100 protein-coding genes and 1 pseudogene (1 of these 101 cut by a window edge) are annotated in these 114,328 nt (G+C 69.8%); 69 read left to right on the top strand and 32 right to left on the bottom strand.

Annotated features, from left to right (window positions below; translation table 11 throughout):
- From malQ to DO944_RS05410, 3 genes are all read left to right on the top strand, one after another.
- A protein-coding gene (gene malQ, locus DO944_RS05420; protein ID WP_112615453.1) for a 4-alpha-glucanotransferase crosses the window boundary here: on the top strand, positions 1 to 813 show its end. The gene continues 1,341 nt to the left of window position 1, outside the view; 813 of the gene's 2,154 nt are visible here — the last part of the coding sequence; its start codon lies off the left edge, out of view; the stop codon is at positions 811 to 813.
- An 85-nt stretch (positions 814 to 898) separates the two neighbouring features.
- A complete protein-coding gene (locus tag DO944_RS05415) occupies positions 899 to 1,408 on the top strand; it encodes a DUF2231 domain-containing protein (RefSeq protein WP_112615451.1) in 510 nt (169 codons plus the stop codon).
- Between the two features lie 13 nt (positions 1,409 to 1,421).
- Entirely contained in the window at positions 1,422 to 1,937 is a 516-nt protein-coding gene (locus DO944_RS05410; RefSeq protein WP_112615449.1) for a DUF2231 domain-containing protein, read from the top strand.
- A 68-nt stretch (positions 1,938 to 2,005) separates the two neighbouring features.
- Here the strand turns inward: DO944_RS05410 and DO944_RS05405 are convergent, their stop codons facing one another.
- On the bottom strand, positions 2,006 to 5,695 hold the full coding sequence (locus DO944_RS05405) for a family 43 glycosylhydrolase (protein WP_112615447.1): 3,690 nt from the start codon (positions 5,693 to 5,695) through the stop codon (positions 2,006 to 2,008).
- Positions 5,696 to 5,887: 192 nt separating this feature from the next.
- On the opposite strand from DO944_RS05405, the gene DO944_RS05400 reads away from it, so the two are divergent.
- Together DO944_RS05400 and DO944_RS05395 are read left to right on the top strand one after the other, a co-directional pair.
- Entirely contained in the window at positions 5,888 to 7,435 is a 1,548-nt protein-coding gene (locus tag DO944_RS05400) for an aldehyde dehydrogenase family protein (protein WP_112615445.1), read from the top strand.
- Between the two features lie 19 nt (positions 7,436 to 7,454).
- A pseudogene (locus tag DO944_RS05395) lies at positions 7,455 to 7,835 on the top strand (DUF779 domain-containing protein); the annotation flags it as partial.
- A 43-nt stretch (positions 7,836 to 7,878) separates the two neighbouring features.
- On the opposite strand, the gene DO944_RS05390 reads toward DO944_RS05395, so the two are convergent.
- On the bottom strand, positions 7,879 to 8,403 hold the full coding sequence (locus DO944_RS05390) for a putative immunity protein (RefSeq protein WP_112615443.1): 525 nt from the start codon (positions 8,401 to 8,403) through the stop codon (positions 7,879 to 7,881).
- Positions 8,404 to 8,487: 84 nt separating this feature from the next.
- Here DO944_RS05390 and DO944_RS05385 point away from each other — a divergent pair, with 84 nt between their 5' ends.
- From DO944_RS05385 to DO944_RS05335, 11 genes are all read left to right on the top strand, one after another.
- Positions 8,488 to 9,120, top strand: coding sequence for a TMEM175 family protein (locus DO944_RS05385; protein WP_112615441.1), 633 nt, complete (start codon positions 8,488 to 8,490; stop codon positions 9,118 to 9,120).
- A gap of 128 nt (positions 9,121 to 9,248) precedes the next feature.
- Positions 9,249 to 10,298, top strand: a complete 1,050-nt coding sequence (locus DO944_RS05380) for a LacI family DNA-binding transcriptional regulator (protein WP_112615439.1) — start codon at positions 9,249 to 9,251, stop codon at positions 10,296 to 10,298.
- Positions 10,295 to 11,239: a carbohydrate ABC transporter permease gene (locus tag DO944_RS05375; RefSeq protein ID WP_112615437.1), complete on the top strand. Its 945-nt coding sequence runs from the start codon at positions 10,295 to 10,297 to the stop codon at positions 11,237 to 11,239. Before DO944_RS05380 ends, DO944_RS05375 begins: the two co-directional genes overlap by 4 nt.
- Positions 11,236 to 12,075, top strand: a complete 840-nt coding sequence (locus DO944_RS05370; protein WP_220118278.1) for a carbohydrate ABC transporter permease — start codon at positions 11,236 to 11,238, stop codon at positions 12,073 to 12,075. The genes DO944_RS05375 and DO944_RS05370 overlap by 4 nt, the downstream gene beginning before the upstream one ends.
- A gap of 43 nt (positions 12,076 to 12,118) precedes the next feature.
- Entirely contained in the window at positions 12,119 to 13,408 is a 1,290-nt protein-coding gene (locus DO944_RS05365; RefSeq protein ID WP_112615435.1) for an ABC transporter substrate-binding protein, read from the top strand.
- A gap of 67 nt (positions 13,409 to 13,475) precedes the next feature.
- Complete coding sequence (locus DO944_RS05360) at positions 13,476 to 14,645, top strand: ADP-ribosylglycohydrolase family protein (RefSeq protein WP_112615433.1); 1,170 nt, start codon at positions 13,476 to 13,478, stop codon at positions 14,643 to 14,645.
- Entirely contained in the window at positions 14,642 to 16,009 is a 1,368-nt protein-coding gene (locus tag DO944_RS05355) for an ADP-ribosylglycohydrolase family protein (protein ID WP_112615431.1), read from the top strand. Before DO944_RS05360 ends, DO944_RS05355 begins: the two co-directional genes overlap by 4 nt.
- Positions 16,006 to 16,938: a ribokinase gene (locus DO944_RS05350; protein ID WP_112615429.1), complete on the top strand. Its 933-nt coding sequence runs from the start codon at positions 16,006 to 16,008 to the stop codon at positions 16,936 to 16,938. Before DO944_RS05355 ends, DO944_RS05350 begins: the two co-directional genes overlap by 4 nt.
- Positions 16,935 to 18,890, top strand: coding sequence for an SUMF1/EgtB/PvdO family nonheme iron enzyme (locus DO944_RS05345; RefSeq protein WP_112615427.1), 1,956 nt, complete (start codon positions 16,935 to 16,937; stop codon positions 18,888 to 18,890). Before DO944_RS05350 ends, DO944_RS05345 begins: the two co-directional genes overlap by 4 nt.
- On the top strand, positions 18,887 to 20,074 hold the full coding sequence (locus tag DO944_RS05340; protein ID WP_181574155.1) for a CaiB/BaiF CoA-transferase family protein: 1,188 nt from the start codon (positions 18,887 to 18,889) through the stop codon (positions 20,072 to 20,074). The genes DO944_RS05345 and DO944_RS05340 overlap by 4 nt, the downstream gene beginning before the upstream one ends.
- The gene (locus DO944_RS05335; protein WP_112615425.1) at positions 20,071 to 20,913 is read left to right on the top strand and encodes a CoA ester lyase; all 843 of its coding nucleotides are present in this window, start codon (positions 20,071 to 20,073) and stop codon (positions 20,911 to 20,913) included. The genes DO944_RS05340 and DO944_RS05335 overlap by 4 nt, the downstream gene beginning before the upstream one ends.
- A 104-nt stretch (positions 20,914 to 21,017) precedes the next feature.
- Here DO944_RS05335 and DO944_RS05330 read toward each other — a convergent pair whose 3' ends face one another.
- A complete protein-coding gene (locus DO944_RS05330) occupies positions 21,018 to 22,010 on the bottom strand; it encodes a LacI family DNA-binding transcriptional regulator (protein WP_112615423.1) in 993 nt (330 codons plus the stop codon).
- A 158-nt stretch (positions 22,011 to 22,168) separates the two neighbouring features.
- Between DO944_RS05330 and DO944_RS05325 the strand changes: the two genes are divergently transcribed.
- The 7 genes from DO944_RS05325 to DO944_RS05295 all read left to right on the top strand — a co-directional run bounded on the left by DO944_RS05325 (position 22,169) and on the right by DO944_RS05295 (position 29,524).
- Positions 22,169 to 24,028 (top strand): sugar-binding domain-containing protein, encoded by a 1,860-nt coding sequence (locus tag DO944_RS05325; RefSeq protein WP_309300097.1) that lies wholly within the window; start codon positions 22,169 to 22,171, stop codon positions 24,026 to 24,028.
- Positions 24,029 to 24,123: 95 nt separating this feature from the next.
- Positions 24,124 to 25,434, top strand: coding sequence for an ABC transporter substrate-binding protein (locus tag DO944_RS05320; protein ID WP_112615421.1), 1,311 nt, complete (start codon positions 24,124 to 24,126; stop codon positions 25,432 to 25,434).
- Between the two features lie 61 nt (positions 25,435 to 25,495).
- Positions 25,496 to 26,437 (top strand): carbohydrate ABC transporter permease, encoded by a 942-nt coding sequence (locus DO944_RS05315; RefSeq protein WP_112615419.1) that lies wholly within the window; start codon positions 25,496 to 25,498, stop codon positions 26,435 to 26,437.
- A complete protein-coding gene (locus DO944_RS05310; protein WP_112615417.1) occupies positions 26,434 to 27,357 on the top strand; it encodes a carbohydrate ABC transporter permease in 924 nt (307 codons plus the stop codon). The genes DO944_RS05315 and DO944_RS05310 overlap by 4 nt, the downstream gene beginning before the upstream one ends.
- Positions 27,354 to 27,977, top strand: coding sequence for a hypothetical protein (locus DO944_RS05305; protein ID WP_112615415.1), 624 nt, complete (start codon positions 27,354 to 27,356; stop codon positions 27,975 to 27,977). Before DO944_RS05310 ends, DO944_RS05305 begins: the two co-directional genes overlap by 4 nt.
- A gap of 27 nt (positions 27,978 to 28,004) precedes the next feature.
- Entirely contained in the window at positions 28,005 to 28,799 is a 795-nt protein-coding gene (locus DO944_RS05300; protein ID WP_112615413.1) for an SDR family NAD(P)-dependent oxidoreductase, read from the top strand.
- Complete coding sequence (locus DO944_RS05295) at positions 28,796 to 29,524, top strand: SDR family oxidoreductase (protein ID WP_112615411.1); 729 nt, start codon at positions 28,796 to 28,798, stop codon at positions 29,522 to 29,524. The genes DO944_RS05300 and DO944_RS05295 overlap by 4 nt, the downstream gene beginning before the upstream one ends.
- 69 nt (positions 29,525 to 29,593) lie before the next feature.
- Here the strand turns inward: DO944_RS05295 and DO944_RS05290 are convergent, their stop codons facing one another.
- Positions 29,594 to 30,352, bottom strand: coding sequence for an IclR family transcriptional regulator (locus tag DO944_RS05290; protein ID WP_181574154.1), 759 nt, complete (start codon positions 30,350 to 30,352; stop codon positions 29,594 to 29,596).
- A 242-nt stretch (positions 30,353 to 30,594) separates the two neighbouring features.
- On the opposite strand from DO944_RS05290, the gene DO944_RS05285 reads away from it, so the two are divergent.
- From DO944_RS05285 to DO944_RS05240, 11 genes are read left to right on the top strand one after another with little or no spacing between them, the layout of a single operon-like run.
- Positions 30,595 to 31,845 (top strand): ABC transporter substrate-binding protein, encoded by a 1,251-nt coding sequence (locus tag DO944_RS05285; protein ID WP_220118275.1) that lies wholly within the window; start codon positions 30,595 to 30,597, stop codon positions 31,843 to 31,845.
- Between the two features lie 18 nt (positions 31,846 to 31,863).
- Positions 31,864 to 32,874, top strand: coding sequence for a branched-chain amino acid ABC transporter permease (locus tag DO944_RS05280; protein WP_220118273.1), 1,011 nt, complete (start codon positions 31,864 to 31,866; stop codon positions 32,872 to 32,874).
- A complete protein-coding gene (locus DO944_RS05275; protein ID WP_112615405.1) occupies positions 32,871 to 33,950 on the top strand; it encodes a branched-chain amino acid ABC transporter permease in 1,080 nt (359 codons plus the stop codon). The genes DO944_RS05280 and DO944_RS05275 overlap by 4 nt, the downstream gene beginning before the upstream one ends.
- Positions 33,947 to 34,681 carry an ABC transporter ATP-binding protein gene (locus DO944_RS05270; protein WP_112615403.1) on the top strand — a complete coding sequence of 245 codons (735 nt, stop codon included), beginning with the start codon at positions 33,947 to 33,949 and terminating at the stop codon, positions 34,679 to 34,681. Before DO944_RS05275 ends, DO944_RS05270 begins: the two co-directional genes overlap by 4 nt.
- Positions 34,671 to 35,372, top strand: a complete 702-nt coding sequence (locus DO944_RS05265; RefSeq protein ID WP_205289213.1) for an ABC transporter ATP-binding protein — start codon at positions 34,671 to 34,673, stop codon at positions 35,370 to 35,372. Before DO944_RS05270 ends, DO944_RS05265 begins: the two co-directional genes overlap by 11 nt.
- A gap of 2 nt (positions 35,373 to 35,374) precedes the next feature.
- A complete protein-coding gene (locus tag DO944_RS05260) occupies positions 35,375 to 36,745 on the top strand; it encodes an MmgE/PrpD family protein (protein ID WP_112615401.1) in 1,371 nt (456 codons plus the stop codon).
- Complete coding sequence (locus DO944_RS05255; protein ID WP_112615399.1) at positions 36,742 to 37,431, top strand: cysteine hydrolase family protein; 690 nt, start codon at positions 36,742 to 36,744, stop codon at positions 37,429 to 37,431. Before DO944_RS05260 ends, DO944_RS05255 begins: the two co-directional genes overlap by 4 nt.
- Positions 37,428 to 38,381 (top strand): polysaccharide deacetylase family protein, encoded by a 954-nt coding sequence (locus DO944_RS05250; protein ID WP_112615397.1) that lies wholly within the window; start codon positions 37,428 to 37,430, stop codon positions 38,379 to 38,381. The genes DO944_RS05255 and DO944_RS05250 overlap by 4 nt, the downstream gene beginning before the upstream one ends.
- Complete coding sequence (locus DO944_RS15630) at positions 38,378 to 39,301, top strand: hypothetical protein (protein ID WP_181574153.1); 924 nt, start codon at positions 38,378 to 38,380, stop codon at positions 39,299 to 39,301. The genes DO944_RS05250 and DO944_RS15630 overlap by 4 nt, the downstream gene beginning before the upstream one ends.
- Positions 39,298 to 40,731, top strand: a complete 1,434-nt coding sequence (locus tag DO944_RS05245; RefSeq protein ID WP_181574152.1) for an MFS transporter — start codon at positions 39,298 to 39,300, stop codon at positions 40,729 to 40,731. Before DO944_RS15630 ends, DO944_RS05245 begins: the two co-directional genes overlap by 4 nt.
- Entirely contained in the window at positions 40,728 to 41,852 is a 1,125-nt protein-coding gene (locus DO944_RS05240) for an NADH:flavin oxidoreductase/NADH oxidase (RefSeq protein WP_220118271.1), read from the top strand. Before DO944_RS05245 ends, DO944_RS05240 begins: the two co-directional genes overlap by 4 nt.
- A 131-nt stretch (positions 41,853 to 41,983) precedes the next feature.
- Here the strand turns inward: DO944_RS05240 and DO944_RS05235 are convergent, their stop codons facing one another.
- A complete protein-coding gene (locus DO944_RS05235; RefSeq protein WP_112615393.1) occupies positions 41,984 to 43,207 on the bottom strand; it encodes a hypothetical protein in 1,224 nt (407 codons plus the stop codon).
- On the bottom strand, positions 43,204 to 44,190 hold the full coding sequence (locus tag DO944_RS05230; RefSeq protein ID WP_112615391.1) for a hypothetical protein: 987 nt from the start codon (positions 44,188 to 44,190) through the stop codon (positions 43,204 to 43,206). The genes DO944_RS05235 and DO944_RS05230 overlap by 4 nt, the downstream gene beginning before the upstream one ends.
- 175 nt (positions 44,191 to 44,365) lie before the next feature.
- Between DO944_RS05230 and rpsF the strand changes: the two genes are divergently transcribed.
- From rpsF to rplI, 4 genes are read left to right on the top strand one after another with little or no spacing between them, the layout of a single operon-like run.
- Entirely contained in the window at positions 44,366 to 44,722 is a 357-nt protein-coding gene (gene rpsF, locus DO944_RS05225; RefSeq protein ID WP_036305492.1) for a 30S ribosomal protein S6, read from the top strand.
- A gap of 5 nt (positions 44,723 to 44,727) precedes the next feature.
- A complete protein-coding gene (locus DO944_RS05220; protein WP_023953543.1) occupies positions 44,728 to 45,258 on the top strand; it encodes a single-stranded DNA-binding protein in 531 nt (176 codons plus the stop codon).
- A gap of 59 nt (positions 45,259 to 45,317) precedes the next feature.
- Positions 45,318 to 45,572: a 30S ribosomal protein S18 gene (rpsR, locus tag DO944_RS05215; protein WP_023953545.1), complete on the top strand. Its 255-nt coding sequence runs from the start codon at positions 45,318 to 45,320 to the stop codon at positions 45,570 to 45,572.
- Between the two features lie 11 nt (positions 45,573 to 45,583).
- The gene (gene rplI, locus DO944_RS05210) at positions 45,584 to 46,036 is read left to right on the top strand and encodes a 50S ribosomal protein L9 (RefSeq protein ID WP_023953547.1); all 453 of its coding nucleotides are present in this window, start codon (positions 45,584 to 45,586) and stop codon (positions 46,034 to 46,036) included.
- Between the two features lie 261 nt (positions 46,037 to 46,297).
- Here rplI and DO944_RS16010 read toward each other — a convergent pair whose 3' ends face one another.
- Entirely contained in the window at positions 46,298 to 47,722 is a 1,425-nt protein-coding gene (locus tag DO944_RS16010; RefSeq protein WP_112615389.1) for a chaplin family protein, read from the bottom strand.
- A gap of 80 nt (positions 47,723 to 47,802) precedes the next feature.
- Positions 47,803 to 48,921: a hypothetical protein gene (locus tag DO944_RS05200; RefSeq protein WP_112615387.1), complete on the bottom strand. Its 1,119-nt coding sequence runs from the start codon at positions 48,919 to 48,921 to the stop codon at positions 47,803 to 47,805.
- Between the two features lie 463 nt (positions 48,922 to 49,384).
- Between DO944_RS05200 and dnaB the strand changes: the two genes are divergently transcribed.
- The 3 genes from dnaB (at position 49,385) to DO944_RS05185 (ending at position 52,053) form a co-directional block, all read left to right on the top strand.
- Positions 49,385 to 50,755: a replicative DNA helicase gene (gene dnaB / locus DO944_RS05195; RefSeq protein WP_036304736.1), complete on the top strand. Its 1,371-nt coding sequence runs from the start codon at positions 49,385 to 49,387 to the stop codon at positions 50,753 to 50,755.
- Positions 50,756 to 50,817: 62 nt separating this feature from the next.
- A complete protein-coding gene (locus tag DO944_RS05190) occupies positions 50,818 to 51,666 on the top strand; it encodes an ATP-grasp fold amidoligase family protein (protein WP_112615385.1) in 849 nt (282 codons plus the stop codon).
- Between the two features lie 93 nt (positions 51,667 to 51,759).
- Positions 51,760 to 52,053, top strand: coding sequence for a hypothetical protein (locus DO944_RS05185; RefSeq protein WP_112615383.1), 294 nt, complete (start codon positions 51,760 to 51,762; stop codon positions 52,051 to 52,053).
- Position 52,054: 1 nt separating this feature from the next.
- Here the strand turns inward: DO944_RS05185 and DO944_RS05180 are convergent, their stop codons facing one another.
- Positions 52,055 to 53,158: an epoxide hydrolase family protein gene (locus DO944_RS05180; RefSeq protein ID WP_112615381.1), complete on the bottom strand. Its 1,104-nt coding sequence runs from the start codon at positions 53,156 to 53,158 to the stop codon at positions 52,055 to 52,057.
- A gap of 88 nt (positions 53,159 to 53,246) precedes the next feature.
- Between DO944_RS05180 and DO944_RS05175 the strand changes: the two genes are divergently transcribed.
- Entirely contained in the window at positions 53,247 to 54,569 is a 1,323-nt protein-coding gene (locus tag DO944_RS05175) for an APC family permease (protein ID WP_112615379.1), read from the top strand.
- A gap of 31 nt (positions 54,570 to 54,600) precedes the next feature.
- On the opposite strand, the gene DO944_RS05170 is transcribed toward DO944_RS05175, so the two are convergent.
- From DO944_RS05170 to DO944_RS05155, 4 genes are read right to left on the bottom strand one after another with little or no spacing between them, the layout of a single operon-like run.
- Complete coding sequence (locus tag DO944_RS05170) at positions 54,601 to 56,013, bottom strand: NAD(P)/FAD-dependent oxidoreductase (protein WP_112615377.1); 1,413 nt, start codon at positions 56,011 to 56,013, stop codon at positions 54,601 to 54,603.
- Positions 56,010 to 56,900, bottom strand: a complete 891-nt coding sequence (locus DO944_RS05165; RefSeq protein WP_181574151.1) for a UbiA family prenyltransferase — start codon at positions 56,898 to 56,900, stop codon at positions 56,010 to 56,012. Before DO944_RS05165 ends, DO944_RS05170 begins: the two co-directional genes overlap by 4 nt.
- Positions 56,900 to 57,652, bottom strand: coding sequence for an SDR family NAD(P)-dependent oxidoreductase (locus DO944_RS05160; RefSeq protein ID WP_112615375.1), 753 nt, complete (start codon positions 57,650 to 57,652; stop codon positions 56,900 to 56,902). Before DO944_RS05160 ends, DO944_RS05165 begins: the two co-directional genes overlap by 1 nt.
- Complete coding sequence (locus DO944_RS05155) at positions 57,649 to 59,205, bottom strand: cryptochrome/photolyase family protein (RefSeq protein WP_220118268.1); 1,557 nt, start codon at positions 59,203 to 59,205, stop codon at positions 57,649 to 57,651. Before DO944_RS05155 ends, DO944_RS05160 begins: the two co-directional genes overlap by 4 nt.
- A 171-nt stretch (positions 59,206 to 59,376) precedes the next feature.
- Here DO944_RS05155 and DO944_RS05150 point away from each other — a divergent pair, with 171 nt between their 5' ends.
- Positions 59,377 to 59,916: a hypothetical protein gene (locus DO944_RS05150; protein WP_112615371.1), complete on the top strand. Its 540-nt coding sequence runs from the start codon at positions 59,377 to 59,379 to the stop codon at positions 59,914 to 59,916.
- A 64-nt stretch (positions 59,917 to 59,980) separates the two neighbouring features.
- Here the strand turns inward: DO944_RS05150 and DO944_RS05145 are convergent, their stop codons facing one another.
- Complete coding sequence (locus tag DO944_RS05145; protein ID WP_112615369.1) at positions 59,981 to 60,937, bottom strand: RimK family alpha-L-glutamate ligase; 957 nt, start codon at positions 60,935 to 60,937, stop codon at positions 59,981 to 59,983.
- A 67-nt stretch (positions 60,938 to 61,004) separates the two neighbouring features.
- A complete protein-coding gene (locus DO944_RS05140) occupies positions 61,005 to 64,166 on the bottom strand; it encodes a chitobiase/beta-hexosaminidase C-terminal domain-containing protein (RefSeq protein ID WP_181574150.1) in 3,162 nt (1,053 codons plus the stop codon).
- A 310-nt stretch (positions 64,167 to 64,476) separates the two neighbouring features.
- On the opposite strand from DO944_RS05140, the gene DO944_RS05135 reads away from it, so the two are divergent.
- The 7 genes from DO944_RS05135 to DO944_RS05105 are packed head-to-tail and all read left to right on the top strand — an operon-like array spanning position 64,477 to position 72,134.
- Entirely contained in the window at positions 64,477 to 66,147 is a 1,671-nt protein-coding gene (locus DO944_RS05135; RefSeq protein WP_112615365.1) for an ABC transporter substrate-binding protein, read from the top strand.
- A 10-nt stretch (positions 66,148 to 66,157) separates the two neighbouring features.
- Positions 66,158 to 67,147, top strand: coding sequence for an ABC transporter permease (locus DO944_RS05130; RefSeq protein ID WP_112615363.1), 990 nt, complete (start codon positions 66,158 to 66,160; stop codon positions 67,145 to 67,147).
- Positions 67,148 to 67,150: 3 nt separating this feature from the next.
- Positions 67,151 to 68,056 (top strand): ABC transporter permease, encoded by a 906-nt coding sequence (locus DO944_RS05125; protein WP_112615361.1) that lies wholly within the window; start codon positions 67,151 to 67,153, stop codon positions 68,054 to 68,056.
- A complete protein-coding gene (locus DO944_RS05120) occupies positions 68,053 to 68,904 on the top strand; it encodes an ABC transporter ATP-binding protein (protein ID WP_112615359.1) in 852 nt (283 codons plus the stop codon). The genes DO944_RS05125 and DO944_RS05120 overlap by 4 nt, the downstream gene beginning before the upstream one ends.
- Positions 68,901 to 69,689, top strand: coding sequence for an ABC transporter ATP-binding protein (locus tag DO944_RS05115; RefSeq protein ID WP_112615357.1), 789 nt, complete (start codon positions 68,901 to 68,903; stop codon positions 69,687 to 69,689). Before DO944_RS05120 ends, DO944_RS05115 begins: the two co-directional genes overlap by 4 nt.
- A complete protein-coding gene (locus DO944_RS05110; protein WP_112615355.1) occupies positions 69,686 to 70,963 on the top strand; it encodes a hypothetical protein in 1,278 nt (425 codons plus the stop codon). Before DO944_RS05115 ends, DO944_RS05110 begins: the two co-directional genes overlap by 4 nt.
- Entirely contained in the window at positions 70,947 to 72,134 is a 1,188-nt protein-coding gene (locus DO944_RS05105; RefSeq protein WP_112615353.1) for an ROK family transcriptional regulator, read from the top strand. Before DO944_RS05110 ends, DO944_RS05105 begins: the two co-directional genes overlap by 17 nt.
- Here DO944_RS05105 and eda read toward each other — a convergent pair.
- Genes eda through DO944_RS05075 form a run of 6 tightly spaced genes read right to left on the bottom strand, consistent with a single transcriptional unit; the run spans position 72,125 to position 77,272 of the window.
- A complete protein-coding gene (eda, locus tag DO944_RS05100; protein WP_112615351.1) occupies positions 72,125 to 72,751 on the bottom strand; it encodes a bifunctional 4-hydroxy-2-oxoglutarate aldolase/2-dehydro-3-deoxy-phosphogluconate aldolase in 627 nt (208 codons plus the stop codon). The genes DO944_RS05105 and eda overlap by 10 nt on opposite strands.
- On the bottom strand, positions 72,751 to 73,476 hold the full coding sequence (locus tag DO944_RS05095; protein WP_112615349.1) for an SDR family oxidoreductase: 726 nt from the start codon (positions 73,474 to 73,476) through the stop codon (positions 72,751 to 72,753). Before DO944_RS05095 ends, eda begins: the two co-directional genes overlap by 1 nt.
- Complete coding sequence (locus DO944_RS05090) at positions 73,473 to 74,984, bottom strand: FGGY-family carbohydrate kinase (RefSeq protein WP_112615347.1); 1,512 nt, start codon at positions 74,982 to 74,984, stop codon at positions 73,473 to 73,475. Before DO944_RS05090 ends, DO944_RS05095 begins: the two co-directional genes overlap by 4 nt.
- A gap of 2 nt (positions 74,985 to 74,986) precedes the next feature.
- Complete coding sequence (locus DO944_RS05085; RefSeq protein ID WP_112615345.1) at positions 74,987 to 75,958, bottom strand: shikimate dehydrogenase; 972 nt, start codon at positions 75,956 to 75,958, stop codon at positions 74,987 to 74,989.
- Positions 75,955 to 76,674: a deoxyribose-phosphate aldolase gene (deoC, locus tag DO944_RS05080; RefSeq protein WP_181574149.1), complete on the bottom strand. Its 720-nt coding sequence runs from the start codon at positions 76,672 to 76,674 to the stop codon at positions 75,955 to 75,957. Before deoC ends, DO944_RS05085 begins: the two co-directional genes overlap by 4 nt.
- A complete protein-coding gene (locus DO944_RS05075) occupies positions 76,667 to 77,272 on the bottom strand; it encodes a glucose-6-phosphate isomerase family protein (protein WP_162815372.1) in 606 nt (201 codons plus the stop codon). The genes deoC and DO944_RS05075 overlap by 8 nt, the downstream gene beginning before the upstream one ends.
- 133 nt (positions 77,273 to 77,405) lie before the next feature.
- Between DO944_RS05075 and DO944_RS05070 the strand changes: the two genes are divergently transcribed.
- A complete protein-coding gene (locus tag DO944_RS05070; RefSeq protein ID WP_112615339.1) occupies positions 77,406 to 79,874 on the top strand; it encodes a glycoside hydrolase family 2 protein in 2,469 nt (822 codons plus the stop codon).
- 29 nt (positions 79,875 to 79,903) lie between these two features.
- Here the strand turns inward: DO944_RS05070 and DO944_RS05065 are convergent, their stop codons facing one another.
- Genes DO944_RS05065 through DO944_RS05055 form a run of 3 tightly spaced genes read right to left on the bottom strand, consistent with a single transcriptional unit; the run spans position 79,904 to position 82,751 of the window.
- A complete protein-coding gene (locus tag DO944_RS05065) occupies positions 79,904 to 80,848 on the bottom strand; it encodes a phosphotriesterase (protein ID WP_112615337.1) in 945 nt (314 codons plus the stop codon).
- Positions 80,845 to 81,810 carry an NAD(P)-dependent oxidoreductase gene (locus DO944_RS05060; RefSeq protein WP_112615335.1) on the bottom strand — a complete coding sequence of 322 codons (966 nt, stop codon included), beginning with the start codon at positions 81,808 to 81,810 and terminating at the stop codon, positions 80,845 to 80,847. Before DO944_RS05060 ends, DO944_RS05065 begins: the two co-directional genes overlap by 4 nt.
- Positions 81,807 to 82,751, bottom strand: coding sequence for an SIS domain-containing protein (locus DO944_RS05055; RefSeq protein WP_258524576.1), 945 nt, complete (start codon positions 82,749 to 82,751; stop codon positions 81,807 to 81,809). The genes DO944_RS05060 and DO944_RS05055 overlap by 4 nt, the downstream gene beginning before the upstream one ends.
- A 62-nt stretch (positions 82,752 to 82,813) precedes the next feature.
- On the opposite strand from DO944_RS05055, the gene DO944_RS05050 reads away from it, so the two are divergent.
- Complete coding sequence (locus DO944_RS05050; RefSeq protein WP_112615331.1) at positions 82,814 to 83,566, top strand: SDR family NAD(P)-dependent oxidoreductase; 753 nt, start codon at positions 82,814 to 82,816, stop codon at positions 83,564 to 83,566.
- Positions 83,567 to 83,580: 14 nt separating this feature from the next.
- On the opposite strand, the gene DO944_RS05045 is transcribed toward DO944_RS05050, so the two are convergent.
- Positions 83,581 to 86,115: an alpha-L-rhamnosidase gene (locus DO944_RS05045; protein ID WP_112615329.1), complete on the bottom strand. Its 2,535-nt coding sequence runs from the start codon at positions 86,113 to 86,115 to the stop codon at positions 83,581 to 83,583.
- Positions 86,112 to 87,428 carry a DUF3863 domain-containing protein gene (locus DO944_RS05040; protein WP_112615327.1) on the bottom strand — a complete coding sequence of 439 codons (1,317 nt, stop codon included), beginning with the start codon at positions 87,426 to 87,428 and terminating at the stop codon, positions 86,112 to 86,114. The genes DO944_RS05045 and DO944_RS05040 overlap by 4 nt, the downstream gene beginning before the upstream one ends.
- Positions 87,429 to 87,609: 181 nt before the next feature.
- Between DO944_RS05040 and DO944_RS05035 the strand changes: the two genes are divergently transcribed.
- The 7 genes from DO944_RS05035 to DO944_RS05005 all read left to right on the top strand — a co-directional run bounded on the left by DO944_RS05035 (position 87,610) and on the right by DO944_RS05005 (position 97,668).
- On the top strand, positions 87,610 to 88,872 hold the full coding sequence (locus tag DO944_RS05035; RefSeq protein ID WP_112615325.1) for an ABC transporter substrate-binding protein: 1,263 nt from the start codon (positions 87,610 to 87,612) through the stop codon (positions 88,870 to 88,872).
- Entirely contained in the window at positions 88,869 to 90,131 is a 1,263-nt protein-coding gene (locus DO944_RS05030; RefSeq protein ID WP_112615323.1) for an ABC transporter substrate-binding protein, read from the top strand. Before DO944_RS05035 ends, DO944_RS05030 begins: the two co-directional genes overlap by 4 nt.
- A gap of 118 nt (positions 90,132 to 90,249) precedes the next feature.
- Positions 90,250 to 92,349 (top strand): DUF6259 domain-containing protein, encoded by a 2,100-nt coding sequence (locus DO944_RS05025; RefSeq protein ID WP_112615321.1) that lies wholly within the window; start codon positions 90,250 to 90,252, stop codon positions 92,347 to 92,349.
- The gene (locus DO944_RS05020) at positions 92,346 to 93,338 is read left to right on the top strand and encodes a carbohydrate ABC transporter permease (protein WP_023953595.1); all 993 of its coding nucleotides are present in this window, start codon (positions 92,346 to 92,348) and stop codon (positions 93,336 to 93,338) included. The genes DO944_RS05025 and DO944_RS05020 overlap by 4 nt, the downstream gene beginning before the upstream one ends.
- The gene (locus DO944_RS05015; RefSeq protein WP_112615319.1) at positions 93,335 to 94,171 is read left to right on the top strand and encodes a carbohydrate ABC transporter permease; all 837 of its coding nucleotides are present in this window, start codon (positions 93,335 to 93,337) and stop codon (positions 94,169 to 94,171) included. The genes DO944_RS05020 and DO944_RS05015 overlap by 4 nt, the downstream gene beginning before the upstream one ends.
- A 3-nt stretch (positions 94,172 to 94,174) precedes the next feature.
- The gene (locus DO944_RS05010; protein WP_112615317.1) at positions 94,175 to 96,952 is read left to right on the top strand and encodes a glycosyl hydrolase 2 galactose-binding domain-containing protein; all 2,778 of its coding nucleotides are present in this window, start codon (positions 94,175 to 94,177) and stop codon (positions 96,950 to 96,952) included.
- On the top strand, positions 96,949 to 97,668 hold the full coding sequence (locus DO944_RS05005) for a peptidase E (protein WP_112615315.1): 720 nt from the start codon (positions 96,949 to 96,951) through the stop codon (positions 97,666 to 97,668). Before DO944_RS05010 ends, DO944_RS05005 begins: the two co-directional genes overlap by 4 nt.
- Here DO944_RS05005 and DO944_RS05000 read toward each other — a convergent pair.
- Positions 97,665 to 98,153, bottom strand: coding sequence for an AAA family ATPase (locus DO944_RS05000; RefSeq protein ID WP_112615313.1), 489 nt, complete (start codon positions 98,151 to 98,153; stop codon positions 97,665 to 97,667). The two genes, DO944_RS05005 and DO944_RS05000, sit on opposite strands and share 4 nt — an antisense overlap.
- A gap of 67 nt (positions 98,154 to 98,220) precedes the next feature.
- Between DO944_RS05000 and DO944_RS04995 the strand changes: the two genes are divergently transcribed.
- The 3 genes from DO944_RS04995 to DO944_RS04985 are packed head-to-tail and all read left to right on the top strand — an operon-like array spanning position 98,221 to position 100,007.
- Complete coding sequence (locus tag DO944_RS04995; RefSeq protein ID WP_112615311.1) at positions 98,221 to 98,610, top strand: DUF2256 and DUF3253 domain-containing protein; 390 nt, start codon at positions 98,221 to 98,223, stop codon at positions 98,608 to 98,610.
- Positions 98,611 to 98,670: 60 nt separating this feature from the next.
- On the top strand, positions 98,671 to 99,063 hold the full coding sequence (locus DO944_RS04990) for a helix-turn-helix transcriptional regulator (RefSeq protein WP_112616906.1): 393 nt from the start codon (positions 98,671 to 98,673) through the stop codon (positions 99,061 to 99,063).
- Positions 99,063 to 100,007: a cation diffusion facilitator family transporter gene (locus tag DO944_RS04985; RefSeq protein WP_112615309.1), complete on the top strand. Its 945-nt coding sequence runs from the start codon at positions 99,063 to 99,065 to the stop codon at positions 100,005 to 100,007. The genes DO944_RS04990 and DO944_RS04985 overlap by 1 nt, the downstream gene beginning before the upstream one ends.
- A 17-nt stretch (positions 100,008 to 100,024) precedes the next feature.
- Here DO944_RS04985 and DO944_RS04980 read toward each other — a convergent pair whose 3' ends face one another.
- The gene (locus tag DO944_RS04980) at positions 100,025 to 100,771 is read right to left on the bottom strand and encodes an EI24 domain-containing protein (protein WP_112615307.1); all 747 of its coding nucleotides are present in this window, start codon (positions 100,769 to 100,771) and stop codon (positions 100,025 to 100,027) included.
- 111 nt (positions 100,772 to 100,882) lie between these two features.
- Between DO944_RS04980 and DO944_RS04975 the strand changes: the two genes are divergently transcribed.
- Positions 100,883 to 102,229 carry an APC family permease gene (locus DO944_RS04975; protein ID WP_112615305.1) on the top strand — a complete coding sequence of 449 codons (1,347 nt, stop codon included), beginning with the start codon at positions 100,883 to 100,885 and terminating at the stop codon, positions 102,227 to 102,229.
- Here the strand turns inward: DO944_RS04975 and DO944_RS04970 are convergent.
- Positions 102,214 to 102,984: an IclR family transcriptional regulator gene (locus DO944_RS04970; protein WP_112615303.1), complete on the bottom strand. Its 771-nt coding sequence runs from the start codon at positions 102,982 to 102,984 to the stop codon at positions 102,214 to 102,216. The genes DO944_RS04975 and DO944_RS04970 overlap by 16 nt on opposite strands.
- Positions 102,985 to 103,145: 161 nt before the next feature.
- Here DO944_RS04970 and DO944_RS04965 point away from each other — a divergent pair, with 161 nt between their 5' ends.
- The 5 genes from DO944_RS04965 (at position 103,146) to DO944_RS04945 (ending at position 110,732) form a co-directional block, all read left to right on the top strand.
- Complete coding sequence (locus DO944_RS04965; RefSeq protein ID WP_112615301.1) at positions 103,146 to 104,081, top strand: carbohydrate ABC transporter permease; 936 nt, start codon at positions 103,146 to 103,148, stop codon at positions 104,079 to 104,081.
- Entirely contained in the window at positions 104,078 to 104,986 is a 909-nt protein-coding gene (locus tag DO944_RS04960; RefSeq protein ID WP_112615299.1) for a carbohydrate ABC transporter permease, read from the top strand. The genes DO944_RS04965 and DO944_RS04960 overlap by 4 nt, the downstream gene beginning before the upstream one ends.
- Before the next feature lie 28 nt (positions 104,987 to 105,014).
- Positions 105,015 to 106,301 (top strand): extracellular solute-binding protein, encoded by a 1,287-nt coding sequence (locus DO944_RS04955; RefSeq protein ID WP_112615297.1) that lies wholly within the window; start codon positions 105,015 to 105,017, stop codon positions 106,299 to 106,301.
- 91 nt (positions 106,302 to 106,392) lie between these two features.
- Positions 106,393 to 108,648 carry an FAD-dependent oxidoreductase gene (locus tag DO944_RS04950; RefSeq protein ID WP_112615295.1) on the top strand — a complete coding sequence of 752 codons (2,256 nt, stop codon included), beginning with the start codon at positions 106,393 to 106,395 and terminating at the stop codon, positions 108,646 to 108,648.
- Positions 108,649 to 108,677: 29 nt separating this feature from the next.
- The gene (locus DO944_RS04945) at positions 108,678 to 110,732 is read left to right on the top strand and encodes an alginate lyase family protein (RefSeq protein ID WP_112615293.1); all 2,055 of its coding nucleotides are present in this window, start codon (positions 108,678 to 108,680) and stop codon (positions 110,730 to 110,732) included.
- A gap of 65 nt (positions 110,733 to 110,797) precedes the next feature.
- On the opposite strand, the gene DO944_RS04940 is transcribed toward DO944_RS04945, so the two are convergent.
- Positions 110,798 to 111,820: a zinc-dependent alcohol dehydrogenase family protein gene (locus DO944_RS04940; protein ID WP_112615291.1), complete on the bottom strand. Its 1,023-nt coding sequence runs from the start codon at positions 111,818 to 111,820 to the stop codon at positions 110,798 to 110,800.
- Positions 111,821 to 111,907: 87 nt separating this feature from the next.
- Here DO944_RS04940 and DO944_RS04935 point away from each other — a divergent pair, with 87 nt between their 5' ends.
- Entirely contained in the window at positions 111,908 to 112,909 is a 1,002-nt protein-coding gene (locus DO944_RS04935; RefSeq protein WP_112615289.1) for an arsenic resistance protein, read from the top strand.
- On the opposite strand, the gene DO944_RS04930 is transcribed toward DO944_RS04935, so the two are convergent.
- Together DO944_RS04930 and DO944_RS15850 are read right to left on the bottom strand one after the other, a co-directional pair.
- Positions 112,892 to 113,866 carry an intradiol ring-cleavage dioxygenase gene (locus DO944_RS04930; RefSeq protein WP_112616905.1) on the bottom strand — a complete coding sequence of 325 codons (975 nt, stop codon included), beginning with the start codon at positions 113,864 to 113,866 and terminating at the stop codon, positions 112,892 to 112,894. The two genes, DO944_RS04935 and DO944_RS04930, sit on opposite strands and share 18 nt — an antisense overlap.
- A gap of 107 nt (positions 113,867 to 113,973) precedes the next feature.
- Positions 113,974 to 114,328: HNH endonuclease signature motif containing protein (locus DO944_RS15850; protein ID WP_258524575.1), on the bottom strand; the 355-nt coding region annotated here is incomplete at its 5' end.

Genomic DNA, 114,328 nt, shown 5'->3' with positions numbered 1-114,328 from the left:
TGGCTGCCGCGTGCCCTCGCCGAGCATGCCTACGCGCCGCTGCGTGACATGCTCCGGTCGCTGCTGCGGCACGCGGGCGCCCTGCGGATCGATCACATCCTCGGATTCTTCCGCTTGTGGTGGATTCCAGAGGGGCTCGGGCCGGGCGAAGGCACGTACGTTCGCTATGACCACGAGGCCATGATCGGCGTGCTGGCTCTCGAAGCCCAGCGAGCCGGTGCGGTGATCATCGGCGAAGACCTCGGCCTCGTGGAGCCGTGGGTGCGCGATTATCTCGCCGAGCGCGGCATCCTCGGCACCTCGGTCCTGTGGTTCGAGAGCGACGACGACGGGGGACCGCTGCCTCCCGAGCGTTACCGTACCGACCTGCTCGCGACGGTCAACACGCACGACCTGCCGCCGACGGCCGGCTACCTCGACGGCGAGCACGTCGCCCTGCGCGCCCGGCTCGGCCTGCTGACTAGGTCGGTCGACGACGAGCTCGCCGATTTCGAGCGCGAGCGCGACCGGATGCTGGCGGAGCTGCGCTCTCGCGGGCTGATCTCCGACGGCGCGAGCCAGCAGGAGGTCGTCGAGGCTCTGCACGTCTTCCTCGCCGCATCGCCATCGCGCTTGCTGGGCGTCTCGCTCGTCGATGCCGTCGGCGAGAAGCGCGTGCAGAATCAGCCCGGCACCGACGACGAGTACCCGAACTGGCAGGTTCCGCTGGCGGATGCCGACGGCAGAGCCGTGCTGCTCGATGATCTCGCCTCGTCACCGAGGTACCGCTCGCTGCTGGATGCTGTCGAGCGGGCCCTGCGCGGCCGCCCGTAGAGGTCGCGCGCCGGGCTTGTCAACCCGGTACGTGTCGTACCCCGGGGAACCCGTACGGTCGGGGCGTCGGACGAGAGGAGACGCCATGGTCGACACCGCACCCCTGACGCGTGCGAAGTATCCGCGGTCGCTGATCGCGGGGCCCTACGGGCACCCATTCCACGCGATCGCGATCATCCTGCCGATCGGCGCCTGGGTGTCGGCATCCGTCTTCGACGTCATCGCCGTCATGAGTCCGGATGCCGCCGTCTTCGCCCTCGGCGCCCGCATCCTCATCGCGATCGGTCTTCTGGGCGCCGTCGTCGCGTCGGTGCTGGGGCTGATCGACTGGAGCAGCATCCCGAAGGGCACCCCTGCGCGGGCGACGGGGCTGACCCACATGATCCTCAACCTCATCGCGATGGCGGTGTTCGCAGGAAGCCTCGCGCTTCGCGTCGACGAGGAGACCGTGCCGACCCTGGCGATGATCGCGAGTTTCGGCGGACTCGCCCTTCTTTCGGTGTCGGGCTGGCTGGGCGGGAAGCTCGCCCACACCTACGGCGTCCGCGTCGCGACCGAGACGACCCAGGCCGAGGGCCTGGAACCGCTGCCCTGACCGAGGAGAGATCATGACCGACCTGGACACCCGTCCCGACAAGCGGCCCGCGAACCCCCTCGCCGGCCCCTACGGACACCCGTTCCACCCGATCGCCGTCACGATCCCGATCGGGGCGTGGATCGCGAGTTTCGTCTTCGACATCATCGGCCTGATCGTCGCCGACCCGACGCCGTATGCCGTGGGTTCGCGCGTCCTGATCGGGATCGGGCTGGTCGGCAGCGTCGTGGCTATCGTGCTGGGCATCTTCGACTACCTCCGCATCCCCGATCGGACGCGCTCGTCGAGCACCGCCACGATCCACATGGGGCTGAACTTCGTGGTGTGCGGCGCGTACCTGTTCCAGCTCTTCCTGCGGACGTCGACCGACGACGTCCCCATCGCGGGCGTCATCTTCAGCGCCGTGAGCCTGCTGACCCTCAGTGCGTCGGGATGGCTCGGGGGCAAGCTCGCCTATCGCTACGGCGTCCGGGTGGCCCACGAATCGAAGCAGGCCGAGGGATTCGTCACGCGACGCAACCGGCACTGAGCGCGATAGAAACGGGCGGCGACCTTCTGGAGAAGGCCGCCGCCCGTTGGCGTCGGTGGGCGCCGGTGTCAGGCGGCGCTTGCCCGGCGTGCGGGCCGAACCGACCACAGCACGCCTCCCGCGACGAGCAGGAGCGCAGCCAGCAGCGCGCCACCGAGCGGCGCCTGAGCGCCGGTGACGGCGAGCTGCCCGGAGGCGACCACGGTGATCGCCGCACTGCCGATCACCTGACCGTCGGCACCGAAGACCACGATCGTGTGCCCGCCCGTGGCCAGATCGGCAGGGATGCGGACGTCGAACGCGACGCGCCCGTTCGCATCGGCGGCCGGGATGCCCGACACCCGGATCGGGTCGCTCCGCAGCTCGGCGATGACCTGCTCGCGGGCCTCGAGACCGGTGACCGTCACCCGCACGGCCTGTCCGCGCTCGACCGCCGTGGCCGAGACCGACACGACCGGGGCCGCGGTGCCGGGCTCGGTCGGGTTCGGCTCGGTCGGGTTAGGCTCCGTCGGGTTGGGCTCGGTCGTGCCGGGCACCTCGCGCGGGTCGACGCTCGCGAGCGTCGGCGTGACGGTCTGGAACAGCCCGTCCTCTCCGATCTCGAGCCGATCGATCGTCGTCTCGCGGTTGGTGCCGTTGCCGCCGGGGATGGCGAACCGGTGGTACGCGATGTACCACTCGTCCGTGCCGGGGACGTTGATGATCGAGCTGTGACCAGTGCCGAGGATCCCCTGCGACGGGTCCTTCTGCAACAGGAGGCCCCGGTAGGTCCACGGTCCGTCGATGCTGGTCGACGTCGCGTAACCGACGCGGTAGTTCTCCGAACCGGTGTCGTCGATCGAGTACGTCAGGTGGTACGTCCCGTCGCGGTAGTTCAGGAAGAGTCCCTCACGGAAGTCGACCAGTCCGTCGATCGGTGTGATCGTCCCGTTCTCGACGCTCAGCATGTCGTCGGACAGCTCGCCGTAGACGGGTCGTCCGTTGCCCCAGAAGAGGTACGACTTCCCGGTCTCGGGGTCGGTGAACGCCGCCGGGTCGATCGCCTGACCGCTGTTGACGGCCTCGTCGTTGGTGATCATCGGCTCCGCCTGTGCGGTGAACGGTCCTTCGGGACTGTCGGCGACGGCGACGCCGATCATCTTGCGGTTCGCGTTCGGCTCATGCCCGCTGAAGTAGAAGTAGTACTTCCCGCCCTTCTCGATGATCGTCGGAGCCCACGCGTTGCCGGTGGCCCACGGAACATTTCCGTTCGCGCCGTCCAGCGTCAGGATGGGCTCGTCCGACCGCGTCCAGTCGATCAGGTTCTTCGACGTCCAGACGTAGAACGTGTTGCCGCCCCAGCCGGGGGTGCCGTCGGTGGTCGCGTAGATGTAATAGGTGTCACCGAACACGGCGATGTTCGGATCGGCGTACAGCCCCGGCAGCACCGGGCTCTTCATCTCCACAGCCTCGAGCGTCCAGACGGCGTCGGGCTGTCCGGGGGTCGTGAGGGTGACGGTGGCGGGCTTGCTCAGGTCGCGGACCGTGCCCGACGCGGGCGTGGCGGTGGTGTCGGATGCCGTCGTGAAGACCGGGCGCAACTGCGTCAGATCCGTGCCGCGCATCACCGGGAACAGGACCGTGCGGGCGTCGGTGTCGACGATCGGCGCGACTTTGAGTGCATCGGCATCCTGCAGGCTGACGGCCCCGAGTGCGCCGGCGTTGCCGGAGTTCTGCACGATCTCTCCGGGACTCAACGCGCGGTTGTACAGCGCGAACTCGCGCATCTGACCGCGGAACAGGTTGTCGGCGTTGTAGACCGACTTGCCCAGGTAGTTCGCCAGCGTGCTGCCGCCGCCGATGTCACCGGGGCGCACCGCCACGTTCGTGTTCTCGGCGACCTGCTGACCGTCGAGGTACAGGCGTGCGGTGTTTCCGCTCAGCGTGTAGGTGAGGTGCACCCAGCGGTCGCGGGGAAGCGCCGCACCCGAGGTGACGTTCTGCTCGCCGCTCCAGTTGCCGGTGGTCAGTGCCGCGCGGTATTGGTCGCCCGTCGAGAACAGGTAGCCGTTGCCGGCACCGTCAGCGCCGGTGTTGCCGAAACCGTAGAGGAAGTACGGGGTGCGCTGGGCCGGGTCGATCCGCAGCTCGGCCTCGACCGTGATGTCGTCGACGCCGACGAGGACGTTGTCGGGCAGGTCGACGTAGTCGTCGGTGCCGTCGAAGGTGAGCGCGCCGTCGGTGAACGTCGCACCGCCGCGTACCTGGGCGTCACGCCCGGCGCCGGAACGGTCGTGAAGCACCGCGCCCGCGGCATCCGTGAAGTCGTAGCGCAGCAGCTCGCCCTTCTCGTTCGCCGCGAGAGGCTGCGGCAGGTTGGCGCGCAGCGCTTCGAGTTCGGCCGCGGTCACCGGCATCACTGTGCCATGGCGCGGGCTCGCGGGCAGGCGGTAGCTCGCGGGCACCTGCCAGTCCGGCGCGTCGAGGTCGTCGGTTCCCAGGGGGATGTAGCCGCGTCCGCCGTATTCGTCGACGAAGAGGTAGTAGTTCGACCCGGAGGTGTCGCCGGGGTTCGCCGCGAAGATGGTGGGTCCTTCGACGGCGCCGAGTCCGGCATCGCGACCGATGCAGCTGTCGATCAGCTTCCAGGCGGGGTCGGCTGCGTTCCAGCTGGGAACGCTTCGGTCGTCGACGGCGGTCAGGCTGGTCGAGGACTCCTGGATGATGTCGCGGCATCCGGTCGTGCTGGCTTCATCCTTCGTGAATCGGTAGTAGGTGCCGTTGTCCTTGAGGACCGTGGAATCGATGCGCGATGCTCCGAAGTCCTGCCAGACCTTCGGCTCGCTGAACGTCGTGAAGTCGCGCGTCGTCGCGTACATCATGGTCTGGTAGAAGCTGCCCGTGTGGTTCGGGTCGTCCTCGCCGAAGAGCGACGACGCCCAGAACACCACGTACTCGCCGAGCGCCTCGTCGTAGTACGCCTCGGGCGCCCACGTGTTGCCCGCGTTGTCGGGGGCGACGCGGACGTGGCGCTGCTCGCTCCAGGTGACGAGGTCGTGCGACTCCCACACCTCGAGGTACTTCGAGCCCTGCGTCTGCGCCCGACCCCAGTCGCCGTTGCGGCCGATGGAGAGGTCGGTGGCGATGAGGTAGAACGTGTCGCCCTCGGGGGAGCGGATGAGGAACGGGTCGCGCAGACCCCTCTCGCCCTGCGTCGAGGTGAGCGTCGGCTGGCCGCCGTTGAGCTCGGTCCACGACAGCGCGTCGTTGCCGTTGCTGGCGGCGAAGTAGATGTTCTCGCCCGCGACGGAGTTTCCCGTGAAGTAGGCGAACGTGTAGCCCTCGAAGGCTCCGATGTTCGCGGCCTTGCGCACAACGGCCGGGAAGGAGCGGGTGAGCGTCGTCGCGCCCTTCGTGACGGATGCCGTCAGCGCGACGGTGGTGTCTTCAGCCGGCCGGGTGACCAGGCCGTCAGCGGTGATGACGCTGGTGTCGGCGGACGACCACGACACGTCGAGTCCCTGCGAGGTCGTCGGCAGCGTGAGGTTGCCGCGCACGTCATCGATGTTCGTGACGGTGAGCGCGTCGAGAGCCACCTGTGCGGCCTGATCGTCGGGGGTGTCGACGAGCGCGACCTGCCCGGAATGCTGGAGTGGGCCAGCTGCCTGAGCTGCGGCGGGGACGATGAGCGGCGCGGCGACGAGTGCGGCGACGATCGAGACGGCGAGCGTCCAGGGATGGTGCCGGCGCCAGGGCGCCGGGCGAGCGGATGCGGGCACGGGGGAACCTCTCGTATGCGACGTTGCATGGCCGTCAGCACTGACGACGCTCAAATGTTAGCGCTCACAATTCGCGTAGCGCTAGTGCGCGGCATCCTCCCCGCCGAGCCGTGCAACGCGTTGCAACGTAGCGCGGCGTAGCGTGCCCGGCACCACCGCAGCATCGGCGCTGCGGGGAGTCGAGGAGATGACATGACCATCGTCGAAGAGGGCGTCTCGAGCGTCTACGCCGCTCCCGGTCAGCGCGGAGCCGTTGCAGAGTACCGCGCCCGCTACGGGCACTACATCGGCGGCGAGTTCGTCGAACCCGTCAAGGGGCAGTACTTCGAGAACATCACGCCCGTCACCGGAAAGCCGTTCTGCGAGGTGGGTCGAGGCACCGTCGAAGACATCGACCGCGCCGTCGACGTCGCCTGGCAGGCGTTCGCGTCGTGGAAGAAGACCACGCCGGCCGAGCGCGCTGTGATCCTCAACAGAATCGCCGACCGCATGGAACAGCACCTCGAGAAGATCGCGGTGGCCGAGACGTGGGAGAACGGCAAGCCCGTGCGCGAGACGCTCGCCGCGGACATCCCGCTCGCGATCGACCACTTCCGCTACTTCGCCGGCGTCCTGCGCGCCCAAGAGGGCTCGCTCAGCCAGATCGACGAAGACACCGTCGCGTACCACTTCCACGAGCCGCTCGGTGTCGTCGGGCAGATCATCCCGTGGAACTTCCCGATCCTCATGGCGACGTGGAAGCTCGCGCCCGCGCTCGCGGCCGGCAACTGCGTCGTGCTGAAGCCCGCCGAGCAGACACCCGCGTCGATCCTGTTCCTGTTCGAGCTGATCGGCGACCTGCTGCCCGCCGGCGTCGTGAACATCGTCAACGGATTCGGTATCGAGGCGGGCGCGCCGCTCGCGCAGCACCGCCGCATCCGCAAGGTCGCGTTCACGGGCGAGACGACGACGGGGCGCCTAATCATGCAGTACGCCTCGCAGAACCTCATCCCCGTCACGCTCGAGCTGGGTGGCAAGAGCGCCAACGTGTTCTTCGAGGATGTCGCGCGCGAGCGCGACGACTACTACGACAAGGCCCTCGAGGGCTTCACGTTCTTCGCCCTCAACCAGGGCGAGGTGTGCACGTGCCCGTCGCGGGCGCTCATCCAGCGGTCGGTGTACGACTCGTTCCTCGGCGACGGCCTCGACCGCGTCGGCAAGATCGTCCAGGGCAACCCGCTCGATCCGGCGACGATGATCGGTGCGCAGGCATCGAACGACCAGCTCGAGAAGATCCTGTCGTACATCGACATCGGCAAGGCCGGGGGAGCGAAGCTGCTCGCCGGCGGCGAGCGGGTCGACCTCGGCGGCGAGCTGAGCGGCGGATACTACGTCGCCCCGACGGTCTTCGAGGGCACGAACGACATGCGCATCTTCCAGGAGGAGATCTTCGGGCCGGTCGTCTCGGTGACGAGCTTCGACGACTTCGACGACGCCATCGGCATCGCGAACGACACCCTGTACGGACTCGGTGCCGGCGTCTGGAGCCGCTCGGGTGACACCGCCTACCGTGCCGGCCGTGCGATCGAGGCCGGGCGCGTGTGGACGAACACGTATCACCAGTACCCCGCGCACGCCGCTTTCGGCGGATACAAGCAGTCGGGCATCGGTCGCGAGAACCACCTCAAGATGCTCGACCACTACCAGCAGACGAAGAACCTCCTCGTGTCGTACGCGGAAGGCGCGATGGGCTTCTTCTGAGCCGCATCTACTCATCACCATGTCGAACGACACGTACAGCAGGGTCGCGGTGACCGACGCCGCCGCGGCCCTGCTGCGCGACCTCACCGCCCAGCACGGGCCGTTGATGTTCCACCAGTCGGGCGGATGCTGCGACGGCTCCGCCCCCATGTGCTACCCCGTCGGGATGTTCCTGACCGGCCCCGCCGATGTGAAGCTCGGGGATCTCCACGTCAGCCTCGACGACCCGATCGAGGTATTCATCTCGCTCGCGCAGTTCGAGTACTGGAAGTACACCCACATCACGATCGACGCCGTGCCCGGTCGCGGCGCCGGCTTCAGCGTGGAAGGACCGACCGGGATGCGGTTCATCATCCGGTCGCGCATGCTCGACGACGCCGAGCTGGCCGCGTTCGCGCTGGTGCCGGTCACCGCAGTTGATGACATCGTTGCGGCACCCCGGACTAGTCCCGCGCTCGGATCGCCGAGTCCAGATCAATCATGAGCTGCGAGATCCGGGAGGTGCCCGGAGACGCGACCGGATACCGACGAAGTATCTCGGGCAGGGGCGGATTCGCCCGATGGGCGAGACCGCGAACCGTGGCGCCGTCCGCAGTTCCTGTTCTCAACTCGGTGACCAGCGCGACGCATGCGGCCGCGCGGAGGATGTGACCGACTTGCGAGGCCTTGGCGATCGGGTGAAGGTAGGCGGCCGCGGCAGCGTCGCCGCATGCGAGCGCCGCAAGTCGGGCGGTCTCCTCGGAGGCGTCCTTGGCTGCGCGATGCGAGGCGAACGCGGCCGTTCGTTGCAGGTTCGACCGTGGCGCGCCATCCGTGAACATGCGCGCCGCACGGATCGCTTCGCGCGGCCGTGAATCCTGGGGGTTGACCGCTTCGAACTCGGGAAGCAGATCCTGTGCGCAATCGGAGGCGAATCGGACGACCGCCCGTAGCTCACCCATCGTCAGTTCGAAGTCTCCCGCTCCCATGCGCCCATTGTTTCGCGTGGCCGTAGGTGCTCTCGACGACCAGGGATCGCTGAACCACGGAACCCGGGCGCTAGCATCCTCGGCATGAGCGATGACGTCGCGCCGGAGCCCGGCATCCGGGGACTCAGCGCCGAGCGCACGAAGGCGTTCGTCGATGCGGTCGTCGCGATCGCGATGACGTTGCTGATCCTGCCCCTCATGGAGAGCGTCGGCGAGAGCGCGGGGCACGACCACACGACGTGGGAGTGGCTCGTCGATCAGCGAGATCAGCTGCAGAGCTTCCTCATCAGCTTCGTGCTCATCGCGATGTTCTGGATGCTGCACCACCGGCTCTTCGTGTCGGTACAGCGCATCACCCCGGGGCTCATGTGGATCACGGTCGCGTGGATGCTCACGATCGTCTGGATGCCGGTGGTCACCGCGCTCACCGGCCAGGTCGCCGACGATGCGCTGCAGAAGGTGCTCTACATCGGCACGCTCGTCGTCACGAGCGCGATCCTGCTCGTCACGCGGGTCTATCTGGCGCGGCATCCCGATCTGCACCGCGCATCGCGGGATGATCTGCGCCTGGGGATGTCGATCGACCTCTCGATGATCGTGCTGTTCCTGCTTGCGCTCACGATCGCGCTCGTCTTCCCGGCCGTCGGCTACCTCGGTCTGTTCGTGATGTTCCTCACCGGCACGGTTCAGAAGCTGACGGCCCGCATTCTGCGCTGACCCGGCCTTCCGGTCGCGGCGCGAGGTGAACGGGCGAAGCGGAACTGGGGTTGACAGGGGAGGGTTCGGGGTGAGAACGTTTACAACGTCCAGCGTTGGAAACGTTTACAACCGCTCGAGGGAGAGCCATGGTCCGCGTCACGATCACGCAGGTCGCCGCCCGCGCCGGCGTCTCCGTCGCGAGTGCGTCGCGAGCTCTGAACGGACTCGTCGCGAGTCCGGAGACGGCGGCGAAGGTACGGGATGCTGCACGTGAACTCGGCTACGTGGCCGATGCCACGGCGCAATCGCTCAAGCGGGGCCGCACGTTGCAGCTGGGCTTCGCCGTCGCCGACATCGGCAACCCGGTCTACGTCGAGATGATGGCCGCGGTCGAACAGGTGGTCTCGGCTTCCGGATACCGCCTGCTGCTGTCGTCGACCGGTACGTCGTCGTCTTCGGTGGATGTCGTCCGCGACCTCGGTCGGGGCTACGTCGACGGGCTGATCCTGTCGCCGCTGCGCGTCACCGACGAGCTGCTCACCGCGCTCGCCGCGGCTCCGATCCCGTTCGTCGTCCTCGGTCGGCTGCCCGCTTCGGCCGACTTCGACACCGTGCGCGCCGACTCTCCGACGGCGATGCGGCTCGTCGTCGACCACCTCGTCGACGAGGGGCGCCGCGACATCGCGTTCATCAACGGCCCGACCGACACCACCCCCGGTGTCATGCGACGCGACGGTTTCATCGCGGCGGTGGGCCAGTACGACGACCTGCGGACGCGGCACGTCGACGCCGCCGACTTCACGATCGCCGCGGGCTACGACGCGGCGCTCCCGCTTCTCGAGCGGTCCGACCGGCCGGCGGCGGTGGTCGCGGCGAACGACCTGATCGGCGTCGGTGTCTTGCGTGCCGCCGAAGACCTCGGTCTGCGGGTCCCGGCCGATCTCGCCGTCACCGGCCTCGACAACACCGAGCTCGCCGAGGTCGTCCGCCCCGGGCTCACGAGCGTCGACCTCGGAGCGAAGGAGCGCGGTCGCGCCGCCGCCGAGATGCTCCTCGCACGGATCGCCGACGACACGCGGCCGGCCCGTACGGTCACGGTTCCGCCCGCGCTGGTCGTGCGCGGCTCGACGTCGGCATCCGTCCCCGCGGCCCTCCGCCGCCCCGAGCCCATCGACGAAGAGAAGGCACACGGATGACCACGCTCGCAGAGACGAAGACGTCCTCGCGCCCACCCCGCGTCCGGCAGATCGGGCCGCGCGCCCGCGCTCAGCGCAAAGAGGCGATCGCCCTCGTCGCCCCCGCGCTCCTGCCGATCATCATCTTCTCGGTCATCCCGCTCGTCAGCGGAGTGCTCCTCGGATTCACGGATGCCACCCTCGCGCGCAACGCCGAGATCTCGTTCATCGGGCTCGACAACTTCATCGAGCTCGCCGGTGATCGCCGGTTCTGGCAGTCGTTCGGGATCGGCATCGTCTGGGCGGGGTCGGTCGCCCTCCTCACCCTGGTGAGCGCGATGGGCCTTGCTCTGCTGCTCAACAGCAACCTGCGGCTGAAGGGCCTGACCCGCGTTCTCGCACTCATCCCCTGGGCGATGCCGCCGGTGGTCATCGCGATCGTCTGGCGCATGATCTACAACCCCAACTCGGGCCCGCTCAACGGCGTGCTCGGCTGGCTCGGCATCCCGGGTGTGAACTGGCTCGGCGACTTCTCGACCGCCCTCCCGGCCGTGATCGTCGTCGGCGTCTGGGCCGGCATCCCGCAGACGACCGTTCTGCTTCTCGCGGGCATGCAGTCGATCGCCCCCGAGCAGCACGAGGCCGCGGCCGTCGATGGCGCGGGAGCCGCCCGCCGGTTCTGGCACGTCACGCTGCCCGCCCTGCGGCCCGTGATCATCGCGGTCACCGCGCTCGACTTCATCTGGCAGTTCAACTCGTTCGGCCTCATCTACGTGCTGACCGAGGGCGGCCCGGGCGGCCGCACGATGATCCCGCCGCTGTTCACCTACCTCGAGGCGTTCCGCAACCGCGAGATCGGGTACGCGTCGGCGATGGGCAACGTCCTCGTCGTGGCGATCCTGGTGATCCTTTCGCTGTACCTGATCAACCAGTTCCGGCAGAACAAGGGGGCCCGCAAGTGACCACCAAGCGCCCCCTGTACGCGACCGTCCTGATGTACCTGGCGCTCGCGGGATACCTGATCTTCCTGGGCTTTCCGCTGCTCTGGCTGCTGTCGGCGTCGTTCAAGTCGACCCGAGAGCTCAACTCGCTCGCTGTGAACCTCATCCCGCAGCAGTGGGACTTCGGCAACTACATCGCCGCACTCGAGCGGCAGAATCTGATCACCGCGGCCGGCAACTCGGTGCTCGTCTCGATCGTCACGATGATCGTCGCGGTGCTGCTGTCGATGCCGATGGCCTACGCCCTCGCCCGGTTGAAGGGCCGGCTGCGCGCGGCCGGCACGGTGTGGATTCTCGTCAGCCAGGTGTTCCCGACGATCCTCATCATCATCCCGCTGTTCCTCGTGCTGCGGAGCCTGCAGCTGAACGACACCCTGTTCGGCCTCATCCTCGTCTACGTCACCTTCACGATGCCGTTCACGCTCTGGATGCTGCAGGGCTACGTCGCGGCGATCCCGCCGGAGCTCGAGGAAGCCGCCGAGATGGACGGTGCCGGCCGGTTCACCATCCTCCGCACCGTGATCCTGCCGCTGCTGGTGCCGGGCCTGGTCGCCACGGCGATGTTCACCTTCGTCTCGGCCTGGAACGAGTTCTTCCTCGCGCTCGTGCTCATCCAGAGCCCGGAGCTGTACACGCTGCCCATCGCGTTGCGCTCGTTCCTCGGCGCCGAGGGGCAGACCCAGCTGGGGCCGCTGGCCGCCGGCGCCATCCTCGCCACGATCCCGTCGCTCATCATCTTCGGGATCCTGCAGAAGAAGCTCACCGGCGGCATGCTCGCCGGTGCCGTCAAGGGCTGACCTCCCCGTGACGACGAAACCCGAAAACCAGAAAGGCCACACCATGAGAAGAATCCGCGGCATCGGCGCCGTCGCATTCGTGGGCATCGCAGCCATCACGCTTGCAGGATGTCAGCAGGGCAGCGCGAACAGCAGCGGGGGAGACGGCGACGTCGTCACCCTCCAGTTCCAGTCGCTGTCGGACCAGCCCGCGACCCAGGCAGCCATCAGCGAGATCGTCGACGCTTGGAACGCCGAGCACGACGACGTCCAGGTCAAGATCATCCAGGCCGGGTGGGATGGCACCTACGACAAGCTGATCACCCAGTTCTCGGGCGGCACCGCGCCCGACATCATCCACTTCGAGGCGAGCTCGATCGTGTCGTTCGCGGCCGACGGCTACCTCGCCGACCTGACCGACCTCATCGACCCCGAGCTGAAGTCGGACATCTCCGACGGCATCTGGGAGTCGGTGACCCACGACGGGCAGATCGTCGCGTACCCCTCGACCCTGCAGTCGTACATGGCGTTCGCGAACGCCGATCTGCTGGCCGAGGCCGGCGTCGAGGTGCCCACGGGCGACACGATGACGTGGGATCAGCTCCAGGAGATCGCGAGAGCGACGACCACGGCAGACCACTACGGCCTCGGCTGGGGTCTCGGTTCGCCCACCGCGACGATGATGAGCCTGTCGATGGGCTTCGACGGCGGCTACTTCGACGGCGAGGGCGACGACGTGACGATCGAGGTGGGCGACGACGAGCTCGCCGTGCCCGAGCGCATCCACGAGATGGCCTACACCGACCGGTCGATCGACCCGACCTCGCTCACGCAGTCGGGCTCGGACGTGCTCCCGTCGTTCTATGGCGGCAAGGTCGCGCTGACGGTGCAGGGCTCGTTCCAGGCGACGAACATCGCCGCGGATGCTCCCGAGGGCCTCAACTGGGTCGCGCTTCCGCCGCTCGAAGGATCGGCTGGCGCCATTCAGGCCGCGAACCCGCAGACGTACTCGGTGAACATCGACTCGGAGCACGTGGAGGAGTCGGCGGAGTTCCTGAACTTCTTCATGGACGGCGAGAACCTCGCGAAGATCGCCTACGCCGACGCGCTCATCCCCTCGTCGGGTGCCGCCCGCACGCAGGTTGCCGAGCTCGCCGGCGACGACGCCGCGTGGAAGCAGGTGCTCGCGTCGGGCGAGGGCCTGGAAGGTCCGCCGTTCCTGAAGGTGTCGAAGTACACCGAGTGGAAGGACACGATCGCGACGCCGGCGTTCCAGCAGTACCTGGCGAACCAGATCGACCGCGACCAGCTCGCCGCGCAGCTCAGCGACGGCTGGGCCGACGTCGCCGGATGACGATCCGCGGGGGCGGGTCGATCCGATCCGCCCCCGCCTCACACGCTCGAACGAAGAGAGGGACGTAATGGACGTGTTGCACGATCGGGTGGCAGCAGTACTGGCGGGAGCCGCCGTGGGCGATGCGCTCGGCGGTGCGACGGAGGGCTGGACCCCCGAGCAGATCGAGGAGCGCCACGGCGGACGTGTCGAGGGGATCGTCGGTCCTTTCCTGCCCGACTGGCGCACGGCTCGCCCCATCGCGCCGTACCACAAGGGCGACGGTCACGTCACGGACGACACCCTCATGACCCACGCGCTCATCGAGGTGTACGCCAAGCAGCGCCGGCACCTCGACGCCTACGACGTCGCGAGCGATCTCGTGCCCCTCATGATGGGCGAGCGCCGCTGGATCCCCGAGCTCGAAGACGAAGCGCTCATCCTGCAGCGCGTCTTCCTCGCCGAGAAGTGGCTCGTCATGAAGCTGCACTACGGCCACGCCGACCCTCGTGAGGCGGGCGTCGGAAACGTCGTCAACTGCGGCGCGACGATGTACATGGCGCCCGTCGGCCTCGTGCACATCGGCGACCCGCGCGGCGCCTATGCCGAAGCCATCGACATCGCCGGTGCCCACCAGTGGTCGTACGGTCGCGAGGCCGCCGGCGTGTTCGCCGCCGCGGTCGCGGCATCCGCCACTCCCGGAGCGACGGTCGACGACGTTCGACGTGCGGTGCTGGATGTCGCGCACGACGGCACCGCCGCCGCCATCCGCGCCGTGTTCGAGGCCGTCGATGCCTTCCGTGCCGCTGGCGGGTCGGACGATCCGCGCGAGCTCGGTCGCGTCGTCCGCGAAGCGGTGCGGCCCTTCGACACCGTGGGCGAGGCATACCGGTCGCCGGCCATGGACGCGCGTCTTCCCTCGCGGACGAAGGCCATCGAAGAGCTTCCCGTCGCGCTCGGCTTCGTCGTCGCTCACGACGGCGACCTGCGTGCTGCCGTCCTGGATGCGGTGAACTACGGCCGCGACGCCGACTCGATCGCCACGATGGCCGGCGCGATCTGCGGTGGCCTCCGCGGCAGCGCCGCCGTTCCCGAGGAGTGGCTCCACGAGGTCGTGACCGCGAGCCGCCTCGACCTCGATGGCGTCGTCACGACGATGGTCGAGGTCGTGCGCGACGTCGCCCGCGCCGATGCCGAGCGCGCCGCCGCCCGCGCGGAATCGCTGTCGTCGCTGCTGTCGGTGGGGGCCGGGGCGTGAGACTGACCTGGGCTCAGCCCGAAGACCTCGTCCCCGCCGAGCTCGTCGCCCTGCGCGAGCAGGGGGTGCCCGACGACGAACTGTCGGCGATCGAACGGGCGTGGGGCGAGGCAGGCGGAGCGACCATCCTCGCGCCTTCCGGGGCCAGCGCGACGCCGGCTTCGCCCGAACTGCGCGCGGAGGCGCGTCGCGTGCTCGATCGGCTGCAGGGGCTGCAGCGCCCGAGCGCGGACGAGCCCGACGAGTGGGATGCGATCGCGGCGCTGCTTCCCGCACAGCCCGAGCCGAGCGTCGGCGACGCAGCGTTCGACCGCGTGCACGGCGCGTGGCTGGGGCGGTCGGCCGGGTGCCTGCTCGGCAAGCCGGTCGAGAAGATCCCGCGCGAAGGCATCGAGCAGATCGCCCGCGCCACCGGAAACTGGCCGATCCGCGGCTACTTCACCGCGCGCGGTCTGCCCACGGACGTGGCCGAGCGCTGGCCGTGGAACCGCCGGTCCGCGCCGACCTCGCTCGTGGAGAACATCGCGGGGATGCCGGAGGACGACGACCTGAACTTCCCGATCCTCGCCCTCGATCTGCTCGAACAGCACGGCTTCGATCTGACGACCGACCACGTCGCCGAGGCCTGGCTCGCGGCCCTGCCGGCGGGTCGGGTGTTCACCGCGGAACGCGCCGCGTACCGCAACATCCTCGACGCGCGGCCGGTGCCCGAGACCGCGACCCACCGCAACCCGTTCCGCGAGTGGATCGGTGCCCTCATCCGCGCCGACGTGCACGGGTGGGCGCACCCCGGCGATGTCCGGGCCGCGGCGCACTCGGCGTGGATCGACGCGCGGCTCAGCCACACCCGCAACGGCCTGTACGGCGCCATGTGGGCGGCCGCCCTCTGCGCGGCATCCCTCGTCGCCGACTCGATGGATGCCGTGCTGGATGCCGCCGACACCGTCGTGCCGCCCGCATCCCGCCTGGCCGCGGCCGTGCGGTTCGGCCGTGAGACCGGTCGGGCGCTTGCCGCGGGCGAGCTCACGACGGCGGGTGCGCTCGACGCCCTGCACGCTGAGTTCGCCGGGATGCACTGGGTGCACACGCTGAACAACGCCGCGCTCACCGCGTGCGCGCTGCAGGCCCACGGTCGCGACTACGGCGCCGCCGTCGCGCTCGCCGTCGCCGGTGGCTGGGACACCGACTCGGTCGGTGCCACGGTCGGCTCGGTGGTCGGCGGCCTCGTCGGTGCCGACGGCATCGGGCCCGCGTGGACCGCGCCCCTGAACGACAGCATCGCGACCTCGATGCCCGGCGGTCCGCAGCGGTCGATCCGCGAGCTCGCCGAGCGGACGGTCGCCCTCGCGGAGGGAAGCTCGTGAGCGTCGTCGTCGTCGGCAGCATCAACCAGGACGTCGTCGCCCGGGTCGCCCGCATCCCCGCTCCCGGCGAGACGCTGCTCGCGTCGTCGCTCGTCCGCACCGGCGGGGGGAAGGGGGCCAATCAGGCCGTTGCCGCCCGGCGTGCCGGGGGAGCGGAGGTCGCCTTCGTGGGCGCGGTGGGAACGGATGCCGCGGGCGCGGCGTTGCGCGCGGCGCTCGAGGCCGACGGCATCGACGTCTCGGGTGTGGTGCAGGTCGACGAGGTGACCGGAACAGCGCTCATCTCGGTCGACGCGTCGGGTGAGAACGCGATCGTCGTCGCCGCCGGGGCCAATGCCGCGCGCGACTCCCTCACCGACGCGCAGCGGGCGGTGGTCGCATCGGCGTCGGTTCTGCTCACTCAGCTCGAGATCCCCGTGGCCCTGGTGCGCGACGCCGCCGCGGCCCGGGGTGAGGGCGCGTGGCACGTGCTGAACGCGGCGCCGTCCGCACCCTTCGCCTCCGCCCGCGACGCGCTGCTCGCGGCGACCGACGTGCTGATCGTGAACGAGCACGAGGCACTCGAAGCGGCGGGCGTCGAAGACCTCGACGAGGCCGTCGCCGAGCTCGCCCGTACGGTGCGCGGACTCGTCGTCACACTCGGGTCTCGCGGATGCCTGGTCGTCTGCGGTGACGAGCGCACCGCGGTGCCCGCCCATGTCGTGACGCCGGTCGACACGACGGGCGCTGGCGATACCTTCTGCGGTGTGCTGGCCGCGGCGCTCGCCGCCTCCGGACGCCGCCCCGACGCCGTCGGTCTCGATCTGCTCGCGGATGCCGCGCGCGCCGGTGCTGCGGCATCCGCTCTTGCCGTCACGCGCCCCGGTGCGCAGGACGCGGTGCCCACGAGCGATGAGGTCGCCGCCTTCCGGAAGGAGAACCGACCGTGAGCGGTGGATTCGATCCCCTGGTCCCGCGCGAGATCGATCGCCCGACGCCGGTGCCGCTCGACGCCGACGTGCGCTCGGGCGAGGCAGCGACGGTGCTCGATGACGCGAAGATCTTCGTCGCGCCGACGGATCCGGCCGACCTCGGTGCGTGGCGTGCCCAGCTGACGGTGTGGCGCGAAGGCGCTCGCGAACGGCACGGCGTGCCGACCCGCTACGAACAGGCCGAGTCCGCGTGGGCGAGCCGGTGCTTCACCGTCGCCCAGGTATGGCTCTGGGACGAGCTGTTCTTCGACTTCGACGAGCAGCGCTTCACGCCGGAACGCTTCCTCGCCGACGCGCAGCGCCGGTTCGGCGGTCTCGACGGGATCGTGCTGTGGCACGCCTACCCCGTCATCGGCATCGACGGCCGCAACCAGTGGGACTTCTACGCGGTTCCGGGGCTCGTCGAAGCCGCCGAGGCTCTGCGCGCCGCCGGTGTCGCCGTGTTCGTCGACTACAACCCGTGGGATGTCGGCACGCGACGCTCGGCAGACGACGCCACCGAGCTGGCCGCCACGGTGCGGCGCCTCGGGGCAGACGGCGTCTTCCTCGACACGCTGCGGAAGGCCGATCCCGATCTCGTCGCGGCCCTGGATGCCGCACGCCCGGGCATCGGACTCGAGGGCGAGTCGAAGCTCGCGACCGAGCGCATCGCCGACCACACCCTGTCGTGGGCCCAGTGGTTCGCCGACTCGGAGGTGCCCGGCGTGCTGCGCGCCCGGTGGTTCGAGCGCCGACACATGCAGCACCACATCCGCCGGTGGCACCGCGACCACGCAGAAGAGCTGCGCTCGGCATGGCTCAACGGCGTCGGGGTGATGGTGTGGGAGGTCGTCTTCGGCGTCTGGGTCGGCTGGAACGACCGCGACGCCGCGACCCTGCGGCGGATGCTGCCCGTGCAGCGCGGCATGCACCGCTGGCTCATCGAGGGGGAGTGGACGCCGCTCGCGGTGCACGATGCACCGGTCTTCGGGTCGGCGTTCGAACTCGACGGCGTGACCCTGCTGTGCCTCGTCAACACGTCGGGGTCCGATGTCCAGTTCGAGCTCGAGCCCGGCGGTCGATACGTTCCGCTGCATGAGCCCGGCGATGAGGTGTCGTCGGTGACGGTGCCGGCCGGTGGGGTCGCCGCCGTCGTGCGGCTGACCGGGGATGCCGCGGGTAGCCCTGTACCGCCAGTCGTCGCCGAGGTGAAAGCCGCGCTGCGCGATGAGCCGCCGGTGACGGACGTGTCGTTCCCGCACCGCCGAGCGCGGCGCCTCACCGCTCCGGCATGGACCGGGCCCGTGCGAGACGCTGCGGCGGATGAGGAGGAACCGACCGTCACGGTGGCACCGGGAACGCACACGCTGACGGTGCGTTTCCGCGCCCGCGAGACCGGGATGTACGAGGGCGCACCCTACGTCGACGAGTGGAAGCCGCTGCCGCCTCGCCTGCACGACCAGCGCACACTCGAACGCGTCGTCGAGGTGCGGCATCCGGTGCGCGTCGGCGCGGCCGAGGTGACCGAGGCCGAATACGCGCGGTTCCTCGACGCGATCGGTGAAGACGCGGATACCCGTGACCCCGAGCGCCCGGCGACCGATGTGACCTTCGCGCGGGCTCGGGAGTACGCCGCATGGGTGGGCGGGCGGCTCCCCACCGAAGACGAGTGGCAGCTCGCGGCATCCCTTCCGTCGTTCCGCCGACGCGCGCCGGAGGTGTGGAACTGGACGGAGTCGGAGCACTCCGACGGCCGCACCCGGTTCGTGATGCTGAAGGGCGGCAGCGCCCACCGCAGCGAGGGGTCGGACTGGTACTTCGACGGCGGTGTACGGTCGCCGGAATTCGCGGCCAAACTGCTGCTGCCGGGGCTCGGACAGGACGCGTTGCCCTCGACCGGATTCCGCGTCTGCTGGGAGGAGCGCTCGTGACCCCGCTCGACGGACTGCGCGTCATCGACGCCTCGACGCTGTTCGCCGGTCCCATGGCCGCGATGCACCTCGGCGACATGGGAGCCGAGGTCGTCAAGGTCGAGCACCCGACCCGCCCCGACCCCGCGCGCGGCCACGGTCCGAGCAAGGACGGGCAGAACCTGTGGTGGAAGACGCTCGGCCGGAACAAGCGGACCGTGGCGATCGACCTGCACACCGCCGACGGGCGCGAGGCGTTCCTGCGCCTCGCCCGTACCGCGGATGTCGTCGTCGAGAACTTCCGCCCCGGAACCCTCGAGCGCTGGGGACTCGGGTACGACGAGCTGTCTGCGGAGAACCCCGGTCTCGTTCTCGCCCGCGTGACCGGATTCGGTCAGATCGGTCCGTACCGCAGTCGCCCCGGCTTCGGCACGCTCGCCGAGGCGATGAGCGGGTTCGCCGCCGCGACGGGCGAGCCCGACGGCCCACCGACCCTTCCCCCGTTCGGCCTCGCCGATGGCATCGCCTCGCTCGCCACCGCCTACGCGGTCATGACTGCGCTGCACGCCCGCGGGCGGGACGGGCGCGGGCAGGTGGTGGATGTCGCGATCATCGAGCCGATCCTCGCGATGCTCGGCCCGCAGATCACGCGCTGGGATCAGCTCGCGACCGTGCAGCCCCGCACCGGAAATCGATCGGCGAACAACGCGCCGCGCAACACCTATCGCACGGCCGAGGGTTCGTGGGTCGCCGTGTCGACGAGCGCTCAGTCGATCGCCGAGCGGGTGATGGCCCTCGTCGGCCGCCCCGACCTCGCGGCCGAGCCGTGGTTCGCGAGCGGATCGAGCCGGGCGCAGCACGCCGACGAGCTCGACGAGGCCGTCGGCAGCTGGATCGCGCAGCGCACGCGCGATGAGGTGATCGAGGCGTTCGAAGCCGCGCAGGCCGCGGTCGCCCCGGTGTACGACCCCTCGGACATCGTCGCGGACCCGCAGTTCCAGGCGCTGGGCACGGTCCACCGCATCCACGACCCCGATCTCGGCGAGATGGCGATGCAGGGACCGCTGTTCCGGATGTCGCGCGACGAGTCGACGATCGCCTTCACCGGGCGGGCTCACGGCGCCGACACCGCAGAGGTGCTGGCCTCTCTCGGCTACGCCGACGACGACATCGCTCGCATGCGTGCGGAGGGATCGGTCGCATGACCCGCCCGATCCTGGTCGCGCTGTACGCGCCCGCCGACCGCCCCGAGCGCTTCGAGAAGGCGCTGGATGCGGGAGCGGATGCCGTCATCGTCGACCTCGAGGACGCCGTGGCACTCTCGCGCAAGGCGCAGGCGCGGGCGGCGCTCGCCGAGTTCGCCGCGGTTCGGGCGTCGCGAGGGGCTGCCGCACCGGCGGTGCAGGTCCGGGTGAACGCGCGCGGGGCGGACGCGCACGACGCGGATGTCGCCGCTGTCGCGGATCTGCCCGCCGCCTTCGGCATCCGGCTTCCCAAGACGCAGTCGGCGGATGACGTCGCGGCGGTCAGCGCCGCCGCGCCCGGGCGCGAGGTGCATGCCCTGCTCGAGTCTGCGCTGGCGATCGAGCGCGCGTTCGAGATCGCGCAGGCCGGGGTCGCGTCGATCGCGGTGGGCGAGGCCGACCTGCGCGCGGAGATCGGCGTGCCCGCGGGGCGTGCCGGAGAGCCCGGGCTCGCATGGTCGCGCGCGCGGGTCGTGAACGCGGCGGCTGCAGCCGGGCTGCCCCTTCCGCTCATGGCGGTCTGGGCCGATGTCGCCGACCTCGAGGGCCTGGAGCAGAGCTGCCGGGCCGGGCGCGCGCTCGGCTACGCAGGCCGCACCGCCATTCATCCGCGGCAGATCGAGGTGATCCGGCGGGCCTTCACCCCCGGCCCGGAAGAGGTCGAGCGAGCGCAGCGCATCGTCGAGCGGGTGCGCACCGCGGCGGCGGACGGGACGGCCGCGTTCGTGCTCGATGACGGCACCTTCATCGACATCGCGATGGTCAAGGCCGCCGAGCGCATCCTCGCCGCCGCGCCCTGACCCCGCTGCATCCGCCGGGCCCGCTGCATCCGTCGCATGCGAGGTCCCGGTTGGGCCGGTTATCGAGCCGGGATTCCCGGCCGAAGTGGGACCTCGGTGGGGGATCAGCGGGTGATGAGGCGGTACGGCACCTGGTGGTGCACGCCGGTCTGCCTCGTCGCGTCGCTCAGGATGTCGAGGATCGACGCCGCCGCCTTCTCGACACCGTGGTCGACGGTCGAGAACGCGGGGATGTGGAAGCGTCCCTCTTCGATGTCGTCGAAGCCCATGACCTGCACGTGGTCCGGCACGGAGATGCCGTGCGTGCCGAGGGTGTACAGCGCGCCGAGGGCGAGGCTGTCGCTGAAGCAGAACAGGGCATCGAAGTCGGTTCCGCTCGCGATCAGACGCGCGACGGCGGTCGATCCTTCGGCGCGGTTGAACTGGTCGACCGAGGCGTAGAGCGCGGGGTCGTCGGCGATCCCGGCCGCGGCTAGCGCTCGCCGGTATCCGTCGAACCGCAGTCGCGAGGTGGCGGTAGGCCCGGATTCCTGAACCCCCACCGCAGCGATGCGCCGACGACCCTGCTGGATGAGATGCGTGGTGGCGGCCGCAGCCGCTGAGATGTTGTCGATCCCGACGTGGTGCACGGACGGAGTGAGGAGCTCTTCGGCCTGCTCGCCGATCAGCACGAGCGGCGGGCCGTTCGGCCGGTCCCGTACGTCGTCGAGAGTAAGGGCGAGCGGGCTCATCACGATCCCGTCGAGCGCGGGGAAGCCCTCGCCGGCCATCATCGCCAGTTCCGCGGGACGGGCGCCGCCCGTCTGCGCAATGAGAACGGTCAGCGCGCGGGTCTGCGCGCTGGTGACGAACTGCGAGGCGAATTCGGCGAAGTAGGGCTCGCGCAGGTCGGGGAGCACGAGCGCGATCAGTCCGCTGCGACCGTTGCGCAGCTGTCGCGCAGCGAGATTGGGCCGGTACCCCAGCTCATCGATCGCCTCGAGGATGCGTCGCCGCATCTCGTCTCCGACCCATCCCGTCCCGTTCACGACGTTGGAGACGGATTTCGCGCTCACGCCGACGCGGGCGGCGACGTCGGCGAGTGTGACGCGGGTCATGGGGCTCCTGTCGAGCGGGTCTCGGGTTCGATGTTGACTCTAGTTCAGCGTGGAACTATCGTGTAGTTCAACGTGGAACGGAAAGCGGTTTCCATGTTCGCCCGCGGGCGGGACAGACGACGAGGTCGGCATCGAAGCCGACAGAGGGAGCCATTGCAGTGGAGCAGGATGCCGGTCGAGAGCCCGACGCGATGCGTGCGAGCGCGCTGGAACCGGCGCGGCCGCGCCCGCAGCTCGTGCGGGACTCGTTCCTTCTCCTCGACGGCGAATGGGGGTTCGCCTACGACGACGACGATCGCGGTGTCGCCGCGCGGTGGTTCGACGGTCGCGAGCTGGGCGGCAGCATCCTCGTGCCGTTCCCGCCGGAGTCGCCGGCCTCGGGCATCGGCGAGACGGGGTTCCACCCGATCGTCTGGTACCGCCGGACGCTGACCGACGCAGATCTCGCCGCCGCCGGACATGGGTCGGAGAAGCGCGCGATCGTGCGCTTCGGTGCCGTCGACTACCGGGCCACCGTCTGGGTGGACGGGCAGATGGTCGGCAGTCACGAGGGCGGCCACACCCCCTTCGCCGTCGACATCACCGACGCGCTCGACGGTGAAGCTCGCGAGCATGTCATCGTCGTGCGCGCCGAGGACGACCCGCACGACCTCGCGCAGCCTCGGGGGAAGCAGGACTGGGAGGAACAGCCTCACTCGATCTGGTACCACCGCACGACGGGGATCTGGCAGTCGGTGTGGCTCGAGTCCATCGCGCCGCAGCACATCACCGCGCTCAACTGGACCAGCGACCTCACCGACGGCACGGTGACCCTCGAGCTCCGACTGAGCCGGCCCGGCCGCGCACGCGCGAGCATCCGGATCGCGCACGAGGGGCGGGAGCTCGCCGCTGCGACGATGCGGACGAGCGGCACGCGAGCGACGTTGACGATCGCCCTGGACGGTCAGCGAAACGGTCAGAACTACGAACGTCTGCTCTGGAGCCCCGACCGGCCCACGCTGCTCGACGCCTGGATCGAACTGACGGATGACGATGGCCGAACGGATGCCGTTGCGAGCTACCTCGGTCTGCGCAGCGTCTCATGGAGCGACGGCGCGCTGCTGCTCAACGACCGGCCGGTGACGCTGCGGTCGGTTCTCAGCCAGGGGTACTGGCCCGAGTCCCACCTCGCGGCCCCCTCGCCCGACGCGCTGCGACGCGAGGCCGAATTGATCGCCGAACTCGGCTTCAACTCGGTGCGCGTGCACCAGAAGGTCGAGGACGACCGGTTCCTGTATTGGGCGGATCGGCTCGGGCTCCTGGTGTGGGGCGAGATGGCCGCGACGTACACCTTCGACGAGCGAGCCGTGCAGCGCACGACCGCGGAGTGGACGGAAGCCGTGCTTCGCGACCGGGCGCATCCCAGCATCATCACGTGGGTGCCGCTCAACGAGAGCTGGGGGGTGCAGCACATCGCCTCGCGCTCGGATCAGCGAGCCTTCGCGGAAGCGTTGTTCCACCTGACCAAAGCCCTCGACCCCACCAGGCCGGTCATCTCCAATGACGGATGGGAGCTCGGGACCTCCGACCTGTGGACCCTGCATGACTACGAGGCCGACGGCGACGTACTTGCCCGGCGCTACGACGTCGACGCGGTCGAGCTGGGCACGCTCGTCTCCGGCATCGGCCCGGCCGGTCGCCGCGTGCGTCTGCCCGGAACGGCGGACGGCGGACAGCCGGTCATGCTCACCGAGTTCGGCGGAGTGAAGTGGGCAGTCGACGCGAGCCCGGACGACTCGTGGGGCTACTCCGAAGCGGGCGGCGCAGAGGAGTACGCCCGGATGGTCGAGGCGATCCTCCGGGCCGTGCAGTCGGGCACGAGAGGCTTCCGCGGGCGACCCGACGGGCTCGCCGGCTGGTGCTGGACGCAGCTCACCGACACCATGCAGGAGCGGAACGGCCTGCTCACCGAAGGCCGGGAACCCAAGCTGCCCATCGAGACCATCCGGTCTTTCGTCCGAGGAACCGGCACCGACTGAACCTCCGCCGGTTCTCGGCCGGCCACCGCCACCGCCACCGCCATCGACACCGACACCGACACCCCGGGCTCATGCCCGCTCAATGAGGAGAAACCATGATGAAGAGACTGCCCGCATCGCTCGCCCTCGTCGGAGCCGCAGCACTTCTGCTCGCGGGTTGCGGCGCTGGCGGAGGATCCGATGCCGCTCCCGAGGAGATCACGTTCGACGAGGACACATCGGCCAAGATCAGCTTCTCGTGGTGGGGAAACGAAGACCGCGCCGCTCGCTTCGAAGAGGTCGTGGCGCTCTTCAACGAGCAGTACCCGAACGTCGAGGTGGTGCGGAACTTCAACGCCTGGGGCGACTACTGGACCGCCCGCAACACCGAGGCAGCGGGCAAGTCGCTTCCCGACGTGGTGATGATGGATGCCGGCTACCTCGGCGAGTACGCCAGCAAGGGTCTGCTCGCCGATCTCTCGCCCTACCGCGACTCACTGCTGCCGCTCGACGGCGTCAACGACCAGGTGCTCGGATCCGGAACCGTCGACGACGAACTCGTCGGCGTCCCGCTGGGCACGAACGCCTGGTCGATGATGTACAACAAGGACATCCTCGACTCGTTCGGTATCGACTATCCGACCGACGACATGACCTGGGACGAGTTCAACGACTTCGTCCTCGAGGTCAACGCGGCCGGGGCGTCATCCGAACCCCGGATCTACGGGGCGGAGGACTACACAGGCGGCCTTCCGAACTTCATCTACCACCTCATGCAGGACGGCAGTCCGGTCTTCGAGGAGAACGGTGCACCCGCGTTCGATGAAGACGATGTGATCGAGTACCTCGACGGTGCCGCCGATCTCCGCGAGGACGGCGACTTCTACCCTGTCGAGCGCAGCGTCGCCCTTTCGCCCAGCGGGGGCTTCCTCGCCGGTGAGACGGCGATCTGGTTCAACTTCTCGACGACGGTTCTGCAGGGCATGACGGATGCCGGCACCGAGAACATCGGCATGGTGCAGCCGCCGCTCGAGAAGGGCCAGGACGAGCACGTGCTCGCACCCAAGCCGAGCATGCTCCTGAGCGTGGCGAAGAACTCCGACCAGCAGCAGGCCGCTGCCGCCTTCGTGAACTTCCTCACCACCTCGCCCGAGGTCGCGAAGATCTTCGGCACCTCGCTCGGCACCCCGCCCACGGAGGCCGGACGCGACGCGATCGATCAGACCGCAGCCGACACCGTCAACCTCGACTATCTCGCGTCGATCGACGACGAGCTGACGGCGAGCTACCCGATCCTGCCCGCGGGCTACGGCACCATCGAGGCCAAATGGGGCGAGCTGCACGAGCAGCTGCGGTACGGCGATCTGACCACGAAGCAGTTCGCACAGGAGTTGTTCTCCGAGATCTCCCTGGTGCTGGGCTACTGACCGCTCTGCACGACCCTGCCGCACGGCCGAGGCGCCGGAGTGCAGGAGAAAGGAACATCCCATGACTGCTCCTGCAGCCGTCGTCCCGGTTCGTGCGCGCTCGACCGTGCGAACCCGGCGGGAGACGCGTGCCGGCTACCTCTTCCTGAGCCCGTGGCTCATCGGGTTCTTCGCCCTGACCGCAGGTCCGATGGTCGCCTCGCTGGTGCTGTCGTTCACCGACTACAACCTGTTCAACGATCCCGAGTTCATCGGGGTGGACAACTACACGCGCATGTTCGCCGACCCCAACTTCCTGCAGGCGGTGAAAGTGACCGGCATCTACGTGCTGGTCGGCACGCCGCTCAAGCTCGCTGCGGCGCTCGGGGTGGCGTTGCTGCTGAACGCCCCACGCCGGGGCCAGGGGTTCTACCGGTCGGCGTTCTACCTGCCGTCGCTGATCGGTGGCAGCGTCTCGATCGCGATCGTGTGGAAGGCGATGTTCATCGACAACGGCATCGTCGCGCAGATCGGCTCGTTCTTCGGCGGGCCGCCGGCCTCGGAGGGCGGATGGGTGGGAGACCCGGCGCGAACGCTGCCGCTGCTCATCCTGTTGACCGTGTGGCAGTTCGGAGCACCGATGGTGATCTTCCTCGCGGGACTGAAGCAGGTGCCGCCGGAGCTGTACGAGGCGGCATCCGTCGACGGCGCGGGTCCGGTGCGACGGTTCCTCTCGATCACGATCCCGATGCTGTCGCCGGTGCTGTTCTTCAACCTGCTGCTCGAGACGATCCACGCCTTTCAGGTGTTCAACTCGGCCTACATCATCTCCAACGGCAGCGGCGGACCCGCCGGTTCGACGCTTTTCTACACGCTCTACCTCTATCTGCGCGGGTTCCGAGACTTCCAGATGGGTTACGCCTCGGCGATGGCCTGGGTGCTGGTGGTCGCCGTCGGCCTGGTCACGCTCATGCTGTTCCGCACATCGCGGGCGTGGGTTCACTATGCGGGGGACGAACGATGACCAACACGATCACCCAGACGGAGCTCATCACGACCGACCCGTCGTCGCGGCGACGCGGTCGAGACGACGCGGGAGGGCGGGGTTGGCGCACGCGGGGGAGCGCAATCGTCTTCCACGTGCTCGCGATCGCCGTGCTCGTCGTCATCCTCTACCCGGCGGCATGGATGGTGATGTCGTCGTTCAAGCCGGGCAACGAGATCATCGGCTCGGTGAGTCTCGTGCCGGAGACCTTCTCGCTCGACAACTACGCCACGGCATTCGCCGGGATCGGGGGAGTCTCGTTCTGGACGTTCGTCGTGAACTCCCTCATCCTCGCGGTCGCCTCGGTCGTCGGGGTCGTGCTCTCGTGCTCGGTCACGGCGTACGCGTTCGCCCGCATCCGTTTCCGCGGCAGCAAGGTCTTCTTCCTGTGCATGATCGCGACGATGCTCCTGCCGTTCCACGTCGTGATCATTCCGCAGTACATCGTGTTCAACCAGCTCGACATGATCAACACCTACTGGCCGCTGCTGCTGGGGAAGTTCCTCGCGGCCGACGCCTTCTTCGTGTTCCTCATGATCCAGTTCATCCGCGGTCTTCCCCGCGATCTCGACGAGGCCGCCCGCATCGACGGCGCCGGCCATGCGCGCACCTTCACCGCCGTCATCCTGCCCCTCATGCGACCCGCGCTCGTCACGAGCTCGATCTTCGCGTTCATCTGGTCGTGGAACGACTTCTTCGGGCCGCTGCTGTACCTGAAGGATCCGGGCATGTACACGATGCCGCTGGCTCTGCGCCTTTACGTCGATCAGACGTCGACCAGCGACTACGGCGCGCAGATGGCCATGGCGATCCTCGCCCTGGTGCCCGTGGTCCTCTTCTTCCTCGCCTTCCAGCGATACCTGGTGGCGGGCGTCGCGACGGAGGGGCTCAAGGGATGACCTCGGCGCGCAAGGCAGACGGATCGCCCGAGAGCCGCGCGGTCTTCGGCGGCTCGGGCGTCGCCGGGTTCGGCGAGATGTTCGTGGTCGGCATCGGGGTGACGCTCCTCTCGCTGCCGCTCGTGACGCTCGCTCCGGCCTTCGGTGCGGGGGTGCGGCACTTCCGCGCTCACCTCGACGACGAGCCCGACTCGATCGGTCTTCTCGCCACCCGGGGGCTCCAGGCGGTGCGTTCGGGCTGGTGGTTCGGCACGGCCAGCGTCGTGGTCATCGCGCTCCTCGTCCTGAACGCGATCGGGGCGGCCCAGGGGGTGCTTCCCGGCGGGGCGGTCTTCGCGATCATCAGCGGCGGCCTGGCGGTGGTCGTGGCCGTCGCGATGCTGCGGACCGCGGCGCTCTGGACGCCGGGCGCACGGTGGATCGACCTCTGGCGAGAGGGACGCGCGGTCGTGATCGACGATCCGATCGGAACGTCGCTGGTGCTGGTGGGCCTCGGGGTGGGCGCGACCGTCGTATGGATGCTGCCGCCGCTCATCGTGATCGCGCCGGGGCTCGTCGTCGTGTCGCTCGTCGCTGCCGAACGCCGCCGCGCTGCGACATCATCGAGGAGGGCCGCGTAGGCGCGGCCCCGATCGGAGGAGAACACGATGCAGTGGGATCTCGACGGCAAGGTCGTCGTCGTCACCGGCGCGGGCCGCGGCATCGGCCGCGCCATCGCCGAGACGTTCATGCGCGAGCGCGCCATCGTCGTCGCGACGGACATCGCCGAAGATGCGGTGGCTTGGGCCGACGACGCACGCCGCGACGCGGAACTCGACGGCGCCTCGCTGGCGTGCGACGTGCGTTCGTCCGCTTCGGTGCAGCAGGCCGTGGATGCCGCGCTGAGCCGGTTCGGACGCATCGACGTTCTTGTCAACAACGCCGGCATCCTGGGCGACAGGCTCATCGAGGACGCCGATGCCGAGACCTGGAATCGCGTCTTCGACGTCAACGTCACCGGCACCTTCCGCACCTGCCAGGCGGTCATCCCCGCGATGAAGCGGCAGGGTGGAGGCCGCATCGTCAACGCGGCCTCGTTCGCGGCCATCATCCCCAGCGTCGGCGGGGCGGCCTATGCGGCATCCAAGGCCGCTGTCGTCCAGTTCACCAGAACACTCGCGGGAGAACTGGGTCCCTGGGGGATCACCGCGAACGCGTACGCTCCGGGGATGATCCCCACCGACATGAACGGCTTCGCCGACAAGCCGCACGATGAGCAGCGTCGCCTGCTCGACACGCTCACGCTTCGGCGGTGGGGTGACCCGCGCGAAGTGGCGGACGCTGTGTGCTTCCTCGCGAGCGATGCCTCGCGCTACGTCACGGGCACGTTGCTCGATGTGAGCGGCGGCAAGTTCGCGACCCAGTTCCCGCAGCGGGCGTACGAGATGGCCGGCCGAGAATGACCGCGGCCGAGGCACGCGTCACGTGGGTCACCGGCGCCGGCAGCGGAATGGGCCGGGCGGCCGCGCTGGCCCTGGCCCCCGACCGGCGTCTCGCGCTCAGCGGACGGCGTCAGGACGTGCTCGCGCAGACGGCGCGCGATGTGTCCGACGCCGGCGGCGAGGCCATCGTCCTGCCGTTCGACGCCCGTGACGCAGGTGCGGTGAGCGCGGCGCGCGACGAACTCCTCGGCCGCTGGGGGCGTATCGACGAGCTCGTCCTTGCCGCGGGCCTGAACTCGCCCCGGCGGACGTGGGCGACGCAGTCGGTCGACGAGGTCGACCAGGTCATCGGTACGAACCTCCACGGGGTCATCCACGTGCTCGACGCAGCTTTGCCGGCGCTCCGTGCCTCCGGCTCGGCCTGTGTGGTCGTGGTGTCGTCGATCGCGGCCTGGCGCTTCTCGCCCGCCGCCGGTGTCGCGTACAGCGCTAGCAAGCGCGCGCTCGCGGCTGTCTGCGAGACCCTGAACGCGCAGGAGTCCGCCGCCGGCATCCGGGTGTGCCACCTGTGCCCGGGCGACGTCGACACGGAGTTCCTGAGCCTGCGCCCCGAGGTGCCGGACGCCGAAGCGCGCGAGCGGATGCTGACTCCCGCCGACATCGGCCGTGCGGTGCGCTTCGTCCTCGATGCGCCGCCGCACGTGCGCATCGACGAGCTGGTGATCAGCCCGGTCGTGCGGCCCTGAGCCGGCGAGGGTGCGCATCTGCACGGTGTGGGGGCTCCGGACCGTGCGGATGCGCAACCTCGAGGGGTGTCAGACCCCCTGCAACCGCGCCGTCGCGTCGCGGGCGGCGGCGAGGACGAGCTGCGCGAGGTCGTGGTGCTGGGTGTCACCGAGCCGGTCGACCAGGTAGGCCACCGACAGCGAGCCCGCGGGGCTGCCGTCGCGATCGAAGATGGGCGCCGCGACGCTGCTCGACATCCGCACGCGCTCGCCCGCGGTATGCGCCCACCCGCGCTCGCGCGTCTCGGCGAGGCGGTCGCGGAGCATCGCCTCGTCGACCACGGTGGCGTCGGTGTACGCGCGCCGCTCCTGGCTCAGGACGTAGTCGATGTCGACGGGGTCCATGAACGCCAGGATGCTGATCCCGCTCGCTCCCGACCACAGCGGGACGTCATCCTTCATGCGCACGGTGATGCGGATCGGGTTGATGCTCTCGACGAGCCCGATGTAATGACGCCCGTGACCGCGGCGGGCTGTCAGGGTCGTGGTCTCGCCGGTCTGGTTGGCCAGGTGCGAGATCGCCGGCATCCCCGCCGCGTAGAGCCGGTTGCCGGCGGCCGCCGTCTGGCCGAGAGCGACCGCGGCCGGGCCGAGGCAGTAGCGGCGGGTGTCGGGCAGGTAGTCGACGAGTCCCGCCGCGACGAGCGACTGCAGGATGCGGTGCACCACAGCCTTGCTCAGGTCGCATGACCTCGCGATCTGCGAGACCCCGAGTGGCGCAGTCGCGTCGGTGAACGACAGCAGCACCTCGGCGACCCGGGATGTCGTCGACGGGGCGTTATCGACCATGGCGCACTCTCCTCGCGTGTGAGCGTCCGGCACGCTCTGCGCAGAAGCGTACGGCCACGTTTCACTGAACGGAACGCTAGATGCCCGATTCGGGCGAGACGAAACATTCCGGATACACGCGGGCAACTGGCGCCGTATATCCGGGGCATACGGTCGCATACATCCCAGTCAGGGACTCACCCGAACGTTCCGGTCACCGAAACAGCTCCATCAGACGGAACACCACCCTCCAAGGAGTCGAGTTGAAAACCACGAGTCGCTTCACGCTCGCCGTGACCGCTCTCGCCGTCGGCAGCGTCACGCTCGCGGCCTGCGCCGGATCCGCCGTCGGAGCAAGCCAGGCAGCATCCTCGGGCGAGGCACCCGAGGAGATCGTCATCGGAGCCCTCCACCCGCTCAGCGGATCGAACGCGGTCGACGGTCAGCAGATGAGCAACGCCGCACAGATGGCCGTCGACGCGATCAACGACGCCGGCGGCATCGAATCCCTCGGCGGCGCGAAGCTCGTCCTCAAGGCAGCCGACACCCGCGGCGAGCCGGAGACCGGACAGAGCGAGGCGACGCGCCTCATCCAGGAGGGCGCCGCAGCGCTCGTCGGGTCGTACCAGAGCGCGACGAGCGCGAACATCGCCTCGGTGGCCGAGCGCAACGGCGTGCCGTTCGTCATGGACGTCTCGGCGCTCGACTCGATCCTGGAGCAGGGATACACCAACTCGTTCCGCATCCAGCCCTCCGCGAGCATGATGGGCGAGCAGAGCGCCACCTATCTCTCCGAGATCGCCGAGGCCGCGGGCACCCCGGTGACCAAGGTCGGCTACTTGTACGAGCAGGGCAACTTCGGCGCTTCGGCCTACGAGGCGTTCGCGGCCAAGGCCGAGGAGTACGGCATCACCGTCGACCCCGCGATCAGCTACGATCCCTCCTCGAGCGACCTGTCGACCCAGGTGCAGCAGGTGGCCGCCGCCGACGCCGACGTGCTCGCCGTCTCGGGCTACTACAACGACAGCCTCGCGATCGCTCGCGCCGTCAGCTCCATCGCCCCCGATCTCGACGCCGTGTTCGGTGTCGCCAACGGCGGGTACGACCAGGTGCAGTTCACCGCCGATGCTCCGAACGGGGGCGAGAACTACTTCGACGCGAACTACCGCTGGGACGCCACCAACGACGAGGCGGTCGCCGTCGCCGAGGCGTTCGAGGCAGAGTTCGGCGAGCCGATGCGCACGAGCGCGATGCTCACCTACGACGCCGTGACGCTCATCGCCGAGGCGATCGACGCGGCCGCGAGCGCCGACCCGGCCGACATCCGCGACGCGATCGCCGCGACGACCTACGAACCGCACGTCGTCAACGACGGGCCGGTCTCGTTCGACGAGACGGGACAGAACGTCAACGCCTCGGTCGTCACGATGCAGGTGCTCGGAGGCGCAGTCACGCAGGTCTACCCGGCGGCCCTGGCTCAGCAGCCGCTCGTCTACCCGGCCCCCGTCCGCTGACAGCGAGGAGTGAGTCTCATGACGATCCAGGCATCTCCGCCCACCGCCCCGGCCGCTGAGAAGTCCGTCCGCACCCGCGGGTACAACGGTCCCTCGCCGCGTGCCCTGCTCGTGACGCTCGGGGTGCTCACCCTCGCAGCCGTCGCCGCGGGGGTCATCTCGGGCAGCCCGACCGTGCTGGCCCAGGCGCTCGTGACGGGGCTGCTGACGGGAGGCATCTACAGCCTGATCGCCATGGGGCTCACCCTCGTCTACGGGGTGCTCCACATCATCAACTTCGCCAACGGGGCCATGGTCGCCCTGGCGATGTACCTGACGTACGTGCTGGTGAACCTCACCGGGATGCACCCCTACGCGACGCTGCTGATCACCGTCCCGACGATGTTCCTGCTCGGCGCGGTGACGCAGGCGGGTCTGCTGAACCCGATCATGCGCGCTCCCATCCACACGCAGCTTCTCATCACGATCGGCCTGGCGCTGGCGATCGAGAACATCCTGCTGCTCGTGTTCGGCCCCAACCCGCTCTCGGTCCAGCTGCCCGGCAACACCGGTGTTCCGATCCTCGGCGCGACGGTCGACCTGAGCCGCATCTACGCCTTCGCCGGTGCGCTGGTCCTCGTCGCGGCCCTGTGGCTCATCCTGCAGCGCACCCCGGTCGGCACGGCGGTCCGATCGGTCGCCGCGAACCCCGAGGGCGCCCGCCTGGTGGGCATCGACATCAAGGGGATCTACATCCTCACCTTCGCGCTCGGCGCCGCCGCAGCCGGAGCCGCCGGCACGCTGGTGGCTCCCTTCACCACGATCGAACCGACAGCCGGGTCGGTGTTCAACCTGACGGCGTTCGTCGTCGTGGTCCTCGGCGGCATGGGCAACGTCCCCGGTGCGCTCGTCGGGGGGCTGATCGTCGGCCTCACCGAGCAGCTGGGCGGGCTGATCCTGCCCGGCCAGTCACCGCTGCTGGCCGTGTTCGTCGTCTTCCTCATCGTGCTCTTCGCCAAGCCCCGCGGAATCTTCGGGAGGACCGCATGACCGTCGCCACCCCCGCGCGCCCGACGGCGCCCGACTTCACCACGGGTGCTCACCTGCTCGCACCGCGTATCCCTCTGCACCGTCGTACGACCTTCCGTCACTACGTCGCCCTCGGGGTGCTGGCGGTCGTCGGGGTCGCCCTGCCCTTCGTCCTTCCCGCCGCGGAGCTCGCCGTCGCCATGCGCGTGCTGATCTTCGCCCTCATGGGGATCGGCTGGAACCTGATGAGCGGCTTCGGCGGAATGTTCAGCTTCGGTCACGCCGCCTACTTCGGCATCGGCTCGTACGTCACGGCCGTGCTGCTGGTCGACTTCGGCGTGAGCCCGTGGATCGGGCTGATCGCCGGGATGGCCCTGGCAGCAGCAGCAGCCGTGGGCATCAGCTTCCTCGCCCTGCGCTACAAGCTGACCGGTGCCTACTACGCGCTGTCGACGTTCGCCTTCGCCGAGATGCTCCGGCTGTTCGTCGTCGGCAACGACGCGCTCAACCGCACGGTCGGCTTCACCGTCCCCGTGCTGCGCGGCGATGACTGGGCGATGTTCCAGTTCCCCGTCGGCTCGCCGAACTACTGGTGGATCGGCGTGGGCATGGTCGTGCTGGCACTCGTCGTCGTCATCGAGTTCCTGCGTCGCCGCGCGGGTCGTTTCACCCTGGCATCGCGTGACGACGACCTGGCGGCGGCAGCCATCGGCGTCAACGTGCTGCGGTACAAGCTGACCACGGTGGCCCTCTCCGCCGCGATCACGGCCGCGGCCGGCACGCTCTACCTGCAGTACTACATGTTCATCGATCCCGAGCTGGCGTTCGGCGCCCACGTCTCGAACAACGCCATTATCACGGCCGTCGTCGGCGGGGTCGCGACCATCTGGGGCCCCGTCATCGGAGCGGTCGTCATGGCGCCGCTCTCGGATGCCGTCGCCGCGTTCCTCCGTCATCCTCCGGAGGCGCTGTCGTTCCTTCAGGGGCACGGCGGTCTCGACATCCTCATCTACGCCGTCATCCTCATCGCCTGCGTCCTGCTCCTCCCCAAGGGCGTGTACGGCACCGTCAAGAACTGGGTGGTGAAGAAGAAGTGACTCTTCTCGAGATTCAGGGCGTCAACAAGTCGTTCCGCGGGCTCCACGCGCTGCGCGACGTCGACATCTCCGTCGACGAAGGCGAGATCGTCGGGATCATCGGCGCGAACGGTGCCGGCAAGACGACGCTCTTCAACTGCGTGACGGGCGCCTTCCCACCCGACTCGGGTCGAGTCACCCTCGACGGACGCGACATCACCGGCGCGAGGATGCACACGCTCGCGCGTTCCGGTCTCGTCCGGACGTTCCAGCTGATGCGGCCCTTCCACACGATGACCACTCTCGAGAACGTCACGATCGCCGTGCAGAGCCGCGGTGTCCGTCCCGAGCGCGCGGCGCGCGACGAGGCGGCCACGCTCCTCGATCGCACCGGCCTGTGGGCCTGGGCGGACGCCGAGTCCGGCTCGCTGCCGACGGCCGTGCAGAAGCGGCTCGAACTCACCCGCGCCCTCGCGATGCGCCCGCGGGTGCTGCTGCTCGACGAGGTCCTCGCCGGTCTCGTGCCGTCGGAGCGGACCCCGGTGCTCGACCTGCTCGACGAGCTGCGGCGCGAGGAGGGCGTGACGATGCTCTTCATCGAGCACATCATGACGGCCGTCCGCCGCCTCAGCGACCGCGTCGTGATGATGGACCAGGGAGCCGTCATCGCGCGGGGCTCGGTCGACGACGTCCTGCAAGATCCTCGAGTCATCGAGGCCTACCTCGGTAAGGAGTACGGCGATGCTGCTTGAGATCGACGACCTGCGTGCGGGTTACCACGGACTGGAGATCCTTCACGGGATCTCGCTCTCGGTCGACGCCGGAGAGGTCGTCGCGATCGTCGGGGCGAACGGCGCCGGCAAGTCGACGACGCTGAAGACCATCGCGGGCGAGGTGAAGCAGCACGGCGGGTCGGTCCGGTTCGACGGCGGTGCCGTCGGCTACGGACGCAGCCACCTGGTCGCACAGCGCGGCCTGATGCTCGTGCCCGAGCACCGCGCGCTCTTCGGCTCGCTCACCGTCGAGGACAACCTGCGCATGGGGGCTTGGGGCAAGAAGGGGCGCACCGGGTTCTCGGAGGATGAGATCCTCGATCTGTTCCCGATCCTGCGCGAGCGCCGTCAGCAGCTGGCCGAGACGATGTCGGGCGGTCAGCAGCAGATGCTCGCCATCGCCCGCGCTCTCATGGGAGCGCCGCGCCTGCTCATGCTCGACGAACCCTCGACCGGGCTCTCACCGAAGCTCACCTGGGACGTCTTCCACGCCGTCAACGCCATCCGCGACCGCGGCGTGGGCGTGCTGATCGTCGAGCAGAACGCCCACCAGGTGCTGCAGCTCGCCGACCGCGCCTACGTGCTCGAGTCGGGCAGCGTCGCGCTCGACGGCACCGCCTCGGTGCTCGCCTCGGACGCACGCGTCCAGGCCGCCTATCTGGGCCACTGACCATGACGACTCACCGCGAGGCGTGTCGGGCTCTCGGCGAGTGGGCGGTGTCGGCGCCGTTTGCGCGGGCTTCCGACGAGGCGAGACGTTCGCTCATCCGCGCCGTCGAGAACCTGCTCGCGGTCACCGTCGGCGCCGCCGCGATGCCCGAGATGCGGCGGCTGCGGCGCGCCTGGACTCCGAGCCCCGGACCTGCGACCCTCCTCGGCACCCCGCATCGCGTCGCCGTCGAAGCAGCCGTCTGGCTCAACGGAGTGGCCGGTGTGTCGACGGAGCGCGACGAAGGCAACCGGTACAGCAAGGGGCACCCCGCGGCGCAGACCGTGCCGGCCGTGCTCGCGCTCGCCGAGGCGCAGGACATCGCGGGCGAGCGGCTGTGGGACGCCCTCTACGTCGCGTACGAGGTCGCTGCGCGCATCGGGCGGGCGACGACCTTCCGGCCCGACGTGCACACGCACGGACCCCTCGGGGCCGTCGGTGCGGCGGCGGCCTGCGCGGTGCTCCTGGGTGCGGATGCCGACGGCGTCGCGCGCGCCGTCGGCACCGGCGCCGCGATGGCTCCCGCGACGTCGTGGCAGCCCGTGCTGCGCGGTTCGGCGGTGCGCGATCAGTGGGTCGGCCAGGGGGCCCTGGCTGGACTCGCCGCGGCGCGCTTCTCAGCCGCCGGGCTCGCCGTCGACCCCGACGGGCTCGCCGCCGATCTCGGCGGTCTCGGGACGATCGACCCGGATGCCGTGATCCGCGGCCTCGGCGACGAGAGCCTCGTCACCACCAGCTACCTCAAGCAGCACTCCGCGTGCGCCTACACGCACGGTCCCGCCGACGCGGCGCTTCTCGTTCGCGCTCGCATGGTCGCGGCCGATGTCGACCTCGCCGACATCGTCTCCGTGCGCGTCGAGGGGGTCGCCTCGGCAGCATCCCTGCCTGCGGTGTCGTGGAGTTCCCGGCACGGCGCGTACTTCTCGGTTCCCTTCGCCGTCGCCAGCGCACTGTGGTTCGGAGACGTGTCGGCTGAGCGGGCCGATGTGCCTCCGCACCCGCAACTGGCGCGCATCGCCGCGGTGGTGTCGGTGACGGATGCCACGGCCGACCTACGGCCCGACACCGCGACCTCGCGTCCCGCGCGGGTCACCGTGCACCTCGCCGACGGCACCGCCCACACGGCATCCGTTCGCCACCCGCAGGGCGACGCCGTCGACACTCCCTTCTCTGAGGCGCGCGTCGACGAGCTGCTCACCGAGGCCCTGCGCCCGACGGGCCTGCGCGCCTCCGACATCCATCTCGCCGTCCATGACTTCACCGACCCCGACCCCGGAGCGCTCACCCGCGCTCTCGGCCGACTCGCCCCACCCTCCGAAGGAGACCTCGCATGAACGACACGATCGACTGGAACGTGGAGATCGACACGATCCGAGACCTGCGCGCCCGGCGCACGAAGGTCGGACCGGGCACGTCTCCCGCCGTGATCGTCATCGACTTCCAGCGCGCGTTCACCGAGCACGAGAAGATCGGCCCCGGGACGGCGGTGGCGCTCGCGCACACGAACGAGCTGCTCGAGGCGGCGCGGGCCGCGGGCGTTCCCGTCATCTACGCGGTGATGATCCTCGACTCGCTCGATGACCGGATGCTGGCGCAGCGGGTGCGTTCGAGCCTGACCGAGCGCTGCGAACGCGGCAACCCGTGGACCGAGATCAGCACTGCCGTTCCGCCGGCTCCGACCGACCACATCGTCGAGAAGACGGTGGCGTCGGCGTTCTACCGCACGCGCCTCGACGACCTGCTCGCCGAGCTCGGCGTCGACGAGCTGATCTTCACGGGCACCTCCACCAGCGGATGCGTCCGGGCGAGCGTCGTCGATGCCGCCTACCGCAGCTTCCACATCAGCATCGTCGAGGAGTGCTGCGACGACTTCCGCACGGTGTCGGGCGAGGTGTCGCTGTGGGACATGCAGGACCGCTTCGGCGACGTCGTGACCAAGCAGTGGGTCCTCGACCGATTCGCGGCGATGCGCGGTGCCGATGCCGAGGTGCCGACCGAAGCCGCCGCAGAGCTCGCATGACGATCCGCAACAACGAGCGCCTCTGGTACGCCCCGATGGCGACCCGGCCACGCGTGGAGTGGCCGGGCGGCAAGCTGCTCGCGTTCTGGCACGCGCCGAACGTCGAGCACTACGACTGGATCGCGCCGGGCGGCGGTTCGCCGCAGGGCAGGATCGCCTTCCCCGACGCACAGCACTACATGCACCGTGACAGCGGCAACCGTGTCGGCCTGTGGCGGATGCTGCGCATCGTCGACGAGTTCGAGATGCCGTCGACCGTGTCGCTCAGCCTGTCGCTGCTCGAGGAGCAGCCCGAGGTGCGCGACGCCATGTTCGAGCGAGGGTGGGAGATCATGAGCCACGGCATCTCGAACCTGCGGCCGCTCTACGACATGCCCTACGACCAGGAGGACGCGTTCTACGCGCTCTCGCAACGGCTGAGCGAGACCTATTACGGCGGCCGCCGCATCAAGGGGATGCTGGGCCCGAAGGTCTCGGGAACCGACAACACCGTCGACCTCATGGCCGCACACGGCATGCAGTACTTCGCCGACTTCATCCACGACGAGCAGCCCCGCCCGCTGCGAACGGTCGGTGACGCCCCGATCGTCTCGATGCCGTACAGCTTCATGCTCAACGACGTTCCCATGGTGCACGTGCGGAGCCTCTCGGCATCCGACTTCATCGCCCTGGCGAAAGCGCAGATCGACCGCTCGCTGGCCGACAGCGAACGCGACGGGCAGGGGCGGGTGGTCTGCCTCGCGACGCACCCCTTCCTCGCCGGGCAGCCGTGGTTCGCCGGGGCTCTCCGAGATCTGTTCGCGCACGTTCGCGCCGACGAGCGCATCTGGGCCACGACGGCCGGCGCGATCAGCGACCACTACCTCGCCCACCACTACGACGCGCAGGTCGACTACGCACGTGCGCTCGCCGACGAACACGCGGCTCTTCTGACGGAGGTCGGCGCATGAGCCTCATCTCTCACCCCGCAGACGCGACCGTGTTCGCCCCCGACCTGCCGCGCGCCTATGACGCGCACCGCCCGGCGTGGGCGCTGCCAGGCGCGAAGAAGCTCGTGGTCTCGGTGCTGCTGCACGCTCCCTCGTACCAGGACGACCTCCCCGCGGGAGCGTTCTCGCCGAAGTCGATGCAGGGCGGTGTGGGCCGCGACACCTCCGAGCCCCGGCACGGACAGGTCGCCCGACTGTCGCAGTGGGACTTCGGCCTGACGACCGGCATCTGGCGTCTGCTCGACATCGCCGACCGTGCGGGCGTTCCCGTCGCCGTCGCGCTCGACGAGTTCGGTTCCCGTACTGTTCCGGGGCTCGCCCGCGGCGTCGCGGCACGAGCTGATGAGATCGTCGTGCGAGGTGCCGGCGCGAACGTCATCCTGTCGCCCGAGATGGATGCTGCCATCGAGCGCTCGTACATCGAGAGCGCACGCGACACCGTCCAGCGCCTGACCGGGCGCGAGGCCACCGGATGGTTCGGCCCCGAACGCGCCGGCACCTCGCGGACCACCGCCTTGCTGCGCGAGGCGGGGTTCGGCTGGTTTGGGGACTGGCCGATCGACGAGCGCCCCGTGACGCTGGTCGGCGCCTCAGACGGCCTCGTCGCCGTGCCGCATCCGCTCGAGACGGAGGACATGTTCGAGCTCTACGCCCGGGGGATCGTCGCCGCCGACTACGAGGAGCTGCTCACCGCGACGGTCGACCAGCTGATCGCCGACGCGGACATCGTCGGCGCCCGCCACCTCGGACTCAGCCTCTTCGGCTGGGTCTCGGGTCAGGCGTGCTTCGCCGACGTCGTCGAGCGCACCTTCCGGATGCTCGCCGCCCACCCCGATGTGCTCCTCGCGACACCGGGCGGGGTGGCGGAGCTCGCCGAGTGACGCCGGAACCCGCGGCGGCGGGCGGCCCGGACGGCCGCCGCTCGCTGCCGCTGCGGCTGCCGTGGTCGCTCGGCAGCGGCACGATCCTCCTCGGGCTGAACTCGTCGATCATCGCGGTCGCGCTCGTTCCGATGGTGGCGTCGTTCGGGGGAGACGCGGCCGTCGCCACGAGCGCAACCGCATGGATTATCAGCGCGCTCTACATCGCTGCTGCGGTCGGGTCGCCCACGGCAGGACGCCTCGCCGACCTGTACGGACCGCGACGCGTCTACCTCGTGGGCCTGGTGCTCATCCTGGTGGCCTCGGTGGCCGGCCCCTTCATCACCGACAGCGCCTGGATGATCGTCGACCGGGTCGTGCTCGGACTGGGTGCGGCCGCCCAGTTCCCCGCGGCGATGGCGATCATCCGCCGCCAGGCCGACCTCGCGCGCGCGGCACCCACCGGCGCGATCGGCATCATCGCGCTGTGCGGGCAGACGACGGCAGCTCTCGGCCCCACCGTCGGCGGTCTCGTCGTGGTGGTGTGGGGGTGGCCGGGCATCTTCTGGATCAACATCCCGATGGTGATCCTCTGCGCGACACTCGTGCTGGTCTTCGTCCCCGCCGACGCCCGCGGCCCTCGGGCGAGCGCAGCGCAGACCTGGCGGGCGCTCGACCCCGCCGGCATGGTCCTCATGATCGGCGCGCTCGTCGCGCTCATGGTGGCGCTGCTCAGCATCGACTCGGCGCCGACGGTCGCGGTGGTCTCCGCTGCGGCGACCGCGCCTCTGGCTGCCGGGTTCGTCTGGCGAGAGCTGCGCGCGGAACGGCCTTTCGTCGACGTGCGCCTGCTCGGCAGGTACCCGCAGTTCGGGCTCACCTGCCTGCGGGCGATCGCGACGTTCATCTCGTTCTACGTCATCTTCTACGGACTCCCGCAGTGGATGCAGGCGACCCGCGACCTCGGACCGGCCGTGACGGGACTGCTCATGCTGCCGGTGTTCGGGGTCGGGGCCCTCTCGACCGTCGTCGCCACGCGCCTCGGGCGCGCCTGGCACCCGCGCGCTCTGCTCGCCGTCGGCACCTCGGCGATGGTCCTGGCCGGCACGCTCCTCGCACTCACGGGCGCGGCGGACATGCCGCTCTGGGTGCTTGCGATCGTCTGCGCTCTGCTCGGCGTGCCCAACGGGTTCAACAACCTGGGCAACCAGCTGCTGCTCCACCACGCGGTGCCCGCCGGCGCCGCCGGTGCCTCCACCGGGATCTACCGCACCGCGCAGTATGTCGGCGCCGCGCTGGCCGCCGTCGTCGTGGCACATCTGCTCGACGCGGGCGCGGCCGCCGGCGGCATCCGCGACGTCGGCCTGACGATCGCCGGGCTGGGGCTCGCCCTGCTGCTCGCGACCATCGCCGCCGTCATCCGTCTCCGCCGAAAGGAAGCAGGATCGTGACCCTGACCTCCCCGCCCCCCGCTGCGAAGGTTGCCGCCGACGAGGCGGATGGCCCGGCTCTGCTGCGACCGATGCGGTTGCGCGACCTGACGTTGCGCAACCGCATCGGGGTCTCGCCGATGTGCATGTACGCCGCTCCGCTGCCCGACGGCGTCGTCGACGATTGGCATGTCGTCCACTACGGCCAGTTCGCTCTCGGGGGCGCGGGTCTCATCATCACCGAGGCGACGGCGGTGTCACCCTCGGGCCGGGTGACCCCCGACGACGCCGGCATGTGGGACGACCGGCACGTCGCCGGCTGGCGACGCGTGACCGACGCGGTGCACCGCGCCGGCGGGCGCATCGCGGTGCAGCTGGCCCACGCCGGGCGCAAGGGCAGCAAGTACGCCGGGTTGCCGGGCGATCCGCCGGAGCACCGCGGATCGGTTCCCGCGAGCGCCGGCGGATGGCAGACCCTCGGCGCTTCTGGTGAGCCCTTCGGGCGCTTCGACGATCCCGCGCGTATGGGCGCCGACCAGGTGGACGCGGTCGTCGCGGAGTTCGCCGCAGCGGCGCGCCGGTCGGTCGCCGCCGGGTTTGACGCGATCGAGCTCCATGGCGCGCACGGGTACCTGCTGCACGAGTTCCTCTCGCCGGTGACGAACCGTCGTGCGGACCGGTGGGGCGCCGACCGGGCGGCCTTCCTCCTCGCGACGGTGGCCGCGGTGCGGGCGGAGATGCCCGAGGGGATGCCGCTCATCGTGCGCCTGTCGGTCGACGACGTCGCGCCAGGCGGGTCGCAGGCCGCCGACAGCGCTGAGCTCGCGCGGCGCCTGCACGCCGCCGGGGTAGATCTCGTCGACTGCTCGTCGGGTGGACTGGTTGCCGGCGCCGAGTACTCCCCTGCGCCCGGCTATCAGGTACCGGGATCAGCCGTGGTTCGGGCCGCCGGGGTTCCGACCGCCGCCGTCGGTCTCATCACCGAGCCGCTGCACGCCGACCGGATCGTCGCCGAGGGCGACGCCGACCTCGTCTTCCTGGGACGCGAGATGCTCCGCGACCCGCACTGGGCCCGCCGCGCCGAGCTCGCTCTCACAGGCGCGGCGTCGCTCGAGCCTCGCTACCACCGCGCCTACCTCTGACCTCGGTTTCGCCCGGCGGCGCCCGGCGGGGCTCGCCGAAGTCCCAGTTCGGCCGGGTATCGGGAGGCGATTCCCGGCCCAGATGGAACCTCGACCGACCGAACGCGCGACACTGGTGCCGCGACGGCCGGTCAGCGCATGGCGGCGAAGAGTCCGCCGATGAAGGCGATGACCGGACCGATGGCGCCGACCGTGACGATCAGCAGGACTACGACCACCGCCATCCACGGGACGCTCTTCTTCAGGCGCTGGCCCGGTGCGGCGACGCCGGGCGGCGGCCGCAGCAGTCCCGGCGGCGGCGTGACGGGCAGCGCGGATGCTGCGCCGGCGGCCGCACCCTGTCCCGCCGTAGCCGGCCCCGCGCGACCGGGTTGCGCCGGTACGGCCGGCACCGCCCCCACACCGGACGCCGCGGGCGGCGCGAGCCGGTCGTCGCGCCAGCGCTCCCATTGCGCGAACTTGTCGATCATGGCGCCGACCGCACCGAACAGCCACGACCAGGTCGCGGGATCGAGCGTCGAGAAGTCGCGCTTTCCGTAGAAGAAGAGCCAGTCGTCGACGATCTCGACATCCAGTGCCGCGGCGTTGTCGACGAAGCGCGCCATGATGTCGGGCGTGAACAGGTACAGCGCGTCGCGCTCGTAGCCCCGCGGGCAGTAGAGGCGGAAGTACCGGTCGAAGTCGCCCTCGAGGCTCAAGTGCTGGTCGCGGTCGAACGCGACGGGGAGGTTCGAGCCGAACAGCCCGTTGTTGCCGAGGGCGTCGAGCACGATGTGCGGCAGGGGAGTCGACAGGTGCACCGCGACGTAGCCCCACGTGTGCGTCTGCTGGTTCTTGCCCGACCCGGTCGTATAGCGGTAGTTCGCGAACTCGACGAAGCGCGGCTGATCACCGCGGACGAGATTGGATGCCATCCGGCTCGACCCCTGCGAGAAGATCATGCCCGGCAGCGGGGGCTGGGGCCGCTGCGGCTCGAAGCTCATGCCGTTGGCCCGCGCGAACCGGTCGAGCCGGTACCAGACCGCGGCTTGCGCAGCGCGCTGCCGGCGGACGAAGAAAGGGATGAGCGCCGCGAGGGCGATGATGATGACGAGGGGGATGACGGGCGCCAGCGAGACCACCGCACCGGAACCCGACTGCGTCCCGACGGCGAACACCAGGCCGCCGATGATGGCCGACAGGACGCCGCCGAACACGAGCACCACGAAGACGATGACGACGATGGCGATGATCACGCCGGCGGTGCCCGACCCGCCGGGGAGCCGGCCGCTGGCGGCCAGGTGTTTCCGGAATGCACGCGCGGTGGCGGGCGACACCGGATCGAGGAGGGGTCGGGGATCGAACGGAACGCTCATCGATTGACCTCGTCTGCTCCCCAGGACAGGGATGCGTCGGCCGGCAGGGGCAGGGCTTCAAGCTCGGGCGAGCGGCAGATCGCGTCGACGAGCTCTCGCGAGCCGCCGACGATGGTGGAGTCGAAGTCGACCTCCGACACCATCACCCACGCGCGGTCTGCGGGCCAGAGCAGGCTCGGGCTCTGCGCCGTCGGCACGGCTCCCGTCGCCTCGGCGGCGAGGTCGCGCCACGGCATCCGCAGCTCCCAGTGGTCGTCGGCGAACTCGTCGACAGCGCCGCGGAACAGGACGAAGGCCCGCTCCGGCAGCCTCAGTCGTGGTCCTTCCGAGATCTCGCGCGAGAGGATGCCCTCCTGCCAGGTGGGTTTGCGGAAGACGCTGTTGAAGCGGTCGCCGATCGACGACCCGAGCATGCGGTTGTGGCGGGCGAGGGTCGCGTCGTCGGGGTCGCCGGGCTGGAAGACCGTGCGCGACGGCGCGCGTCCGAGGTGCCCGAGCAGGCCGCCCCGGCCCTCCCAGAGGCCCGCGGTCACGTCATCCCCTGTCGACGTGTGCCCGATCAACTCGCGCGCGAGAATCGCCATACGGTCCGGGTCGAGCTCGCCCTGCGCGGGCGCGACGAACCAACGGCCGTCGGGGGACGCCGTCTGGTTCGACCCGAACTCGGGCGAGCGCACGAGCGAGTCCCACTGCGCCAGCGGATGCAGCGTCGTCCCGAAGGCGGCGGCGGTCTCGGCCCACGTGGCGGGATCGGTGACGAGGTCTGCCGTCACCTGCTGCGACTGCTGCCACGGCATCTCGACCCACGCGTCGAACGGGGGGAGGCGTTCGCCGCTCTCGCGTGACTGGACGGATGCCGGATGCAGGATGCGCGCGTACGCCTCGAAGCCCCGCGGCACGACGTCGTGGAACGTGCCCCGCCACGGATCGTCGACGCGTTTGCGCAGCCATTCGCCGGTCGAGACGTCCGCGGTCCACTCCATGCGCCCACGCTACCGGTGACCGGTCGGCGGGATCACGCGCGATCAGGTAAGCTGTTGTGGTTGTCCGACCTCGGTCGGGCACGTGCTACACACCCTCCTGCTTCCGGGAAACGCCCGGGAGCCGTTCTAGTCCGAAGGAGGTGGGTCAGTGACGCACACGTACCAGTACGAGCTCATGGTGATTCTCCAGCCCGAGATCGATGAGCGTCAGGTTGCTCCCAACCTTGACAAGTTCCTCAAGGTCATCACGAATGACGGCGGAACCATCGAGAACATCGACATCTGGGGCCGTCGCCGCCTGGCGTACGAGATCCAGAAGAAGAACGAGGGCATCTACGCCGTCGTCAACTTCACCGCGACGAGCGAGACCACGCAGGAGCTCGACCGCCAGCTGAAGCTGAGCGAGTCGATCATGCGCACCAAGGTCCTGCGCGCCGAGGAGGCCATCGCACAGGTCGCCGCCGAGAAGGCGCGCTCCGAGGCGAAGGCCGCTCGCAAGGCTGCCGCCCCCGCTAAGGCTGCGAAGGCGTAAGGCTCATGGCCGGCGAGACCGTCATCACCGTCGTGGGCAACCTCACGGCAGACCCCGAGCTGCGTTACACGCAGAACGGCCTGCCGGTGGCGAACTTCACGATCGCCTCGACTCCTCGCACCTTCGACCGTCAGGCGAACGAGTGGAAGGACGGCGAAGCGCTGTTCCTCCGCGCGTCCGTGTGGCGTGACTTCGCCGAGCACGTGGCGGGTTCGCTGACCAAGGGCATGCGGGTCGTCGCGACCGGCCGCCTGCGTCAGCGCTCCTACCAGGACCGTGAGGGCCAGAACCGCACCGCGATCGAGCTGGAGGTCGACGAGATCGGCCCCTCGCTGCGCTACGCGACCGCACAGGTCACGCGCGCCGCATCCGGCTCCGGTGGTGGTGGTGGCGGAAGCTTCGGCGGCGGTCAGCAGTCGCGCCCGCAGCAGCAGGTGCAGGAGGAGCCGTGGGCGACCCCGGGTTCTTCGGCTCCCGACGCGTGGAGCGCACCGGGTACCAGCGGCGCCTCCTACGGCGACGACACCCCGTTCTGAATCGGATTCCGGGTGCTGCGTGCAGCGGCATCCGATCATCACTCTCGTAAGGAAAAACAATGGCTGGAAAGGCAACCGGCGACCGCCGCAAGCCGCGGAAGGGCGCGAAGAACGCGGCCCCCGCGAAGGCGATCCGCGTCGGCGTCATCGACTACAAGGACGTTTCGACGCTCCGCAAGTTCATCTCGGAGCGTGGGAAGATCCGCGCCCGTCGTATCACCGGTGTCTCGGTGCAGGAGCAGCGTCTGATCGCCAAGGCGATCAAGAACGCGCGCGAAATGGCGCTCCTGCCTTACGCCGGCGCTGGCCGGTAAGGAGCACCGACATGGCAAAGCTGATTCTCACGAACGAGGTCGCCGGGCTCGGAAGCGCCGGTGACGTCATCGAGGTCAAGAACGGGTACGCCCGCAACTACCTCATCCCCCAGGGCTTCGCTGTGGCCTGGACCCGCGGTGGCGAGAAGCAGGTGGCGTCCATCCGCGCCGCTCGCGACGCCCGCGCGATTCACGACCACGAAGAGGCCGTGGCCCTCAAGAACAACCTCGAGTCGAACAAGGTCAAGCTGTCGGTCAAGGCCGGCGCCGAAGGCCGTCTGTTCGGTGCGGTCAAGCCCGCCGACGTGGCTGACGCCGTCAAGACCGCTGGTCTGGGCGACCTCGACAAGCGCAAGATCCACATCACCTCGCCGATCAAGGCCGTGGGCGAGCACGAGGCGACCATTCGCCTGCGCGACGACCTCACCGCTGTGATCACCCTGCAGGTGGTCGCCGCCAAGTAATCCCTGGCGCACCGTACGGATGCCGCGGACCTTCGGGTTCGCGGCATCCGTCGTTTTCGGGTGCGTGCCGCGGGCCGGGATGCAAGGTTTCCGGGCCGACACCCCGAGAGCGGATGCCGAGCCCCGGGGTGTCGGTGCAGATCCCTTGCATCCCGGTGCGGTGGCGTGCCCGTCGGTGGTGTGCCCCGTGGGCGGGCCGGAGCGGATGCCGCAGGCCGAGTCCCGCGGCATCCGCTGTTTCCGGATGGGATCCTGTCGGGATCAGACCGTCGCGCGGCGGCGCAGAGCGAGGAGGACGAGCCCCATCAGCGTCAGCGCGAGGGCGCCGATGCCCAGAGCCACCGAAGCCTCCCCGCCTGTCTTGGCGAGCATCAGCGGGCGAGCCGACGCTGCCGAGGCCGGCGTGCCGACCACAGTCGTGTCCGTCGTGCTCGACGCGGTCGGAACCGCGGGGGCTCCGCCGTTGCCGCCCGTGCCGGGCGTGGTGCCGGGGTCGGTTCCGGGATCGCTGCCCGAGTCAGTGCCGGGGTCAGTGCCCGGGTCGGTGCCCGGGTCGGTGCCGGGGTCGGTGCCGGGGTCCGTTCCGGGGTTGGTGCCGGGGTCGGTGCCGGGACCTGCCGGGGTGACGACCTCGGTGGTCGAGTCGCCGATCACAGAGATCGCCGTGCCGGTCAGCGAGATCGGGGCAGTGATCGGGAGCACCAGCTGCGTGCCGCCGAGGATGCTGTCCGAGCCGCTGGTCGACGCGCCGGGCGTCGTGCCCGTCGTGCCGCCGTTGCCGCCGGTGGTGGTGTCGGTGGTGGCGTCTCCGATGACGGAGACGGCGGTGCCGGTGAGGTCGATCGGTGCGGTGACCGGTGCGACGACCTGGGTGCCGCCGAGGATGCCGTCGGTGCCGTCGGTGGTTGCCTCGGGCGTGGTGCCCGTCGTGCCGCCGTTGCCGGCCGTGTTGCCGCCGGTGGTGGTGTCGGTGGTGGCGTCTCCGATGACGGAGATGGCGGTGCCGGTGAGGTCGATCGGTGCGGTGACCGGTGCGACGACCTGGGTGCCGCCGAGGATGCCGTCGGTGCCGTCGGTGGTTGCCTCGGGCGTGGTGCCCGTGGTGCCGCCGCCGTTGCCAGCGATGTTGCCGCCGGTGGTGGTGTCGCTGGTGGCGTCTCCGATGACCGAGACGGCGGTGCCGCTGACCTCGATCGGCGCCGTCACCGGAGCGACGACCTGGGTGCCCGAGGCGACGCCATCCGACCCATCCGTCTCGGCAGCGGGTGCGGGAGCGGGCTGCGCCGGAGCAGGGGCCGGCTCGGCGGGTGCGCTGCCGCTGTCCGTCGACGAGGTGCTGTCGCCGACGACGGCGACGGAGGTGCCCTCGACGGTCACGGGCACGGAGACGCTGATGAGCGCCTGCGACCCAGAGCCGACGCCGTCCGAGCCGCTCGTCGAGCCGCTGGGCGCCGGTGCCGACTCCGGTGCGCTCGAGCCTGACGTCGAGCTGTCCGCGTCGCCGAGGACGGCGACGGACGTCCCGCTGACCGTGATCGGAGCGTCGACGGAGACGATGCCTTGGGTGCCCGAAAGCAACCCGTCCTCTCCCGTGGTGTCGGCCGCGTGGGCGACCGATGCGCCGAGGATTGTGATCCCCCCGGCGACGAGCGTGCCCCAGATGGCACGCGAGACGATGGTGTTCATGATTGTTCTCTCCTTGAGAATGACGAATGGATGGCGCTGCGCGCCGATGGTCGTGCCGCTCGAGCGCGGCCGGCCGTTCGTCAGTCAGGAGAGACGTCGGTGGGGTAGACGGGCGAGATCGGGCCCGTCGAGTTCGTGAGGCGTCCGCGGCGTCCGGGGAGCAGGAACGCTGCTCCGGCGAATGCGAACAGGGCTGCGGCGATACCGCCTCCGGCAGCGGCGGCGCCGGCCGAGGCCGCGCCCGGAGCGCTGACGGCGAGGCCACCCGACGCCGGTGAGCCCAGAGCGAGCGCATGACCCGCGACGGCGGGTGCCGCGCTGGCCGCCGCGGCGAACAGTTCAGATGAGGGCGCGAGAACCTCGGCCGACGTCGCCAGGACGCCGAGAATGCCGAATGGGCCGTCGGTCGACGTGGACGTAGCCAGGTCGCGTGCCAGACCGAGGGCGACGGCGGAAAGCGCGTCCAGCGGCGAGCTGGTGGCGATTCCGGGCTCCGGCGTCTCGCCGGGAAGCAGGGGGACGAGCGGCTGCGAGCCGCCGGGCACAACGGCATCCGTGATCGGGACGATGACGGGAGTGAGCACGTCCGTGACGGGCGCGAGGGCATCGGTCACCGGAGCGAGCACCGCCACGACGGGTGCCAGGGCGCCGTCGAGGATGCCGAGCACGGGAGTCACGGGGGCGCCGACGGCATCGGTCACCGGCGACAGTGAGCCGACGAGCGGTGTGACGACAGGCGCGAGGTTCTCCGTGACGGGCTCCGCGACATCCGAAACGGGCTCGATGACGGGAGCCACGGTGTCGGCGACCGGCTCGACCACGTCTGCGACCGGCTGCACAGCCGGTGCGACGACGTTCTGCGCGACGGGCTCGACCACCTCGCGGACGACCGGTTCGACGACCGGCGCGACGGCGGGAGGGGCCGACTGCACGACGGGGGCGACAGCCTGCACGACGGGGTCTGCGACGCGGGCCACAGGCTGGACGACAGTGTCGAGCACCGGAGCGACGACGTCTTCGACGGCACGGTCGACCGGATCGGTGACGGCGGAGACGATGCCCTGCAGGGGCCCAGTCTCTTCGTCGGCCGCGTAGCTCGCGGGCGCGAGTGCGAGGGAGAGCGCCGTCCAGGCGAAGGCGAGACCGACGCCGGTGCCGAGGATCGGCACCCAGCGAGGCGCACGGCGGTGCTGGGCCATGACGAGCGATCACCTCCCCCGAGAGCGTCGACATCGTTCGCACGGGAGACCCCGTGCCGTCGGGTACTGCTTGGCGAAGAAAGATACTCCTGTCTCGGGCGACTGTCTAGGGTTCCGCTGAGTTCGTCATGAGCCCGTCCTGAGGATGCCGCGCCGGGGGCGCCGAGTCGACTTGACAAGGCGGGCGTTTTACACAAGTGAGTCCCCAGATGAACAACCTTCAAGTGAGACTTCAACCACGATCTTCATCCACAGGTTGGGGAAACTTAAACCCCTGATCAACGCCTACTAAGTCGTAGACTTTCCACGTATCCCCGGGCGTTTTCCACAGGACTTCTTCACAACCGTCGCGGCGTTTCCCGCATCCTCTCCACAGAGTTATCCACAGGCCGGTTTGCGGGTGTCGGATGCCCTCCATACCGTGTACTCCGGCTCGGTCACAGGCCAGGATGCGGGGGTGCGGATGTCGATCGCGGACATCTCTGACGACAGGCTCGGCGGACGGCGCGAACCCGATCGCACCCCGCCGCACGACATGCTCGCCGAGCAGAGCACGCTCGGCGGAATGCTGCTGTCGAAGGATGCCGTCGCCGACGTCATCGAGACGCTCCGGGGCACCGACTTCTATGTGCCCAAGCACGAGCTCATCTACGAGGCGCTGCTCTCGCTGTACTCCCATGGTGAGCCGACCGATGTCGTGGCCGTCACCGACGAGCTCATCAAGAACGGCGAGCTGCAGCGCGCTGGCGGGGCCGACTATCTGCACACGCTGACCTCCATCGTCCCGACCGCGGCGAACGCCGGCTACTACGCGACGATCGTCAACGAGCGCGCCCTGCTGCGCCGCCTCGTCGAGGCCGGAACCCGCATCGTCCAGATGGGCTACAACGGCCAGGGCGACGCGGTCGACCTCGTCAACAACGCACAGGCCGAGATCTACTCGGTCACCGGTGCCGAGAAGGCCGAGGACTACGTCCCCCTCGAGGTCGCCGTCACCGCTGCCATCGACGACATCGAAGCCGCACGTGGTCGCGATGGCCAGATGACCGGCATCCCGACCGGCTTCTCCGGGCTCGACCAGCTGACCAACGGCCTGCATCCCGGTCAGATGATCGTCGTCGCGGCGCGTCCCGCCATGGGTAAGTCGACGCTCGCGCTCGACTTCGCCCGCGCCGCCGCGATCAAGAACAACTCGCCCACGATCTTCTTCTCGCTCGAGATGGGGCGCAGCGAGATCGCGATGCGCCTCATGAGCGCCGAGGGCGCCGTGCCGCTGCAGTCGATGCGCAAGGGAACCCTCGACTCACGCGACTGGACCACCGTCGCCGCGACGCGTGGCCGCATCAACGACGCTCCGCTCTACATCGACGACAGCCCCAATATGACGCTCGTCGAGATCCGCGCGAAGTGCCGCCGCCTCAAGCAGCGCGTGGGCCTCAAGATGGTCGTGATCGACTACCTGCAGCTGATGACCAGCGGTAAGCGCGTCGAGTCGCGTCAGCAGGAGGTCTCGGAGTTCTCGCGTGCGCTCAAGCTGCTCGCGAAGGAGCTCCAGGTTCCCGTCATCGCGCTGTCGCAGCTGAACCGTGGTGCCGAGCAGCGTGCCGACAAGAAGCCGGCGATCAGCGACCTGCGTGAGTCGGGCTCGATCGAGCAGGACGCCGACATCGTCATCCTGCTGCACCGCGAGGCGGCCTACGAGAAGGACAGCCCTCGCGCCGGCGAGGCCGACCTGATCGTCGCGAAGCACCGCAACGGTCCGACCGACACAGTGACCGTGGCGTTCCAGGGCCACTTCTCGCGCTTCACCGACATGGCCGTGGGGATGGACTGAACGGTCGAACGCGGGCCGCGCACGATGGCGTCCGTTGGCGCGAGCGCAGCCGGCTGGTTCGGATGCTGCGACTGTGGCGCACCCGCAATCCGACGACGTTCCGCGAGAAGGTGCGGTACAAGATGCTGCGCGACCGCCGCAGCCTCATCGTCACCTTCGCGGACAAGGCCGCTGTGCGCGACTACGTCGCCGCGGTCATCGGCGAGCAGTACCTGCCCCGCGCCTACGCGATCGTCGAAGATCCGCAGAGCCTGCTGGACCTCGACTGGCCCGATGCCTACGTCGTGAAGCCGACGCACGGGAGCGGCGCTGCGATCGTCGTGTCCGCCGCCGCCTCCGCGGATGCCCGGCTTCCGGAAGCGCGCTGGGGCTGGGTCTATCGGCACGTGCGTCCGGAGTTCGCGAACCCGCACGACCTCGCGGCGATCGCCGCGGGCTGGCTCGCCAAGCTCTACGGTCAGGGCCCGAATCGCGAGTGGGTCTACGGACAGGTGCCGCGCCGAGTCATCGTCGAGGAGTTCCTGGTCGGTGCCGACGGCGGCATCCCGGACGACTACAAGTTCTTCGTCTTCCATGGGCGATGCCACTTCATCCAGGTCGACGGCGGTCGCTTCGGCGGTCGCACGCAGGACTTCTTCCGACCCGACTGGAGCCGCATCACGATGAGTGGCGGCCCGCCCTGGGCTGATCCCGAGCGCCCGCGGCCGGCGCATCTCGACGAGATGATCAGCATCGCCGAGCGGCTCGGCGAGGGCACCGACTTCGTGCGCGTCGATCTGTACGACGTCGACGGTCGCGTGGTCTTCGGCGAGCTCACGAGCTTCCCCGCCGGCGGCGACAGCCCGTTCGATCCGGAGTCGTACAACACCGAGTTCGGCCGCCCCTGGACAGTGCCGCGGCGCTACCGCTGACGCTGTGCCTCACCCGTGCGCCGGATGCTCGCGCGCGTGGGTTCCGTCGTACGGCGGAGGTGCGGCCCGCTCAGCCCGCATAGCGTCGTATCCATGAGCACTGCCCTCGCCAACCAGCCCGCCGACCGTGCGACGCGAGAGGCGTCCCGCCTGAAAACGGCGAGGACCTGGCTGCCGGTCGGATCGGCCATCGCGCTGCTGGCTCTCATCGCCTGGGCCATCGTGGCCGGCATGAGCGGGTCGCCTGCGGGCGTCATCGCGGCGACCTCGGGAGCGGCGGCGGTCGCCGTGGCCGGGAGTACGGGCCTCGTCGGCATCACCGCGCGGTTGCGTCAGCTCGGCGTGGTGCGGGCCCGCCACCCCCGCACTCGTCGGCTCCGTAGCTGACTCAGTCGAGCGCGGCCGCGATGGCGCGGTCGAGGTCGCGGACGTATGCCTCGGGTTGCTCCCACGAGGGAAAATGACCGCCCACCGGGTGCTCCTCGAAGGCCTCGAGGTCGAAGAGGCGCTCGGCGAAGTCGCGCGGGGCGTTGACGAGGTCGTCCGGGAAGATCGAGAGCACGACCGGGATGCCGCCGGGTATCTTCGTGTTCGGCGGCACGGTCCGCAGTGCATAGGGGCCGAACGACGAGCCGATCGCGCTGGTGAACCAGTATGCCGATACCCAGGTGAGAACCTCGTCGTGCGAGAAGACGCTGGTGATGTCATCGCCGTGGTCGGTCCAGGTCCAGAGCTTCTCTCCGATCCAGGCGAGCAGTCCGGTGGGGGAGTCGGTGAGCGCGGCGGCGATGGTGGCGGGTTTCGTCGCGTGTTCGAGGCTGTATGCGGCCTCGGTGGTCTGCCACCGGTTCCAGCGGTCGACGTAGTCGCGCTCCGTTGGACTGAGGTCATCGGGGATGCCGCCGGCGAGGTGTCTCTGCGACACGTCGGTCAGGTGTGCCGCCGCGACCATCGAGGGGTGATTGCGCATCAGCGCCTCGGCGACGTTGCATCCGATGTCGCCGCCGCTGACCACGAAACGTGTGTACCCGAGTCGGTGCATGCCGGCGGCGACGACGTCGGCCATCTCGTTCGCCGACATCCCCTCGGCCGGGGCGTCGACGCTGAACGGATAGCCGGGCAGCGCGGGCGCGACCACCGTGACATGCCGGAGCAGTGGCAGCACCTTCTCGAACCGCAGCACCGAATCGGGCCATCCATGGAGGAGGAGAACCACGGGGGCGTCCGGTTCCGCCTTCTGGTGGATCACGCGAAGCGGGTGTGGCGCGTCGACGAGCTCCCACGGCAGGGCGAGGATCCGGTCCTCCTGCGTGCGCCAGTCGAACCCGTCCGTCCATCGCGCGACGAGCGTGTCGAGCCAATCCAGATCGACACCGGCCGGGGGTTGCCCGCCGAGGAGCGCGGCGAACCGACGCCGACGGCTGAGACGCGCATGCAGGTCGGCGATCGCCTCGTCGCTGACACGATCGGGGGCGTGGTGCTCGTTGGTCATGCCCCGAGTATCCCGCTCGCGTCGCCGCACCGCAGAAGCTTGTCAAGCCGCTACGGGTTTCGGGATGCCGCGACCTAGCGTTCGCGGAATGAGCAAGACCGATACCCCTGCACCTACCCGCCTCCGGCGAGGAATGGGCGGACCGCTGCTGTTCGCCTTCATCCTCGGTGACGTTCTGGGCGCAGGTGTCTATGCGCTGATGGGGGTGCTGGCCGAGCGTGTCGGCGGAATGCTGTGGGCGCCCCTCCTCGCCGCCCTCGTGCTCGCGCTGCTCACCGCCGGGTCGTACGCCGAGCTGGTGACGAAGTACCCGCGGGCCGGCGGCGCGGCCGTCTTCGCCGAGCGCGCGTTCAAGAACAGGCTCGTGTCGTTCCTCGTCGGCTTCTGCATGCTGGCCGCGGGTGTCGTGAGTGCGGCGGGGCTGTCGATCGCCTTCGCCGGTCAGTACCTGCAGACGTTCGTCGAGGTTCCCGTGGTGCCGGTCGCGATCGTGTTCCTCGCCGTACTCGCGGCACTCAATGCCCGCGGCATCCGGGAGTCGATGGGCGCGAACTTCGTCATGACGGTCATCGAGGTGTCGGGGCTGGTGATCGTCGTGGTCGTGGTCGGCGTCCTCCTCGCCGGGGGCGGCGGGGATGTCTCGCGTGTGACCCAGGTGCCCGAGGGCACCGGTGTCGCGACGGCCGTTCTCGCCGGAGCGATCATCGCGTACTACTCCTTCGTGGGCTTCGAGACGTCGGCGAACATGATCGAGGAGGTCAAGGAACCGTCGAGGATGTACCCCCGCGCGCTGTTCGCCGCCCTCGGAGCAGCCGGGCTGGTCTACGTGCTGGTCGGCCTCGCGAGCAGCATCGCTCTGCCGCCCGAAGAATTGTCGAGCTCGAGCGGCCCCCTCCTCGCTGTCGTCGAAGCGAGCGGCGTCGCCATCCCCTCGTGGCTGTTCAGCCTCATCGCGCTCATCGCCGTCGCCAACGGTGCGCTGCTGACGATGATCATGGCGAGCCGTCTCACGTACGGCATGGCAGAGCAGGGGCTGCTGCCGCGCGCTCTGTCGCGGGTGCTGCCCGGGCGGCAGACGCCGTGGGTGGCGATCCTCGCCACGACGCTCGTCGCGATGCTGCTGACGCTCGTGAGCGACCTGGCGCTGCTCGCCGAGACGGTCGTCCTGCTGCTGCTCTTCGTCTTCCTGAGCGCGAACATCTCGGTGCTCGTCCTGCGCCGCGACCGCGTCGATCACGATCACTTCCGCGTCTGGACGTTCGTTCCCGTGCTTGGCGTCGCGTCGTGCCTGTTGCTGCTGAGCCAGCAGACCCTCCGGGTATGGATCTTCGGCGCCATCCTCATCGTGGTCGGCGTCGGGCTGTACTTCGTGGCCCGCTGGGCGCGTGGTCGCGGGCAGCTTCCGTCGTGACCGCAGCAGATCTCCTCGGCTGTAAGCCGGCTCAGGCCGGATGCCGCTTGAGCAGCTTCGCCGCGACGATCATCGCCCCGCCGAGCACGGCGGGGATGCCGCCGCCCGGGTGAACCGAGGCGCCGACCCGCCAGAGCCAGGGTGCGCGGAGGTCGTGCTGCGCGGGCTGGTGCAGCGGGCCGCTCATCCACAGCGGTCGCGACGCCCCGTAGAGGGCGCCGTGGGGCTCGCCGAACGAGCCGAAGTAGCGGGGGTCGAGCACGGTCGTCTCCGTCATCGCGTCGGTGAGGAGTCCGTCGAGGCCCATGGCGCCCGAGATGCGCTCGATCTCGCGCCTCACGAACGGGTGGTCGAGCGAGTAGCCTTGGCCATCGGCGGGGCTGGTCAGCAGGACGGCGAGGGTGCTGCGCTCGTTCGGGTAGATCTCGCCGGCACGATAGTGGTTGACGAACGCCATCGTGTCGGCGGGCTCGTCGCCCGCGGCGAGACTGCGGTGCAGGGCAGCGGGCTTCGTGGGCAGGATGACGCTGTGCGCGGCGATCCGCTCGGGGAGAGGCTTCTCGAGCACACCGTAGATCGCGACGGCCGAGCACGACAGCGACGGCGAAGCGGGAATGAGGCGCCGCCGCCCCAGCAGCCCGTCGAGTCGTGACGCGTCGAGACCGCTGACGACGACATCCGCCTCGTGCACATCGCGCTCGGTCGTGACCCGCCCGCGTTCGATGCGCGTGACGCGCTCGCCGGTCCGGATCTCGACGCCCGCGGCATCCGCCAGCCGCTGCAGGGCGACGACGATCTCGAACACCCCGCCGCGCGGCACCCAGACCCCGTCGGCGGCCATGACGGCGGGCATGCTCGCGTACAACGCCGGGGTGCGGGAAGGGGAGACGCCCGCGTTGAGGGTGTGGATCGCGATGATCTCGCGCAGTCCCTCGGGCATCCAGGTGAGGCTGTCGAGGTAGGCGCGGGTGCTGAGGCGTCGACCGTACACGGCGAGCAATCGCTGCAGCGCGGGCAGCGACGCGCGGTCGAGCGGGTCGGCGACGAGCAGCGCGGCGACGTCGCCCGCGAGGGGTGCGTGCTCGTCGCTGAATCGCTTCCACGCCGGGTACCAGGGGTGCCCTTCCGGCACGGGCAGCGACACCTCTTCACCCCGGTAGTAGTAGCGGCCGACCTCATCGAGACGGACGAGGTCGAGCCCACCGGCATCCGTGCTCGTTCCCGACCCCGCGCCCAACCGGCGCAGCAGCTCATCCCAGACGGACGGGAAGGTGACGAGGGATGGTCCCGTGTCGATGCGCTCGCCGTCGAGCTCGATGCGCCGGCTCTTACCGCCGACGGTCTCGGCCGCTTCGAGCAGCGTCACGCGGTGGCCGGCGTGGGCGAGCAGGGCGGATGCCGCGAGCCCGCCGAGGCCCGCGCCGACGACGACGATGCGGCTCATGGATAGATCCCCAGGAACATGGCGGCGAGCAGCAGCCCGCTCGCGACCGATCCCGCGATGTACGGGAAGGCGACGGACAGCGGATACAGCCTGCGGCCGGTCGCGGGTGTCGGGCGCAGCAGCATCCAGGCGACGAGGGTCCCGGCGAGGGCGAGGTTGACGAGCGCGACCGGCACGCTGACGAGCGCGAAGAGCACGGTCGAGATGAGCCACCAGGCGCCACTCCACAGGGCGGTGCCGCGCGGGCCGAGCAGTACCGCGGTGGTGGTGATGCCCGCCTCGCGGTCTTCCTCGATGTCCTGCACGGCGTCGTAGGCGTGCTTCGCGACGCTCCAGGCGAGCAGCCCGACGACCGCGGGCCAGACCGGCGGTGCCTCGAGGGCGACCGGCAGGATCAGCAGCGGCAGGCCGTACGCGGCGTTGCTCAGCGAATCGAGGAACGGTCGCGCCTTGAACCGCAGCGGTGGGGCGGAGTAGAAGACGAACACGCCCGCGTAGAGCAGGATCAGCCCGACGGCGGCGAGCGGAAGCGCGATGACGAAATAGATCAGGAACGGGATGTTGGTGATCGCCACCGCCCAGGCGATGAGCTTCACCTCGCGCGGCTCGATGCGCGCGCCCTCGATCGAACCCTTGCGCGGGTTGAGCGAATCCGTGTCCTGGTCGAAGATGTCGTTCACGCCGTAGATCAGCAGGTTGAACGGCAGCGTCAGCCAGATCAGCAGCGGGATCGCGGCGACGTCGATGAGCTGACCGGTCAGCCACATGCCGAGTGCGCCGGTGCCGATCGTGTTGATCCACAGAACGGGCCGTGAGATGTGGACGAGGCGCGCGAGCGTCGATGTCTGACCGGTGATGGCGTCGCTCCTGGGTTCGGGTGTCGTCACTATCTCACCATCGGCCGGATGGTCGTGAATCCGCCGTCGACCGGGATCACCTGGCCGGTGATACGGGAGGCGTCGGGAGAGAGCAGCCAGTCCATGACCACGGCGACCTCGTCGGCGGACTGCACACCGCCGAGCGGATACTGCTTCTCGGCACTCTCGCGCAGCATGGGTGCGGCGAGCATGCCCGCGGTCAGAGGTGTGTCGGTCATGCCGGGAGCGACCGCGTTCACCCGGATGCCGCGCGCGGCGTAGGTCGCGGCGGCGCTGCGCACGAGAGCCTCGACACCGCCCTTCGCCGCGGCGATCACCTCGTGGTTCGCGACGCCGATACGGGCGACGACCGAGCTCGCGAAGACCGCGGCGCCCGGCGCCTTGCCCGTCGCGTCGAGCCAGGCGTGCAGGATCCAGAGGCTGCTCTCGAGGTTGACGCGCAGTACGTCGCGAGCCTCGTCGGTCTTCGTGCGGTGCAGTGGCGTGATGAGCGTGCTGCCCACTGCGTGAGCGAGCAGCGCGGGCGGGCCGCCGAGCGCGGTGCGGCACTCCGCGAACGCGGTCGCTGCGCCGTCGGGCGTCGTGACGTCGGTTTCGATGTGCGCGTCGGCGTCGACGTCCGCGAGCGATGCGGCGTCCCGGCCGACGGCGGCGACACGCACGCCGCGAGCGCGCAGGCGTGCGACGAGCGCTCGGCCCACCCCGCCCCGGGCACCGGTGACGAGCGCGATGTCGTTCTGTGCGGCGTTGCCGTCGGTCATCGGGTTCCTTCCGGTGCGGTCACGTCGCCGCGCCGGATGGCGTCGGCGCGGGCGCGGATCGCGGTGATCTCGTCGTCGTCGAGGCGGCCCAGGTTCTTCACCTGCAGCGCCATGCGGTGGTTCTCGGCGAGGGGCGCCTCGTGCCGGATGAGGTAGTCCCAGTAGAGAGTGGTGAAGGGGCAGGCATCCTCGCCGATCCGCTTCGCGGGGTCGAACGGGCACGTCTTGCAGTACGGGCTCATGCGATCGATGTACTTGCCGGTCGCGGCGTACGGCTTGCTGCCCATGAGCCCGCCGTCGGCGTACTGGCTCATGCCGAGCGTGTTCGGAAGCTCGGCCCACTCGACCGCGTCGACGTACACCGCGAGGTACCAGGCGTGCACCTCGCGCGGGTCGACGCCGAGCAGCATCGCGTAGAGACCGGTGACCATGAGGCGCTGGATATGGTGCGCGTACCCGTTCTCGAGCGTCGTGCCGATGGCATCCCTCAGGCAGGCCATGGGGGTGTCGCCCGTCCAGTACCAGTCGGGCAGCGGTTCGAACGCCTCGAAAGCGTTCCGCTGGATGTAGCCGGGCATCTGCGTCCAGTAGATCCCGCGCACATACTCGCGCCACCCGAGGATCTGCCGGATGAATCCCTCGACCGCCGCAAGAGGCGCACGCTGCGACCGGTACGCCTCCTCGGCGGCCGCGACCACCTCGCGCGGATGCAGCAGCTTCAGGTTCATCGACGATGACAGGTGCGCGTGCCAGAGCCAGGGCTCGCCCGGCCACATCGCGTCCTGCGCATCGCCGAAGCCCGGCAGCCGCTCGTCGATGAAGAAGTCGAGCGCTTCGAGCGCCTGCGCGCGAGTGACCGGCCATGCGAACGTGTCGAGCGAACCGGGGTGCTCGGCGAACTCCGTGTCGACGAGCGCGATCACCTCGCGCGTGATCTCATCGGGCGCGAAGGTCGCGCGGGGCGGCACGAGACCGGGACCCTGCTTCGGGAACGCCTTGCGGTTGTCGGCGTCGTAGTTCCATTCGCCGCCGACGGGCTGCCCGCGCTCGGTCATGAGGATGCCGTGCCGCTTGCGCATCTCGCGGTAGAAGTACTCCATCCGCAGGGTCGCCCGGCCCTCGGCGTGCTCGGCGAACTCGGCGATGGTCGAGAAGAAGTGCCGGTCGATGCGGATGTCGAGCGGGATGCCGGCGGCATCCGCCGTCTGCTGCAGCGCTTCGCGCACGCGCCACTCGCCGGGCTCGGTCATCACGAGCGCCTCGGGCTTCAGCTTCTCCAGGTCGGCGGCGAGCTGGCCGGCGAAAGTCCCCGAGTTCCCCCGTGCGTCGAGCTCCGCGTAGTGCAGGGTGTGTCCGGCGTCGCGCTGGTCCTCGGCGAAGTGGCGCATCGCCGCGAGGAACACCGCGGTGCGCGGCTTCGAGCTCCAGACGTGGGTGGACTCTTCGGCGACCTCCGCCATCCAGACGGCATCCTGCGCCGGGTCGAAGTCGTCGAAGGCGCTCGCGTCGGGGTCGAGCTGGTCGCCCAGGACGATCACGAGGTTTCGGAGCACGGTGTCAGCGTAGGAAGGGCCTCGGATGCGGCCTATCGGTTGTGCGTGAGGCGGGCCTGCGCTAGTTGCGTGCGTCGACGCGATGCCGGAGCCGTGAGGATCCATCCGTCCGTCGTATGGATGGCGTGAGCGGACATCGCCGGGAGGGTGCGTCGAGCGTAGACCTGAGCCATGACTCTCACCTCCATCCTCCCGACCCTGCGTCGCAGCATCCCGTCGCCCCACTCACGGGATGTGTGGCCAGCGCGCACCGTCGTCACGTGTGACGACATCGTCGTCGGCGGTGTCTCCGTGAACCGCTTCGTCGAGCTCTGCGGGCTGCCGGCGGTCATGACGGCGCCGGCGGTCATTCCGGTGTCGGGTGGGATGTCGTCACCGACAGCCACGACGACTGTGCTGCTTCTGCGCGTGATGGCGGCTGGAGGCGGCGACGGCGGGACAGGGCTCGTCGTCGACGCCGACCTCGCTGCGGCGGCGCACGCGGTGTGGAGCGAGGCCCGGCTGCTTGCCCGCGTCTCGAGCGCCCACGATCACCGGTTCGCCATCTGCGGGGCTGACGGCGAGCGGCTGCCCGGAGTCGCGGTCGTGCTGCCCGCCGATGCGGGCTGCGGTGATGTCATCGCCCTGCCCTGCCCTGGTGCCCTGTCGGTCGGCGACGTGCGCCCTCATCCGGTTCTCGACGAGCGTCTGAACGCCGGGGGCGCGGAGTGATGGTCTACGCGACCGTGTCGTGGGCGCGTCGATGCGCGCGCTACGACGCGATGATCGCGGCGGCTCAGGCCGCGGAGGAGGACGACGAGAGCAGTCCGCCGAGGAACCGGGCGATCTCGCCCGGCCCGGATGCGTGAGCCGAGGCCTCGACGTCGGGGTTGTAGTTCGTGTTCGTGTTGAGGTCGTAGGTGACGAGTCGCCCGTCGATCGTCTCGACGAACTCGATCCCGGCGATGCGGATGTCGACGGCGCGGAGGAAGTCGCGGTGCTGCACGACCAGGGGGTGGTCGGCGGTGATCTCGTCGCGCAGCGCGAAGGGCGGATAGGCCGGGGTGGCGCCCGTGCCCGCGGCGGGGTCGACGACGCACGCATCGGCGGGGCAGAGCTCGAAGCTGCCGGCGCTCGTGTCGACGCGCACGGCGTAGACGAACTCACCGCCGACGTACTCGGCGCGGGTGATGAACGGCTCACGGGCGAACAGGAACTCCTGGATGAGTGTGATGCCGTCGGGGGATGCCTCGAACTCGGGGCCGTCGACCCAGGCGTCGAACTCGTCGTGGGAGTCCCAGCGGCGGACGCCGAGACCCTTGCCGCCCTGGTTGTGCTTGCTGATGAACGGCACCGGGAACTCGCGTGCGCGCTCCTTCAGGTCACCGGTGCCGAAGACGGCGACGGTGTGCGGGACGTCGATGCCGCTCGTCCGCAGGACGGCATGCTGGGCGACCTTGCTGACCTCGAACTCGAGGACGTGGCTGCCGCCGATCACCGTACGGCCCCACGACTCGAGCCAGCGCAGCACTGCGCGGCCGTACTCCTTCGACTGCGCGTGATCGCGCGTGTGCGCCGATGCCGACAGCCGCGACCAGAAGACCCCCTGCGGCGGCTCGGCGGACAGATCGATGGATCCGTCGGTGAGCAGCCACTGCTCGGCGGGGACGTCCTCGGCGGCGAACGCGGCCGCGAAGGGCGCCCACCACTCGGGGTTCTCGTGGATCACGTACACCTTCGGCGACAACGACATCCCGCCAGGCTAAGCCGGAGAGGCGGGCCCGGGCGCACCCGGACCCGCCTCTGTGCGGTCGCTCAGCTCACCGCAGGGTGAACTCGACCGTCGTCGTGTTGCCGGCGACGTCGTGCACGACGAGCGTGTTCGTCCCCGACACGGCACCGAAGACCCCGGGCTTCACGAAGTTGACGTCAGACCACGCGTTGTTCGTCAGGTCCTTCGTCACGCCGTTCAGCACGGCCTTGTCGATCTTGCCCGCGTCGTGCAGCTTGAAGCTCACCAGCGAGTAGTCGTCGCCGTCGCGGGCTGTGAACGACGCCCCGTCCTTCACCGTGACGCTCGGCGCGGTGGCGTCGATCGTCACGTCGAACGTCTTCGTCTGCGCGACATTGCCGGCCAGATCGTGCGCGTTGTAACGGACCGTGTAGGTGCCGTCGGGCAGCGTCACCGCAGCCGCGTGCGTCGCGGCTGCGGCGCCGTCGACGGCGGTCTGCGTGCTCTTGACGAGCGTGCCGTCACGGTAGACGTTGGCCACGATGCGCGCGAGCCCGCGGTCGTCGGTTGCGTCGACCTTCAGATCGAGCGACCGATGCGGACCGGCCGTCGTCGGAGCGGTGAGTGTCACCACCGGCTTGACCGTGTCAGGCTCGGGCTCCGGCGTCGAGGCCACGACCACCTGCACGTCGTCGACGAAACCGGTGTTGTCGCCCTCGGTCGTCGTCGCGACGAACGAGATCGTGTGCTCGCCCTCCTCGACGGTGAACGGCTCGGACTCGAAGGCGGTGTACTTCCCATCCCGCGTCGGCACGAAGTGTCCGAGGTTCTGGTCGTCCACGAGAACGTCGAACTCCTGCTGACCGCCAAACCCCACGCGATTCGCCGCCGCGAAGGTGATCGCGAAGGTGCCGGCCGGGAACCGCACGGTCTGGTCGATGCGGCTCGCGAGCCCCGAGTCGCTCTTCAGGTACGCCGTGCGCTCGCCCTGCGGGGCGGGGAAAGCGGGCTGGAAGACGCTGTTGTTGTGCTGGATGCCGGCACGCGCGCTGAACGTCCATCCGTTGACCATCGGTCCGTTCGACGTCCCGCCGGTGGCGGGCCGCTCGAAGCCGGCGTTGTAGATGGTGACGATCGGCTGTTCCTCGGGAACGTCGGGGTTCACGAAGCACCGGTTGTCGCCGCCCGGGTTCGGGTCGCCGCCGAAGCTCGCGGCGGTGCAGTCGACGCCGCCGGTGAAGGTGCCGTAGCGGAACAGGCCATCCGAGCCGAACGCGACGCTCGCCTCGCCCTCGAAGATGCAGTCGCCGCGGTCCTGGTACTGGCAGAAGGCGTACCCGTCGGGGGCGTTCTGCACGTCACGCACCTTGTACAGCCGCGAGGTCACCCCGGAGTCCTCGAGCCCATCGCCGACCGCGATCGCCCGGAGGTAGGTGGTCTTGAGCGGCTCGAGCACGATCTGCCCCGTGTAGAGCGTCGAGTCCGCCGTCGGGACGCTGCCGTCCGTCGTGTACCGGATCTCGGCGTCGGGCGTCCCGGTCGTGATACTCACGGCCTCGACCGACTCGTAGAGCCCGGGCTCGAGGCTGAACACCGGGGCGTCCGCGACCCCCGGCTCGGACGCGGGAGTCACGAGCACCTGAGCGACGCCGTACACGCCGTCGGCCAGGGTCGCGCGGATCGCGACGGTGCGCTCGGTGTCGACATCCGGCGCCGTGAAGACGCCGTTCGCGTCGATCGAGCCGTTATCCTCCCCGACGACCGACCAGGTCAGGTCACCGGCTCCATCGATGATGCGGGCGTCGAGGTCGAGCTGCGACCCGCCGGCGATGGTCGACTCGACCGGGTCGACGGCCACCTGGGTCGCCGCCGGCGAGGTCGTGTAGATGGCGAAGGTGTTCTCGTCGCCGATCGCGTCGTCGGTGAACGCGTTGCTCGACGGCGTCAGCGTTCCCGATGACGCGGGCAGCAGCGCATTCTTCTCCCGCTCGACGATCGAGTCGGAGTACGCCAGGCGCGTGAACGGCTCGCTGACGTCACCGCCGGTGAACTCCACGCGAACGTCCTTCGGCGAGCCCGACTGGGTCTCGACGAGCACGGTGAGCTCGCCGTCGCGGTCCCGGAACGCAGTGGCGCGGACGTCGTCGTGCGAGGTCTCGGTTCCCAGCACCGTGCTGTGCTCGGGGATGTACCGCATGAGCAGGCCCGCCTCGTAGAAGGCCGCCGTCGGCTCGAGGCCGAGGACGAGCGAGTCCCACAGGTTGTAGGAGCCGTTCGTGTCACCCGCCGGGTCGTGAGTCATCACGCCGTTCAGCTGCCACACGAGGTTCGAGTGGACGCCATTGTTGGCGCTGCCGATGATGTAGTTGGCGTAGCCGGTCTCCCAGACGCTCGTGCCGGGGTTGGTCCACCCCATCTCGGAGAGGTTCAACGGCGCGTCGCCGATCGTCGACCGGCGCTGGTCGATCGCGTCGCCGAGGAACTCGTACGACTCGCCGTAGAGGTGGAACGAGTACTGGTCGAAGACATCGCCCGCGTTCTCAGCCATGTACTGGGTCCAGTCGGGGGCGTTGACCTCCTCCGGACCCCAGATCTGCACCTCGTCGCGCAGGCCGTCCGCGATCAGCTGGTCGTGGACCTTGCGTGCCATCTCGGCGTAGTACGCCTTCTGGTCGGCCGGTCCCTCGAAGTCCCAGCTCCCGTTGGGTTCGTTGTAGAAGGTCAGGAAGTCGATGTTGTCGTAGCCACGTGCATTGATCAGCTCGTCGAGGAGAGCCGAAGCCGAGCGGCCGTAGGCGTCGAGGTCGCCGGGGGCGCTCTCGTAGGGCTTGGTCACGCCGGGGTAGAGGAACCAGTCGTGGACGCGCTCGCCGACCTTCCAACCGAAGTTCAGCAGGACCTCGGTTCCCGCCTGCTCGAACGCGTCGAGGTAACGGTAGAAGGCCCGCATCTCGGGGCTGTCGAAGTCGTACTGTCCCTTCTCCAGCTCCATCCAGTCGATCTGGAACCAGACGCGAGCGACCTTCGGCTGCAACGTGAGGATGCGCTCGACGTCGACCTCCCAGTCGGCGTCGTCGTAGCCGAGGCGGGTGGTGCCCTCGAGCAGGCTCCACGGGATGACGTTCACGCCGATGCCGAGGTAGTCCTCCTGCACGGTCTGATCGAGCGCGACGGTGACCGTCCGCTGCTCTGCGGGCGTGGTGTCGTCGGCGGTGGCGGGTGAGACCGGTCCGAGCGCGGCAGCGGCCACGGACCCGGCTATCACTGTGGCGGTCGCTGCGACTGCAGCGCCGATTCGTCGTTTCACGGGGGGATCTCCTATCTGCGTCGATGGAGCGCAGTCGCGCACGGGTTCGGGACCGTCGATGGCGACACCAGGTAGTGCGACTACGAACATCTGTTGTGGAGCACGGTATATCAGCGCTTCGACAGCCCACAAGAGCGAGTACCCGGCTCAGATCTGTAGTGGGGCTACCCATTTCGGCTAATTTCAGATACTTTACTTTCGCCGGACCACCCGGCCCCGAGCCCGCACATCGACGTGTCGGAAAGGAACGACGATGATCCTCCGTACCCCCTGGTCCCGTGCCGCGATGCCACTCGCCGCGGGAGCCGTGGCGCTGCTGCTCGTCAGCGGCTGCGCTCCGCAGAGCGGCGACGACCGCGGAATCTCGATCTCGACGGGCGCGATCGGCGACATCACGAAGAACTTCAATCCGTTCTCGCCGAACGTGCTCCAGCCGACGCTCGGGGCGATCTACGAGCCGCTGTTCTTCTACAACAACCTCGCCGTCGGTGAGCCGAAGCCGATGCTCGGCACCGAGTACTCGTGGAACGACGAAGCGACGGAGCTGACGATCCAGGTCCGCAACGGGGTCACCTGGTCGGATGGCGAGGCCCTGACCGCGGATGACGTCGCCTTCACCTTCGACCTCATCGCCGACACCCCCGAGATCAACACCATCGGCTACACCGGCTCGGCCGAGGCGGTCGACGACGACACCGTCGTCGTCACCTTCGACGAGCCGTCGCTGCCGATCGGCCCCGAGCTCATCGGTCGCACCGCGATCGTGCCCGAACACCTCTGGTCCACGTACGACGACGTCGCCAACTTCGTCAACGAGGAGCCCGTCGGCACCGGACCGTTCACGCTCTCGACCTTCACGCCCCAGAGCTACGTCCTGCAGAAGAACACCTCGTACTGGCAGGAGGGCAAGCCCGCGCTCGAGACGCTGCGCTACGTCTCCTTCGCGAGCGGTGACGCGGCCACCACCGCGATGGTCAACGGCCAGCTCGACTGGAACACCGGACTGGTCCCCGACTTCTCCGACGAGGTCGAGTCGCACCCGACTCTCAATCAGATCAACACGCCCATCAACCAGACCGCGTGGATCTCGTGCGCCGACGCCTCGCTGGGCTGTTCCGGACCCCAGACAGACCCCGCCGTGCGGCTCGCCATCAGCCTCGGTCTCGACCGGCAGGAGATCATCGACATCGCCTTCGAGGGCCTCGGCGGCGCGGTCTCACCGGCCATGCTGCTGCCCGAGCGCGACGCGGAGTACATCGCGTCGGATCTCGGCGACACGACGTCACCGTCCGCCGACCCGGCGGCTGCCGCGGCCGTGCTCCAGGAGGCCGGGTGGGCTCCGGGCGCCGACGGCATCTACGAGAAGGACGGCGAGCGACTGAGCGTCACGGTGCAGGTTCCGCAGGAGTGGACCTCCTACGTCACCGCCGTCGAGGTCGCCTCGCAGCAGCTCGCCGACATCGGCATCGACCTGAAGCCCGAGGCGCTCCCCGGCGCGCAGTGGAACGAGAATCGGTTCTCGGGCAAGTTCTCGTTCACGATGGACGGCGTCTATCAGGGTCCGTCGGCCGACCCGTACTACATCTACGCGAACTACTACACGACCGCCGCCACGGCACCGGTCGGGGAGCAGGCTCCCACGAGCTACTCGCGGTACACCGACCCCGAGGTCGACGCACTCGTGGACCAAGCCCGCGTCGAGGTCGACCCGGAGCGACGCCGCGAGCTGTACTTCGAGATCCAGCGGATCATCGCGGCATCCATGCCCTACATCCCCGTGCTCGTCGTCCCGACGGTCACGTACTACAACACCGACGACGCCACGGGCTGGCCGACGGAGGACGACCTGTACGCGTTCCCCGCCGCCTGGTCGATCTGGAACCTGGGCGTCGTGGCGGCGAACCTGCAGCCGGTCGGGGAGTGAGCCGGCGGGGATGAAGTACTACGCAAAAAAGCTCGCGTTCTACGCCATCGCGCTGTGGGCCGCCGTGACCCTGAACTTCTTCATCCCGCGCCTGCTGCCGGGCAACCCGGTCGACATCATGCTCGCGAAGCTCGCGCAGAAGGGCCCGGTCAGCCCGGCGGCGCGGCAGAGCCTCGAGCTGCTGCTGGGCACTGGCACCGACGTCCCCGTGTGGGAGGCGTACCTCGGGTACCTCCGCAACGTGGTGACGTTCGACTTCGGGCCTTCGATCACGTACTACCCGACGCCGGTCGTCGACGTCATCTCGCAGGCGCTGCCCTGGACGATCGTGCTCGTGGGGGTGTCGACCGTGCTCTCGTTCGTGCTCGGCATCACCCTCGGCACGATCGCCGGGTGGCGTCGCGGCGGCTGGCTCGACAACCTCATCCCCATCACGACGATGCTCCAGGCGGTGCCGTACTTCTGGATGGCCATCATCCTGGTGTACCTGCTGGCGGTCATCTGGCCGATCTTCCCGGCCTTCGGCGGGTACGACATCTACAGCACGATGCCGGGTTGGTCGGCCGACTTCGTGGGCAGCGCCGTGTACTACGCGTTCCTGCCCGCGCTCACGATCGTCATCAGCTCGGTCGGCGGCTGGATGCTGGGCATGCGCAACATGATGGTCGCGACGCTGTCCGAGGACTACATCACCACCGCCGAGGCGAAGGGCCTCTCGCCGGTGCGCGTGCGGCAGCGGTATGCCGCGCGAAACGCCATCCTCCCGTCCGTCGCCGGCTTCGCCCTCTCGCTCGGCTTCGTCGTCTCGGGCTCGCTCGTCACCGAGCAGGTCTTCTCGTATCCGGGCATCGGATACGCCCTGCTGCAGTCGGTGAACAACAACGACTACGCGCTCATGCAGGGACTCTTCCTCGTGATCACGCTGGCCGTGCTCGCCGCCAACCTCATCGTCGACCTCTTCTACGGAGTCATCGACCCCCGTACCCGGATCCGGAGGTAACGGATGTCGTCGCAATCGGTCACCGCCACCCTCGCGCAGCTGTCGCCGCGCCGCCGTCGTCGCCCCGTCAGCACGAAGCTGGTGGTCGGACTGTCGATCACGTTCGCCATCGTGCTGTTCGGCCTCGTCGCCCCGTTCTTCGTCGGCGACCCGTTCCGCATCCGCCCGATCGGGATCACCCCGCCGAGCGCCGAGTTCTGGCTCGGCACGACGCAGAAGGGGCAGGACATCTTCGCGCAGCTCGCCGTGTCGACGACGAACTCGCTGCTCATCGGTGTAGTCGTCGGCGTGCTCAGCCTCGTGCTCTCGGCGTTCTTCGGCATCGTCGGCGCCTACCTGGGGCGCTGGTTCGACGAGGGTTTCTCGCTCATCACGAACATCGCCCTGGTCATCCCGGGGCTGCCGCTCATCATCGTCGTGTCGAGCTACGTCGAGAGCCGTGGTCTCGGGGTCGTCGCCCTGATCCTGGCGCTCACGAGCTGGGCCGGCGGCGCGCGCGTGCTGCGCGCGGTCACCCTGAGCCTGCGCAACCGCGACTACGTGGCGGCCGCGCGCGTCGCGGGCGAACGGACGTTCCGCATCATCACGGTCGAGATCCTGCCGAATCTGCTGCCCATCCTCGCGTCGTCTTTCATCTTCGGCGTCGTGTCGGCGATCCTCGCCGAGGCGGGGCTGTCGTACCTCGGCCTCGGCGTGACGGGCGACTACACGTGGGGGCGCATGCTCTACGACGCACAGATGAACTCGGCGCTGCGGGCCGGGGCGTGGTGGTGGTTCGTGCCGCCGGGCCTGCTGATCGCGACGCTCGGCGCGGCGTTGTCACTCGTCAACTTCGCCCTCGACGAGATAGTGAACCCCAAGCTGCGTCTGCCCGTCGCAGCGCGTCCCCGTCGGAAGGCTCTCTCATGAACGACATCGTGCTGAGCGTCGAGGACCTGCGCATCGACTACGCCTCGGACCCGGTCGTGCACGCCGTCGCGGGAGTGAGCTTCGACCTCCGGCGAGGCGAGATCCTCGGCATCGCGGGCGAATCGGGATGCGGCAAGACCACCCTCGCCTACGGCATCACACAGCTGCTGAAGCCGCCGGCCGAGGTCGTCGGCGGGGGTGTCCGCTTCCTGGGCGGTGACCAGCCGGTGCGCGTCGACGAGCTCGAGGGTGCCGCGCTGCGGGCGTTCCGCTGGGATCGCATCTCGATGGTCTTCCAGGGTGCGATGAACGCGCTCAACCCGGTGCTGCGCGTCCGTGCCCAGCTCGAGGACGTGCTGACCACCCACCGCCCGACGATGACGAAGCAGGAGCGCCGTGACCGCTGCGAGCACCTCATGCGTGTCGTAGGTGTGCCTGCCGAGCGGCTCGACGCCTATGCGCACGAGCTGTCGGGCGGGATGCGCCAGCGCGTCATGATCGCGATGGCGCTGCTGCTCGATCCGCCCGTGATGATCATGGACGAGCCGACGACCGCCCTCGACGTCGTCGTGCAGCGCGAGATCATCGCCGAGATCACCCGACTGCGCGACGAACTGGGCTTCGCCGTCATCTTCATCACGCACGACCTGCCGCTGCTGCTCGAGATCAGCGACCGCATCGCGATCATGCGGCGCGGCGAGATCGTCGAACTCGCTTCGACGCGAGACATCTATCACCGGCCGCGAGACCCGTACACGCGCGAGCTGCTCGCCGCGTTCCCCAGCCTCACGGGGGAGCGACTGGGGTATGCCGGCGCGGCGGCGGCGGCGACGGAGGAGGGCGCATGAGCGCGATCGAGGCCATCGGCCTGCGCAAGACCTACGGCACGGGGCGCGGCGCCGTCGAGGCGGTGAAAGGCGTCGACCTCTCGATCGACTACGGGCAGACGGTCGCGCTCGTGGGTGAGAGCGGCAGCGGCAAGTCGACGATCGCCAAGATGCTTCTGCTGCTCGAGCAGCCCAGCGGCGGTGAGATCTCGCTCGACGGCGAGAAGCCCCCGACCCGGGGGCGCGGGGCACGGCAGTACCGCACCGCGGTGCAGATGGTCTTCCAGGATCCGTTCGCCTCGCTGAACCCGTTCCACTCGATCTACCACCACATCGCCCGTCCCCTCGTGATGTCGGGGCGTGCGCGGGGGCGGATGCAGGTGCAGCGGGCCGCCGCCGAGCTGCTCGAACGCGTGCAGCTCGACCCCGACGAGTACCTGCACCGCCGTCCGCACGAGCTGTCGGGTGGCCAGCGTCAGCGGGTCGCGATCGCTCGCGCCCTTGCGCCGGCGCCGCGCGTGCTGATCGCCGACGAGCCGGTGTCGATGCTCGACGTGTCGATCCGGCTCGGCGTGCTGCGGCTGCTCGCCGACATCCAGCGGCAGGACGACCTCGCGGTGCTGTACATCACCCACGACCTCGCGACCGCGCGGCACTTCTCCGACGAGATCCTCGTCATGTACCACGGCGAGATCGTCGAGCGCGGGCCGGCGGACGACGTCATCCTGCATCCGCAGCACCCCTATACGCAGCGGCTCGCGGATGCGGCGCCCGACCCGCACCGCCGCTTCGCGGAGACCTCGTGAGCGGCGATGCGCGCCGTGCGCAGCGGGCGCACACGTGGGTGACTCCGAAGATCTTCGCCGACCTCGCCGACCCGCGGCCCGGGGTCGCGTCGTTCTTCGACCACTACGCCGACTGGTTCGCCCGCGTCGATGAGGTGGTCGTGACCTTCTGCGCCGGCAACGGCGATCACGTGCTCGCGTACCCGGGTGCGGAACACGAGGCGACGCGCTTCGACTGGGGGCGCTACAACTCCTACGTCGGCACCGCCGTCTCGACGCGGGACCACAACGGCCACTGGCTGCGCGTCGCGCGGGAGGACCGGGTCATCGCGGGCAACCCGTACCACGCGGGGCCGGCGTTCGTACTCAGCGAGCAGCCGATGGACTACGCCACTCTCGCGGCGATCTACCGGGCATTTCGCGACGAGGCGCGGCGGCGCGGCATCCCCCTCCTGCTGCTCGAGTACCTCGAGCCGGGGTCGGAGTTCTGCGCGTGCGTGTGGAAGACGGAGCGGCATCCCGAGGCGGCATCCGGCTGGGTGGATGCCGGCGGCAACATCGCCCCAGGTCTCCTCGACGTCGCCGGGGTGCTCGATGCCGACACCGAGACGTACGCGGCGTATCCGGACGGCATCCCGGCTGGTGAGCCGGTGGAGCGGTTCGCCGCACGTCAGATCGCGGCGTTCGTCGCCGATTTCGGGCTCGACGGCATCACGCTCGGCAATCAGTTCGGCCTCATCGGCATCTGGCATCCCGAGCACGCTGTGGAATCGACTCCCGCACGGCGCGCGTCGGTGACGCGGTTCTTCACGCGGCTCCGCGAACTGCTCGACGCGGGCGCGCGCGGGACAGCCGCGGGAGCACGCATCTACTGGCAGGACTCGTTCTGGCCCGTCGAGGTGGAGCAGGACGTGTGGGGCATGACCGATGATGCCTACGCGGCGCTGAGCGGCATCGTCGTCTCGAACTTCGCGGTGCTCGCGCGCGAGGAGAACATCGCCGAATCGGCCCGCAGCAAGATCGCGCTGCGCGCACGCCTCGGGGGTGAGCTCGAGATCATCTACTCGCTCGACTTCGTCGACCCCTGGTACTGGTATCGGGTCTACCTCGACTCGCCGCACTTCTGGCACCGCCAGCGCGCGGTGTACAGCGAGCTGAGTGCGATGCTGGACGGCGTCATGTTCTTCGCCAACGACACCTTCGGGCACTTCGTGATGCCCGACCCGCTCGGTACGACCCTCGCACTGCTGCCGCGACGGGCCCCCGGCAGGCACGCCGATGCGTCCCGCCCCTGAGCCCGACGGCGTACCCGTGCGGCGCCCGACGCGAGCCGTCGTGCTCGAGCTGATCCGGGTGGCCGGCCCGATCAGCCGCACCGAGCTCGCCGAGGCGACCGCGCTGACACCCGCGACCATGACCACCGTGGTGCGCGACCTCATCGCCGACGGCCTCGTCGTCGAGACGGGGGTGGGTGAGCCGACCGGCGGCAAACGGCGGACGCTGCTCGAGGCCCGACCCGACTCGCGCTACGCGATCGGCATCGTTCTCGGGTTCGCGGCGACCTCGTACGTGGTGGTGAACGTCTGGGGTGAGCTCGTCGCCGAGCGCTCGGCGGCGGGGGCCGACCGGCTGGAGCCCGCCGAGGTCGTCCGCCGCATCGCCGAGGAGGTCGAGTCGATCATCGGCGAGGCCGGGATCGAGCGCGAGATCGTGGCCGGCGTGGGGATGGTCGTGCCGGGGCCCATCGACGTCAGGAGCGGAGCGGCTGTGCAGCTGCCGTCGTCGCTGCCCTGGTCGGACTTCAGCGTGCGCGACGCGCTCGCCGAGGCTCTCGCCCTGCCGGTCGTCATGGAGAACGATGCGACCGCCGCTGCCGCGGGGGAGTACTGGTCGCGCGCGACGAACGGGCAGGGGACGTTCGCCACGATCCACATGGGCATCGGCATCGGGGCCGGCATCATGATCGCGGGCGAGCTGCTCCGCGGCATCAGCGGCAATGCGGGAGAGATCGGCCATGTGTCGATCGACCTCGACGGGCCGCGCTGCCACTGCGGCAACCACGGCTGCCTGGAGCTGTTCGCCGCGCCGCCCGCGGCGGAGGAACGCTACTTCGCCGTGTCGGGCGAGCGCCGTGATTGGATCGACATCGCCGCGCGCGCGGGTGCGGGCGACGACCCCCACGCCGTCGACACGGTTGCCCGGTCGGCGGATGCGCTCGCCGTCGCGGTGACGAGCCTCGTGAACCTCCTGGACCTCGACCTCGTCGTGCTCACGGGGGCCGGGTTCGCGGGCGCCGGGCCGGTGTTCGCCGAACGAATCGGCTCGGTGCTGGCCGACACCTTCTTCGCGCGCCGGTCTCACCCCGTGCGCGTCGTGGCCTCGGCCGACCCGAGCCGCTCGGCCGCGCTCGGCGGTGCCGCGATCGTGCTTCGCGAGGCGCTGGCGGGTCCGCGGGCTCAGGTCTGAGCGGCGCGCGAGAGGCGCTCGACGGCATCCCAATCGCCGGCGCGGAGCGCGTCGACCGGCACCATCCACGAGCCGCTGACGGCGAACACGGCGGGGTCGGCGAGGTACTCCGCGGCATTGGCGGCCGAGACCCCGCCCGACGGCAGGAACCGAACGTCGGGGAACGGGCCCGCGAACGCGCGGACCGCCGCGAGGCCGCCGACGAGTCCCGCGGGGAAGAGCTTCAGATAGCGGAGGCCGCGGCGCAGCGCCGCCTGGATGTCGCTCGCCGTTGCGACGCCGGGAACGATCGGAAGGCCGCGCTCGGCGCAGCGGTCGACGACGTCCGCGTCGAAGCCCGGCGAGACGGCGAACGCGGCTCCCGCCTCGACGACCGCGTCGACCTGGTCGGGGTCGACGACGGTGCCCGCGCCGACGAGGATGTCGTCGCGATCGCGCAGCGCGCGGATGGCCTCGATGCCCGCGGGAGTGCGCAGCGTGATCTCAGCGCACCGGATGCCGCCGGCCACGAGCGCGTCGGCGAGAGGGTGCGCGTCGGCCGCATCGTGCAACACCACGACCGGCACGATCGGTTCGCCGCGCAGCGGTCCGGCGCCGGGGATGCCGCGACGCTTCATCAGGCGTCTTGCGACGTCGGGGCGACCACGATCTCGCGGAAGCTGATGTGCTGGGGCAGCTGGTAGGCGGTCAGGATCGCCTGCGCGATGTCGTCCGGACGCAGGCCGCCGCCGATGCTGCTCTTGTAGTCGAGGTAGCCGTCGAGCACGGCGCCCTCGCCGGTGTTGCCGAGCAGACCGGTGTCGACCATGCCCGGGGCGACGAGCAGCACCCGCACGCCGTGGGCGGCGTTCTCGCGGCGCAGCCCCTCGGTCATCGCGTGGACGGCGTACTTCGTGCCGTTGTACACGGTGTGGTCGGTGTACAGCTGCTTGCCCGCGATCGAGCCGATGTTGACGATGGTGCCGCGGCGACGCGTCTGCATCCCGGGCAGGACGAGCTGGCTGTTCTTCATGAGGGCGACGCAGTTGACGTCGAACTGCTCCTGGACGAGCGCGGGATCCTGCTCGGCGACCGCCGACAGGGCCATGAGCCCCGCGTTGTTCACGAGCAGGTCGGCGGCGCCGAATCGCTCCTCGGCGCGCGCGAGCGCCTCGGCCACCGCGGCGGTGTCGGTGACGTCGACGGCCGCGAGCTCGGCGTTCTCGAGGCCCAGCTCGACCATGGGCTCGAGGCGGCGGGCGATGAGCAGCAGGGGGTGGCCTGCGGCGGCGAATGCCCGCGCGGTGGCGGCGCCGATACCGGAGCTCGCGCCGGTGATGACGACGAGGGGGAGGTCGGTCATGAGGGGTTCTCCTGTGTCGGGGTGAGGGAGCCGAGCGCCGAGACGGCTGCGTCGAATCGATCTCGCGCGCCGGCGTACGACTCGGGTGAGGTCGGTGCGATCTCGTCGAGACCGGCGTGCGCGGCATCCGCTCGGGCGTAGTCGTCCCAGAGGCCGAGACCGACGAGCGCGATCGTGGCGGCACCGAGCGTCGCCGCCTGCTGATCCACGGTCGAGCGCTGCAGGGGCGAGCGCAGGATGTCGGCATAGATGCCGTTCCACAGGGGTGAACGGCTGCCGCCGCCGGTGATGAGCAGCGGCTCGCGCGAGCCGCTGAGCTCGCGCATCAGGGCGAGGCTGCGGTCGAGCGAGAAGGCGATGCCCTCCAGACAGGCGCGCACGAGGTCCGCCGGGCCGGCGCCGAGGTGCAGGCCCGTGAAACCGCCCCGCGCGCCGCTGCCGCCCTCGAGCGGGGTGCCGCCGGCGAGGGTCGGGACGAAACTCACACCGCGGGCTCCGGCTGCGCTGTCCGCTGCGAGGCCGATGAAGTCCGCGGTGCCGGCGCCCGGCGCGAGCGTCGCGCGCAGCCACTCGAGGCTCGTGCCGCTGCTGAAGGTCGACAGGGCGCTGACGAACATCCCGGGGATCGCGTGGGCGAAGACGTACGGGCGCGCGTGCTCGTCGATGACGGGCTGCGCCGAGGTCACGGTGATCCAGCTCGACGAGCCCAGCGCCGCGTAGATGCGCCCCTCGGCGGTGCCGCGCGAGCCGAGTGCCATCGCCGCGTTGTCGACTGCGCCCGCGAAGACGGGGATGCCGCTCGGCAGGCCGAGCGCTTCGGCGGCTCCTCGGGTGAGCGAGCCCACCCGCGCCGATGACGGCACGATGCGCGGGAACACGTCTCGCGGCAGCTCTGCGGCGGCGAGCAGCTCGTCGTCGTAGTCGCCCGTCGCGAGGTCGTAGGCGCCGCTTCCCGAGGCCATCGAGTGGTCGGTCGCCAGCTCGCCGGTCAGACGCAGGTTGATCCAGTCCTTCGATCCGACGAGGTGCCGCGTGCGCGCCCAGGCGACGGCGTCTTCGGCGCGGAACGCGGCTGCCTTCGTCAACGGATAGAGGGCGGCGCCGAATCCGTTGCCGGTACGCCGGTACCACTCTGCCTCGGGGATGTCGCCGAAGACGGCATCCGGGCGTCCGCGGGTGTCCGACCAGATCGGGGTCGTGGGGGCGACGAGCTCGCCGCGCTCGTCGACCTGCACCGCGCCGAGGCTCTGGCCGGACAGGGCGACGCCGGCGATGCGCGCACGTGCTCCGGGGGAGCGCTCGAGCAGGTGCCGGGTCGACGCGGCCACCGCATCCCACCAGTCGTCCGGTCTCTGCTCGTTGCGTCCGGGCGCGGGATGGCTCGTGGGGTACGGCACGACCGTCTCGGCGAGCATCGTCGCCGCCGGCGTCCACAGCGAGGCCTTGCAGCCGCCGGTGCCGAGGTCGTAGGCCAGGACGAGGTCGGGCGCCGTGCCGAGGTCTGTCATCGTCAGCGCGTCGAGCCCGCGAGCTCGCCGAGCCGGTCGAACGACGGTCCCGAGGTGGGGATGTCGACGTCGAAGACCTCGGCGATCACCTGCGTCCAGCCGTGAACGAAGTAGATCCATCCGTCCTCGACCTGCAGCGCGCGCGACTGCGCCTGCGCGCGAGCCTGATCGAGGAAGACGAGGTCGCCGCGGTAGTTGAGGTCCCACGCGACGCCGTGCTCGGGGAAGACCCCGGCGCCGGTGAGGGGCGAGCCCGGCGCGTCCTTGCCGAGCCCGGTCGCGTTGACCACGAGAGAGCGCGGCGCGAGCCCCGCGAGAACGCGGTCGTTGTCCTCGGGGGTCGGGGTCAGGACGTACTCGAAGGCGGTGTCGGTGTCGAGCTCGGCATGGATCGCGCGGATGTGGTCGAGGCGCTGGGCCGACCGGTTGGTGACGATGATGCGCTCGGGGCGGTCGGTGCCCGAGTCTCGGCGCGAGAGGTACCAGCTGATGGCGATCGTCGAGCCGCCGGCGCCCATGCAGAGGGCGTCGGCGCCCGAGCCCTCCCAGTACCCGCGGGGCAGGAACGCGTCGAGGGCGAGGCCGCTCGAGATCGGGTCCTTCGCATGGCAGATGAGGCGCCCGTCGCGCTTGGAGATGCAGCTCGTCTCGCCCATGAGGCGCGCGAACGGGTCGATCTCGTCGAACATGTCGGCGCAGGCGGCGAAGAGGTCGATCTTGTGGGTCGTGACGAGGGCGCCGAGGCTCAGCGGATCGTTCGCGATGAAGTCGACGACCCGTCGATAGTCTTCGCGCGGCGCGTGGAGCGGCAGGTCGATGCCCTGCAGCACGGCACCGTCGAGCCCGAGCTCGTCGGCCCAGCGCGGGAACACCTGCTGGATCGACGACCGACCGGTCGTCACCCCGATGAAGTAGAGCGTCGGGGTCTGGGCCGGCCGCAGCTCGGTCGCGTTCATGGTCTGGATGATGCTCATGCGTCGTCTCCCCGTGCGCCTGTCGCCGCCGCGACCGCCGCGACGGCCGAGTCGGCGTTCATGCCGAACCGCGTGACCCCGAGGGCCGCCATGGCGCGGACCGTCTCGATGTCGCGGATGCCGCCGGCCGCCTTGATCGCGGCGCGACCGTCGACCTGGTCGGCGATGATCCGGATGTGGTCGATCGTCGTGGGGCGGCCCGACCACCCGGTGCCCGTCTTGATCCACGGGATGCCGGCAGCGACGGCGGCATCCACGCCGAGGCGGATCGCGGCCTCGTCGAGGTGACCGACCTCGAGGATCGCGCGCAGCGGCACCCGTCCGCCGACGATGTCCGCGACCGCGGCGAGCTCGTCGGTCACGTAGCCGGTCTCGCCCGAGCGCAGGCGGCCGATCGCCACGACGACGTCGAGCTCCTGCGCGCCGAGGTCGAGCAGCTCGCGCGCCTCGGCGACCTTCGTCGCGGTGGTCGCGCCGCCGCTGGGGAACCCGACGGGCGATCCGGCGAGGACGGTGGTCCCGGTCAGCACCTCGCGGATGACGGGGAGCCACCCCGGAAGGACGTGTGCGCTGACGAAGGATCCGGCAACGGCGCGCCGCGCGAGCTCCTCGATGTCGGCGCGCGCGTGCTGCGCCTGGACGCAGCTGATGTCGATATGGGCGGCGAGGTCGCTCAGGACGGCCTCGGCGCCGGCCGTGGTCGTGGTGTCAGGCACGGTAGCCTCCGTGATCCGGATTGGGGCGAGCGGTCCAGCCGCCGGCGTCGTCGGCGACCACGAGCTGGCTCATGCCACCCGCGCGTTCGATGATGCCGTAGTCCTGCCCCGCCTCGGTGGCGTACGCGAACAGTGTCACGAGCAGCTCGTCGCCGACGTTGACGCTGCGGTGCACCCATCCGCCCGGCACGTGGACGGCTACGCCGGGTGCGATCGGCACGGCCCGAGACTCTCCGTCGACGCTGTCGAGGAGCATGACGCCCGATCCAGCGATGCCGTAGTACAGCTCCGCGAACTCGGCCTGGGCGTGCAGGTGACCTCGAGTCATTGCGAACTCGTCGCCGACCCGGCCGGGACGCAGAACACTGAGGCCGATCGTCAGCGCACCGCGGCCCGTGTCGGGGGTGCTGCTGTCGACCCAGTACACGGGAGCCCCGTCATCGGTAGCGAGAGCGGCCTCGAAGGCATCGGCGTCTCGGTAGAGGCCTCGCAGGTCGACGAGGTGCTTCTCGTACCGTTCGGTCGGGCCCGCAAGAGCACCGGCGAGGGCCTCGACGGTGAGGGCGGCGGGTTCAGCCGGTCGTGCAGCGGCGCACATGCTCACATCCATTCATCACGACCCGGGTCTCGGATCGGTAGTGATACTACGTGAATAGGCGTGCGAGGTGCAACGAACGCGGCTAGCCGCGCCGGGAGGCGCGGTATTCCGGTAGTTGTGCTACTTCTAGAGGGTGACTTTCCATGCCCTGCACTCCGGCTGGCACCTCACGCACGTCGCTGGAGATGTGCCGGAGACCTTCGCCGAGACCGCCCGTTCGAGCATCCCCGCGACAGTCCCCGGGGTCGTGCACACCGACCTGCTGGCCGCCGGCCTGATCCCCGACCCGTATGTCGACGACAACGAGTCGGCGCTCGCCTGGATCGGCCACTCCGACTGGGCGTACGAGACGACCTTCGCCTGGTCGGACGACGACGAGGCGGTCCACGACCTCGTCGCGCACGGGCTCGACACCGTGGCCCGCGTGATTCTGAACGGGCGAGAGCTGGGCCGCACCGTCAATCAGCACCGCACCTACCGGTGGCGGCTCGGCGAGCTGCTCCGCGAGGGCGACAACATCCTGCGCGTCGAGTTCTCGTCGCCGATCGCCTACGCCCGCGAGCGCGAGGCTGTCCTCGGCGAACGCCCGCACTCGTACGTCCACCCCTTCAACGCGATCCGCAAGTCGGCGTGCAACTTCGGGTGGGACTGGGGTCCCGCCGTCGTGACGGCCGGCATCTGGCGCGACATCGGCATCGAGAGCTGGAGCGAGGTCCGCATCGTCGCCGTCCGTCCCGTCATCGGCGTCGATGATGATCCGCGGCGTGTCGACGTGCACGTCGAGCTCGAGTGGCAGGCGCTCGACGCGGATGCCGCCGGAACGGGGAGCCGCGAGATCGTGGCCGAGGTCGCGGGCGAGCGTGCCGCCGTATCCGTCGCGCACGGTGAGGCCCGCGCGACACTGTCGCTGCGCGCCGCGGACGCCGAGCTCTGGTGGCCTCGAGGGTACGGCGACCAGCCGCTCTACGACCTGCGGGTCGCGGTCGGCGAGGTCGAGACCGGTCGTCGCATCGGCTTCCGCTCGGTGACGCTCGACGTCGAGGCCGACGAGGACGGCAGCCCCTTCGCGCTCGCCGTCAACGGAAAGCCCGTCTACGTCAAGGGAGCGAACTGGATCCCCGAAGACACCTTCTTCCCCCGGGTGACGCGCGAACGTCTCGCCGAGCGCTTCGACGACGCCGTCGACGCGAACATGAACCTGCTGCGCGTCTGGGGTGGCGGGATCTACGAGTCGGAGGACTTCTACGACCTCGCCGACGAGCGCGGCATCCTCGTCTGGCAGGACTTCCTGCTCGCTTGCGCCGCCTACAGCGAGGACGCCGAGCTGTGGGACGAGTTCGCCGCGGAGGCCCGTGACAACGTCGCGCGGTTGACCGGCCGCGCGAGCCTCGTCATCTGGAACGGCGGCAACGAGAACATCTGGGGCTGGGTCGACTGGAACTGGCGGTCGCGGCTGCGCGGCGCGACGTGGGGCGACGGCTACTACCAGCGGCTCTTCCCCGAGATCGTGGCCGAGCTCGCGCCGACGACGCCGTACTCGCCCGGCAGCCCCTACGGGTTCAGCTCGTACGTGCACCCCAACGACCCCGCCCACGGCACGACCCACATCTGGGACGTCTGGAACCAGGTCGACTACGACGTGTACCGCACCTACCGCCCGCGGTTCGTATCGGAGTTCGGCTTCCAGGGTCCGCCCGCATGGTCGACGCTGTTCTCGGTCGTCCACGACGAGCCGGCCGACCCGTACGGACCGCTCATGCTGGTGCACCAGAAGGCACAGGACGGAAACGGCAAGCTTGAGCGCGGCCTCGGCGACCACATCGCCGCGCCCCGCACGATCGAGGACTGGCACTGGGCGACCCAGCTCAACCAGGCACGCGCGGTGCGTTTCGGCATCGAGCACTTCCGGTCGCTGCATCCCCTCAACCAGGGTGCGATCGTCTGGCAGCTCAACGACTGCTGGCCGGTCATCTCGTGGGCCGCGGTCGACGGGCACGGCCACCGCAAGCCGCTGTGGCACGCGCTGCGCGCCGTGTACGCCGACCGGTTCGTGACGATCCAGCCGCGCGAGGACGGTCTGGCCGTCGTGCTGCACAACGACACGGATGCGGCGTGGGATGCCGCGCTGTCGCTGCGGCGCATCGGGTTCGACGGGGCCGTGCGCGCCGACGAGTCGGCGACGGTCAGCATCGAGCCCCGAAAAGCGGTGACGCTGCCGCTGCCCCAGGCGGTCGCGACGGCAGCGGATGCCTCCGCCGAGGTCGTCTTGGCCGAGCTGTCGACGGGGGAGCGCGCGCTCTGGTACTTCGCCGAGGACCCCGGGCTCGCCCTCGAGCCGGACGGCTTCGAGGCGATGGCGGTGTCGACAGACGCCGGCTACGAGGTGCGCATCACGGCGCGTTCGCTGCTGAAGGACCTCGTGCTGCAGGTCGACCGCGTCGATCGTGCGGCCCGTGTCGATCGCGGGCTCGTGACGCTGCTTCCCGGAGAGAGCGAGGCCTTCACCATCACGGCCCCTGCCGGGATCGATCCGCAGGCCTTCACGGCGCCCGGCATCATCCGTTCGGCCGGAGACCTGAACCCCGCTCGCGTCGACGCCTGACGAGCGGGCTCGTCGCCGGCTCGCCCGCGTCACACGCGCCAGGCGAGCCAGGCGGCGGGGTTGCGGCGCAGGACGCGATCGACGACGTCGTCGCCGGCGGCGTCGCGCAGGCGCGGCACGAAGCGGTCGCCGAGATAGCGCAGGCCCGGGATGCCGCCGTAGGCGCGATAACGCGTCGCGCGGGCGACGTCGCCGCCGAGCAGCACGCGGTCGGCTCCGCCGCGCCGAGCGGTCTCGGTGAGGCAGTCGATCAGCACGGAGTCGGGCCAGTCGCGAGCCCGCGCAGCGCCGTCGTAACCGAGGAACGCGCCTCGCGCGGCGAGCTCGGCGTGCAGCCCCGGGTCGGGATTGCGGTCGATGTGGGCCAGCGCGACACGATCGGGGGCGACGCCGACGGCGGCGAGGGCGTCGAGAGCCTCGTGGGCAGCCGTGCCGTGCTCGAGGTGCACCATCACCGGCGCGCCCGTCTCGCGGTGTGCGGCGCCGACCGCCGCGATGGCCCGGCGGGCCGCCTCGTCGATGCGCCAGTAGCCGAGACCGACCTTGAGCACGCCGGCTCGCGGCGCGGCATCCTGACCGGCAGCGAGCCCCTCGGCGGCACCGACGGTCAGGTCGCGGAGGAACGCGGCCGCGAGCTCGTCCTCGGATGCCGAGAGCAACGGATGATCCTCGGCATAGTGCTCGCGGCGGTGAGCGCCCGTGGTCATGACGACGGTGAGGCCGGTCGCGCGCGAGATGCGACGGATCGCGTGGGGTCGCCGTCCGAGGCCGAGCGGGGTCGCGTCGACGAGCGTGGCGAAGCCCGACTCCCGCAGCTCCACGGCCTCGCGCCCCGATGCGTCTTCGTCGTCGAGGTCGTCGCCGGGCAGCAGCGGGGAGCGCTGGAACAGGTGCTCGTGATAGTTCACGGTGCCGAGGGCGTCGGGCCCCACGTCGCCCGTCACCGTGCGGACCCGCCCGCGCGCGTCGGTCACGGCGCGACCGGGTGCCGCGGCTGACGGCCCTCGAGCACGGCGCGCAGGTCGGCGGTGGCCATGCTGCCCATGCCGTCGACGCCCTCGCGGGTCTGGGCGGCGAGGTGCGGCGTGACGATGACGCGATCGGCGAGATCGGGGGCGAGCAGGGGCGAGGCGCCGTCGCCGTGATTCTCGGTCGCGAGGGTGTCGGCGGCGTAGGCCCAGACCCGGCCCGACCGCAGCGCGGCGGCGACGGCATCCTCGTCGACGAGGTCGGCGCGCGCGGTGTTCACCAGCAGCACCGGCCGATCGGATGCCGCGAGCCAGGCGTCATCGACGACGGTCTGGCCTCCGGGGGCGTGCAGGGTGACGACGTCGCACGATCGGGCGAGGTCATCGGCGGACGCTCGCTCGATTCCGTCGAAGATCGAGTCGTCGGCCGGTACCCAGGGATCGGCGCCGAGCACCCGCGGCCGGAAGCCGCCGAGCCGTTCGACGACAAGGCGTCCGATGCGCCCGAGGCCGAGCACGCCCACGGTCAGTGCCGACAGTTCGCGCGCCTGCCAGCCCGACCAGTCGCCGGAGCGGACCCGGCGGTCGGCCGCCGGCACGCCGCGCAGGGCCGCGAGGAGAAGAGTGACGGTGTGCTCGGCTACTGCGCTCGAGTTCGCGCCGGGGGTGTTCGTGACCACGACGCCGCGCGCCGCGGCCGCCGCGACGTCGACCTTGTCGACCCCGACGCCGTAGCGGGCGATGACGCGCAGTGCGGGTGCGAGCTCGAGGTGCGCCGCCGTGACCGGGCCCGTGCCGGCGATCCACCCGTCGGCGTCAGGCAGCAGCGACGCGAGCTCCTCCAGATCGTGCGCGGGACTCGCGCGCACGACCTCGTAGCCGGCGGCATCCAGCTCGGCGGCGAAGTCGGTGCCTCCGCCTCCGAACGACCGCGACGTGACCAGCACGCGTCGCTGACGAGTCGTCATGACGAGGGCTGCTGGTCGGCGACGGCTTCGTCGGCGGCGCCGCCGTGGCGCATCGAGGCCAGCTCGCTCTTCATCCGGCGGATGGCGGCCGTGTGCTCGGGGCTGCGGCGGAGCGCGACGCCCGTGGCGAGGATGTCGATGACGACGAGGCCGGCCAGACGACTGGTCGACGGCGTGTAGACGTCGGTGTCCTCGAAGGTGCGTGCGATGAGCGGAACGGTGGCGATCTCGGACAGCGGGCTCGGGCGCCCGGTGATGGAGATGACGGACGCGCCGGCCTTGCGTGCCGCCTCGGCGACGATCATCGTCTGCTCGGTGTGGCCGGTGTTCGAGATCGCGACGGTGACCGATCGCCGCCCGCTCATCGTCGCGGCGATGAACTGCTGGTGGAAGTCTTCCGGCGCCTGGCACGGCACCCCGAACAGGGGGAACTTCTGCTGCGCGTCCTGCGCGATGATGCCGCTCGCGCCGAAGCCGACGAACAGGATGTCGGATGCGTCGAGGATCAGCGCGATGGCGTCCTCGACCGCCGCGGCGTCGAGCGTGCGGCGAGCCCGGTCGAGGCTCGAGATAGTGTGGTCGAAGATCTTCTCCGACAGGTCGGCGCTCGAGTCGTCGGGTGTGATCGACGAATGGGTAACCGGCAAGCCGAGGGCGAGCGTCTGGGCGAGTTGGATGCGGAAGTCCTGGAACCCCTCGCACCCGACCGAGGCGCAGAACCGCATGACCGTCGGCTCGCTCACCTCGGCGGCTTCGGCCAGCCCCGCCATCGTGAACTGAACCGCCCCGACGGGATTGTCGAGCACGATGGCGGCGACGCGCTGCTCGGATCGTCGCAGGCTCGGAAGCTGCCGTGTGATGCGCTCCAGGAGCGTGTCGCTCGAGTCCTCCGTGGGCGCTGCGGTGGTGCCGGATGCGCCGGGTGCGGTGTCCGTGGTCACGGATCCCCCCTCCATGTAGTATCGCTACAAACCTTACCCCACCACCTCGGAAGGGCACAGAGATGTACCGCGAACGGCTCGAACTGGACGGCAGAGTGGCCGTCATCACCGGCGGATCCCGGGGCATCGGACTCGCCTGCGTCACCGCGCTGCGCGAGTTCGGAGCGACCGTCGTCATCGCAGACCTCCTCGACGACGTCGGCCGCGCCGCGGCGGAGTCTTTCGGTGGGGGAGTCGAGTACGTCCACCTCGACGTGACCGACGCGGCGGCGGTCGCCGAGGTGTTCGCGGGCGTCGCCGCGCGCCACGGCCGGCTCGACATCCTGGTGACCTCGGCGGGCATCGCCAACCACCAGCCGTCGTCCGAGATCTCGCGCGAGGCGTGGGACGCCGTGCTCGCCGTCAACGCGACCGGAACATTCTGGTGCGCCCGCGAGGCCGCTCGTCACATGACCCGCGGCGCATCGATCGTCGCGATCGGGTCGATGTCGGGAGAGCTCGCGAACGCGCCGCAGCGGCAGGCCGCCTACAACGCGTCGAAGGGCGCGGTGCACCTGGCGGTGAAGTCGCTCGCCGTCGAGTACGTCGACGCGGGCATCAGGGTCAACGCCGTGGCGCCGGGCTACATCGGCACCGATCTGACGAAGGACGGCGTTCCCGGAGAGTGGTGGGACGACTGGGTCCGCCGCACCCCGATGCAGCGCCTCGGTTCGCCGGAGGAGGTCGCGTCGCTCGTGGCCTTCCTGGCCTCGGACGCCGCGTCGTATCTGACCGGATCGATCGTCCTCGCCGACGGGGGCTACTCGGCCTGGTGAACCGGACGGCCGGCTCAGACGTGCGCGCGGAGCGTGTGCACGCCTGAGCCGACCTCCCGTCGGACGCCCGGCAGCACGACCTCGGCGGTGATCCCGACGGGAACCTCGCAGGTGAGCTCCACCTCGTCCGGAGCGAGATCTTCGCCCCCACGCCGCCAGCGCACCGAGAGGTCGCCGTAGGGCGTTCGTACCGACCCTTCGGCCGACGTCAGCGACGTGGCGGTCACCCGCGGTTCGATACCGGCTCGACGCCAGCCCGCGGCTAGCGGACGCAGCCCGGCGACATCGCCGTAGAGCCAGTCGTCGATGGTGCCGAGGAAGTAGTGTCCGCGCGAGCGCGACTCCGGCTTCCAGTGCTCCCAGAGCGACGTGGCCCCGAGCTCGACCCAGTGGCCCCAGCTCGGGAAAGTCGTCTGCGTCGCGACCGCGACAGCGGCATCCGCGTGCCCGAACTGTGTCAGCACCGGCAGGATGTGCTTCGTCGCGAGCGCGCCGGTCCACAGATGGTCGCCGCGGTCACGCACGTCGGCGGCGAGACGATCGGCGGCCGGCTGTCGGGCGTCTTCGGGGAGGATGTCGAATGCGAGGGCGAGGACGGCATGGGCCTGCCGGTACCCGTCGTCGCCGACGCCCCGGACCTCGGCGCGATCGGCATCCCAGAAGGTCGCGACGAACGCCTCGCGACTGCGCTGCGCCGCCGCGAGCCATTCATCCGCGGGTTCTCCGAGCTCGACGGCGATCCGGGCGGCGGTGTCGCACATGGCGATGAGGAAGGCGGTCGCGGCGACACGGGCGTCCTCGGGCGGGTTGCCGCCGCCGGCATCCGTGTCGGGGGCGACCCAGTCGCCGAGCGTCGTCTCGGCGATGCCGCCGGGCGATCGGTCGATCTCGAAGCGGAGGTAGTCGCGGGCATCGGGCCACACCGCCGCGAGCACGTCTCGGTCGCCTCGCTGCAGGTGCACCTCCCACGGCACGAGGAGCAGCGCGGAGTGCCACGTCGGTGCGGGGGACCAGTCCATGCGCCATCCGCCGTGGGGCGCGATCACCTCGGGGGCACCCGCACCGTGGCGGGAATGGGCGATGTCGGCCGTCCACTTGGCGAGCAACTCGTGCGTGTCGAGGTTCTGGAGCATCATCCGCGCGCCGACCATCCCGTCGCCCGTCCACCCGTTCTTCTCGTACTTCGGGGTGTCGGTCGGGATGCCGTGCAGGTTGCTCACGATCGTGCGCACCGTGAGCTCGTGGATCGTGTTCAGCAGGGGATCGGAGCACGAGAAGCGGCCGATTCGCGGGGCCCGGGTGTGCACGATCGCCGCCCGCAATCGGGGAAGACGGGGCGCGCGCACCTCGACGTAGCGGAACCCGTGCCAGGTGAACCGCGGATGCCACCGCAGCGGCCCGTCTACGCCCGTGTCGTCGAGGATGATGCGGTCCGTCTGGAACCGCCCGTCGAAGTAGCCCTTCTCGTCCTCGTAGTTCGGCGTCCCGTCGGGCTCGAGGGTCTCTCCGAAACGGAGCTCGATCACGTCACCGGCGGCGCCCTCGGCTTCGATCTCGACCCAGCCCGCGATGACCCGTTCGAAGCCCACGACCCACTGGCCCTCGCCGAGCTCGACCACGGACTCCGGCTCGAGATGCCCCGCGACGACGATGGGCGGCTGTCGCTGCGGCTCGGGTGCTCCGGCAGGGCCGGTCGCCATCCGCACGCGCGGCCAGCCGGAGACGTCGGTGTCGGCGGAACCCACTCCGACGACACGACGCCGTGCGTCGAAATCCTCGCCGGCGTACAGGTCGTCGCTCATGGTCGCTCCGTCGACCGCTCGCCAGGTGTCGTCCGTCACGACGGTCTGTTCACCGTCGGCCCCCCGGATGACGAGCAACAGGCGGACGCAGGGGTCGTCGTGCCAGGGGGCCGTCTCCCAGTTCCAGGTGTTGCGGCCTCGCATGCCGTAGAAGCCGCGGCCGAGCTCCGCCGTCAGCACATGGGCGCCGCGAGTCAGCCGATCGGTGAGGTCGACCACGGTGTACTGGGCGACGACGTCGTAGTCGGTGAACCCGGGCCCGAGCACGGAGTCGTCCACGGGTCGTCCGTCGAGCTCGACGTGCGCCAGACCTCCGGCGGCGACGACCAGGTAGGCCTCGATCGGTTCGGCGTCGAGAGTGAAGGCGCCGCGCACGATCGGAGCCGCCGCGGACGGCTCGGCGGCGCCGATCCACCGGGCGCCTCGCCAGTCCGCATCGACGACTCCCGTGACGAACGTTCCGTCGCCCGTGACCGGTCCGGCGGTGGTCTCGACCTCGACGCGCCACCGGTGACGTGCGAGAGCCGCGAGCGGCAGACCCGCATACGCGATGTCGACCGAGCGGTCGTCCGCGACGACGCCGGAGTCCCAGACCACGACGCCTCGGGCGTCTCGGACCTCGAGGCGCCAGGAGGTCTGCCGGCTGCCCGGCTCGTCTGTGACGATCTCCCACCCGAACAGCGGCCGGGGGCCGGTGCCGACGCGGTCGACGTCGTGGTCGACGGTCAGGCGGTGAAGCCGAGTCATGCCTCTTCCCGCAATGCCGCGAGCTCGACGCTCTGGCCGTAGCCGGCATCCAATGCCGCATCGACCTCGGGATGCGCTGCCAGGAATCGGCGCAGCGGCACCGGCTCGTCCTGCGGGCGGGTGCGCTTCTGGTTGATCTCGCCGAGCAGGCTCCAGCGTCGGTCGCCGAGACCTGACGGTTCGACCGCGTCGCCGTCGTAGGCGGTGTAGTCGAACACTCGGATGCCGTCGGCATCCGAGACCACGCCCAGGCGGAAGCCGACCGTCATGAACCAGGTCACCGTCTCGCCCAGCCGTGACGCCTGCACACCGCTGCCGCTCTGCTGCAGCAGGTACGCGAGCCGTTCGTTGTCGGGATGCCGCGTGCGCCACTCGTCGCCGAACTCGGCGATCGTCGGCATCCTCAGATCCGGCCAGCGATCGCGCAGGCCTCCCAGCCAGCCGCCCCAGGCATCGAGCATCGAGGGATCGGTCTCGAGCCCGCGGGCGACCTCGCTGATCTCGTAGTTGACCGTCAGCCAGCCCAGACCGTTGCGCTCGACGTTGCTGTCGTTCAAGTGCGCCTCGCTCGTCGCGTTCAGCTCGCGGAGCGCGTCGGCGCGGGGCAGGCGATGCAGCGTCTCGATGGGGCCGAGGCCCAGACGCGAGTTGTAGTCCGACGACATCCCGGCGGTTCGCGCGGCGACGAGGTCGACCGTCCAGCCGTCGAGCTGGACGGCGTCGATGCGCTGATCGCCCCGCCCGGGTACGAGGAAGTGCGATGACGACGGGTAGTAGGGGTAGGCGATCGAGCCGTCACCGTCCTGCAGATCGATGTCGAACTGGCTCCAGATGTTGCCCTGCACCGTCCGCATCCCCCGGCCGCGCGCATCGGCGATGTTGTGCGCCGAGAGGAAGCCGGCGACCAGCGACCGGGGGTCGCGACCGAACTCCTGCGCGATGAGATCGGCTGCGTCGGCGATGTCGCGCGAGACGTCCTCGCGTGAGCCGTACAGGTTGGCGAAGAACCCGCCGGGCACGAAGGCGATGTCGTCGCCGTGCGCCTCGGCCGCACGGCGAACGGCGGTGCGCACGTCGCGGTAGCGCGACGAGTCGTCGGTGAGGGCGCCCCATGACATCGCCCAGGTCAGCCGGGCATCCGGGATCGCCGCGCGCACGGTGTCGGAGAACCGCTCGACGAGCTCCGCCGAGTGGAGCTCGGATTCGTCCTCCCACAGCGAGCGCGTGCGGGTGGCCTCGATCTGGTGGCGTCGCACCACGGTGTTGACGGTGATGCGTCGGCCGATGGCGTGCGGCTGCTGCGAGGATTCCATGAGGCATCACCCTAGCCACGATCACGGCCGAGAAAGTAGTGGCACTAGCGAAATTGGCAGGTAGAACTTCTCAATTCGGTAAACACGCGACGAATGAGGCGCCAACGTGTAGTCTCGCTACCAATACCCGGACGTCGCGCCTCCAGCGGGCGTCGACCATCGATGAAGACAGGGAGAAGCCATGAAGAAGTGGCTCAAGGGGACAGCATTCGTCGGAGTCGCGCTCGCGACCGTCGGCACTCTGGCCGGGTGCGCGGGTGACGCCGGCGGCGGGAAGACGGAGCTCAGCTTCCTGATGTGGGGCGACGGCGGTGACACGCAGAAGGCGTACGAGGACGTCATCGCGTCGTTCGAGGAAGCCAACCCCGACATCACCGTCAACGCGGAGTTCTTCAACACCAACGACTACGACAACATCCTCAAGACCCGCCTCTCGGGCGGGGCCGGTCCGGACGTCTACGGCTTCGACCTCGGCAACATCGACACGTTCGTCGCCGACGGCTTCGCGGCCGATCTCTCCGACGGCGGCGAGAGCTACCTGTCGAAGCTGACCCCCGAAGCTGCGGAGGATTCGCAGCGCGCGGGTGGCACCTACAACCTGCCGATCTCGCTCTCGGGCAATGGTCTCATCTACAACAAGGCGCTGTTCGACCAGGCCGGCATCACCGAGGAGCCCACGACCTACACCGAGCTCCTGGCGGCCTCGGAGAAGCTCAAGGCCGCGGGCATCACGCCCTTCGCGATGAGCGCGCAGGACAACTGGTGGCCGCAGTTCATCGTCTACTACCCGCTGGCCGAGCACGGTGCCAACGAGGAGCTGGGGGCCGAGATGGCTGCCGGCGAGACGACGTTCTCGGACAGCAAGGCGTGGGCGGACTCGCTCGACATCGTCCGCGAGCTCACGCCTTACTACATGCCCAACCCGGTCGGCACGAGCCAGACCGCCGCGCAGTCGGCGTTCCTCAGCGGCCAGGCGGCGATGTTCCCCGCTACGTGGATCCTCTCCGACGCCCGTGACGCCGACCTCGATGTCGAGTACATGAACTTCCCGACGACGGATGACGGGGCCGACACCATCTGGGGCACCTACCAGGTGCGCTTCGGTCTCAACCCGAACAACGGCGACGCCAAGCTCGATGCCGGGCAGAAGTTCCTGGACTACTTCATGCAGGACGACGTCTACACCGAGTTCCTCGGCAAGGTGAAGCTCTTCCCGACCACGACCGGCATCGAGATCGGCGCCGACGTCGACCCGCTGTTCCCCGACATGCAGGCGTCGTGGGAGGGCAAGCAGTTCGTCGCGGCGTTCTCGCCGACCGACCCCAGCATCCAGGACGCGCTGCTGGTCGGCCTGCAGAACATCATCAGCGGTCAGCGTGACACCCAGCAGGTGCTCGCCGATCTCGACACCGCTCTCGCCCAGTACGTGGCGAACAACCGATGACGCACGGCCCCCGTGTCCGTCTCGCGAGCGCGGCCGGCGTGGCCGCGCTCGCGGCGGCGGCGCTCACCGGATGCGGCAGCGCCGGCGACGGCGGGACCGAGCTCAGCTTTCTCATGTGGGGCGACGGCGGCGACAACCAGAAGGCGTATGAGAAGGTCATCGCCGCCTTCGAGGAGGCCAATCCCGACGTCACCGTCAACGCCGAGTTCGTCAACACCAACGACTACGACAACGTGCTGAAGACTCGGCTGTCGGGAGGCGCGGGGCCGGACGTCTACGGGTTCGACCCGAAGAACCTCACCGACTTCATCCAGGACGGCTTCGCCGCCGACCTGTCGTCGACGGACTTCCTCGGACGGCTCGACGCTGCCGCGGCACTCGAGGCGACGCGCGATTCGGGCGGCGACGGCGCCTACTACGTGCCCATCTCGCAGTCGGGCAACGGGATCATCTACAACACGGCGCTGTTCGAGCAGGCCGGCATCGGCGAGATCCCGCAGACGTACACCGAGCTGAAGGATGCCGCCGAGAAGTTGTCGGCTGCAGGGATCGTGCCGTTCGCGATGTCCGCTCAAGACAGCTGGTGGCCGCAGTTCATCGCGTACTACGCGATGGCGGAGCACGTGTTCCCGGCCGAGCCCGACATCATCGACGAGCTGCTCGCGGGGGAGACGACGTTCGCCGAGACGCCCGGCTACGAGAGTGCTCTGGATGTCGTCGAGGAGCTGGTGCCGTACTACATGCCCGACCCGGTCGGCACGAACCAGTCGGCCGCCAAGACGGCATTCCTCTCGGGCAAGGCCGCGATGTTCCCCGCGACCTGGATCCTCTCCGACGCCCGCGCTGCCGGCGTCGACCCGGGGTACATGAACTTCCCCACCCTCGACGCCGACGTGGCCGACATGTGGGGAAGCTACCTCGTGGCGTGGGGCATCAACCCGGGGAACGACAAGGTCGACGCGGCCGAGCGCTTCATCGACTTCTTCTTCCAGGACGACGTCTACGCCGAGTTCTTGACCGGGGTGAAGGCCTTCCCGGTGACCGAGGGGGTCGACGTCTCGTCGGTGGACCCGCTGTTCGGCGACATGGCGGACGCCTGGCAGGGCAAGACGTTCCGCCCGATGGTGCTGCCCGCGCACCCGCAGCTGCAGGAGACGCTGCTGGTGGGCATGCAGAACCTCATCGCCGGCCGGACCGACTCGGCGTCGGTCATCGCGGAGCTCGACGCAACGCTCGAAGAGATCCGCGCATCTCGGTGACCAAACGGTAGCTTCGCTACCCAGGACCCCCGATATCTGCTCGTTTGGAGCAATATCGGGGGTCTTCTCTCGTCATTCGTGTAGTCTGGCTACACAACGCAACTCAAGGAAGTGTTCCGTGACCCAGCTCCTCACCCTCGAGGGCCCGCACCTGTCGATCGCCTTCGATGCCCGCACCGGCGGCCTCGTGCGTTTCGATGATGGCAGGGTCGGCCCGTGGCTGGAAGAGGCGAGCGCGGGTTCGCTGTTCGTCGTCGAGGTCCCGCGCGGCGGCGACCGCACCGTCGTCGTTCAGACCGCGCAGCAGACGCTGTCCCACCACGAGCTCGCTGCCGGCGGCAACGCTGTGACGCTGCGATGGCTCGACCCCATCACGTCCGCGGGCGAGAGGCTTCGCGGTGACATCACGGTCACCGCGGCGATCGAGCAGGCCGGTCTCCGGCTCACGCTCTCGCTCGACCTCGAGGAAGGCGGCGTCGAAGCCGTGCGTTTCCCGTCCGTGCGCGGCGTGAGGCCGACGACGGCCGAGCTCGAGCTGCGCGGGGTCGACTACTCCACCGGCACGCGCGTGGGCCTGCTGCCCGTGTTCGACAGCAACGCCCCCTATTGGGGCACGATGTTCCCGGACTACGCCAGCGGCAACCTGCGGCCCGAGCTCGTCGGCAACCCCACCTCCCCGTTCGTCGCCCTCGTGACCGATGCCGGCGGCATCACCGTCATGCCGGCGGAACCGACGCTCGACTTCATCGGCTGGCGTGCGTCGCTCGAGCCCGGATTCGCCGACAGCCTCGCCCGCACCGCCGGGCCCGATGCCGCCGTCACGCTCGACGCCATCCACTTCCCCGCCGCGACCGGCAACCGCATCGAGCTGCCCGCGATGTCGCTCACGCCGTACGCGGGTGACTGGACCGGTTCGCTCGAGCCGTACCGCCGCAACCAGGCGCCCACCCGGCGTTCACGCGCGGCCTGGCTCGCGGAGCCCCGGCTCTGGCTGCAGGTGCAGCTCATGTCGACCGAGGGCGAGCCCCGCTACGACTTCGACGACCTCGTCGACATCATCGAGGAGTGCGCGTCGACCGGGGTCGGCGCGATCCAGATCGTCGGCTGGAACGAGGGCGGACAGGACGGTCTCGTCCCGTGGCACCGCCCGGCGGCGAAGCTCGGCGGACCCGCCGGCCTGCAGCGTGCGCTCGATCGCGCTCGCGAGCTCGACGTCGCCACCGTGCTCTACGTCAAATATGTGTGGGTCGAGAAGCCCGGCCCGAACTGGGAGGAGCTCGAACCCTTCGTGTCGCGCGACCCCAACGGCCAGCCGTACGCTCAGCCCGGGCCGGTCTACCACTCCTCGCGCAAGCGCTACGGCATCAGCACCCCCTGGTACGTGCCGCTGTGCTTCGGGGTACGCGAGCTGCGCGACCGCATCGCCGGGGAGGTCGCCGAGATGGCGTCCTGGGGCGCCGACGGCATCCTGGCGGACGAGTCGCTCTACCACGGACGCGCTCTGCTGTGCTTCGCCGACGATCACGGCCATCCCGTCGGCGCGAGCGCCTTCACGTGGGACGCGGCGTACATCGACGACATGCGCGCTCGCCTCGGCGACGCGGCCGACACCTTCGTCATCGCCGCCGAGGGCGCGTACGACGCGCAGTTCGAGGACTACGACGTGTCGTACTTCCGCAGCGCATCTCCCCACCACCGTCCCGTCGGCAGGATGCTGCGCCCCGGCGCCCGCATCGTCACCGCGCTGACCGGGTTCGACGAGCACGGGATGATCGCCCAGAGCCTGCTCGACGGCTATGCGATGAGCTTGGAGCCGTTCAACTTCAAGGGACGCCCGGCCGACATGCCGGCGACCGTGGAGCGCGCGCGCCGCGCCGAGGATGTCCGCCGCCGCTATGCGGAATGGCTGTGGAACGGCGAGCTGGTGGCCGACGCCGCCGTCACGGTGACGGCGGCCGACGCATCCGGCTCGGCCGCGCTGATTCGCCACACCGTCTGGCGACGGGCGCAGGACGACTCCTCGCGCGTCGTCGTCGTCGCGAACTTCGGTGACGCGCCTGTGCGGGTGCGCATGGCCGGTCTTCCGGCCGGCTCGTTGATCGTGCGTCTCGACGGCTCGGCCGACACGAGCCTCGACGCGACAGACGCGATCCTCACCATCGACCCCCGCGACGCCGCCGTCGTGGTTCCCCCGACAGACCCGATTGGAACGACATGAGCAGCACGCGCGTCGAAGATCCTCGCGTCCTCGCCTTGGACGACCCGGAGAACGTGACCGCCCTCCGGAAGCGCACGACGCTGAAGGAACGCCTCTGGACGGGCCGGAGCTCGGCCGGGAAGTTCTGGGTGGCGATCTCGCCGGCCCTGATCCTGTACCTGGTGTTCACGGTCTACCCGATGGGTCAGGTCGTGGTGGCGAGCTTCACCGACGCCCGCGGATTCAACCGCGCGTGGGAGTTCCTGGGGCTCGACAATTTCGTGCGGATCTTCTCGGGCGACCCGGTGCTGATGGAGGCGGTGGGCAACACCGCGATCTACGGATTCTTCAAGATCGTCGTGCAGACGGTGCTGGCGTTCCTGTTCGCCGTGCTGCTGCACCGTCAGTTGCGGCTCGGCAATATCTACCGCGCGATCTTCTTCGCGCCGATGGTGATCTCGCCGGTCGCGATCGTGTTCGTGTGGAGCTTCATGTACGACCCCACCACGGGGACGTTCAACACCATCCTCCGCAGCCTCGGGCTCGGCGGCCTCGCGCAGGACTGGCTCGGCAACTACGACCTCGCCCTGTACAGCGTCATCCTCGTCGATCTGTGGAGCGGCCTGGGCTTCAACATCGTCATCTTCCTCGCCGGACTGTCGACGATCCCGGGTGAGATCCTCGAGGCCGCGAAGGTCGACGGGGCGCGCGGCTGGAAGGCCCTGCGCTTCATCACGCTGCCGCTGATGATCCCCTCGATCGGCCTGGTGCTGGTGCTGTCGATCAACGGCGCGCTGCGCGCGTTCGACACCGTCTATCTGATGACGAGAGGCGGGCCGGGCAACTCGACACAGCTGTATATGACCCAGGTCTTCCAGGAGGGCATGGTCAACAACAACTTCGGCTACGCCTCGGCCATGGCCGTGCTGGTCATCATCGTGCTCATCGCCATCGCAGCGGTGCAGAACCGCCTGAACAACCGCATCGCCGCGGAGGAGGAGGGTCGATGAACAGCCGCACCACGACGCGTCTGCTGCGACGCGTCCCCGTCAACGTCCTGCTGATCATCCTCAGCATCCTGATGATCTACCCGCTCGTGATCATCGTGATCACGGCGTTCAAGCCCAACCTCGAGGTGCTGACGAACCCGACGGGTCTGCCGATCTCGCCGACTTTCGACAACTTCGTCACCTCGTGGAACGAGGCGAACTTCACGAACCTGTTCGCGAACTCGATCCTGCTGACGCTCGTCAGCATGACCGTCGCGACCTTCGTGGCCGCGCTCGCTTCGTACGCCATCGTCCGTCAGGCCACGAAGATCGGTTCGGGTATCTACCTGCTGCTCGCCGCCGGCATCTTCCTGCCGATGCAGCTCGCGCTCGTGCCGCAGTTCCGCGTCGTGCGCGACCTCGGGCTGATCAACAGCTACGCCGGTGTCATCCTGCTCTACATCGCGGGAGCCCTGCCCTTCGGCGTCTTCCTCATGGCGGCGTTCATGCGGCAGGTGCCGCGCGAGATCGTCGAGGCCGCGATCATCGATGGCGCCGGCTACTTCCAGCTGTTCTGGCGCATCTTCTTCCCGCTCGCACGCCCGGCCGTCGCGACCTTCTGGGTGCTGCAGGGCGTCGGCGTCTGGAACGACTACCTCGTGCCGCAACTGCTGCTCACCGACCCCGGCAAGCGCACGCTGACGACGGGTGTCCTGTACTTCAAGGCGCAGTACCTCGCCGACTGGGGCAACATCATGGCCGCCGTGCTCATCATGAGCCTGCCCATCCTGCTGCTGTTCGTCTTCGCCCAGCGCTACTTCGTCAGCGGCCTGTACGCGGGTGCGGTGAAGTAAGCGGTGGCGGCGTCGCTGGACGGCATCGAACGCGAGCGGTGGCTGAGCTCCCCGCTGCTCGGAGACCGCTGGATCGAGCACCACGCGTCGGTCCCGTCGCGCGAGGCGCAGGTCGCGCGGGAGGGTGCGGTCGCCGAGGCGCCCGCCGGTTCTCAGGCCGACGTCGTGTCGCTCGATGGCGAGTGGTTGCTCGCGGGGTCGCTGCCGGGGCGGGAGTTCTCGATCGAGCGCTGGCTCGGCGACCGATCGGATGCCGCGCGGCGCAGCCCCGTCGGCTGGCACCGGCCCGACACCGACCGGTCGACGTGGGTGACGGCGACGGTTCCGGGCACGGTGCAGGGGGCGCTCGTCGCCGCGGGAGTCATCGCCGACCCGCTCGTCGACGACAACACGTACGCCGAACTCATCGAGCACGGCGTGCCCGAGGAATGGCCGTGGTACTTCCGCCGCACCCGGATCGAGCAGCAGGAGTGGTGGTACGCCCGTCGCTTCCGGGTGCCCGAGGACTGGCGAGGCGACCGCATCCGTCTCTCGTTCGACGGCCTGGACTACGCGGCATCCGTGTTCGTGAACGGTCGGCCGGTCGCGCGGCACGTCGGCATGTACGGCGGACCGGATGTCGACGTGACCACGGTGCTCGATCTCGACGCCGAGAATGAAATCGTCGTGCGCATCGATCCGCCGCCGCGCGACTGGCATGGCGTGATGAAGCCGTCTCCCGGATGGGGCTGGCACTACGGGCATCTCATCTCGATGGGCATCTGGCGCGGCGTCCGGCTCGAGCGCGTGCCCGCGGTCGAGCTCGCCGATCTGGCGATCGTGGTGACCGACGCCCGCGAGGGCGCGGCACGGGTGCGCGTTCAGTGGGATGTCGTCGCGCCTCACGGCCGCGCGGAATCGTTGCCGGAGTCGCTTGCGGTGTCGGTGACGATCCGCGATCCCGAGGGCGTCGCGGTCGCCGAGCTCGGGGTGTCGGCCGCCGCCGGCCCCGACCTGACGCGGCACCGCGTCGAGATCGACGTGCCGGATGCGCGGCTCTGGTGGCCGTTCGGGTATGGCGAGCAGCCGCTGTACACGGCCGAGGTGCGGGCTGCGGGGCAGGCGCTCGCCACCCGGTTCGGCATCCGCTCGGTGCGCATGGAGCCGTTGGCGGGGAGCCACGGGCCCGACGTCTACGACTGGCGCTTCGTCGTCAATGGGCGCGAGCTGTTCCTCAAGGGCGCCAACTGGTGCTGGACCGACCCGATGGCCCGCCGCGGCTTCGAGGTCGATCGGCACATCCTCGACCTCGTCGTGCGCGGAAACCTGCAGATGCTCCGCGCGTGGGGTGGCGGGACGATCGAGAGCGACGAGTTCTACGACGAATGCGATCGTCGCGGCATCCTCGTGCTGCAGGAGTTTCCGCTGACGTTCGGGCTCGATTCGACCGGCGCCGACCTCGCGACGATCGACGAACAGGTGTCGCGCATCGTCCGCCGGCTGCGCAATCATCCCTCGCTCATCATGTGGGGCGGGGGAAACGAGAACCCCGCGACGATCACCTCGGACGATCTGCTGACGGTCATCGGGCGACGGGTCGCGCAGTACGACCCCGAGCGGCCGTTCCACCGGACCGACCCGTGGGGCGGCAGCGAGCACTTCTACGGCGTGTATCACGAGGGCATGCCCGTCGAGGCGTACACCGGTCTGCTACCGGCGGTCTTCGGCGAGTACGGCCTCTCGAGCCAGTGCGACGTCTCGAGCATGGCGCGCTTCCTCGACCCAGCCCTGCTCGAGCAGTGGCCGCCGCCCGAGCACGGGGCGATCATGCAGCACCAGTCGCAGTTCTCGCTGTTCGATCTGTTCAAGCAGGCGCGGTACGCCGCGTACGGGCCGATTCGCGACTGGCGCACGTTCGTCGAGTACTCGCAGCTGGGGCAGGGGGATGCGTTGCGGTTCGCGTCCGAGCGGATGCGCGCCCACAGCGGCGACAAGACGTCGGCCTACTGGTTCTACAAGATCGGCGAAGCGTTCCCGGGGGCGTCCTGGGCGGTCATCGACTACTACGGAGTGCCCAAGCTCTCGTACTACCGCGCGAAGCAGTTCGGCGCCCCGGTATCGGCGTATGCGACGTACGAGAAGTTCGACTGGTCGGCGACCGAGACGTTCCGCGCCCGCATCCACGTGTCGAACGACACCCCCTCGCCGCTGTCCGAGGCTCGGCTGTGCGTGCGCCTGCACGACGCCGATCTTCGGGTCATCGTCGAGCATGAATCGCGAGTCGACGTCGAGGCCGATGGTCGTGTGGACGTCACCGAGATCGTTGCGCCGCTCGCCGGACGGCCGCTCGAGCCGCTGGTCCTCGCTGTGACGTTGCAGGATGCCGCGGGCGCGCGGATCTCGTCGCAGTGGTACCCGTTCAACCATCAGCGGAAGGATGCCGCATTGCGCGCGCTGGAGGCGCGGCCCCTCGACGAGGCCGCCGCGACGCTGGTCGCCGAGTTGCTGCAGCCGTATGCGGAGCTGACCTCGCCCCTGTCGGAGCTGCCGCCGACTGCCGTGTCGGCGCATGTCGAGGATGACGCCATCGTCGTTCGCAATGTCGGCGAACATCCGGCGCCGATCGTGCTCATCGATGGGTTCCCGCACGGGCTGGGGGCGGTGCTGGACGACAACGCGTTCGGGCTCGATGTCGGCGAGGAGCGCCGCGTGGGCTTCGCGTTGCCCGGGGGGTCGGAGCGCGACGGGCTCGGCGGCGTTCGCGTGCGAGCCTGGAACGCACCGGAGGTGATGCTCTCATGAGCAAGAGTCGGACGATCCTGGCCACGTGCGGCGGGTGGAGCCCCGCGCAGTGGGGCGATGTCGAGTTCAGCCCGCTGCAGCGGTACGCCCTCGACCTGACCGGTGTGACGGGACGGCGGCCCCGGGTCGCGTTCGTGAACACCGCCGCGGGGGACCAGCGCGTCGACGAGGGCCGCGAGCTGGCGGCCGCGCAGCAGCTCGGAGTGGACGCCGTCCACATCCGGTTGTTCGGGCGGAACCAGCCGGACCTCCGCGAGGCCGTGCTGGCGAGCGATCTCGTCTGGGTCGCCGGTGGCAGCGTCGCGAACCTCCTCGCCGTGTGGCGGGTGCACGGATTGCCCGAGGTGCTCGCGGAGGCGGCGGATCGGGGAACCGTGCTGGCGGGCACCTCGGCCGGCGCGATCTGCTGGCACGTCGGCGGCCCCACCACGACGTTCGGGCCGGTCGCCGTGATCGACGACGCGCTCGGTTTCGTCGACCGATCGGTCGGGGTGCATTACGACTCGCAGCCCGCCCGGCGCCCCGCTCTGCAACGCGCGATCGCCGATGGGACGCTGCCGAACGGGTTCGGCCTCGACGAGGGAGCGGCGGTGCTCTACGTCGACGGCGAGCCGGTCGAGATGCTCACCGAGTCGCGGGACGGCGCGGTGTGGGGCGTCGAACGCGACGGCGACGGTGTCACCGAGACTCGCTGCGAGACGCGCCTGCTCACCTAGTCCGGCTCAGCCGGCAGCCAGCCGGCGCGGGTGAGCACCTCGAGCGCGACCTCGGCGACGGATCGGCCGTCCGTGGCGATGCGGCGAACGTGCTCGTCGAGCGCGGTCCCGATCTCGCGACGGGCGAGCCGTCGGGCGGCGGTCTCGTCGGAGGATGTCAGGAGGACCGCGGAGCAGCGGACGTCTCCGCCCAGCGCGGCGCTGAGCGCCGAAATCTGGAGCACGCTCACGGTGTTGGTGAAGATAACGCGTGAATATCCAGCTGCCCGGTAGTTCGCCCACATGGCTGCGAGGTTCTGCTCGGCCAGGTCGAGTGCGCTCCGCCAGGGTTGCGGGTACGCCTGGTCGAGATTGTCTCCCTCGATCACGGCGTGCCGGATGTCGGCGCGTGCCAGGATCCGCGACGCCTCGGCGGCGACGGAAGACTTACCGACGCCGGATCGTCCGCCGATGAAGATCGCGTCCGTGGGGATATCGAGGCGCATGGGCCCATCCTGTCGTGTCCGAGTCAATACTGGTGCTCGCGGAGCCACGCGCGCGCAGACTGGACGCATGCCCCGAGCCGCCTCCGCCGCGACCCCGCCGCCGAAGACCTGCGCGTCGTGCGGTCGCGAGATGCAGTGGCGCGCGAAGTGGGCGAAGAACTGGGACGAGGTCCGCTACTGCTCGGATGCCTGCCGCCGTCGCGGCATCCGACCCGTCGACGCGCAGCTGAGCGAGAAGATCCTCGAGCTGCTGAGCGCTCGCGCCGCGGGGGCGACGATCTGCCCCTCCGAGGCGGCGCGCGCCGTCGGCGGCGAGGAGTGGCGCGACCTGATGGAACCCGCGCGCCGTGCCGCGCGGCGGCTCGTCGCCGACGGCGAGGTCGAGATCACGCAGCGCGGTGCCGTCGTCGACCCGTCGACGGCGAAGGGGCCGATCCGCATCCGCCGCGCCCGCTGACGCCGTCGCGCCGAACCGCTATCTCATATCGGGTCTGCGCGATATCATCGCTCTGTGGCGATGAATGGATCTCTCGATGCTGGTGCCCCGGTAGAGCTGGACGCGCGCGCGACCGAGGTCTACGCACACCTCTTCCAGGCGCTCGCCGACCCGACCCGGCTCGCCGTGCTGCAGCATCTGTCGTACGGCGAGCACCGTGTTCGCGATCTCGTCGATCATGTGGGTCTCGCGCAGTCGACCGTGAGCAAGCATGTCGCCTTCCTGCTCGAGTGCGGGCTCGTCTCGGTGCGACCCGACGGGCGATCGTCCTGGTATGCCCTCGCCGAGCCGGAGGCGACCGCGCGACTCATCAATGCGGCCGAGGCGTTGCTGGGCGCGACGGGGACGAGCGCGACGCTGTGCGGGCACCTCCGACGGCCCCGCGCCATCGCCGGCGAGGCCGAGGCCAGCTGATGGGCGCCGGACACGACCACGGCCCCGTGAACGCGGCGCAGGCGGGCCAGCCCGCCGACTTCCGGGTGAAGCTCTGGATCGCCTTCGGGATCACGGCGGCGATCGTCGTGACCCAGGCGGTGGGTTCGATCGTCACAGGCAGCCTCGCGCTGCTCACCGACACCGCCCATGCCCTCACCGATGCCTCGGGCCTGCTCGTCGCGCTCGTGGCCGCGAACCTCATGATGCGGCCGGCCAACGCCCGCCGGACGTGGGGCTTCCGCCGGATCGAGGTGATCGCCGCTTTCGCCCAGGCAGCGCTGCTGCTCGTGGTGGGCGTGTACGCCGCGATCGAAGGCATCCGTCGCCTGTTCGAGCCGCCCGAGGTTCCCGCCCTGGAGCTGCTGGTGTTCGGCGTCGTCGGCCTCGTCGCGAACATCGTCGCGATCGCGGTGCTGTCCTCGAGTCGCGGCGCGAACTTCAACATGCGCGCGGCGTTCCTCGAGGTGCTCAACGACGCGCTCGGGTCCGTCGGCGTCATCGTCGCGGCGATCGTCATCGCGACGACCGGATTCGCGCAGGCGGATGCGGTCGCCGGGCTGTTCATCGCCGCCCTCATCGTGCCCCGCGCCGTGAAGCTCATGCGCGAGACGGCGTCGGTGCTGATGGAGTTCACGCCGCAGGGGCTCGATCTCGACGACGTCCGCGCACACATCCTGCGCCTGGACCACGTGACCGATGTTCATGATCTGCATGCGTCCACGGTCGCGTCGGGGCTTCCGACCATCACGGCGCACGTCGTCGTCGAGGACCGGTGCTTCACCGACAGCCATGCGGCCGAGGTGCTGCAGGAGGTGCGCTCGTGCGTCGCGGAGCACTTCGAGGTATCGGTGCTGCACTCGACGTTCCAGATCGAGAACGAGCGCATCCGCGACGAGGAGCCCGATTCGGTGCGGCACGACTGACGTCGGGCGTGGGGGCCTCAGTCGTGCGCGTCCAGCACCGTCCGCGCCAGGCGGGTCGAGCCGGCGACGGCGGCCGGCATCGCGACGACGGCCCCGAGCGGAACGAGGAAGCACAGCTGCGTAGCCACGCCGAAGCCCAGGAACCGGGCGCGGTGCGTACGGCGGAGACGGCGCCGGTCGGCGGCCAGGATGCCGCGTGCGGACAGGGCGCGCGAGGTCAGCTCATCCGCGAGCAGCCAGCCGGTGAGCGACACCGCCGTGACCGACCCCAGCACGCCGCCGACGACGGGGATGAGGCCCACGAGGGCCGCGATGACCGCCGCGAGCAGACCGCGGGCGATGAGTCCGACCGCGTCGCCGACCGAGCGCCAGAATCCGCTCTCGCTGTCGGGAACGGGTCCGCCGAGGTCGGCTTCGGCGGCTCGCCAGATGCGGTCGTAGAACGGCTCACCCACCATGAGGGTGAGCGCCGTGAACGACACCGCGACGAGCACGATCGCGCCGCCGAGCACCGCGGTGCCCGCGGCGACGCGCACGAGCGTCGCCCACAGCTCGGGCCATGCGTCGGCGAACGGGGTGAGGGCCTCGACGATCTGAGGCAGAAAGGCGCCGAGCGCGATGAGGCCGCCGAGCAGCACGAGCCCGACGATCGCGGCGGGGATCAGGCCGAGCGCCATGACCCCCGGCCGGCGCGACCAGAAGCCGAAGCCGCGCGCGAGGTCGGCGGCGCCGCGGAGGAACGAGCGAGCGGGGGCATCGGACATGTCTCACATCCTGCCTGTATCGGGCGCCGCCCCCTGGCAGGTGCACAATCACAGATCACGCGCCGACGCCAGGGGTTGTCGGAATTCGGGGTGAGGCGCTGAAGTGATGCGATGACCAACGACACCAGTGCGCCGATCGCCGACGATCGGCCTGGACTGAAGCGGGCCATCGGAACCCCCCTCCTGTTCGCCTTCATCGTGGGCGACACACTCGGCGCCGGCATCTACACGCTCGTCGGAACGATGGCGACGGACGTCGGCGGTGTGATCTGGCTGCCGCTGCTGATCGCGCTTGTCGTCGCGCTGCTCACCGCCGGCACCTACGCGGAGCTGATCACGAAATACCCGCACGCGGGCGGCGCCGCCCGTTACGTCGACAAGGCGTTCGGCATCCCGTTCCTGTCGTTCCTCGTGGGCTTCCTCATGATGGCGTCGGGCATCACGACGGCGGCGGCGCTCGCGAACGCGTTCGCGGGCGACTACTTCGCCGCGCTGTTCGACATCCCGCCGATCCCGGTGGCGATCGCCTTCATCGCCGTGCTCACCCTCATCAACCTGCGGGGGGTGCGCGAGTCGCTCGCAACGAACTTCGTGGCGTCGATCATCGAGGTCTCGGGTCTGGTCATCGTCATCTTCGTCGCGGCGATGGTCTTCGCCGGGGGCGGTGGCGAGCCGGCGCGCATCTTCGAGTTCGCCCCGGATGTGCCTCCGCTGCAGGGGGCGTTCGCGGCATCCATCGTCGCCTTCTTCTCGTTCCTCGGCTTCGAGGCGGCGGCCAATATGGCCGAGGAGGTGAAGAACCCGTCGAAGTCGTACCCGCGGGCCCTCTTCGGCGCCATCATCACCGCGGCGGTCGTCTACCTGCTCATCGCGATCGGCGCCGTCATCGTCGTGCCGCCGGCCGAGCTCGCCGAGTCGACCGGCCCGTTGCTGGATGTCGTGACCGCGAGCGGCGTCGCCATCCCGCCGTGGCTGTTCAGCCTCATCGCTCTCGTGGCCATCGCCAACGGTGCCCTCCTGTTCATGGTCATGGCCAGCCGCGTGGGCTACGGTCTCGCCGAGTCGGGTCTGCTGCCGCACGCCTTCGGCCGCGTGCTGTCGAAGCGCCGCACGCCGTGGGTCTCGATCCTCGTCGTCGCCGGTGCCACGATGCTGCTCACGGTCCTCGGCGACATCGGAACGCTCGCCGAGACGACGGTGCTGCTGCTCCTGCTGGTCTTCCTGTCGGCGAACATCAGCGTCCTGGTGCTGAAGAAGGACAAGGTCGAGCACAAGCACTTCTCGGTGCCCCGGGTCGTGCCCGTGCTCGCGATCATCGCCAGCGTCGTTCTGCTCACCCAGCAGACGGGGCCGGTGTGGCTGGGCACCGCCGGTTACATCGTGGTCGGGACGATCCTGTTCTTCATCGCGCGGGCGGGGCGTCGCCGCTCGGACCGCAAGGCTCAGGCCGGGCCCTGATAGCCGAGGCCCGAGCTGATGCGGTCGGCGGTCTCGACGACCGTGCGGCCCAGCTCCGCGCCGCGGGCCTCGAGATCGATCGCCGTGAGCGGACCGGAGATGGATACGGCCGCGACGATCTTCCCGCTGCGGTCGAGGATCGGCGCGGCGGTCGAGGCCCGTCCGAGCACGAACTCCTCGACCTCGATCGCGTAGCCGCGTCTCGCGGTCAACGCGACCTCGCGGTCGAGCGCTTCGTGCGTCGTGATGGTCGCCTCGGTGAAGCCGGGCAGCTCCGGCAGCAGTCGCAGGCGCTTCTCGCGATTCGTGCCGATGAGCGTGGCCTTGCCGATGCTGGTCGCATGCAGCGGCACGCGCTGCCCCATCAGCGTGTGCGACTTCGGTGACAGCGGCCCTTCGAAGTTGCAGAGGTAGACCAGCTCCGCGCCGCGGAGGAGGGCGATGTTGACGCCGAGACCGATCTCTCCGGCGAGGCTCTGCGCGATCTGACGGCCGACTCGGTGCACCCGGTTCTGATTGATCGCGATGCCCGCGAGGGTCATGAGCTCGGCGCCGAGGAAGTACAGCGACGTCTGCGGATCGCGCTCGACCAGCCCGCCGGCCTCGAGAGTCGCGAGCAGGCGGGACGCGGTCGACTGACCGATCCCGGCTTCGCGCGCGACATCGCTCACGCGCATGGGTTCACCCCCCGAGAAGGTCTCGAGAACCGTGATCGCCTTCTCGACGCTCTGATTGGCGCCCTTCTCCGCAGCCATGCTTCCTCGCTTTCGCCGCCGATGTCCGTCACCCCATTATGCACATAGTGCATGACAGTTGCGCAGTGTGCGCACGTCGTGCACTCTGAGTTCGGCGACGCGGATAGTCGCCACCCCGGGAGTCGCAGACGACGGCCCGGACGACGAAACGAAGGACGACGATGACCTCTTCGAGCGTGACCGCTCCCGAGAGCCCCGGGCGGGGCCGACTCGGCTCGCGGCTGAGCGAGCGCACCTTCCTGGTCTTTCTGCTGCTGCCCGGGTTCGTGCTGCTCTGCGCGATCGTGCTCTACCCGCTGCTGCGGTCGCTCGTCTCGGCGTTCTTCGACGAGAATCTGCTCTATCCGGGCATGGATTTCGTCGGGCTCGAGAACCTGTCCGCCGTCCTTGCGGATGACTTCGGTCGGCTCGTCTGGCAGACCCTCATCTTCACCGTGGGCGCGACCATCGCGCCGTTCCTGATCGGGCTCGCGCTCGCGCTCGTGCTGAACCAGCGCTTCCCGGGCCAGCGCATCCTGCGGGGCGCCTTCCTCATCCCGTGGCTGATTCCCGGGGTCGTCGTCTCGTTCCTCTGGATGTGGATCTTCGACGCCAACTACGGTGTGCTCAACGGCATCCTCATGAGCCTCGGCGCCATCGACAGTCCGGTCGCCTGGCTCTTCCAGACCGACACTGCTCGCGGCGCGCTCATCATCGCGAAGACGTGGAACACCTTCCCCTGGGTGATGGTCATGCTGCTGGCCGCACTGCAGACGGTCCCCGGCGAACTGCACGAGGCGGCCTCGATGGACGGAGCCGGAGTCGTCCGCCGATTCTTCGCCGTGACGTGGCCGCACATCCGCGGCGTCGCCGCTCTGGTCGTGCTGCTCGAGTTCATCTGGAACTTCCAGCACTTCGACACGATCTTCGTGCTGACCGGCGGCGGTCCCGCGGGCACCACCAGCACTTTCGCCACCGAGGTGTACGACACCGCTTTCCGCGGTTACGACCTGGGTCACGCCGGCGCGCTCGGCATCGTCTGGATGGCACTGCTGACGGTGCTCGTGGTGGTGTACGTCTGGCTCTCCGAGCGCGGCGAGAAGGAAGGCTCACGATGAGCACCATCACCCCCGTTCCCACGCCCGCACCCGCGGCATCTCACTCGGCCGCCCCGGCACAGCCGGCTCCGACCCGCCGCCGACGCGGTCGCATCCGCTGGGGCATGTGGATCGCGCTCGCGGTGATCGTCCTCTTCGGCTTCGCCCCCGTGTACTGGCTCCTCGTGACTTCACTCACCCCGAGCGACCGCGTGTTCGCCTTCCCGCCGTCCCTCTTCCCCACACAGGTGACGTTCGAGCACTACGCGACGGTCTTCGGCAACGAGCAGATCTTCGGCTACCTCCGCAACAGCGTGATCGTGTCGGTCGTGACCGCCGTGCTGTCGGTCGTGGTGTCGATGTACATGGGATACGCCTTCTCGAAGTATCGCTTCGCGGGCCGCAAGTCGCTGATGTACTTCGTGCTGTCGAGTCAGATGTTCCCGCAGGCGCTGCTGCTCGTCACGCTCTACCTCGTCTTCGCGCAGTTCGGTCTCCTGAACACCTACCTCGCGCTCATCCTGTCGTTCACGACCTTCACCCTGCCGCTGTGCGTCTGGATGCTGAAGGGCTTCTTCGACGCGCTTCCCGACGACCTCATCGAGGCGGCGCGCATCGACGGCGCCGGTCCGTGGCGCATCTTCCACTCGGTCGTGTTCCCGCTGGCGGCGCCGGGGTTGGTCGCGGCCGGCCTGTTCGCCTTCGTCCGCGGGTGGAACGACTTCATCTTCGCGCTCACCCTCGCCGGGCCCGATCGGCAGACGCTGCCGCCCGGCCTCGTGAACACCTTCATCTCCGAGGCCAGCACCTCGTGGCCCGCGCTCATGGCGGCATCCCTCGTCGTGTCGGTGCCCGTGTGCGTCGCGTTCATCCTGCTCCAGCGCTTCCTCGTCGGCGGCATCACCGCCGGCGCGGTCAAGGGCTGATCCACCCACTCGATTCGAAGGAGAATTCATGGTCCAGGACATCTCGCGGCGCACGCTGCTGCGGTACTCGGTGTTCGGCATCGGCGGCGCCGCCGTGCTCGGGCTCGCCGGCTGCGCCCCGGGAGATTCCGGTGCGCCTGCCGCGACACCCGGCGGCGGCACCGCCACCGACTTCACATTCTCGTCGTGGAGCCTGTCGGAGGAAGCGGCGAAGCCGGCGATCGAATCCGCCCTGTCGAGCTTCCGGCAGGCCGAGGGCATCGAGATCGACACGGTCGCCTATCCGTACAACGACTACCTCAATCAGCTGACGCTGCAGGTGCGAGGCGGTCAGTTCGCCGGTGCCGCGCAGCTCGACGTCGCCTGGCTGTCGGCGCTCGCCGCGCTCGGGAAGCTCACCGACCTGTCCGCGTTCACGCAGGGCAAGGGGTACACCGACGCTGCACTGGGGGCGGGCAAGTCGGACGGCAAGCAGCTCGGACTGCCGTGGACGATCGGTGCCGTGGGTCTCGTCGGCAACGCCGAGCTGTTCGACCGTGCCGGGGCCTCGCTCACCCCCGCCACGATCGAGGAGTTCGAGGAGGGCCTGCGTGCGCTCAAGGGGATCGGGGTGATCCCCTACGCGGCGAGCACGAAGGCCGCGCAGCTCAAGGACATCGTCGTGTGGATGCAGACCTTCGGATCGCCGATCGTCGACGGCGACGAGTCTGCGATCGGAGACGAGGCGTCGATCAAGGCCGTCGAGTGGTACAAGAAGCTCTACGACGAGGGACTCATCGCCCCCGACGTCGACCGGGCCGCCGCCCGCACCCTCTTCGCGCAGGGCGCGACCGCGCTCTACGACGACGCGCCTGTGGGCAAGTCGGCCGTGCTCTCGCAGTCGCCCGATGCTGCGCTCGGCGACAAGATGACCCCGATCGCGCGGCCGGTGCTGAAGGCGGGTCAGACCCCGCAGCACGTCCTCTGGGGTCACCTGGTCGTCGTCGTCGACGGCGACGGAGCGCAGACCGCCGCCGACTTCGCGTCGTGGCTCACCAGCGACACCGCGCAGAGCGAGACGTATTTCACCGCGCTCGGCCTACCGCCGACGACGGATGCCGCGCTGTCGTCGAACGCGGTGACCTCGAACGCGTTCGTCGAGGCGTTCACGTCGTCGATCACCGCGACGGCGAAGCCCAGCCCGCTGTGGAAGTACCCCGCGTACGGGCAGATGGAGACCGCGATCGCCGAACAGGTGCAGGCGGTTCTCATCGGCCAGGCCCAGCCCGCCGCGGCCATGAAGAGCGCGGGGGAGGCGATCTCCCGCCTGCTCTGAGCCCGCTCGCCTCACCGCTCGACCAGACCGCCGTCCGACCGGCGGGAGCCGTCTCGCTCCCGCCGGTGATCCCCCCTGCCCTGAAGGAACCATGCGCACTCAGAACATCGAATCCGACATCACCGTCGTCGGCGGCGGCCTCGCCGGCGTCTGCGCCGCGATCAGCGCCGCGCGACTGGGGAAGCGGGTGGCGCTCATCGGCAACCGGCCGGTGCTGGGGGGCAACTCGTCGTCGGAGGTGCGGGTCTGGGTCGTCGGCGCGACGTCGCACGGCATCCAGCGGTTCGCCCGCGAGAGCGGCGTGATCGGCGAGCTCTACGTCGAGAACCAGTACCGCAACCCGGAGGGGAACCCCATCATCTGGGACGAGGTGGTGCTCGACGCGGTGCGGGCCGAGCCCAACATCCGGTTGTTCCTCAACACGGATGTGCGCGAGATCGACACCGACGACGTCGACGGCGAGCGGGTCGTGACGGCCGTGCACGGGTGGACGATGGGGTCGGAGATCGCGACGACCTTCCGCAGCCCGTACGTCCTCGACTGCACCGGCGACGGCCTCATCGGGTACCTGGCCGGCGCCGACTTCCGGATCGGTCGCGAGGCTCGCGGCGAGTTCGGCGAGGCGTGGGCGCCCGACACGGCCGATGACGAGCTCCTCGGTTCGACGATCCTCTTCTACACGAAGGATGTGGGCAGACCGGTCGACTTCGTCGCGCCGGACTCCGCGAAGGACATCACGACAACCCCGATCCCGACGTCGCGGATCCTTCGGTCCGGCGACTCGGGGGCGCACTACTGGTGGATCGAGTGGGGCGGGCACCTCGACACCGTCCACGACAACGAGGCGATCCGCGACGAGCTGCGCTCGGTGATCTTCGGCATCTGGGACTACATCAAGAACTCGGGCCGCTTCGACGCCGACACCCTCGATCTCGAATGGGTCGGCACGATCCCGGGCAAGCGCGAGTACCGCCGATTCCTGGGGGACCATGTGCTGACCCAGAACGACATCCTCGATCAGGTCGACCACCACGACGCGGTCGCGTTCGGCGGCTGGTCGATCGACCTGCACCCGGTCGAGGGCATGTACGCCACCGAGGCCGGGGCTCACCAGCGGTACTCGAACGGCATCTACGGCATCCCGTTCCGCAGCTACTACTCGCGCAACGTCGCGAACCTGCTGATGGCGGGGCGCGACATCTCGGCGAGCCATGTCGCGTTCGGCTCGACCCGTGTCATGGCCACATGCGGCGCGGGCGGCGAGGCGGCGGGAACCGGAGCCGCGCTCGCGCTCGACCTCGGGGTGCGTCCGCGCGCGCTGGCAGCCGACCACGCCGACGAGCTGCGCCAGGTGCTCCTGCGCCAGGATGCCTCGGTGTTCGGCGTGCGTAACACCGATCCGGCCGACCTGGCGCGGCAGGCCCGCGTATCGGCGTCATCGGTGGCGACCACGCTCGACCCCGTCGAACTCGTGCCGGATGCCGCTGTCGCCGAGCACCCGCTCGACTCCGACCTGGGGGTGCTCGTCCCGGTTGACCCGCGGCTCGACGGCGTCGACGTTCTGCTGAAGGTAGCCCGCGGTACCACCCTCACTGCCGCCCTGTGGACCACCGGGCGTCGGCAGAACGCGGTCCCCATCGACGAACGAATGCGGGTCTCGGTCGACGTGGCGGCGGCCGCCGATCCTCAGTGGGTGCGGTTGCCGCTCGTGTGGACCCCGGACGAGCCCGAGAACGTCGTCGTGGTCCTGGGTGCCGATCCCGATGTGAGCGTCGTGCTCGCCGAGGCGCAGGTGCCGGGAGTGCTGACCCTGCCGCATCGACCTCAGGCCGACGGTGATCAGAACGTCGCCGTCGACGAGTCCGAGAGCGTCATCGCGTGGCCGGCGATCCCGATGCGGGGACGCACGCCGCGCGTACGCCTGCACCCCGACACCGCGGCGTTCGCGGCCCCCCAGGCGGTCGGCGGCTACCAGCGGTTCTTCGGCGGTCCGAACCTGTGGATGTCGCGTCCCGACGACCCAGCACCGCACCTCGCCCTCGCGTGGGATGACGCGCAGTCGATCAGCATCGTGCGCCTGGTCTTCGACGACGACACCGACGTCGAGCTCAACACGCTGCATCACCACCGCACGCCCGACCGCGTGTTCCCCGAGCTCATCCGCGACTACGTCGTGGAGACCTGCGGCGCCGACGGCGTCTGGGTCGGGCGGGTCAGCGTGACGGCGAATCGCCGACGTCAGCGCGTGCACGAGGTCGAGGTCGACGGGGTGACGGGCCTGCGAGTGCGGGTGACGGCCACGAACGGTGCCGCGCAGGCGCGGATCGTCTCGCTGCGCGTGATGTGAACACCGAACACCCCGACGAAAGGTAAGACATGAAGAATCGATGGAGATTCTCGCTCGGTCTGATCGGCGTCGTCGCGCTGACGATGGCCGCCCTGCCGGCGACCGCCGCGCCGACACCGCCCGCGACGATCGAGGAGGCATTCGACGAGCTGACTCCCGAATGGCTGCCCGCAGCCGGGACGTGGGAGGCAGCGGACGGCGTCGCGAGAGTCGTGCAGCCGGGGTCGTCACGAGGGTCGATCCTCGCGCTGACCGGCCGCGGCCTCGATCGGGCGGCGACGGCGACGGTGACCTTCTCCGCTGCAGGCGGGGGAGTCAGCGCGTGGGCGGGCTTCACGGTGCGGCGCACCGGCACGGCCGACGATTACACGCAGTCCGGATACACCGTTTTCGTCCGCAACAGCGGCGAGCTGGCTGTCATCCGCGCCGCCGGCGACGGGCAGGTCGCCGTGCTCGGCACAGCGCAGACCGATGCCCGCCCCGGGTCCGGCCCGGTCACGGTCACGGCGTCGCTCGACGGCGAGCGGATGCGGGTCGGCCTCGGCGACGTCGGCGAGGCGACGACGCTGATCGATGTCTCTGACGCCGCCTTCTCGGGTAGCGGGTTCGCGCTCGCGGCGCATCGCGACGTCCGGATGTCGGTCGACTCCGTGCAGCTGTCGGGCGTCATTGACCGCGCTGAGCCAGTGCCGACCGACTGCGTCGGCTGGTCGGGTGCACCGGCGACGGATGCGGGTCGCGGCGAGGTGCTCGTCAGCGACGCGCGCATCGAGGCGGTGTCGGCGCGCATCGCGGCGGGGGAGCAGCCGCAGACGTCTGCGTACGCGCGTCTGCTCACGGCCGCCGACGCGGGTCTCGAGCGAGCACCTGCTCCTCCGACGACCTTCTTCGTGCCGTTCTTCTACAACGATCCGACCGCGCACCGTGCGGCGCGGGACGGGCTGCAGAACGACGCGAACACCGCCTACGAGCTCGCCTTGGCGTATCGCCTGTCGGGCGATGACCGCTACGGCGCGCACGCCGCGCAGTTCATCGACGCCTGGACCACGACGGTCGAATGCGTGCGCACCCGTGAGGACTCCGCGCTCGCCTTCAGCTACCACTTCCCGGCCTTCGTTCACGCCGCGGAGCTGCTGCGCGGCACTTCCGTGTGGAGCGCGGCATCCGAGGCCGTGTTCGCCGGCTTCCTGCGTGAGACGGCGACGCCGGTCGCGGCGTCGATCCTGCATCGCACGAACAACTGGGGTAGCTGGGCCCTCGACACGACGACCGCCGTCGCGGCCTACCTCGACGACGAGGCGGGGCTCGACGCTGCGAGCGCGCGCGCCGTCGAGCTGCTCGAGCACCAGATCGACGAGAACGGGCACCTTCCGGAGGAGGTCGACCGGAACAACGGCGTCGGCGATTACGGCATCTGGTACACCCACTTCTCGCTGCTGCCGCTCTTCCTCGTTGCCGAGACGCTGTCGGCGCACGGGTACGACGTGCACGATTACGTCAACGCGAACGGGCGCGGGCTCGCGGACGCCGCGGACGCCGCGACGGGATGGGTCGCAGATCCGGCATCCTTCCCCTATTACTCGGGCGACCCGGCGAAGCTCGCGAACGTGCGAACGATCGACTACCTGCGCGACGCGGGGGTCATGGCGCACAGCATGAGCTACTTCGAGCTGGCGCAGAACCACTTCCCGACGGATCAGCGCGCGGCGCTGCTCGCCGAGGAAGGCCCGATGACGACGATCCACTCGGCGCCGTACCTGAGCCTCACTCACGGCGGACTCGCCGACGTCACGGCGGCTCCCGGCGAGGGTGAGCCGGGCGAGGGTGAGCCGGGCGCGGAAGAACCAGGAGGGGGAACCCCCGGCGGCACGGGTTCGCCGGGAGGCTCGTCGGGAGGGTCGTCGGGCACCGGTCCGGCCGGGGCGCCGGCGGGTGGCCCGGATGCCCGGGCGGTCGGCTCGCTCGCGGCATCCGGTGCTGAGGTCTCGCCCGCGCCGCTGGCGCTCGCGGCAGGGCTGAGCCTCGTCGGCCTGCTCCTCATCGTCGCCCGGGTGCGCCGGCGAGCGGTCACGACGCGGCGCTGAGCCAGGTCTGCCGCGATCCCGGATGCAAGGGATTGCGGCAGACGCGCCGTGCATCCCGGTACCGGTCAGAGGGTGAGCAGCACCTTCGTGGCGCGGCGCTCGTCCATCGCCCGGTAGCCTTCCGCGGCGTCGTCGAGGGGCAGGGTCAGGTCGAACACGGCACCCGGGTCGATCGCCCCCGACATGATGAGGTCGATCAGCTCGGGCAGGTACTGCCGCACCGGGGCGGGGCCGCCGTGGAGGTGTACGCCCGATCCGAAGAGCTCGGCGCCGGGCAGCTCGACGTCGTGCGAGACGCCGACGTAGCCGACGTGACCGCCGGCGCGGGTGGAGCGGATCGCCTGCATCATCGATTCCTGGGTGCCGACCGCCTCGATGACGGAGTGCGCGCCGAGGCCGTCGGTGAGCTCTTTGACTCGCGCGACGCCGTCGGCGCCCCGCTCTTCGACGATGTCGGTGGCGCCGAAGCGGCGGGCGAGGGCCTGGCGGTCGGCGTGGCGGGACATCGCGATGACGCGCTCGGCCCCGAGCTGCTTGGCCGACAGGATGCCGAGAAGCCCGACGGCGCCATCGCCGACGACTGCGACGGTCTTGCCGGGGCCGGCCTGAGCGGCGACGGCGGCGAACCAGCCGGTGCCGAGCACGTCGGATGCCGCCAGGAGGCCGCGGATCTGGTCGTCGGTGGGCTCACCCGGGACGACGACGAGGGTGCCGTCGGCGAGGGGCACGCGCAGCCGCTCGGCCTGCGAGCCGAGGCGGCCCATGGGAACGCGGTCGACGCAGTGCGACTGGTAGCCGTCGCGGCAGATCTCGCACGTGTTGTCCGAGGCGATGAACGAGCCGACGACGAAGTCGCCGACCGAGAGCCCGCTGACGGCGTCGCCGATCTGCTCGACGACGCCGACGTACTCATGTCCCATCGGGATCGGACGCTTGATGGGGTCCTCGCCGCGATAGGGCCACAGGTCGGAGCCGCAGATGCAGGCCGCGGCCACCCGGATGACGGCATCCGTGGGCTTCTCGATCGTCGGGTCGTCGCGTTCCTCGACGCGGACGTCGCCGGGGGCGTGCATGATGACTCCGCGCATGGTGGCTGTCCTTCCGTAGCGGTTCTCCCATTCCACCTCATGCGACGGCTGCCGGGGTGCTTCTGGCCTCCGGTGCGGCATGCTGGCATGATGCGGGCGCTCGCGGTGATCGAACGGCACCAAGCGGCGATGTTCCTGGTGGCGCTGGTCGTGGGCGGGGTCGTGGGGCTCGCGATGCCGCGCTTCGCTGAGGCGATCGAACCGGCGCTCACCCCCGTGCTGGGCGTCCTGCTGTTCCTCACGTTCCTCTCGATCCCGCTCGTCGGGCTGCGGGACGCCGTCCGTGACGCGCGGTTCATCCGGGCCGTGATGGTCGCGAACTTCGTCGCGGTCCCGGTGGTCGTGTGGCTGCTGTCGCGGTTCGTCGCCCATGACGCGGCGCTTCTGCTGGGCGTGCTGCTGGTGCTGTTGACGCCCTGCGTGGACTACGTCGTCGTCTTCGCGGGCCTCGCTGGCGGATCGCGTGAGCGGCTGCTGGCGGCGACGCCGCTGCTCATGATCACGCAGCTGCTGCTTCTGCCCGCGTACGTGTGGGCGATGGCCGGGGGCGAGGCTGTCGCAGTCATCGATCCGCGCCCGTTCGCCGAAGCGTTCGTTCTGCTCATCGTCGTTCCGCTTGCGCTCGCCGCCGTCGCGCAGGCGGCAACGCGCCGTTCGCCGCGCGTTGGGTCGGTGTCGTCCGGGCTGCTGCGTGCCATGGTGCCGGTGATGATGCTGACGCTATTCGTCGCGGTCGCCTCGCAGACGGCCGCGGTCGGGGATGCGATGGTGTCGCTGGCGCCCGTCGTGCCGATCTTCGTCGCGTTCGTGCCGTGCGCAGTGGTGGTGGGGATTGTCGCGGGCCGTCTGGCCGGACTCGATGTCTCGCGCCGGCGGGCGGTGGTCTTCAGCACTGTGACGCGCAACTCTCTCGTCGTCCTGCCGCTCGCACTCGCCCTGCCGGCGTCATTCGCGTTGACTCCGCTCGTAGTGGTCACGCAGACGCTCGTCGAGCTCGTCGCGATGGTCGTGCTGGTCGCGGTCGCGCCCCGGCTCATGCGCGGCCGCGGCTGCGGCCGCGGCGCGCAACGGTCAGGGTCGGCGGGGTGAGACCCCGCCCGGAGCGGCGCCCGCCGCGGGGGTCGTCGTCGTGTCGACGCGAGCGGTGAGCGAGACGACGTATCCGGATGTCGTGTCGCCGGTGACGGCGGCCAGCTGGAGGGCGCCTGCATCGTCGCCGAACACGTTGTCGGAGGCGAGCGAGACCTGCGCAAGATTGCGCGCGGAACCGCTGTAGGCGGGGAGCGCGTAGACGGTGCTGCAGATGTCCTCGGGGAGGGCGACCTGTGACGTCGCGATGGCATTCGCGGCGTCGGTCATCGCCGCCGCGTCCGGGTAGACCTCGAAGTGGATGTGCGGCCACCGGCCCGTGTAGCAGGCGGGAATGATCGAGGTGAAGGTGACGACGCCGGATGCGTCGGAGACCTGCACCCCTCGCAGATAGGTCTCGTTCTCGATCCCGTTCGAGTACATCGAGTACCCGCCGTCGGCGTCGCAATGCCACACGTAGACGGCGGCCCCGGCGAACGGCACGTCACCTCGGGCGGTGTCGAGGATCGTGAGCCGGAGGGTCATCGGCACGCCGTCCGCGGTCGCGCCGCTTTCCAGGGACGATCGGATGTCGCTGCGGACGATGCCGGAGCGCTCGAGGATGTCGGGCCCGTTCGAGCCGTCGCCGGGGTAGGGGCCGGCGGTCTCGTCAGGGATCTCGCCGGCGGGCAGGTCGGAGTTCGCGAGGGCTGTCGCGGACGGTGTTGCGGTGGGTGTCGCGGTCGGTGTCGCCGTGGGCGATGCGGCGGGCGAGGCCGTCGCCGTGGGGGTGCAGGCCGCGAGAGCCGCGGCGCCCAAGCCGAGGCCGGCGAGGCTCAGCATGGAACGCCGGGTCATCAGCGTGCGGATGTCGAACGGGGCGCCCTGATCGACGACCTCGTCGTCGGCGCGGTCGAGCAGGCGGCCCTCGTAGGCCGGTCCCGCGGGCGTGTGATCGGGTTCGGGGATGCGGCTCACGTCTGACTCCTCGGTCGGTTGTGCACCGAGCATCGCCCGCCAGCCCATCCGTATCGTTGGATAGACCTATGCGCCGGATATGAGACCCACGCGAGACGGCCGCGCTGTCAGAAGGGTGGTCTCTCCGGTGGTCCGCCCGTGTCGATGGTGAAGCAGACGGCGGGTATGGGGACGTCTTCGCGATACACCCGGCCGAGGGGTGAGGTCCATTCGAGGACCCCGCCGCCGACCTGCCTGACCTCCCACTTGGTGAACTGCTTCATGGAGTGGTGTCGTTGGCAGAGGTGGGCGAGGTTGAAGATGTGGGTGTGGCCGCCGAGGGCGTAATCGATCGTGTGATCCAGTTCGCAGCGGATCGCGGCCCGTCGGCATCCGGGGAACCGGCAGTGCTGGTCCCGGGCCATCAGGAGTTTTTTCATGGAAGCGGTCGGCCGGTAGGTGTCGATCTCGACCGGTGTGCGG

The organism is Microbacterium sp. SMR1, assembly GCF_003289625.1.
Lineage (GTDB): Bacteria > Actinomycetota > Actinomycetes > Actinomycetales > Microbacteriaceae > Microbacterium > Microbacterium plantarum.
This window is presented reverse-complemented; position numbering and strand designations above follow the sequence as displayed.

Excerpts from the sequence above, each read along its gene's own strand:
- DO944_RS05250 (WP_112615397.1), top strand. The coding sequence starts at position 37,428 with ATGACGATCCGCAACAACGAGCGCCTCTGGTACGCCCCGATGGCGACC.
- DO944_RS05085 (WP_112615345.1), bottom strand. The coding sequence starts at position 75,958 with ATGAGCATCATCCAGACCATGAACGCGACCGAGCTGCGGCCGGCCCAG.
- DO944_RS05230 (WP_112615391.1), bottom strand. The coding sequence starts at position 44,190 with ATGGAGTGGACCGCGGACGTCTCGACCGGCGAATGGCTGCGCAAACGC.
- eda (WP_112615351.1), bottom strand. The coding sequence starts at position 72,751 with ATGAAGCGTCGCGGCATCCCCGGCGCCGGACCGCTGCGCGGCGAACCG.
- DO944_RS15630 (WP_181574153.1), top strand. The coding sequence starts at position 38,378 with ATGAGCCTCATCTCTCACCCCGCAGACGCGACCGTGTTCGCCCCCGAC.
- DO944_RS04935 (WP_112615289.1), top strand. The coding sequence starts at position 111,908 with ATGATGCGGGCGCTCGCGGTGATCGAACGGCACCAAGCGGCGATGTTC.
- DO944_RS05400 (WP_112615445.1), top strand. The coding sequence starts at position 5,888 with ATGACCATCGTCGAAGAGGGCGTCTCGAGCGTCTACGCCGCTCCCGGT.
- DO944_RS05410 (WP_112615449.1), top strand. The coding sequence starts at position 1,422 with ATGACCGACCTGGACACCCGTCCCGACAAGCGGCCCGCGAACCCCCTC.
- DO944_RS05390 (WP_112615443.1), bottom strand. The coding sequence starts at position 8,403 with ATGGGAGCGGGAGACTTCGAACTGACGATGGGTGAGCTACGGGCGGTC.
- DO944_RS05135 (WP_112615365.1), top strand. The coding sequence starts at position 64,477 with ATGATCCTCCGTACCCCCTGGTCCCGTGCCGCGATGCCACTCGCCGCG.
- DO944_RS05145 (WP_112615369.1), bottom strand. The coding sequence starts at position 60,937 with ATGTCGTTGTCGCCGAAGGTGTACGTGATCCACGAGAACCCCGAGTGG.
- DO944_RS04975 (WP_112615305.1), top strand. The coding sequence starts at position 100,883 with ATGACCAACGACACCAGTGCGCCGATCGCCGACGATCGGCCTGGACTG.
- DO944_RS05170 (WP_112615377.1), bottom strand. The coding sequence starts at position 56,013 with ATGAGCCGCATCGTCGTCGTCGGCGCGGGCCTCGGCGGGCTCGCGGCA.
- rpsR (WP_023953545.1), top strand. The coding sequence starts at position 45,318 with ATGGCTGGAAAGGCAACCGGCGACCGCCGCAAGCCGCGGAAGGGCGCG.
- DO944_RS05130 (WP_112615363.1), top strand. The coding sequence starts at position 66,158 with ATGAAGTACTACGCAAAAAAGCTCGCGTTCTACGCCATCGCGCTGTGG.
- DO944_RS05280 (WP_220118273.1), top strand. The coding sequence starts at position 31,864 with ATGACGATCCAGGCATCTCCGCCCACCGCCCCGGCCGCTGAGAAGTCC.
- DO944_RS05060 (WP_112615335.1), bottom strand. The coding sequence starts at position 81,810 with ATGACGACTCGTCAGCGACGCGTGCTGGTCACGTCGCGGTCGTTCGGA.
- DO944_RS05265 (WP_205289213.1), top strand. The coding sequence starts at position 34,671 with ATGCTGCTTGAGATCGACGACCTGCGTGCGGGTTACCACGGACTGGAG.
- DO944_RS05365 (WP_112615435.1), top strand. The coding sequence starts at position 12,119 with ATGAGAAGAATCCGCGGCATCGGCGCCGTCGCATTCGTGGGCATCGCA.
- DO944_RS05030 (WP_112615323.1), top strand. The coding sequence starts at position 88,869 with ATGACGCACGGCCCCCGTGTCCGTCTCGCGAGCGCGGCCGGCGTGGCC.
- DO944_RS05185 (WP_112615383.1), top strand. The coding sequence starts at position 51,760 with ATGAGCACTGCCCTCGCCAACCAGCCCGCCGACCGTGCGACGCGAGAG.
- DO944_RS05160 (WP_112615375.1), bottom strand. The coding sequence starts at position 57,652 with ATGACCGACGGCAACGCCGCACAGAACGACATCGCGCTCGTCACCGGT.
- DO944_RS05300 (WP_112615413.1), top strand. The coding sequence starts at position 28,005 with ATGCAGTGGGATCTCGACGGCAAGGTCGTCGTCGTCACCGGCGCGGGC.
- DO944_RS05200 (WP_112615387.1), bottom strand. The coding sequence starts at position 48,921 with ATGGCCCAGCACCGCCGTGCGCCTCGCTGGGTGCCGATCCTCGGCACC.
- DO944_RS05090 (WP_112615347.1), bottom strand. The coding sequence starts at position 74,984 with ATGACAGACCTCGGCACGGCGCCCGACCTCGTCCTGGCCTACGACCTC.
- DO944_RS04950 (WP_112615295.1), top strand. The coding sequence starts at position 106,393 with ATGCGCACTCAGAACATCGAATCCGACATCACCGTCGTCGGCGGCGGC.
- DO944_RS05005 (WP_112615315.1), top strand. The coding sequence starts at position 96,949 with ATGAGCAAGAGTCGGACGATCCTGGCCACGTGCGGCGGGTGGAGCCCC.
- DO944_RS16010 (WP_112615389.1), bottom strand. The coding sequence starts at position 47,722 with ATGAACACCATCGTCTCGCGTGCCATCTGGGGCACGCTCGTCGCCGGG.
- DO944_RS05115 (WP_112615357.1), top strand. The coding sequence starts at position 68,901 with ATGAGCGCGATCGAGGCCATCGGCCTGCGCAAGACCTACGGCACGGGG.
- DO944_RS04945 (WP_112615293.1), top strand. The coding sequence starts at position 108,678 with ATGAAGAATCGATGGAGATTCTCGCTCGGTCTGATCGGCGTCGTCGCG.
- DO944_RS05375 (WP_112615437.1), top strand. The coding sequence starts at position 10,295 with ATGACCACGCTCGCAGAGACGAAGACGTCCTCGCGCCCACCCCGCGTC.
- DO944_RS04940 (WP_112615291.1), bottom strand. The coding sequence starts at position 111,820 with ATGCGCGGAGTCATCATGCACGCCCCCGGCGACGTCCGCGTCGAGGAA.
- DO944_RS04985 (WP_112615309.1), top strand. The coding sequence starts at position 99,063 with ATGGGCGCCGGACACGACCACGGCCCCGTGAACGCGGCGCAGGCGGGC.
- DO944_RS04965 (WP_112615301.1), top strand. The coding sequence starts at position 103,146 with ATGACCTCTTCGAGCGTGACCGCTCCCGAGAGCCCCGGGCGGGGCCGA.
- DO944_RS04970 (WP_112615303.1), bottom strand. The coding sequence starts at position 102,984 with ATGGCTGCGGAGAAGGGCGCCAATCAGAGCGTCGAGAAGGCGATCACG.
- DO944_RS05305 (WP_112615415.1), top strand. The coding sequence starts at position 27,354 with ATGACCTCGGCGCGCAAGGCAGACGGATCGCCCGAGAGCCGCGCGGTC.
- DO944_RS05105 (WP_112615353.1), top strand. The coding sequence starts at position 70,947 with ATGCGTCCCGCCCCTGAGCCCGACGGCGTACCCGTGCGGCGCCCGACG.
- DO944_RS05330 (WP_112615423.1), bottom strand. The coding sequence starts at position 22,010 with ATGACCCGCGTCACACTCGCCGACGTCGCCGCCCGCGTCGGCGTGAGC.
- DO944_RS05320 (WP_112615421.1), top strand. The coding sequence starts at position 24,124 with ATGATGAAGAGACTGCCCGCATCGCTCGCCCTCGTCGGAGCCGCAGCA.
- DO944_RS05015 (WP_112615319.1), top strand. The coding sequence starts at position 93,335 with ATGAACAGCCGCACCACGACGCGTCTGCTGCGACGCGTCCCCGTCAAC.
- DO944_RS04955 (WP_112615297.1), top strand. The coding sequence starts at position 105,015 with ATGGTCCAGGACATCTCGCGGCGCACGCTGCTGCGGTACTCGGTGTTC.
- DO944_RS05050 (WP_112615331.1), top strand. The coding sequence starts at position 82,814 with ATGTACCGCGAACGGCTCGAACTGGACGGCAGAGTGGCCGTCATCACC.
- DO944_RS04995 (WP_112615311.1), top strand. The coding sequence starts at position 98,221 with ATGCCCCGAGCCGCCTCCGCCGCGACCCCGCCGCCGAAGACCTGCGCG.
- DO944_RS05120 (WP_112615359.1), top strand. The coding sequence starts at position 68,053 with ATGAACGACATCGTGCTGAGCGTCGAGGACCTGCGCATCGACTACGCC.
- DO944_RS05180 (WP_112615381.1), bottom strand. The coding sequence starts at position 53,158 with ATGACCAACGAGCACCACGCCCCCGATCGTGTCAGCGACGAGGCGATC.
- rpsF (WP_036305492.1), top strand. The coding sequence starts at position 44,366 with ATGGTGATTCTCCAGCCCGAGATCGATGAGCGTCAGGTTGCTCCCAAC.
- rplI (WP_023953547.1), top strand. The coding sequence starts at position 45,584 with ATGGCAAAGCTGATTCTCACGAACGAGGTCGCCGGGCTCGGAAGCGCC.
- DO944_RS05275 (WP_112615405.1), top strand. The coding sequence starts at position 32,871 with ATGACCGTCGCCACCCCCGCGCGCCCGACGGCGCCCGACTTCACCACG.
- DO944_RS05335 (WP_112615425.1), top strand. The coding sequence starts at position 20,071 with ATGACCCGCCCGATCCTGGTCGCGCTGTACGCGCCCGCCGACCGCCCC.
- DO944_RS05360 (WP_112615433.1), top strand. The coding sequence starts at position 13,476 with ATGGACGTGTTGCACGATCGGGTGGCAGCAGTACTGGCGGGAGCCGCC.
- DO944_RS05415 (WP_112615451.1), top strand. The coding sequence starts at position 899 with ATGGTCGACACCGCACCCCTGACGCGTGCGAAGTATCCGCGGTCGCTG.
- DO944_RS05095 (WP_112615349.1), bottom strand. The coding sequence starts at position 73,476 with ATGACCGACCTCCCCCTCGTCGTCATCACCGGCGCGAGCTCCGGTATC.
- DO944_RS05385 (WP_112615441.1), top strand. The coding sequence starts at position 8,488 with ATGAGCGATGACGTCGCGCCGGAGCCCGGCATCCGGGGACTCAGCGCC.
- DO944_RS04960 (WP_112615299.1), top strand. The coding sequence starts at position 104,078 with ATGAGCACCATCACCCCCGTTCCCACGCCCGCACCCGCGGCATCTCAC.
- DO944_RS05380 (WP_112615439.1), top strand. The coding sequence starts at position 9,249 with ATGGTCCGCGTCACGATCACGCAGGTCGCCGCCCGCGCCGGCGTCTCC.
- DO944_RS05150 (WP_112615371.1), top strand. The coding sequence starts at position 59,377 with ATGACTCTCACCTCCATCCTCCCGACCCTGCGTCGCAGCATCCCGTCG.
- DO944_RS05220 (WP_023953543.1), top strand. The coding sequence starts at position 44,728 with ATGGCCGGCGAGACCGTCATCACCGTCGTGGGCAACCTCACGGCAGAC.
- DO944_RS05175 (WP_112615379.1), top strand. The coding sequence starts at position 53,247 with ATGAGCAAGACCGATACCCCTGCACCTACCCGCCTCCGGCGAGGAATG.
- DO944_RS05035 (WP_112615325.1), top strand. The coding sequence starts at position 87,610 with ATGAAGAAGTGGCTCAAGGGGACAGCATTCGTCGGAGTCGCGCTCGCG.
- DO944_RS05315 (WP_112615419.1), top strand. The coding sequence starts at position 25,496 with ATGACTGCTCCTGCAGCCGTCGTCCCGGTTCGTGCGCGCTCGACCGTG.
- DO944_RS05075 (WP_162815372.1), bottom strand. The coding sequence starts at position 77,272 with ATGTGCGCCGCTGCACGACCGGCTGAACCCGCCGCCCTCACCGTCGAG.
- DO944_RS05235 (WP_112615393.1), bottom strand. The coding sequence starts at position 43,207 with ATGAGCGTTCCGTTCGATCCCCGACCCCTCCTCGATCCGGTGTCGCCC.
- dnaB (WP_036304736.1), top strand. The coding sequence starts at position 49,385 with ATGTCGATCGCGGACATCTCTGACGACAGGCTCGGCGGACGGCGCGAA.
- DO944_RS05125 (WP_112615361.1), top strand. The coding sequence starts at position 67,151 with ATGTCGTCGCAATCGGTCACCGCCACCCTCGCGCAGCTGTCGCCGCGC.
- DO944_RS05260 (WP_112615401.1), top strand. The coding sequence starts at position 35,375 with ATGACGACTCACCGCGAGGCGTGTCGGGCTCTCGGCGAGTGGGCGGTG.
- DO944_RS04980 (WP_112615307.1), bottom strand. The coding sequence starts at position 100,771 with ATGTCCGATGCCCCCGCTCGCTCGTTCCTCCGCGGCGCCGCCGACCTC.
- DO944_RS05290 (WP_181574154.1), bottom strand. The coding sequence starts at position 30,352 with ATGGTCGATAACGCCCCGTCGACGACATCCCGGGTCGCCGAGGTGCTG.
- DO944_RS05020 (WP_023953595.1), top strand. The coding sequence starts at position 92,346 with ATGAGCAGCACGCGCGTCGAAGATCCTCGCGTCCTCGCCTTGGACGAC.
- DO944_RS05190 (WP_112615385.1), top strand. The coding sequence starts at position 50,818 with ATGCTGCGACTGTGGCGCACCCGCAATCCGACGACGTTCCGCGAGAAG.
- DO944_RS05295 (WP_112615411.1), top strand. The coding sequence starts at position 28,796 with ATGACCGCGGCCGAGGCACGCGTCACGTGGGTCACCGGCGCCGGCAGC.
- DO944_RS05045 (WP_112615329.1), bottom strand. The coding sequence starts at position 86,115 with ATGACTCGGCTTCACCGCCTGACCGTCGACCACGACGTCGACCGCGTC.
- DO944_RS04990 (WP_112616906.1), top strand. The coding sequence starts at position 98,671 with ATGAATGGATCTCTCGATGCTGGTGCCCCGGTAGAGCTGGACGCGCGC.
- DO944_RS05310 (WP_112615417.1), top strand. The coding sequence starts at position 26,434 with ATGACCAACACGATCACCCAGACGGAGCTCATCACGACCGACCCGTCG.
- DO944_RS05255 (WP_112615399.1), top strand. The coding sequence starts at position 36,742 with ATGAACGACACGATCGACTGGAACGTGGAGATCGACACGATCCGAGAC.
- DO944_RS05000 (WP_112615313.1), bottom strand. The coding sequence starts at position 98,153 with ATGCGCCTCGATATCCCCACGGACGCGATCTTCATCGGCGGACGATCC.
- DO944_RS05040 (WP_112615327.1), bottom strand. The coding sequence starts at position 87,428 with ATGGAATCCTCGCAGCAGCCGCACGCCATCGGCCGACGCATCACCGTC.